Genomic DNA, 113,495 nt, shown 5'->3' on the forward strand with positions numbered 1-113,495 from the left:
TATTCAAGGACCGCGCCAAACGTCGCGCATGTCAGCTCTGAGCAGCTGCATCAAAAAATCACGAATGATCGCGCAACCAAATGCGGAATTCGGCGTTGATCAAGGTTTTTGCGACGCACAATTCCGGCTGCCGGCTTATCTTACCTCGCCTTCGCCGATGAGCGCGAACGGTCCCCACATCGCCGGGTAGGCGTTGCGCGGTGACGAGGTGTCGTCGACAAACGTTAACATCGCGCGGCGCAAGGCTTCGGCGCGACCGATTTTTGGTTGGTTCTTGAGCAGCTCGAATGTCGATGTGGTGAGGCGGGTGGCGGCTTCCGAATCCACGGCCCAATGCGAGACCAGCAGCGCGCGGGCACCGGCATAGAAGAAAGAGCGCGCCAATCCCGACAGCGCCTCGGCGCCGGGCTTGTCGCCGGCGATGGTGTTGCAGGCGGACAGCACCACCCAATCGGCGTTGAGCTTGAGCTGGGCCACCTCGCTCGCGGTCAGAAGGCCGTCGTCGAGCTCAGACGGCTGATCGGGAATGGACAATGCAAGCGAGGGCTCGCCCAGTCCCTTGACGTCGCCGGCAACGAGGCCGTGGGTGGCAAAGTAGATGATGCCGTATTGAGCAAGCACTGCACGCTTCAGCGTCGTTTCGCTGGCATCGCGTCCGAGATGGATGTCGGCATCAGTGGCGCCGACGTCTCTCGCCACCGCGTTGAGCTCATCGGCGGTATCGGGCAGTTGCGGTAGCGCCTGCGCGAGCCGCGCGCGGTCGACCCCGGCGCCGCGCCAGAAATCGGTATAGGCAATCGTCGCAATGCTGCGCGCCGCGACCTTGCCGCCTGCGGCGCGACGGTCGGCAGGTCCTTCCAGCGCGGGATTGAAAACGGGATCGCCGAAGCCGGTCATAGGCTTCGCGCCCTGATCTCTGCGCGCGAAGGCACGCAGGGATTTCAGGCTGATCACCGACGGCAGCACCGAGACCGCCTGACGCCGCAGCAGCCAGGCGGCGTCGCGATAACCTTCGAGCCTGTCCGGAATCGCAGCCTGCGGCTTCTCCGTCACCAGCAGATGAAACGGCAATGCGGTCAGCGCCGCCGATGGCACGACCAGGAGGTTGCGCTTGTCCTTCGTCAGCGCCTCGACCGGGCCGAGCAGCGCGACATAGAGCTCGTTCGCGAGCGCAAGATCGAACAGCCCAGATTTGCCGGAGGCATCGCGCGCCTTGCCGACATCCAGTCCCCTGCGGAACGCCGAGACCTTCCGCGCCATCGCGTCCGCGCCGAGCGAGATCTCCTTCCAGTCGGCACCATCGCGCGTGATCGCGATGACATAGCTTCGCTTGTCGACGACGGAATAGATCACCATGGCCTCATCGGCCGACAGCAGCGGCTGGATGTCCTTCACCGCCAGCGGCAGCGGGTTCGAGAGTGAGGCGTAGTCGGGAAACTCGAGCGTGAGCGTCTTTTGCAGCCCCGCGCGTTCGTTCGCAATCGCAACGATCCTCGCGCGGCTGCGTTGCTCGGCTGCGACGTCGCGCTGCGCCGATTGCTTCGACACCGCCGTGATGATCGCCTTGTCGAGCGCCTCGGCCTCGGCCGCGAGATCCTGATCCCGGCGCACCAGCTCGGCGAGCCGGTCGCTGCCGGCGGCCAATCGCACCGCGAGCTTGTTCACGGCAGAGGCGGCGGAAGATTGCGTGCCGCGCTGAATCGCGCCGAGGGCGTCATCCAGCGCCTTGTCGCTCGCCAGCAGAGTTTGCTGGCGCGCAGCGAACAGAACCGGCAGCACGGTGCGCAGCTGCGCGCGGTTGGCGGCAAGCGTCTTCTGCGCAAACGGCAAGGCGTCGGCGGTCCGGCCCGACACCTGAAGGAAATAAGCGAGATTGCTGGTCGAGGTCAGGACATCGGGATGATCCACCCCGAGTGCACGCTCACGGATGGCAAGCGCGCGGCGATAGAGCGGCTCGGCCTCGGCATAGCGCTGCTGATGCTCGTAGAGCCCGGCGAGATTGTTGAGCGAGCGCGCCACGTCGGGATGATCCGCCCCCAGCACCTTTTCGCGGATCGCGAGCGAGCGCTTGATCGGCGCTTCGGCGTCGGCATCGCGGTTGAGGTCGCGATCGACCTGGCCGAGATTGTTCAGGACCGTGGCAACCGCGGGATGCTCGGGCCCGGCGGCCTTCTGATAGATCGCGAGGGCACGCTGAAACAGCGGTTCGGCGTCGGCAAAATGCTCCTGCTTCACGTAAAGCGTGGCGAGATTGTTGAGGGCCTGGCCGACATCGGGATGCTCGCGCGACAGCGCCTTTTCGCGAACGGCCAGCGCACGCTTGAACAGCGGTTCGGCTTCGGTGAAGCGGCTCTGCCGCTGATAGAGCGCCGCAAGATTGTTCAGGAGCGGCGCAATCTCGACGCTGCCCTGACCGGTCCCCTTCTCCATCAGCGCGATGGCGCGTTTGTAAAGCGGCTCGGCCTGATCGTCGTGGCCCTGGTCGGCGTAAATCTGCCCGAGATTGTTGAGCGCCGCGGCGAGGTCGCGGTTGTTGCTGGTCTTCTCGAGCGAGGCCACCATGGCCTGCGCCAGCGGCAGCGCCTCCGCATATTTGCCGGCGCTTCGGAGCGCATTGATGCGCCCGCTCTGCGCCGACAGATCGCTCTTCTGGGCAAGACCGGGCGTGGCAAGCGACGTGGTGATCGCGAACGCCAGACCCGCGGCCAATGCCAAACGACGACGCGTCATGAACCCTCGCTGCGAGCCTTAAGACCTGATCGTCTTGGGTCGCAGCGATGGGGCGCGGCGTTCAAATTGTTGCGTTCTAGTCCAGCTTCATGCGTGCTTCGCCAGCGAGGCGGACCAGCATCTTGCGCAGCGATGTGCCGTCGGTCACCCGCTCCGGGAAGTCCAGCCGCAGCGCGTTCTGGCCGTCCTGCATGTCGAGGCCTTCCGGATCGCAGCCGGTGCAGCGCCAGTTCCCCGCGGCAGCGCCAAGGAGTTTGGTCGCATAGAGGCCCATGGCGTCGCGATGATCGGCATTCATGTGTTCGACAGCCCCCGCCTCCGCCGCCAGCAGATCCTCGGCGCCGGTGAGGTCTGTGAGGAACTGGGCGGGCTTGAGATCGACGATCCGGCCGAAGCCGGCGACCAGATGGGTTCCCGTGGGGCGGATCCGGAAGAAGGAGAAATCCTTAAAGGAAACAAAGCCTTCCGCCGACGGATGGGCACTAAGATACCGTCGCTGGAGCAAATCCTTCTCGGCACCGGCCTGCTCCGCCCGGCCGGACAGCATGATCCGGGCGCCTTCCAGCGGATCGCCCGCCGCCCGCTCGTCCAGCATCAGGGAGACCCTGCTGTCGGCGAGAAGGTTCCTTGTATGCACGGCGAGGCCCGAGATCAGCAGGATGGGCGAGCCATCGGGATGGCTGGCCAGATTGACCAGGGAACAATAGGGGTCGCCGCTGCCGGCCATGAGAGTTGCCAGCGCCCCCTGCCGCGATCGCCGCAGCAGGGATTTGGCGAGCTTTGCGGGGTCGAAATCAGGGGTCGGTTGCATCGGCTTTCTCGGCTCAGGTGGTTGCAAGGGGGGCCTTTTTTCGGGTAAACGGGGGCCCGGTTATGGGTCGACATGCGGCGGATCTGCCGTGTTTCGGGGAACTTGGTCACACTTCAGCCCAGCTTGCATTGCTCGGTGACAAGGTTCGAACGCCGACATCGGCACCCATGTATGCGGCGCATCAGTGGATTGCTCGCCGTTTCAAGCCACGACCCAAACGGAAAGCAGAAAGCAGAGGCTCATGCCCACAATCGCTTTGGTCGACGACGACCGCAACATTCTCACATCCGTCTCGATCGCGCTGGAAGCCGAAGGCTACCGCATCATGACCTACACCGACGGCGCTTCCGCGCTTGACGGTTTCCGCACCACCCAGCCCGATCTTGCGATCCTCGACATCAAGATGCCGCGCATGGACGGCATGGAGACGCTGCGCCGGCTCAGGCAGAAGTCCGACCTGCCGGTGATCTTCCTGACCTCCAAGGACGAGGAGATCGACGAGCTGTTCGGCCTCAAGATGGGCGCCGACGATTTCATCCGCAAACCGTTCTCGCAGCGCCTGCTGGTCGAGCGCGTCAAGGCGGTGCTGCGCCGCTCGGCGCCGAAGGATCCGACCGTCGCGCCGAAGGAGAACGACGCCAAGGCGCTCGACCGCGGCCTGCTGCGCATGGATCCGGAACGGCATACCTGCACCTGGAAGAACGAGCCGGTGACGCTGACCGTCACCGAATTCCTGATCCTGCAGGCGCTCGCGACCCGGCCCGGGGTGGTGAAGAGCCGCAACGCGCTGATGGACGCCGCCTATGACGACCAGGTCTATGTCGACGACCGCACCATCGACAGCCACATCAAGCGGCTGCGCAAGAAGTTCAAGGTGGTCGACAACGAGTTCGAGATGATCGAGACGCTCTACGGCGTCGGCTACCGCTTCAAGGAAGCCTGAGGCGCGAGGCGCCTTCACGAACGACGACGAGCATCGCCGGTTCTGATTCCATCGGGACCGGGATCGCTCTAAGGTGTGGGGACCTTCTCAACGCCGTCCTAACACGGGCGTAAGCATTGCTGGACCGAACGCAGCCTGATCCCAACCAGAGCGCCGGCGACGTCGCATCCGACGGCGTTCAGGAGCAGTTTGTCGAAGACAAGCCGCAGGGCTTCCGACCGCTGAACTGGCTCAAGCGCGCCGGGCAATTCTTCTTCGCGCTGTCCTTCTCCAGCCTGACCCGCCGCATCGTCTCGCTCAACCTCGCCGGCCTCGTCGCGCTGGTGGCGAGCATCCTGTATCTGTCGCAATTCCGCGCCGGACTGATCGACGCGCGGGCGCAGAGCCTGCTGGTGCAGGCCGAGATCATCGCCGGCGCGATTGCGGCCTCGGCCACGGTGCAGACCAACGCCATCACCATCGATCCCGACCGGCTGCTCGACCTCAAGCCGGGCGAGACCTATGGCGGTTCGGACGAGTATTCGCCGCTGGACTTCCCGATCAACCCGGAGCGCGTGGCGCCGGTGCTGCGCACGCTGATCTCGCCGACCAAGACGCGCGCCCGCATCTACGATCCGAACGGCAGCCTGCTGCTCGACAGCCGCAACCTCGAAAACGTGCTGCGCCTCGACCTGCCGCCGCCGGCGGAGAAGCCCGGCTTCGTCGAGCGCGGCATGGTCGCGGTGCGCACCTGGCTGAACCGCGGCGACCTGCCGCTCTATCGCGAGCTCGGCCCCGAGAACGGCAACGGCTATGCCGAGGTGGGCGATGCGCTCCAGGGCCAGAAGCGATCGATGGTGCGGGTCAATGCCCGCGGCGAGGTGATCGTCTCGGTCGCGGTCCCCGTGCTGCGCTCGCGCGCGATCCATGGCGCGCTGATGCTGTCGACGCAAGGCGACGACATCGACCAGATGGTCACCGCCGAGCGCCTCGCCATCCTGAAAGTCGGCGGCGTCGCGGCCGCCGTCATGATCATGCTGTCGCTGCTGCTCGCGAGCACGATCGCCGGGCCCGTGCGCCGGCTTGCCGACAGCGCCGAGCGCGTCCGCCGCCGCATCAAGGCCCGCATCGAGATCCCCGATTTCACCCGCCGCCGCGACGAGATCGGCCATCTCTCCGGCGCCCTGCGCGACATGACGAGCGCGCTCTACAGCCGCATCGAGGCGATCGAGATGTTCGCCGCCGACGTCGCCCACGAATTGAAGAATCCGCTGACCTCGCTGCGCTCGGCGGTCGAAACGCTGCCGCTGGCGCGCAACGAGAACAGCCGCGCGCGCCTGCTCGAGGTAATCGAGCACGACGTCAAGCGGCTCGACCGCCTGATCTCCGACATCTCCGACGCCAGCCGTCTCGATGCCGAATTGCAGCGCCAGGATGCGATCCCGGTCGATTTGCGCCGCCTGCTGACGACGCTGGTGTCCGTCGCCAACGAGACCAAGCTCGGCCACGACGTCGCGGTCGAGACGCGCTTCGAGGGCCGCAGCCCGACCGACACCTTCGCCGTGAGCGGCCACGATTCACGGCTCGGGCAAGTGGTTTCCAACCTGCTCTCCAACGCGCAGTCGTTCTCCGAACCTGGCAGCAAGGTGCGCCTCACCTGCCGCCGCGCACGCGGGGAGATCGAGATCGTGGTCGACGACGACGGCCCCGGCATTCGCGACGACGCGCTGGAACGCATCTTCGAGCGCTTCTACACCGACCGTCCGCATCAGGGTTTTGGCCAGAACTCCGGCCTCGGCCTGTCGATCTCCAAGCAGATCATCGACGCCCATGGCGGGCGCATCTGGGCCGAGAACCGTGCAGGCCCGCCGGATGACGAGGGCGTGCCGACGATCACCGGCGCGCGCTTCGTGGTGAGGCTGCCGGCGCTATGAACGACGGCGGGCCCAGCGTTTACGCCTCCGCAGTCAAGATCGGACAACGGGCGGTGCTGATCCGCGGTCCCTCGGGCTCGGGCAAGTCGCGCCTTGCCTTTGATTTGATCATGGCCGGACGCTCGGGCGTGATCGAAAGGGCCGTTCTGGTCGGGGATGACCGTGTCCATCTGGCGACAGTCGGCGATGAAATTGAAGTCCGCCCCGCGCCGGTATTGGCTGGCCTGATCGAGATCCGGGGCCTCGGGATCCGCCGCTGCGACTTCGTGGAGCATGCGACCGTCGGTCTCGTTGTCGATCTGGATGCCGCGGACGCCGAGCGCCTGCCTGCGACGGATTCGCTGAAAACCCTCATTTCCGGTGTCGAAATACCGCGAATCCCAGTTGGCCGCGGATATTCACCCCTCCCACTGGTTGTCGCGGCCTTGACCACTACCAAGAGTTCATCTTCCGTTAACCCCTCAGGCGATTGTTTGAAGGGAAATGGTAACCATATGAACCCCACTATCGCGACCGAATAGACCGGCGCAGCTCCCCTCATCCATCCGTCTAGATTCAGGGAGATACGCAACATCCCCTCTTGCGCAGGGGCTCTGGATGGTCAAAGTGGCGCGTTCGTGCGGTGCACCAAAAGCGCCCGCGAGGAGTTTTCCGATGATTGGTCTAGTACTTGTGACCCACGGGCGCCTTGCCGACGAATTCAAGGCAGCGCTTGAACATGTCATGGGCCCACAAAAGCAAATCGAAGCGATCACGATCGGCGCCGAAGATGATTCCGATCTCTGCCGAAGTGACATCATCGAGGCGGTTAACCGCGTCGATTCCGGCGACGGCGTTGCGATCCTCACCGACATGTTCGGCGGCACGCCGTCGAACCTTGCAATATCCTGCATGAGCCGGCCCAAGGTCGAAGTGCTCGCGGGCATCAACCTGCCCATGCTGGTCAAGCTCGCCAAGGTGCGCGAGGAGCGTCCGCTGCCCGACGCGATCGCGATGGCCCAGGAAGCCGGCCGCAAATACGTCACCATCGCCAGCCGCGTGCTCGCCGGCAAATGAGCGACGAGGCGCCACAAGCGGGGACAGGCGTGCCCGCGGGCGCGATCTCCAAGGACCTCCTGATCATCAACAAGCGCGGCCTGCATGCGCGAGCCTCCGCGAAATTCGTCCAGGCCGTCGAGCGCTTCGATGCGCAGGTCTGGGTGACGCGCGGCGGCGAGACCGTCGGCGGCACCTCGATCATGGGCCTGATGATGCTTGCCGCAGGACCGGGCACGACGATCACCGTCGCCGCCGCCGGCACCGACGCGGAAGCTGCGCTCGCGGCGATCACCGAGCTCGTTGAAAGCAAGTTCAACGAGGAAGGGATCTGAGCCGCGCGATCGGTTGCCGTAGGGTGGGCAAAGCGAAGCGTGCCCACGACTTTTCTGCGATCAGCGCGAGATGGTGGGCACGGCGCTTCGCGCCTTTGCCCACCCTACGAGACCGAGAACGCCGCAATCACTTCGCCGGCGGCGCGATGTAGACGTTCCAGCTCATCGCCGGGCCGGCCTTGCCGTGGGTGAAGCGGCGCGTGGTCATGACGATGCGCTCGGCGGTCGGCGCGACCTCCGAAACCCACTTCTCGAACTTGGGCAGGCGCTCGTCGGTCGCATCGACTACGCCGATGAAGCCGTATCGCTTGACGTCGTCGAGCGAGGTCAGCCCCGACGCCCACGCCTCGTTCGGCGTGAACGGGCTGGGATGATCGGGGCTGTAGAACACCATCGGCTGGATCGTCTCCATCGTTCCCGCAACGACCGCCCAGCGCGAGGCGAAGCGCGCGTGCCAGGCCTGGGTCAGCTCGCGTGCAAGCTCCGAGCGCGCGCCATAGGTCGCCGTGTTGCCGGCATTGGCCGTCATCTCGCGCGCGGCGATCCAGGGCGAGGCGGCGAGCGTGGCAACACTGAGCACGAGCCAGATCGCGGCGATGTTGAACAGGCTCGCGCCCTGCACCCGCAGCGCCGGAATCGCGACCAGCGCGAGCGGCACCAGGAAGAACAGCGAGATGCCCCAATCGGTCTTCAGGTAGACGCCGAAGACCAGCGCGCCGAGCGGCGGGCCGAATGCGACGATGATCTGGATCATCCACACGTTCAGCGCCTGCGAGACATTGACGCCAGGATTGGCGCCGCGCGCCCAGGCGCGCGTGACGATGCGCAGAGGTGCTCGCACGAGCAACGTCATCCACGGCGGCACCAGCGCCATCGCGAGCCCGGCCAGCGCCACCGGCAATGCCAGCAGTCCGAGATTATGCAGCATGTAGCCGGTGACGAGCTGATGCACCTGGCCGCTGTCCGCGAGGCTGTAGGTGTCGCCGGCATAGGTCAGCGGCACGAAATGCGCCTCGGCCAGCCAGACCACGTGCGGGATCATCGCCACGACCATCGTCGCGATCGCGACCCACGGCGCCGGCGAACCCAAAAATCTCATCCGCTCCGGATGGATCAGCGCGGCAAGCCCGATGGCGCCGATCATGGTCAGCACCCAATATTTGGTCATCAGCGCCAGCGCGCCGGCAAGGCCGAGCAGGACGCCGGACTGCCAGCTCCGCTTCTCGAACGCGTTGAGATAAGCAAGCACCAGCAGCGGCAGGGTGATGAGCTGAAGCAGGTCCGGGTTGTACTTGAAGCCCTTGAAATTGAAGATCGGGTAGAGCGCGACCATCACCACGATCAGGAACGCGCGCCGCGCATCCACCACGCGCAAGGCAACCAGCCAGCAGATCACCATGCCGGCGCTGACCGTCGCCATCGCCAGCGCATAGGTTGCCCAGTCCGCCGCCGGGAACAGCTTGAACCAGAGCCCGGCGACCCAGCCCGACAGCGGCGGGTGCTTGCCATAGCCCCACAGGAATTTCTGGCCCCAGCCATAGGCTTCTGCGACGTCCATGTGAACGTCCTGCGCTGCCTTCAGATTGATCAGGATGAAGGTCCAGAGCACCGCATGCAGGATGGCGAGCTGGATCACCAGCCACAATCTCGCCTCGGGGCGGACCGCGCAGGCAACCAGCCAGGCCCGGAAGCGGGCAAAGCTCGGGCGGGCCTTCGTGCGCACTCCAGGGGTGGGAAGAGACGTGGTCGACATGGGCGCTTGCCTAGCGCGTTTTGGCCCATCGTGGAATCAGCTTGGCGTGAAGAAAGGCCCTGAAATTACAGCAATATGGTTGCCGCACGGGGATGTGAGTGGTATCCCGCGCCCATGACGACCGTCCCCATTTCCAACATCCGCAATTTCTCCATCGTCGCCCATATCGACCATGGCAAATCGACGCTGGCCGACCGCCTGATCCAGATGACCGGCGGCCTCTCCGACCGCGAGATGGCGGGCAAGGAGCAGGTGCTCGATTCCATGGACATCGAGCGCGAGCGCGGCATCACCATCAAGGCGCAAACCGTGCGCCTGCAGTATCGCGCCAAGGACGGCAAGGACTACATCTTCAACCTGATGGACACGCCCGGCCATGTCGACTTCGCCTACGAAGTCTCGCGGTCGCTGGCGGCCTGCGAAGGTTCCCTGCTGGTGGTCGACGCCAGCCAGGGCGTCGAGGCGCAGACGCTTGCCAACGTCTACCAGGCGCTCGACAACAATCACGAGATCGTCCCGGTCCTGAACAAGGTCGACCTTCCCGCGGCCGAGCCCGAGAAGATCAAGCAGCAGATCGAGGACGTCATCGGCATCGATGCCTCCGACGCGGTGATGATCTCGGCCAAGACCGGCCTTGGCGTGCCGGACGTACTGGAAGCCATCGTCACCCGCCTGCCGCCTCCGAAGGGCGACCGCAATGCGACTCTGAAGGCGCTGCTGGTCGACAGCTGGTACGACGTCTATCTCGGCGTCGTCGTTCTCATCCGCGTCGTCGACGGTGTCATGAAGAAGGGCAGCCGCGTGCGCATGATGGGCACGGGCGCGGCCTATGACGTCGAACGCGTCGGCTTCTTCACGCCGAAGATGCAGCAGGTCGACGAGCTCGGCCCCGGCGAGATCGGCTTCATCACCGCCGCGATCAAGGAAGTCGCCGACACCCGCGTCGGCGACACCATCACCGACGACAGGAAGCCGGTGACGGAGATGCTGCCGGGCTTCAAGCCGGCCATCCCGGTGGTGTTCTGCGGCCTGTTCCCGGTCGACGCCGACGATTTCGAAACGCTGCGCGGCGCCATGGGCAAGCTGCGCCTCAACGACGCCAGCTTCTCGTTCGAGATGGAAACGTCGGCCGCACTCGGCTTCGGCTTCCGCTGCGGCTTCCTCGGCCTGCTGCACCTCGAGATCATCCAGGAGCGGCTGTCGCGCGAGTTCGATCTCAATCTGATCGCGACCGCGCCGAGCGTCATCTACAAGATGAAGCTGACCGACGGCACCGAGATCGAGATCCACAATCCCGTCGACATGCCCGACGTGGTCAAGATCGCCGAGATCCAGGAGCCCTGGATCGAGGCCACGATCATGACGCCCGACGAATATCTCGGCAGCGTGCTGAAGCTGTGCCAGGACCGCCGCGGCTCGCAGAAGGAGCTGACCTATGTCGGCTCCCGCGCCATGGTGAAATACGATTTGCCGCTCAACGAGGTCGTGTTCGACTTCTACGACCGGCTCAAATCGGTCTCCAAGGGCTACGCCTCGTTCGACTATCATCTGACCGACTACAAGCCGGCCGACCTCGTCAAGATGCAGATCCTCGTCAACAACGAGCCGGTCGACGCGCTCTCGATGCTGGTCCACCGCACCCGTGCGGAGGGACGCGGCCGCGCCATGGTCGAGAAGATGAAGGAGCTGATCCCGCCGCACATGTTCCAGATCCCGATCCAGGCGGCGATCGGCGGCAAGGTGATCGCCCGCGAGACGGTGCGCGCGCTGCGCAAGGACGTCACCGCAAAATGCTACGGCGGCGACATCACGCGTAAGCGCAAGCTTCTGGAGAAGCAGAAGGAAGGCAAGAAGAAGATGCGGCAGTTCGGCAAGGTCGACATCCCGCAGGAAGCTTTCATTGCCGCGCTGAAGGTGGATAGCTGAGCGAACGCTCGGGGTGAGCCGGCCCGTCTTCGGGGCCAGCCAGCAAAAATTGCGAAAACAACCCCATGCACAGTAGCCGCCCCCTTGGCGGCATTGCATTTTTTCGATTTTTCGAAACCCGTTTGCCTCGTCGGGCAAAACAGGGGCATCGTGCCATCATCGCGGCGCGTGATCGGCCGGCCCAATCCCGTCGAAGCAACCTGACGAACAACTGACGGCCGCGCCGATTTCCTACTGCCAGAATCTGTCACTGCCCTGCACTAGGTTTCCTTTCAGTGTACCAATCACTGAAAGGAACCCCATGACGACCCAGAGCGCCGGCAAGGCACAGCAAATCGCCAAGACCTATGTCGAGGCCATCGCCCACAGGAATGTCGATACGATCATCTCTGTCACCGCGGATGACGTCGTATGCACTTCGCCAATCGGGCGAATTACGGGAACCCAGAAGTTTCGCGCGTTCCACGACGGGTTCGCCCGCATGGTCAAGAAGGTGACGATCCTCGCCACCTACGGCGACGATGAGCAGGCTGTCGTCGTTTACAACGCGGACACCCATCCCGTTGCCAACGCCGTCGTCGCGGAGCTCCTCACGGTGAGGAACGGCAAGATCGCGTCGACCGAAGTGATCTACGACGCGTCTCCCTTCTCTGCCCATATGGCTGCGGCCCAACCGCATTGAGGCACGATCGACCATGAAGCGGATTCAATATGACAGTTACGGCGGCCCCGAAACGATGAAGCTTGAAGCCTTCGAGCTGAGGGCCCCGGGGACGGGCGAGGTCGCGGTCAAGGTCAAGTTCGCCGCAATCAATCCCATCGATTGGAAGGTGCGCAATGGCTCTCTGAAGATGCTGACCGGGAAGACATTTCCGCGCGCGATGGGCAGCGATTTTTCCGGCATCGTGACCGCGGTCGGCCCCGGTGTCACACGCTTCAAGATTGGCGATCCCGTGTTCGGCATGGCGCAGATAAGGAATGGCGGCGCGCTCGGCGAGGCCGTGACCGCACCCCAGACCTTCGTCGCCCGGAAGCCGGATTCGGTCTCGTTCGAAGACGCGGCCTGCCTGGCCACGCCGGGAGTTACCGCATGGAACGGACTCCTGGACAAGGCCGCCCTGAAATCCGGCAAGCAAGTATTCGTCAACGGCTGCACCGGCGCCGTCGGTGAGGTCTCGGTGCAGCTCGCAAGGATGCTCGGGGCGACCGTTGCGGGAACATGCGGTGCACAGGCGATGCGACGAGCCCGCGACCTCGGCGTCCAGCCTCTCTTCGATTATCGAGCAACCGATCTGTCGAAGATCCGTGAACGCTTCGACGTTGTCTACGACACGGCGGGAACGATGGCGGTTGCGGCCGGACTTGCTCTGCTGCGTCAAGGCGGCGCGTATCTCGACATCAATCCAACACCAGCCAAGTTCGTTCGCGCGGTCTTCAACCGGAGACTTAAGCCGATTGTCTGTACCGCGCGGGCCGATATCCTCGACGGCCTCGCCGCCGCCGCGGGAAATGGGAAGCTTCGTCTGCCGATCGCCGAGACCGTGCGCCTGAACGATGCGATCCCACTTATCGCGGCGCTCGAAACGGGGCGCAGGCTCGCCGGTAAAGCCCTGGTCGCGATGTGAGAATGCTGCCTGGACCATCGAAGCGGCACGACTGCTCGAGGCCGTGCCGCCCGCACCCTGCCGCCAATTTCTGGCATGATCTGTGTTAGACTTGCGGCATGTCCAAGAGCCAGCGGCTATTCGACCTCATGCAAATCCTGCGGCGGCACCGCCATCCGGTGTCGGCCAAGAATCTTGCTGCCGAGGCGGGCGTGTCGTTGCGCACGATTTATCGCGACATCGCCGACTTGCAGGCGTTCGGCGCACAAATCGAGGGCGAGCCGGGCTTCGGTTATGTCCTGCAGCCCGGCTTTCTCCTTCCTCCCCTGATGTTCTCCGAGCAGGAAATCCAGGCTCTGGCGCTCGGTGCCCAATGGGTATCCCGCCAGACTGACGAAGGATTCGCACTGGCCGCACGTGACGCACTCGCAAAAATCGGGGCCGTGCTCCCGTCGGAACTGCAACACAAGATCTACGACAATGCCTTTCACGTTGGGCGAAGACCGAGGCCGCCTGCTGAAGCCGTCGATCTTCGCATCGTGCGCCAGGCCATGCGCGACCAACACAAGCTTTCCATCGTGTATCGCGATCCCAAAGGCACGAAAACCACCCGGACCATCTGGCCGATTGGCGTCGCATTCTTCGATTCCCGGCGCATCCTTGCCGGCTGGTGCGAAATGAGGAAGGATTTTCGCTCGTTCCGAACGGATCGGATCGAGAGAATCAAGCTCAGGATGGAACGCTATCCCGGCCGCCGACGCGACCTCGTCAAGCAATGGCGGGCCCAAGTCGATGCGGATCGCGGCAAGCCTGCGGACTGACGATTAGCGCGCACCTTTCAAATTGCGGATGGGTCGAGCCCTTGCGAAGCCCGTCGACAAAGCGGGCGAAGCGGCTTCTCGCCGTTCTCGCCCGCGCTGCACGCTTGCCTTCTGGTCAATCACGCCTTCTGCTTCGCCTCGACGTAGCGCGCGAAGCTGTCGAGGATCGCCTGCCAACCACCCCTCTGCTGCTCCTCGGAGTGCGTCGTTTCGCCATCGAATCCGACGCGGACAACCACGCCGTTCGGGCCAGGCACGAACTCCACCTCGGCCTTGCGATCGCCGAACGAATATTCGATCCGCTTGTGCTCCACGATCTTCGTGTAGGTGCCGGCGAAGTCAAAACCCATGCTGCCGTCCTTGGCTTCCATCCGTGACGAGAACGCGCCGCCCTCCCGCAAATCGACCGTCGCCCTGGTCGTATGCCAATCGTCGGACGCCGCATTCCACTTCACGATGTCGGCGGGCGTCGTATAGGCCTGCCAGACCTGATCGATCGGGGCTGCGACGCTGGTTTCGACGGTGATTCTCATTGCATTGCTCCAGTTCAATTTTGGCAGTCGAGGCGGCGGCATCACGTCCAGTGTGATCCACGGTCCTTCCGGCACGTCTCCATCCAAGGACGGACGAGACAAATCGCGGCGGGACCGCTATCTTGCCACGGGAATGACGTCATGGCCGACATCACGGTACATCTCGACGACGAGCTTTACGACAAGGCCTCGCGCGTTGCGCGGCTGGACAATGTGAGCGTGAAGGAACTCGTCGAGGACGTCATGCGCCGCCATCTGGACTACGTCGAGGTGGTGCAGGATTTTTCGAAGATGCCGCCGCTCTCGCTCGAGAACTATGAGCTTCACCGCGATGCAGACTAAATACTCCCTAGCACGACGCCTTGCCTTTGGCCCATGAAAAGCTTTCCTGCTGGCATTGACGAAGGAAGGCTTGTTCGTCCGTAACCACATAGCCGAGACGCTGAGCCCCTTTAATAAATCCTCGCAGGGAATCGTCCGAGAGCTCACCCGAATGGACACTTTGCTGATTTACGCAGAGGGCCGTTAGCAGCGGCATCTGCCTGGCATGACAGACATCCAGTAGACTATCGAGGTGCCCGCCTGCTCCGTTCATCGCGTGACGCGCGACGCTCCAAGAGACTCCGCTGGCCTTGGCCAAATCGCCGTAGGTCGTGAACTTGCTATCCGAGCGGATTCCATCAAGAGAGCAAGTGACTTCTCGATCTTGAGACCCTTGGAATTCCGCCTTGCTCTCTCTTCGAGCAGCTCTTTGTAAAAGATCGCTGTTCGTCGCGTTGCGTTTTTCGTAATTGCCTATCCAAGACTCAATTTCACTATCGCTCTTGTCTTTGAGATTCATATCGGCAGCCTCGTCCAACATTCTCAAATGCAATCAAAGTATAGCACTCTGTGCGATCAGGAGATCCAAGTTTCAAAGCTAGATCGCTGACTAGCCTTGCCCTCCGCCGCCTTCTGGGCCACCATCCTACCCGCGCACCATCAACAAAACCAACAGCGCCGAGGAAACGCATGAGCAAGCCATCACGCTTCGACTATGGCTGGGTCGTTGTCGCCGCGGGTGCGCTGATGACGTGTGTCGGGTTCGGCACGATGCTGTCGCTGGCGGTGTTTTTGCAGCCGATCTCGGAGGCGATGGGCTGGTCGCGCGCCGGCGTCTCGGCGGCGGCGACGCTGGATTTCCTCTTCATGGGATTTGCCGCGTTCCTGTGGGGCACGCTGTCGGACCGGTTCGGCACCCGCATCGTGGTGCTCGCGGGAAGTGTTCTGCTGGGGCTTGGTCTCGTCACCGCAAGCCAGGCGACAAGCCTGTGGCAGTTCCAGCTTTGCTTCGGTGTGCTGATCGGCATAGCGGCCGGCAGCTTCTACGCACCGATGATGGCGCTTGCGAGCGCGTGGATCGAGACCAACCGCAGCCTTGCGGTGGCGCTGGTCTCCGCCGGCATGGGCGTGTCGCCGGTGACGATCGCGCCGACCGCGAGCTGGCTGATCACGGCCTATGACTGGCGCACCGCGATGCTGGTGATCGGCATCGCCGCGTGGGCGCTGCTGATCCCCGCCTGCTTCCTGGTGCGCCCGGCGCCGGTGGCGGCGGGCGCCGCCGGTGCAGACTCGGCGCCGGAGGTCGAGCTGACCGCGGCGCAGGCGCTGCGCACGCCGCAATTCGTCGCGCTCGCCGCGGCACATTTCGCCTGCTGCGCAGCGCATTCCGGCCCGATCTTCCACATGGTGTCCTATGCGATGGTCTGCGGCATCGCTCCGCTCACGGCGGTGACGGTCTACAGCGTCGCCGGCGTCTCAGGCCTCGGCGGCCGCCTGCTGCTGGGCGCCCTCGCCGACCGCATCGGCGCAAAGCCCGTGCTGGTCGGCGGCCTGCTCGTGCAGGCGATGTGCATCGCGACCTATCTTGCGGTCGCTCAGCTCGGCGAATTCTACGCGCTCTCGGTGGTGTTCGGCCTCGCCTATGGCGGGGTGATGCCGCTCTATGCGGTGCTGGTCCGCGAATTCTTCGGCGCGCGCATCATGGGCACCGTGTTCGGCGCGGTGTCGGCCTTCGCCAGCCTCGGCATGGCGCTCGGGCCGTGGGCTGGCGGGCTCGTGTTCGACAATTTCCAGCGCTACACATGGCTGCACGTCGGCTCCTTCGCGATCGGCCTCGCCGCCGTCGCGGTAGCGCTGAGCTTCCCGACGAAACGCAGACCATTGCTCGACCCATGCTACGAGCCGGGATCATCCGCGCTCACCAGCCGTTGACGAAGCCGCGCTCCAAACGCTAAATGGCCATGTCGGAAAAGGCAGACTTGGTCTGGTAAGCCCAAGTCCTTTCGGTAACGAAAGCTCTGGTCTTTGGCCTCGCGCCCGGGATCCCCACGACGAACAACGGTCGCCGACCAGGCGATCCATGGTTCGTCCGTGAGGTCCTCAGGTTCGGGAAACGCTCCGGTCGAACATCGACAACGGAGTGGTCTATGCAAAATCCCGACACTGTCCCTTATGACGTCATCATTGCCGGCGCCGGTCCGGTCGGTCTGTTCCTGGCGTGCGAGCTGCGGCTTGCGGGCTGTTCGGTGCTGGTGCTGGAGAAAGCGCAAGATCCGCATTCGCCGCTCAAGCGCCTGCCGTTCGGGCTTCGTGGTCTTTCGGTGCCCACCATCGAAAGCTTCGACCGCCGTGACCTGCTGAATGATCTCAAGCTCCGCGCGGCCAGCCGCGACGTGCCGGCGACCGCGCACTGGATGCAGCAGCAGCGCCGCCCGGGCGGTCATTTCGCCGGCATCCAGTTTTTCCACGATCAGATCGACGGCACGCAATGGCCCTATCGCTTGCCGGGCCAGATCGGCAGCATCGCGGCCGAGATGGCAAGCATCGAGGCGGTCCTCGCGATCCGTGCCGCAACGCTTGGTATCGAGATCCGACGGGGCTGCGGCGTCGAGTCTCTCGCTCAATCAACCGATGGCGTCACCGTTGCAGCGGGCGGCGGAACGGTGCGAGGCCGCTGGCTCATTGGCTGCGACGGCGGGCGCAGCCTCGTGCGAAAGGCGGCCGGCATCGGTTTCACCGGCACCGATGCCGAGTTCACCGGCTATTCCGTGCAAGTCGAGCTGGCCGATCCGGCCGCGCTCAGGACGGGGCGCCATTACACGGCGTCGGGCATGTACACCTATACGACACCCGGCACGATCGCGATGGTCGATTTCGACGGCGGCATGGCTCATCGCAGCGAACCGCAGCGCGACCATATCGAAACGGTGCTGCGTAAGATCTCGGGCCTCGATGTGACAGTGACGCGCCTGCGGCTCGCCACCACCTGGACCGACCGCGCCTGTCAGGCCACCGACTATCGCGTGGGCCGCGTGCTGCTGGCGGGCGATGCCGCACACATCCATTCGCCGCTGGGGGGCCAGGGCCTAAACCTCGGCCTGGGCGATGCCATGAACCTTGGCTGGAAGCTCGCCGCGACCATTCGCAGCGACGCGCCGGCCGGCCTGCTCGACACCTATTCGGCCGAGCGGCGGCCGGTGGGCGCAAAAATCCTCGACTGGTCGCGCGCCCAGGTCGGGCTCATGCGTCCCAGCCGAAGCTCGCGCGCGCTCGAAGCTATTATCCGCGATCTCATCGACACGCGCGACGGCGCGATCTATTTCGCCGAGCGGGTCTGGGGCGTTTCTCTCCGCTATGACCTCGGAGATCTTCATTCGTTGGTGGGGCGCAGCGTGCCCGACTTCGAATTCGTCGATGGAACGCGACCAGGCGAGCTGCTCAGAACGGGACGAGGGCTGCTGCTGGACTTCGACGCCCGGCCATCACTCCAAGCGCTTGCGCGCCGCTGGCGCAAGCGGATCGACTACGTCGCAAGCGAGGCCAGGGATCGATTGGGCCTGACCGCCTTGCTCGTGCGCCCCGACGGCGTCGTGGGCTGGGTCAGCGAGGGGACACCGGACCTCGACGAAGCCGCTCGCGCCGCCGTGCGGTGGTTCGGTGAACCCGATTGAGGCGGGAACATGAAAAAGGCGCGTCCAATCCTCCGCGCCTCGCCATCGGACATGGCGTTCAACTCTTGCGAAACCCGTCGCTTCGTTACGTGAATGCGGCATCTGTTGCCCGATCGTGGGAACGCTCACTATCCGGCTCCGTGAGACCGAGCGCCATCGAGCTCCCGCTCCATGACGATCGTGCGTTCATCACCATAATAGCTGTCGCGCACGGCTCTGAACCCGAGCCGCGCATAGAACCCCTCGGCGGTGACGGACGAAGGGACGGTCAAGGCGGAGACGTTTCGCTCACGCGCTGCGCGCTCGACCTCCGCCATCAGCCGCTTGCCGACGCCTCGGGTCTGAACATCAGGTTCCACGAAGACGGTGCGGACGACGCTTCCATCAAGGCTTGCCGTTCCAATGATGCGGCTGCCGATGGCGGCGACGAAGACTGTACGTTTGCCAATCAGCTGCCTAACGGCATCCGGACTGAAGCTGCGCCCGACCCGTTCGATGATCGCGTCCGTGTGGTCCTTTGCATTCGTTTCGCGCAGCGCATGCAAAATGACCTCGCTGATGCCATCGGCGTCGTCCTCGCGCGCTGGCCGGATCGTGCACTCCATGGATCGCTCAACTGAAGCCGCTGGAAAGATCGAAATCTCACGCCTGCGCCGCGTGACCGGCAATCGGCTTGCCGCGCAACCGAGCTCAATGCTACCATTGGTAGCATAATCATCGCAAGCCGCCCGAGAGGACACGATGGACCAGCCGATCCGCGGCGATGCTCGCCTCGCCCCGATTGTCGCCGGCACGGAGGGGCCGGCCGCGCTGGCGCCGGAGCACGCGCCGTTGAGCGAGATCGTCGACGCCTTGGCCGGCGGGCAGCTCACCGCCAGCGCGCTGGCCGAACTTTATCTCGCGCGCATCGAGGCCTATGACCGCAACGGCCCCGCGCTCAATTCCGTCCGCGCGCTCAATCCCGATGCGCGCGCGATCGCGGCGGAGCTGGACGACATCAAGCCATCGGTCGGGCGGCCGCTGGCCGGCGTGCCGATATTGTTGAAGGATAACATCGCCACCGGTGACAAGCAGCCGACCACGGCCGGCTCGCTGGCGCTGGAATGCGCGCGCGCCAGGGACGACGCGACCCTCGTCAAGCTGCTGCGCGACGCCGGTGCGGTGATCCTCGGCAAGGCGAACCTGACGGAGTTCGCCAACATGCTCGCGGTCGACATGCCCTCGGGCTATTCGTCGCTAGGCGGTCAGGTGAAGAACCCTTACGCGCCGGCGCTGGCGGACGAACACGGCATCCCGGTCGTGCAGCCAGGCGGATCGAGCTCGGGGTCGGCGGTCGCCGTGGCGGCCGGCCTGTGTGCGGCGTCGATCGGCACCGAGACCTCGGGCTCGCTGCTGTTCCCCGCCAGCCAAACCGGTCTCGTCACCGTGAAGCCGACGGTCGGACTGATCAGCCGCGCCGGCATCCTTCCGCTCGCCCACAGCCAGGACACCGCGGGGCCGATGACGCGCACCGTGCGCGACGCGGCGCTGCTGCTGAACGTGCTGGCCGCCAGGGACCCGCTCGATCCGGCGACACGAAAGCAGCGGCGGCCCGTCGACTTCACCGCGGGCCTTGCCGCCGACGCTATCAAGGGCGCGCGCATCGGCGTGCCGAGCGACCCCGCCGATCCCTTGAACGATTGCTATTACGGCAAGCTGCCGCCCGACTGGGTCAAGGTGATGACCGAGACGATCAAGGTGCTGGAGGATCTCGGCGCCGTCATCGTACGCGCCAACATGCCGACGCTGGGCTGGATCGGCGGGCCGGGCACGACCATGGCCGTGCTCAACCGCAATCCACTGAGCGCACACAAGGGCACCATCGCGAGGCCGCCGGTCGTCTTCCTCTACGAGCTGAAGTACGATCTCAACCTCTATTTGAGGGATTGGGCGACCGGCACGGACATCAAGACCATCAGCGACGTCATAGCCTTCAACGAAGCGAACGCGGGGAAGGCGTTGCGCTTCGGTCAGGACCATTTCCTGGCCGCTGACTTGACCAGGGGCGATTTGAGCGAGCGTGAGTACAAGTCGGCACGTGCCATGGACCTGCTCTCGGCCAAGACGCGCGGCATGGATGCTTACATGAACCAGCACAAGCTCGACGTGGTGCTGTTCGCCGGCGCCACGGGCGCCGCGATTGCCGCCAAGGCAGGCTATCCCAGCGTCATGGTGCCGGGCGGCATCGTCTCGGGGACAACGGAGAGCAAGGATACACCCGATTATCCGCTCGGCGTCGCCTTCGCAGGGAGAGCCTGGAGCGAGCACAAGCTGCTGCGGCTGGCCTATGCCTTCGAGCAGGCGACGCACGCACGCAAGCCGGCGCCGGGGCTCAATTCACCGCTCGCAGCGCGGCCGTGAAGGCGGCGAGATCGGTTCGCGCCGTTTCGTCCGGTGCCCATCTGGGAAGGTCGGCAAGCTGCTCGATCACGCGGGCCCGATCCTGCGGCAGCAGGAAGCTCGCCCAGACCTCGCTTGTGTCGCGGATGGCGGCGGCGACCAGGCGGGCGTTGGCGGGCGTGCCGGCGCCCTGGATCGCCGCGCAGACGGTGCCCAGGATGAATTCGGCGGCGCTCCGGCGGAAGCCCGTAAATCCATCCTGGCGGATACGGGTGCGCTGCTCCGGCGCGAGGCTCGCCATGAACAGTTCGCCCGCAACCGCCTCGCGCGCCATGCCGCGGATGGCAAAGTTCATCGCCGCCGCGTACTGGTCGCCATACTCGGTCATGTTGCGCTGGAGCGCCGCAAGATCGGGCTGCGCCCCCGGCTTCGCGCCATAGAGCGCGAACAGCTTGGAGGTCGCGTTGGCGGCGTCCATCCACTCCATCAGCCAGCTCATGTCGCTCGCCTTCGCCGGCGGCAACGCCTCCAGGGCTCCAACATCGAACACGCGGCCGAGCAGCGCGGTGGTCTCCGGCCGGGTCAGGTCGGGACGCTCTCCCTTTTTCGCCACGCCTTCGACATAGGCCCGGAACATCCGCGCGGCCTCGCCCGCGGCGGCGGCATCACGGGGTCCATCCTGCGCCAACGCCGGCGAAGCGAGCGCGAGCAGGACGATGAGGATTCTGACGATCGGCATGGGCAACCTCATCCGGCGACACGTTCGTGGCGATGATGGTTGTTCGTCGCGAGCCGCGTTGCCGAGGTTCACGGCCCCGGCCTTCTTGCGGCGCGTGCGGAGATGGCCGCACCTTGATCCTCCCCGTCAAATAGACCACCATCCTGTCCTCACCGCTCACGACAGAAGGGGCGAGGACACGCGAATGTCGGAGTTTCCCGGATATGATCTCGTCGAACGTGCCCGCGCCATCGCGCCGCTGATCGCGGGCGAAGCAGATGAGATCGAGCGGACGCGGCGGCTGACGCCTTCCGTGGTCGCGGCGCTGATCGAGAACGGCTTTTATCGCGCGCTGCTGCCGCAGAGCCTCGGCGGAGCTGAAGCTCCCATCGAAACCTTCATGCAGATGCTGGAGGAGATCGCGAAGGCGGATGCGTCCACGGCCTGGTGTCTCGGGCAATGCAGCGTCTGCGCGATGATCGCGGCCTCGCTCGATCGCGATACCGCGCAGGAGATCTTCAACACTGCGCCCGGCATCCTCGCCTGGGGCGCGATCGCGCATGAGGCGCGCGCGGTCGGCGGCGGCTATCGCGTCACGGCGCGCTGGGATTTTGCCTCGGGCTCGCGGCAGGCGAGCTGGCTGGGCGCGCATGTGCGCATCGTCGATGCCGACGGGACGCCCCGCAAGAATGCCGATGGTTCGCCGGAAGTGCGCACCATTCTGTTTCCTGCCGCAAGTGCGACGTTGCACGACGTCTGGCAGGCGATCGGGCTTGCCGGCACCGGCACCGATTCCTACGAGGTGAGCGACCTCTTCATCCCCGAGCGCTTCACGGCGTTCCGCGACGTGCCGTCAGGCTTGCGCGAGACCGGCCCGCTCTACAGGATCGGCACCGGCTCTGCCTTCAGCCTCGGCTTCGCCGCGGTGTCGCTCGGCGTGGCACGCGCGACGCTGGATGCAGCGATTGCACTTGCGCGCGAAAAGCGCCCGTCACTGGCGGCCGGCGCGATGCGCGGCAACGCGGCGGTCCAGGGCCTGATCGGCCGCACCGAAGGCGATTTGCGCGCCGCGCGCGCCTTTCTCTATGCGACCGCGACCGCGATGTGGCGCGAGCTGTCCGCGACGGGCGAGTTCAGCGCCGCGCACCGCAGCGCGGTGCGACTGGCCGCAACCTGGACCATCCATCAATCGGCACGTGTGGTCGACACCGCCTATCACATGGCCGGCGCGACCGCGGTGTTTCGCAGCAACCCGTTCGAACGCCGATTTCGCGACATGCACGCGATCGCGCAGCAGATCCAGGCGCGGGATAGCCATTACGAGGATGTGGGGAAGGCAATCCTGTCAACGCCCGAGCCGTGATCCGCTTGTCGGCTCAAGCTCGGTGCGCGCCGAGCGACGGCGGCCGATCGCGGACACGTTGGCTGGATCCATAGGGTTGCTCAACGCATTTTGATCACACCCTTCGGCAGCCTAAGGTAGCGTCTCACAACAGCATAATCTGCAGGACACGCCCAGACAAAAGGGAGGTGATATGCGCCGGATTCCAACCCTGATCGGTACGATCCTCTTCACGTTGGTCATGGCGGCATCCGCTTCTGCGGAAAAGGTCTATTATCTTCACGACCCCGGCGGAAACACCGCCGCGCATATCTACACCTACACACACGTCAACGCAGAATATGATCGCGTGGTGATCGACGGTCGTTGCAAGTCGTCTTGCACAACGGTCCTGGGGGTCGTTCCCCTCGACAAGATCTGCATTGCCCCGAGCGGCTATTTCATGTTTCACGCCGCGCATCACGGCGACCGCAGCATCAACCCCGGCGAGACTCAGTTGATGATGTCGTCCTATGCGCCCGCGGTGCGGGACTGGGTGATGAAGCACCACGCGCTCGAACAGGTGGACCCGTACACGTACCTGTACGCCCGGAATGTGACGTTCATCCGCCACTGTCGCCGGTAGCCCCGAACTTCAACCTGGAAGCGGACGCTCCAAGATCTACGCCACCAGCGCGGCGTCCTCGCCGTCGATGCCGCGCTGCGCGGCGAGCAGGCTGATGATCTCGGCGTTGGGCCGGGCCTTGCTGAACAGGAAGCCCTGGCCTTCGTCGCAGCCCTCGGTGCGCAGGCAGCTGAGCTCGGCTTCGGTCTCGACGCCCTCGGCGGTGATGATGACCCCGAGGCCCTTGCCGAGGCTGACGATGGAGCGGATGATCGCCTGGGCCTCGCGATTGGCTCCTAAATCGCGCACGAACGACTGGTCGATCTTGATCTTGTCGAACGGAAAACTGCGCAAATAGCTGAGGCTGGAATAGCCGGTGCCGAAATCGTCCATCGAGATGCGCACCCCGAGCGCGCGCAGCGCATGCAGCGTCGCCAGCACCTGTGCGCTCTTCTCCAGCAGCAGCGTCTCGGTGATCTCGAGCTCGAGCCGCCGCGGCGGCAGGCCGGAATGCCTCAAGGCGTCCGTCACGATCGAAAGCAGATTGCCGCTTCGGAACTGCAGCGGCGACAGGTTGACCGCGACGCGAACGTCGTCCGGCCAGGTCGCGGCATCGAGGCACGCCCTGCGCAGCATCAGCCCGCCGAGCGGATTGATCAGGCCGGTGTCCTCGGCGACCGGAATGAACTCGGCCGGCGAGACCATGCCGCGCTCGGCATGCGGCCAGCGCACCAGCGCCTCGAAGCCGGTGATGCGGCCGCTCTGCAGGTCGATCAATGGCTGATAGTAAGGGCGCAGCACGTCGTTCTGGATCGCGCCGCGCAGCTCGACCTCGATCTTGCGGCGGCTCTGCGCTTTGGCATCGAGCGCGGCCTCGAAGAAGGCGAAGGTGCCGCGCGCGTCCAGCTTGGCGCGCGACAGCGCCATGTCGGCGCTCTTGAGCAGCTTTTCGGAATCATCGCCGTCGCCCGGCGCCATCGCGATGCCGATCGAGGCGCCGATCACCACGGAATGGCCGTCGAGCAGATAGGGGTCGGCAATCGCCGCGAGCAGACGTTTTGCCAGCATCACCGCGTCCTCGGGACGCGTCAGGCCGCTCTGCACGATCGCGAACTCGTCGGAGTTGAGCCGTGCCAGCGCGTCTTCCTCGCGCAAGGTGGAGCGCAGCCGCTTGGCGACGCCGCGCAGCAGCTTGTCGCCGACCGCGTGTCCCAGCGTGTCGTTGACCGACTTGAAACTATCGAGCCCCAGCATCAGCAGCGCGACCTTGTCGGTGCTGCGCCGCGTGTGCAGCAGCATCTCGTCCACCTGCTGGCGCAGCAGGCTGCGGTTGGGCAGGCCGGTCAGGCCGTCGTGCTGGGCCATGAAGGCGAGCCGCGCCTCGGCGCGCTTGCGCTCGGTGATCTCCATCAGCGCGAGCAGCACCGCCGGCCGCTCGGCATAGGTCAATTCGCGGGAATAGATCGCAAGGTCGATCAGCGCGCCGTCGGCCTTGACGTGCTTCCAGGTGCGGCCGGCCTGCTCCTCGCCGGTCGAGCCGGCGGTCCAGGGCGGCTCGCTGTCGAAAGCCTGCAGCGAGCGGATCTTCAGTCGCTCGAACTCGGCGCGGCTGTAACCGTAATGCGCGACCGCGGCGTCGTTGACGCCGAGGATGCGCTCGTCGTCCAGCGCGCAGACGATCATGGGAACGGGATTGCCGTCGAACAGCAGGCGGAACGAGGCCTCGCGCTGCTTCAACTCGGTGATGTCGACGCGCAGGCCGACGACGCCGCCATCGTCGGTCAGGCGCTCGTCGATCAGGATGACGCGGCCGTCCGACAGCTTCTGCTCGTGGCGCGCGCCGGGCTGATAGAGCCTTTGCAGGCGCTCGGCGATCCACTCGTCCTCGTGGCCGATCGCCTCAGGATAATCGCCGCGGGCAACGCCGATGCGCAGCGTGTCTTCGAGACGCGCGCCCTCTTCGAACAGATCGGCGGTCTTGCTGTAGATCTCGGCGTATTTCTTGTTCCAGAGGACGTAGCGGCCTTCGGCGTCGAGAAACACGATGCCTTGCGGCAGGATGTCGACGGCCTGGCGCAGGCGCTCGTGGGATTTGCGCGCGTCCGCGATCGCAGCTTCCGCCTCGGCGCGGCTGCGCAGGACTTCATCGCGCTCCGAAAGGGCGCGCGGCGCGCGCGCGAAGCGCGGCTTGCGCGGCGATTGGCCGGCCCGGGCAAGCACGCTTTGCTTTCGTTTTCTTGTTTTTCGAGACCCCAAACCCAACTTCACTCGTCCCAGTCGCGCCCAACGGCGCAAGTTTTGGGGCAAGTGTCTGAAAAAAAAGTAATCTTGGGTGGCGGGGCCGCGCCTTGCGGCAACTGTAGACCGGATCGATTTGCCTGTTTGAGAGGCGCAGCAGCGTCACAGGGCGCGGCAAACCTGTTGCCTCGCCGCTATCGCAGAAAGACGCGACGCAAATATGCGCGCTATTCATGATTCAATTCCGAAAATGCATCGGCTTGCGTGCCGGCGGAAAACGGTCCTCGCTCCGCGCATGAATTTTGGTCAATGCAGGATACGGTTATCGCACTGTTAAGAATCCGGCTGGCTCCACGAAAAAACTACGACTTTTGGACGACCTTGTTGGACGTGGGATCGACATGCCGGGCGCGCCTTCGCGCTGGGGCAACGGCCGTCAAGACGCTGTGAGATCGTCCGCCGCAGCACAGCCCGATTCTTAACCCCGACGCCGTGTTGGGTTATAAGGGCTGCGCATGAGTCCCCGCCGCCTCACCCCTCTCCTGGTTTTAGCGACGTTCCTGACCGCCGGCGGCGCGCTGGCCCAGGACAAGGGCAGCGTCACCCCGAAGCCGCTGCCGCCGCTGGCCAATCCCAATGACCCCGATCTCGCCGCCAAGGAGCTGTTCGCGCGCAAGCTGCTGCCGTCGAAGGGGGCGGCCCATGTCATCGGCTCCTACACCAAGGGCTGCATCGGCGGCGCCGAGCAGATGCCGCTCAACGGCGACAATTGGCAGGTGATGCGGCTGTCGCGCAACCGCAGCTACGGTCACCCCGAGATGATCGCGCTGATCAAGCGGCTCGCGGCCAAAGCGCGCAAGGACGCGGGATGGCCGGGCATCCTGGTCGGCGACATCGCTCAGCCGCGCGGCGGCCCGGCGCTGTCGGGCCACGCCAGCCACCAGATCGGCCTCGATGCCGACATCTGGCTGACGCCGATGCCGGACCGCCGCCTCTCGCGCGAGGAACGCGAGGACATGTCGGCGGTGATGATGGTGCGCCACGACCGGCTCGACATCGATCCAAAAGTGTTCACGTCAGGCCATGTGCTGGTGCTGCGCGACGCGGCGCGGGAGCCGGCAGTGCAGCGCATCTTCGTCAACGCCGCGATCAAGAAGGCGCTGTGCCGCGAGGCCAAGGGCGACCGCGCCTGGCTCTCGAAGATCCGCCCCTGGTGGGGCCACGATTACCATTTCCACATTCGCATGCGCTGCCCAGCGGGCGCCGGCGAATGCGAGGGCCAGCCGTCGCAGGCCGAGGACGAAGGCTGCAAGCCCGCCGATCTCGCCTATTGGTTCTCCGACGCGGTGCTGCACCCCAAGCCGCCGCCGGAGCCGCCAAAGCCGAAACCGCCGATGACGCTGGCGCAGATGCCGACAGCATGCAAGGCGGTGCTGCATGGGGCGGATGCAAAGCCGTAGTGTGTGTGGACCGCGCTGCCGCTGTCGTCCCGGAATGACGAACTCGTTGGTTGGTTCGCGTCATAATAATGCGCTAGCATGACCTCGCCGCTCAGCCGTAAGCCCGCGGCATCTCCGGGACGCGCATCCCGTCGAACAAGCCTGACCGCAAGCCTCGCACCGCTCGCGCGGCCAACGATGGGATTTCACATGCGCGTCTTTGCCTTCCTCGCTGCGCTCTCGTTCGGCGCGACCTCCGCTCTCGCCGCTGAAGAACCGAGCGGCTGCGACAAGTTCAAATGGCCGATCGAGCGCGAGCGCGCCGCGCTCACCGCGCCAGACCGCACAACGCTCGCATCGGGCAGCGAGCAGGCGAGCTTGCCCTCCTCGGCCATCACGCTGGGACTGGTTGCCCCAAGCGAGGCAAAACTGCCGACGCCGCCGGAGCGCGCGCCCAAGGACGGCAGCTTCGCCGGCTTCACGAGCGTCAAGTCCGCCACGGCCGGGCTCTACACGATCAGCCTGTCCGCCGGCGCCTGGATCGACGTGGTCCAGGATGGGCATGTTCTCAAGCCCGTGGCCTTCAGCGGTGCGACCGATTGCGGCGGCATCCGCAAGTCCGTGAAATACGAGCTTTCGGCGCAGCCTTTCGTACTTCAGCTCAGCGGCGCCAAGGAGAATTCGGTCGGGATCGCGATCCTGCCGGCGCAATAGGCCCGCCCGGCCGGACAAGCGGCCACCCTTTGACCTCGGGCGCCAGCCTGCTATCTTCGCAATTGCGATATCCCTGCCGGCCGTAAGCCGCAGCCGGGCCCCGTGGAGCAGCGCTTCCACCCGTCGCGACCTGACCCACCAACGCCAGACCTGTGCGTGCATCTTGCGCGCGCGGCCTCGCACGGAGCGCTCCCCATGTTACGCATTTGTCGACTTTTCACCGCCCTCGTGATCCTCGCAAGCGCGAGCCTTTCGCCGGCCGCCGCCGAGGACAAGACCATCACCGTGTTCGCCGCGGCGTCGATGAAGAACGCGCTCGACGAGATCGATGCCGCCTACACCGCCAGGACCGGCGTCAAATTCTCGGTCAGCTATGCCGCGAGCTCGGTGCTGGCGCGGCAGATCGAGCAGGGTGCGCCGGCCGACGTGTTCGTCTCCGCCGACACCGACTGGATGGACTACGCGATCGCCAGGAAGACCATCAACGAGCCTTCCAGAGTCAATCTGCTCGGCAACAGCATCGTGTTGATCGCGCCAAGGGATTCCAAGATCGACAACGTCACCATCACGCAAGGTTTCGACCTCGCCAAGCTTGCCGGCGACGGCAGGATCGCGACCGGCGACGTCAAGTCGGTGCCGGCAGGCAAATATGCCAAGGCCGCGCTTGAGAAGCTCGGCGCATGGCAGGCCGCAGAGCCGAAATTCGCGATGGCCGAGAGCGTGCGCGCCGCGCTGACGCTGGTGGCGCGCGGCGAGGCCAACCTTGGCATCGTCTATGCCACCGACGCCAAGGTCGAGCCCGGTGTCAAGATCGTCGGCACCTTCCCGGCGGAGTCGCATCCCGCGATCATCTATCCGGTCGCCGCGACCACGACGGCGAAGGACGGGACCAGCGACTATCTCGCCTTCCTGCGTTCCTCGGCCGCCAAGACCATTCTGGAAAAATACGGCTTCAAGTTCCTGGTCAGCCCGACAATCTGATATTCACCACTTGATGTCAGACATCTCTCCCGCCGAATGGACCGCGATCCTGCTCTCGCTCAGGGTCGCGATCATCGCAACGCTGGTGGCGACGCCGTTCGGCATTGCGCTGGCGTGGCTGCTGGCGCGGCGCGATTTCTGGGGCAAGTCGATGCTCGACGCCATCGTGCATCTGCCGCTGGTGCTGCCGCCTGTCGTCACCGGTTATCTCCTGCTCCTCACCTTCGGCCGCAAGGGACTCGTCGGCGGCTTCCTGGCCGACACTTTCGGCATCGTCTTCGCCTTCCGCTGGACCGGAGCGGCGCTTGCCTGCGGCCTGATGTCGTTCCCGCTGCTGGTGCGCCCGATGCGGCTGTCGATCGAGGCGATCGACCGCCGGCTCGAGCAGGCCGCCGAGACGCTCGGAGCCGCGCCATGGAAAGTGTTCTTTACGGTGACGCTGCCCTTGGCGCTGCCCGGCGTGCTCGCCGGCATGGTGCTGGGCTTTGCCAAGGCGATCGGCGAGTTCGGCGCCACCATCACCTTCGTCTCCAACATTCCCGGCGAGACCCAGACGATTTCCTCGGCGATCTATTCGCTGATCCAGACGCCGGACGGTGACGCCGCGGCCGGCCGGCTCGTGATCGTCTCGATCGTGCTGGCGCTGGGCGCACTGATCGCCGCCGAATGGTTCGCTCGCCGCGCTACGCAGCGCCTGCACGGGAATTGACCATGCTGCGCGTCGACGTCGAGAAGCAACTCGGTGAATTCTCGCTTCAAGCATCCTTCACCGGCGAGGGCCGCGTCATCGGCCTGTTCGGCGCCTCGGGGGCCGGCAAGACGTCGCTGGTCAACATGATCGCGGGGCTGCTGCGGCCGGACCGCGGCACCATCGTGCTCGACGGCGAAACCGTCGACGACACCGCGGCCGGCATCCATGTCCCGGCCTGGCGCCGCCGCATCGGCTATGTATTCCAGGACGCACGGCTATTCCCGCATCTCAACGTCGCGCAGAATCTCGACTATGGACGGCAGATGAACCGCCTGGCGCCGGATCCGGCGCAGCACAAGCGCGTCATCGACCTGCTCGATATCGGTAACCTGCAGGGCCGCCGTCCCGGGAAGCTCTCCGGCGGCGAGCGCCAGCGCGTCGCGCTCGGACGCGCGCTGCTGGCAAAACCGCGCCTGCTGCTGCTCGACGAACCGCTCGGCGCGCTCGACGAGGGCCGCAAGCTCGAGATCCTGCCCTATCTGGTGCGGCTGCGCGACGAGGCGAACGTGCCGATGGTCTATGTCAGCCACGACGCCGCCGAGCTGCGCCAGCTCGCGACGCAGATCGTGATGCTGAAGCAGGGGCGGGTGACGAGTTTTGGCGGAGTGAAGGTGCTGGCGTGAGGCCGTAGCCCGGATGGAGCGCAGCGCAATCCGGGACTCTTCCGTACCGATACAGCGGCCCCGGATTACGCTGCGCTCCATCCGGGCTACGAACTGTCATTCGAAAAGCGAAGGTCGAGCCCCGCTAAACTCCCGCCACCGAGGTCCACACATCCGCGAGCTTCTTTCGCAGCGCCTGCGCCCGCGTCAGCGGCGGTGGCGTCTCGTCTTCTTCCGGCAGGCGCAGGCCGACGACATTGACGCGGCCGCCGGAGATGCTGCGCGCGACCAGCACGAGCTCGTCGAGCGGGAGCTCGGCGCCCTCTTTCGGGGCGCGGTCGAGATGGACGTCGAAATAATCGGCCAGCGTCAGCTTGCTCTCGTCCTCGCCGACCTTGACGCCGTAGATCCCGGCGAGCTCGGCCAGCGTGTGCTCACCGGAGACCATGAAGTCGCCGAGCAGATGCGGATCGGGCGCCGAGCTCGGCTGCATGTCGACGAAGAAGCGGTCGAGCGATTCGGCCTTTTCCGGCGGCGCCAGCAGGTAGATGTAGTCGCCGGGCGCGATGGGGTCGGCCTCTAGCGGCGTCAGAATGTTCTCGTTGCGAATCACCAGCGTCGGCTTGGACCAGGACGGGATCAGGCCGCGGCGGAAATACAGGCTCTTGGGCCGCACCGGATAGCCGACCAGCTGTTGCTCGAGCTGGCCGGGCAGATCCAGCTCGACACGGCGTGGACCGCGCTCGGCGCGCGGCAGCGCGACATGCAGCTTGCGCGCGGCGGGTGCCAGCGTCCAGCCTTGCAAGAGCAGCGAGATGATGACGACGACGAAGGCGACGTCGAAATAGAGATAGGCCTTGGACAGGCCGACCAGCATCGGGATCGAGGCCAGGAAGATCGCGACGGCGCCGCGCAGGCCGGTCCACGCGATGAAGATCTTTTCGCGCCAGTTGAAGCGGAACGGCGCCAGGCACACGAACACCGCGATCGGCCGCGCCACCAGCATCAGCACGAAGGCAACCCCGACCGCCGGCAGCACGCTGGCCCCTAACCGGCTCGGCGAGACCAGCAGGCCGAGCAGCACGAACATCACGATCTGCGCCAGCCAGGTTGCGGCATCGAGGAATGCCACCACCGAATTGTGCGCGCGGGTCGGCCGGTTGCCGATGATGATGCCGGCCAGATAGACCGCGAGGAAGCCGGAGGCGTGCATGATCTGCGAGCCGCCGAAGATCACGAGCGCCGCGGTCGTCACGAACGGCGCGTGCAGACCCTGCGGCAGCGCGACCTTGTTGAGCGCGATGACGACGAGCCGTCCGCCGAAGACGCCTACGACGGCGCCCAGCACCGCCTCCTGGATGAACTCCATCGCCACATGGCTTGCGGAGCTCGATCCCAGCGAGATGTATTCGACCAGCATCAAAGTGAGGAAGATCGCGAAAGGATCGTTGGTGCCGGATTCGGCCTCCAGCGTCGCGCCGACGCGCGGGCGCAGGCGCAGGCCCTGGGTGTGCACCAGCAGGAAGACGGCGGCGGCGTCGGTCGAGGCGACCACCGCGCCGACCAGCAGCGACTCCGTCCAATTGAGGTCGAGCGCGTATTTGGCGAACGGCGCCGTGATCAGCGCGGTCAAGAGCACGCCGACGGTCGCGAGCACAACGGACGGCGCGAGCACGGTGCGGATGCTGGCAAAGCGCGTTCGCAGGCCACCGTCGAACAGGATCAGGGCCAGCGCCACCGAACCGACCAGATAGGTGGTGCGGACGTCGTCGAACTGGAGCCCGCCGGGGCCGGAATCGCCCGCGAGCATGCCGATCACAAGGAAGACGAGCAGCAAGGGCGCTCCGAAGCGCAGCGCAAGCAGGCTCGACAGGATACCGGCCATCACGAGGACGGAGCCGAGCAATATGGCGATGCTGACGGAGTCGAGAGAGGCCATGCGGTGCTGCGGGTTACTCCGGAATGGACGCAATAAAGGGCTAGGCAGGCACCGGCAGTGCGCCCCCTCGCCCCGCTTGCGGGGAGAGGGTTGGGGTGAGGGGGGCTCTCCGCGGGGGCGGTGACAGATGGACTCGCGGAGAGTCCCCCTCACCCGGATCGCATCTGACGATGCGATCCGGCCTCTCCCCGCAAGCGGGGAGAGGCGAAGAGCGCGCTTGCCGGTACCCTATTCGTCCAACAATCATTCTGCTTCAGCATCTCTATCGTCGCCGCAGCGGCACGCCAACCCATTTCTCCCGCTCGCGGCAATCTGCCCGCATTTTACGGCCTTAACGCACTTCACTTCACGGTGTATCGATGGCCCGGCCGCGCTCTTTGTGGGATTCTGCGGCTCCCTCGAATCAATTCCTCCCCGCTTGCCGACGAGACCGATGGACATGGACCTCAAGGACTTCATGGAGTTCGTGCAGACCACCGCGCGCAGCGTCGGGGCGGAAATCTCCTCGCCCTGGTTCTACCTGCAATTCGGCCTCATCCTGGCCGCGGCCGGCATCGCTTATGCCGCGGAGACCGGCGTGCGCAACCGGGTCGACATGACCGCGCTGACGATGCGCTGGCCGCTGCCGCTTCGGCACTTCGCCCGGGTGATGGTCTCCAGCGCCTCGACGGCGGTGTTCACCTTGCTCGTGATCATCTCGCGCGTGGTGATGTATCACGCGACCTGGCCGAGCCGCTCCTATCTGCTGATGGTCGCCGCCAAGCTGGGCTTCGCCTGGCTCGTGATCCGGCTGGTGACCTCGGTGCTGCGCAATGCCTTCATCGTCCGCCTGGTGTCGATCACGGCGTGGCTTCTCGCCGCGCTCTCGATCCTCGGCCAGCTCGATACGACGGTCGACCTGCTCGATTCCTACGCGATCGTGCTCGGCGGCCTTAGGCTGACCCCGCTGCTGGTCCTCAAGGCCGGCGCGCTCCTGCTGATCGCGCTGTGGCTCACCAACATCGCGAGCAATTTCGCCGAGAGCCGGATCAACGCAACCACCGATCTGACGCCGTCGGTGCAGGTGCTGCTGGTCAAGATCATCCGCATCGGGCTTCTTGCCGTCGCAATCGTCATTGCGCTAGGCGCGGTCGGCATCGACCTGTCGGCGCTTGCGGTGTTCTCCGGCGCGGTCGGCGTCGGCATCGGTATCGGCCTGCAAAAGATCGTCGCCAACTTCATCTCGGGCATCATCCTGCTTGCCGACAAATCGGTGAAGCCCGGCGACCTCGTCACCATCGGCGACAATACCGGCCGCATCAGCGCGATGAAGACGCGTTACATTTCCGTCGCCGCCGGCGACGGCCGCGAGTTCCTGGTGCCCAACGAGGATCTGGTGACGCAAAAGGTCGTCAACTGGACCTATACCGACAAGAACACGCTGGTGAAGATCGCCTTCGGCACCAATTACGACGCCGACCCCCGCCTGGTCACCAAGCTCGCCGCCGAGACCGCAGCGGCCCATCCGCGCGCGACGAAGGGCAAGCCGCCGAACTCCATCCTGACCGAGTTCGCGGAAGCCGGGATGAAGTTCTCGCTGACCTTCTGGATCGCGGACCCCGACGGCATGGACAACGTCAAGAGCGACGTGATGCTGGCACTGTGGGACGCCTTCAAGCGCGAGGGCATCCGGGTTCCCTACCCCGTCCGCGAAATTCGCATCCGCGGCGGCGCGCTGCCGGTGGAAACCACCGTAGAAGTCCCGAATTAGGCCCGCTTTCGGGCGCAAGAGGCGGCAAGATCCTTGTTTTGACGCGTTTTCTTCACACGAACCGGTAGCCACGTCGCTCGAAAACGCGCTGCCTTGGCTTGCGCGAAGGCCCGCAATCATTAAATTGGGGCCTGAAATCAAGACTTTCCGCCGATATCGAGCCCACCTCAGAAGATTGCGCCCGCATGAGCTACGTCGAAGCCTCCGATACCTCCCTGCGCAAGACCGGACAGATCAAGCTGCATGGGCCGAGCGCCTTTGCCGGCATGCGCAAGGCGGGCGCGCTGGTGGCGAAGTGCCTCGACGAGCTCACCGACATCGTCGGGCCCGGCGTGCCGACCGAGCGCATCGACGAATTCGTCCGCGACTTCGCCTTCAGCAACAATGCCTATCCGGCGACGCTGATGTATCGCGGCTATCGCTACTCGACCTGCACCTCGCTCAACCATGTGGTCTGCCACGGCATGCCCGGTGACCGTCCACTGAAGGAAGGCGACATCGTCAACATCGACGTCACCTTCATTGTCGACGGCTGGTATGGCGATTCCAGCCGGATGTATGCGGTCGGCCCGATCGCCCGCAAGGCCGAGCGGCTGATCGAGGTGACCTATGAAGCGATGATGCGCGGCATCGCCGCGGTGAAGCCCGGCGCCACCACCGGCGACATCGGCCACGCCATCCAGAGCTTCGTCGAGCCGCAGGGCATGAGCGTGGTGCGCGATTTCTGCGGCCACGGTCTGGGCCGCATGTTCCACGACGAGCCGAACATCATCCATATCGGCCGGCCCGGCGAAGGCGTGCAGCTCAAGCCTGGCATGTTCTTCACCATCGAGCCGATGATCAATCTCGGCAAGCCGCATGTGAAGATTCTCTCCGACGGCTGGACTGCCGTCACCCGCGACCGATCGCTGTCGGCACAGTTCGAGCACTCCGTCGGCGTCACCGCTGATGGCGTCGAGATTTTCACGCTGTCGGAGCGGCACGGCGAGAAGCAGATCGGGTGATCCTTCAGGGTCACCCTTAGGCATCAACCGAACTCGCCGACGCAATTGACGGTTGCAAAAGCGCTAGCCCCCGGCGATGCTGGCGGCCGATGCCCGCCAAGCCGGACCACGACAAGAGCAAACCTGAGGACGCGCCGCATTATCTCGGCCATCGCGAGCGGCTGCGCGAGCGCTTCTACAATGCCGGCGCGGATGCGCTGAGCGATTACGAACTCCTGGAGATGGCGCTGTTTCCGGCGCTGCCGCGGCGCGACACCAAGCCGCTCGCCAAAACGCTGATCAAGACCTTTGGCTCGTTCGCCGAGGTCGTGCACGCGCCGGTGACGCGCTTGCGCGAGGTTGACGGCATCGGCGAGGCCGCGATCAACCAGCTCAAATTGATCGCGGCTGCCGCGAGCCGCGTGAGCAAGGGCGAGGTCAACAGCCGCAACGCGCTGTCGTCCTGGAACGAGGTGATCGATTATTGCCGCTCCAGCATGGCCTTTGCCGACAAGGAGCAGTTTCGCCTGCTGTTCCTCGACAAGCGCAACCAGCTCATCGCCGACGAGGTGCAGCAGACCGGCACCGTCGACCACACCCCGGTCTATCCGCGCGAAGTGATCAAGCGTGCGCTGGAATTATCGGCGACCGCGCTGATCCTGGTGCACAACCATCCCTCAGGCGATCCCTCGCCCTCGCAGGCGGATATCCAGATGACGAAGGCGATCATCGACATCGCCAAGCCGCTCGGGATTGCCGTGCACGATCACATCATCGTCGGCAAGAGCGGACATGCCAGCCTGCGCGGGATGCGGTTGATCTAGGGCGAGATACCGTCCGTCGCGATGCGCGTTGCGGCCGCTCGCCAAGAACGCGATGATCGCTCAGTAGCAATACCTGTGATCGACCCGGACGTAGTAGCCGTCCGGCCTCTGCATGTAGCAGCCGCGCTGATAGGCGTAGTAGCCCGAGCGGCGGCGCTCGCCTTCGGAGGCGATCGCGGCGCCCGTGCCGGCGCCGACGACGGCACCGATGGCAGCACCGCGGCCTCCGCCGAGCGCGCCACCGAGGATCGCCCCGCCGACGCCGCCGATGATCGCGCCGCCGATGGCATCCTGGGCGGTGGCCTCATGCACCGGCACCGCCATCGCAACCGTCAGACACACCGCCATTCCAACAGCTCGAAGCATCCCGAATCCTCCCGGTTGATGCCGCCAGTCATAGCGCTCGGGACGGCACCGGACCAGACCAATTGTCGCAGCCAGCGCGGGGCCTCAGGCCGAAGGACCCTTGCCCAGGGCAAACGAGAGCACGATCGCGTCCGGTGCCTGCTTGAATTCCCTGGTCACCGTCTCGCGCACGAGGCCGGCGAGGTCGCCCAACGGCTTGGTCTGATAAAGGCCCGGAAACATGACCGTCACCGATGCGAGGCGGCCATTGCGCCAGTTGAAACCGACCTGCGGCCTGACGCCGGTCGATTGCTCGAGATCGCCCTCCACGGCCCGTGCGTGCTGCATTCCGTCTTTCAGCGCGCCAAAGGCATCGCAGCCGGACAGGGCAAAGGCGAGGACAATGACGACGACGGCTCTGAACATCGAAGGGCCCGAACGGAATTTATGCTCTACGCTGGATTGCAGCGACCGTATCATGCACCATGTCATGCAGGCCACAGAAAAGACGTGGCGGCCGCCCAGCCGGCGGCGCACTTGCCTCCAGGCCGAAGATTACGGTTCGACCCAGCGCTGCACGGCCTCGACGGTATCGGCGGGCGTGGTGTTGAAGCAGATCGCAGCGTCAGGCGCGAGGCGGTGGACGAGGTTGAGCACCTTCTCGAACAGCACGAGGCGCTCCTTCGGCTCGCGCAGGCCGGCGCCGATCACGACACAGTCGAAGCGCTCGTCGCGCAGTGCCGCCGTGACGCTGGCTTCCGCGGTGGCGTCGAGATCGATCAGGCAGCTCGTGACCTCGAAGCCGAGATCGCGCAGACGCAACAGCTGCGCCTCGATGTAGGTTCGCACGAGCTCCGGCGTGAGCTGCGGGAATGCGCTGTAGTCGGCACTGCCGGGTTCGATGCCGATCGCGAGGACGCGCTTGGCCATGCCGGATCTCCCAACGAAATCACCTCTTCCGTCAACGAGATGCCCGGTCTGCAGGTTCCGCCTTCGCGTGGCGTCATTCGGCGGCAACGAATGTCGGGCCGCCTATTGACGCAGCATGATCAGGGGATCGGCGGTATCGGGGACGCGCCGCCATTGCGCGTTGTCGTCGGCCTCGAACTGCCAGACGTTGCCCGATTTCGACATCAGGATGATCTGGCCGCGCTCCAGCCGCCATTGCGTCGGGTTGAACTGCGCGATGGCCGCCTCGCATTTCGGCTTGAGGAAGACCTGGAAATTGTCCTGGCCGGCTTCGGTGTTGGTCAGCGTCAGCCCGCAGACCGGCTGGCCGTTGCCGCGCACCATCGACCAGTCGCCGATCATCTGGTCCATCGACTTGGCCATCGAGCGGGCCGCGGCGAGATCCTGCAGGATGTAGACGCCCTCGCCCTGGCGCAGGCCCTCGAAGATGCCGGCCTCGACCTCGGTGAAGTCGATCACGGCTTCACCGGTCGCATCCTGCAGGCGGACGATGTCGAGGCCCCTGACGCTCCAGGCGACGATGTCCTTGGTGAAGGGCAGTGCCGCCTTGCAGGCCGGCTCCAGCTCGAGCTTGAAGCCCTGCCCCGCGACGTCGCCCTTCATCGTGACGACGCAGGTCTTGCTGCGTTCGGTGGTCGAGAGCTCCCACTGCCCGGGCATCGACTTCTTCAGGCTCGTTGCATCCTGCGCATGCGCAGTGCCGATCGCGGCAAGGCAAGCCGCGATCGCAAATGTCCGAACCCGAAGACTTCGCATCAGCGCCCCTTGAACGGCGTTTCGGCAACCGGCGTCAGCGGCGCTTTGCCTGAGAACCATGACTTGAGGTTGTCGACCACGAGCTGGTCCATCGCGTTGCGCGTCACCACCGAGGCCGAGCCGATATGCGGCAGCAGCACGACGTTCTGCATGGTCTTGAGCTCGTCCGGCACAGTCGGCTCCGCCGCGAACACGTCAAGGCCGGCGGCCAGGATGGTGCCCGACTTGAGCGCCTGCACAAGCGCCGGCTCGTCGACCACCGAGCCGCGTGCGACGTTGACCAGCACGCCGCGCGGGCCGAGCGCCTTGAGCACCTCGGCATTGATCATCTTGTTGGTCGAGGCGCCGCCGGGCACGATCACCATCAAGGTGTCCACCGCCTTCGCCATCTCGATCAGATCAGGGTAGTGCTTGTAGGAGACGTCCTTGGACGGGTTTCGCGAGTGATAGACCACCGGCACCAGCGAGGCATCGAGCCGGCGCGCGATGGCCTGCCCGATCCGGCCCATGCCGACGATGCCGACCTTGCGATCGCGCAGCGAACCGACGCTGAGCGGATAGTTCTGCGTCTGCCAGAGCCCGGAGCGCACGTAGCGGTCGGCCTTGATGAATTCGCGCAAGGTGGAGATCAGCAGGCCCATCGCGACGTCGGCGACCTCCTCGGTCAGCACGTCGGGCGTGTTGGTGACGATGATGCCGTGCTCGGCCGCGTATTTGGCATCGACGTGGTCGTAGCCGACGCCGAAGCTTGCCACCATCTCGATCTTGGGCAGCTGCGACAGCGAACCCTTGTCGGCACGGACGGTGTGATAGGTCACGGCGACGCCGCGGATCTTTTCGCGGATCGCCGGCGTCAGCCGTTCGAGGTCGCCGTGCGTCTCGGCCTTGTGCACGACGAAATGGTCGGAAAACCCGTTCTCGAGGATCGGCCGCACCGGCCCATAGATCAGAAGGTCGATCTTTTCGGACGAAATCGAACCGGCAGCCATCAGTTTTCCTTTCCAAGCGCGCTCTCATGCCAGCGCCGTAAAACGAGGTGCGAAACTAGCGCCAGCACCCCATAGATGACAATCCCGGCAAGCGACAACAAAAGCAGCGCTGCGAACATGCGGGGTATATTCAATCGATAGCCTGATTCCGCGATCCTGTAGGCAAGCCCGGAGCCGGCGCCCGCTGTTCCGGCCGCGATCTCGGCCACGACCGCGCCGATCAGCGACAGGCCGCCTGCGATGCGCAGGCCGCCGAGGATGTAGGGCAGCGCCGCGGGCAGCTTGAGAAAGCGCAGCGTCTGCGGCTTTGAGGCGCCATAGAGCTGGAACAGGCCGGCAAGGTTGCGATCGACCGAATTCAGCCCGAGCGTGGTGTTGGACAGCACCGGGAAGAAGGCGACAATGAAGGCGCAGACGACGACTGCGGTTTGCTGCTCCAGGTAGATCAGGAGCAGCGGCGCAATCGCGATCACCGGAGTGACCTGGAGGACGATCGCATAGGGAAATAGCGAGTATTCCACCCATTTCGACTGGTTGAACAACAGCGCCAGCGCGATGCCGCCGATGCTGGCCGCGGCAAAGCCTTCGAGCGTGGTCAGAAGCGTGGTGGCAAGCGATTGTGACAGCACCGCCCAGTCCTTGATGAGCGTCAGGACGATGACGGAGGGCGCCGGCAGCACGTAAGGCGGGATGTCCTTGATGCGGACCATGAGTTCCCAGGCGAGGATGCCGACCGTAAGCACGATGACGGGAAGCCCAAAGCGCATCGCGCGTTGCGCGCCTCGCGGTTTTGCGGTGACGGGGGCCTGCGCGTTCATAGCGTCGACTGCCCCGAATAGGATGGCGCCAGCGCCGCCGACACCTTCCGGCAATAATCGGAATAGGCCGCGGAGGTGCGAAACGCCTCGCCGCGCGGCTCGACCGTCTCGATGCGGATATCGGCCTGGATGCGGCCGGGCCGCGCCGTCATCACCACCACGCGCTGCGACAGATAGACGGATTCGAACACCGAATGGGTGACGAAGATGACGGTCTTGCCGAGGCTGCGCCACAGCGCGAGCAGATCATTGTTGAGGCGGAAGCGCGTGATCTCGTCGAGCGCGGCGAACGGCTCGTCCATCAGCAGGATATCCGGATCGGTGACCAGCGCGCGCGCCAGCGACACCCGCATCTTCATGCCGCCGGAGAGCTCGCGCGGAAAGGCATCGGCGAAATCGGCGAGCCCGACGCTGGCCAGCGCCGCGTCGGCACGCCCGCGCGCCTCGGCCTTCGGCACGCCGGCCAGCCTCAGCGGCAGCCGCACATTCTCGCGCACACTGGTCCAGGGCATCAGGGTCGGCTCCTGAAACACGAAGCCGATGCCGTGGCCCGGCAGCACCTCACCCTCGTGACGCGCCACCCGCACGATGCCTGACGACGGCGCGCTGAGCTCCGCGATCAGCCGCAGCACCGTCGACTTGCCGCAGCCGGACGGACCCAGCAGCGAGATGAACTCGCCCTTGCGGACTGTGAGGTCGAACGGGCCGAGCGCCATGACGCCATTGTCATAGGTCTTCGTCACGCTGCGCAGGCTGACGGCGAGATGCGTCAGGCCGGCGTCGGCCGCGGACGAGGTTTTGCCTGATGACATCGAGCTTGCGCTACGGCTTGCTCGGGCGCAGCTCGACGCCGACGCCCTTGTTGACGAAGCGCAGCGTGTAGGATTTGCGGAAGTCGAGTTCGGGCTTCACGACGCCGGCCTTGACCATCTTGTTGAAGAAGGAGGTGTAGCGCTCGTCGCTCATCGCGCCGATGCCGTTCTTCAGGCTGTCGCCGGAATCGACGATGCCATGCTCCTTCATCTTGGCGACGGAATAAGCGAGCAGGTCGTCGGTCATCTCCGGATTGAGCTTCTTGATCATGGCATTGCCGGCGGAATTGTCGCGGTAGATGTAATTGTACCAGCCGATCATGGAGGCATCGACGAAACGCTGCACCAAATCGGGCTTCTTCTCGACCACGTCGCGGCGCGTCTCGATCAGGGTCGAATAGGTGTTGAAGCCGTAATCGGCGAGCAGCAGCACGTTCGGCTTGAAGCCGGCGGCCTTCTCGACCGCGAAGGGCTCGGAGGTGACATAGCCCTGCATCGCGCTCTTGGGATTGGCGATGAAGGGTTGCGGGTTGAAATTATAGGGCCGCACGTTCTTCTCGTTGAAGCCGTATTCGGACTTCAGCCACTGGAAATAGCTGGTCATGCCCTCCTTGGAGACGAACAGCGTCAGCGGCTTGAGGTCCTCGATCTTGCTGACCTTGGCATCCGGCTGCGTCAGCATCACCTGCGGATCTTTCTGGAAGATCGCGGCGATGGTCACGACGGGGACGTTGTTGGCGACCGCGTCGAACGACATCAGCGTGTTCGCGGCCATGAAGAAATCGATCTTGCCGGCGATCAGCAGCATCCGATTGTTCTCGTTGGGACCGCCGGGAACGATGGTGACGTCTAGCCCGTATTTCTTGTAGGTGCCGTCGGCGACCGCCTGGAAGAAGCCGCCATGCTCGGCCTCGGCGACCCAGTTGGTGCCGAAGGTGACCTTGTCCAGCGTCTCGGCATGCGCCTCGGCGCTGCAGACGAAAGCAGCCATCAAGCCCGCAATGAACGCTCTGCGCAGATGAAAGGGGGTCATAATGGCACTCCGTCGATCGCTCCCAGCATAATCGCGTCTAGCTCGTGGCAGGCCAACGCGATAAAACCGCATGACGTCAGGGGACGCGAGCCGGCCGGGCCCGCATCCCCTGATACCCCAAATTACGTGACAAATTCGGGCAATGAAACCTCCAAAGAAAACTCAATGATGCCATCCCGCGACTGGACCGAAATCCGCTGGGCCGAGACAACCCCTGCGGAATCGTCGCGCTGGATCGCGGTGCTGCCGCTGGCGGCGACCGAGCAGCACGGCCCGCATTTGCCGTTCGAGACCGACGTGCTGATCGCGGACGCCTATCTCGCGCGCGTGCGCGAGCTTCTGCCCGACAACCTTCCGGCCAGTTTTCTTCCCGTCGAACCGGTCGGGATTTCCACCGAGCATATCGACTATCCCGGCACGCAGACGCTGCCGACTGAAACCGCGCTGAAGCGATGGACCGGGATCGGCGAGGACGTCGCGCGTCGCGGCGTGAAGAAGCTCGTCATCATCACAAGCCATGGTGGCAACAGCGCGGCCATGATGCTGATCGCGCAGGATCTGCGCGCGCATCAGAAACTATTCGTGGTGACGACGTCATGGTCGCGGCTGTCAGGCGCCGACACATTGTTCCCGGCCGACGAGGTGCGCCACGGCATTCATGGCGGCGCGGTCGAAACCTCGATCATGCTGGCGCGCTTTCCCGACCAAGTGCGCAAGGAGGCGATCGCGGATTTTCCGGCGAGCAGCATCGCGCTGGAGCAGCAATATCGCTGGCTGTCGACGCAGCGGCCGGCGCCCTTCGCCTGGCAGGCGCAGGATCTCAACGCCAGCGGTGCCGTCGGCAATGCGACATTGGCCGTTGCCGCGAAGGGCGAGGAGCTCATCGATCAGGGCGCCCGTGCTTTTTGCGAGCTCCTCAGCGAGGTCGATAACTTCGACGTGAACAGGCTCGCCAAAGGGCCGCTCGGCTAGCCGACATCCCATTGGAATCATTTACAAAAACTCATTCCTCCGGGAGCGGATTTGCCGCATTCGAACCGGACACGGGGAGCCTCCGTCAAACTGGGCACGCGGGCCACAACGGACCGCCTCAACCCCGGATGGAGTTTTCACATGTCGATCAAGACCAAGATTGCCGCTCTCGCTCTCGCGACCCTCGCCGTCACCGGCAGCATCGTGTCCACCACCTCCTCGGCCGAAGCCAAGCAGCCCGGTTGGGTCTGGGGTGTCGGTGCCGGCATCGCCACCGCCGCCGTCGTCGGCTCCGCGATCGCCGCCAACAACGACCCCTATTACTACGGCTATCACCGCTGCGGCTGGGTCGCCCAGTACAACGCTTTCGGCCAGTACGTCGGCCGCGTTCGTACCTGCTACTGATATGAGTACCTGAGGCCGATCTTACGTGGATCCTGCGTCCGACACGGGCGCCTCATCCACCCCGTGTCGTGCCCCCGACCCGCCCGGTTGTCCCCCCGGGCGGGTCATTCTTTTTTTGCCGGGAGTTTGTTGCCGTCCCGTCACACAGCGGTGCGAACCATCGCGTGCGGCAATCTTCATCAGTTGCTATTGCGAATTAATCGCAATAAGGTTCGCGCAAGTTCAGGAACTTGGGACGAAATCGCGTCGAATCGAGATCATCTCGATGACGCGAGCAACCAAGACTGATGACAGGACCGCTGCGAATCGGCAGGGATGTCGCGGCGGATGGATTCCATTCGCGTTTGGGGGCGTGCGTTTTGACGTTGAGAGGTCACCGTTACAGGTACTTGCGGACGGCCGCGGCGATTGCCTCGGGCGTGCTTTCTTTTCCCGCCGTGGGCCGTGCGGCCGATCTGCCGCTGAAGGCGCCGGCGCTGAGAGCTGTCTATGACTGGACCGGCCTCTATATCGGCGCGCATGCCGGCTACGGCCGCGGCTCATCGCACTTTGCGCTGAACGACGGCACAGGGATCAACGATAACGGCGTCTTCAGCGGCATGATCGGCGGCGTGCAGGCCGGCTACAATTACCGGCTCAATTCCGGCTGGCTGGTCGGCGTCGAAGGCGATTTCACGTTTCCCAACTACATCACGTCGAATTCGATCGTCTCCTTCCTGGCGACGCCCGGCAACACCGTCACCCAGCAATGGGACTACGCCGCCAGCCTGCGCGGCCGCGTCGGCTATACCAGCGGTCCGTGGCTCGTCTATGCCACCGGCGGCTTTGCCTGGATGGGCGAGCGCTATTTCGACGCGCCGGCCTCCGGCGCCGAAGTCCCGAAAATCCTGAACACGCGGCCCGGCTGGATCGCCGGTGCCGGTGTCGAATACGGCTTCGCGCCGCATTGGAGCGCACGGCTCGAATATCTCTACAGCCGCTTCGACGGCGCCAATGTCGCCTTCTCCACGGGGGCCCAATACAGCTCCTCGTCGCTGGACTTCCAGCAGGTCAGGCTCGGCCTCAACCGCAAGGTCGATTGGCCGGGCATGCCCAGCTACAATCCGAAAAGCTCCCTGATCGACACCGAATCGGATCGCTGGGAGATCCACGGCCAGAGCACCTATCTGCCGCAAGGCTATCCCTCGTTCCCCGCGCTCTACACCGGACCGAACTCGCTCACGCCGTCGCCGCAAGCCAAGGCGACCTGGAGCAACAGCCTGTTCCTGAACGCGCGGCTGTGGGACGGCGGCGAGGTCTACTACAATCCCGAACTGCTTCAGGGATTTGGATTGAGCGACACGGTCGGCGCGGCCGGCTTTCCCAACGGCGAGGCGCAGAAGTCGAACTTCCCCTATCCGCACTACAACACCTCGCGCCTGTTCGTGCGCCAGACCTTCGGTTTCGGGGGTGAGCAGGAAGAGCTCGCGAGCGGCCAATTGCAACTCGGCCAGAAGGTCGACGTGTCCCGCCTCACCGTGCAGGCCGGCAAGTTCGCGGTGGTCGACGTGTTCGACGGCAATGCCTACGCCAAGGACACGCGCAAGGATTTCATGAACTGGTCGCTGTGGGCGCCTGGCGCCTTCGACTATTCCGCCGACAAGGTCGGCCTCACCTACGGCGTCACCGCCGAGCTCAATCAGAAGCTATGGGCGCTGCGCGGCGGCTATTTCCTGATGGTCGCGGAGCCCAATGCAAATCATTTCGACACCAAGGTCGGGGAGCGCGGCCAGTACGTGATCGAGCTCGAGACGCGCTTCTCGCTGTTCGGCCAACCCGGCAAGCTCAGGACCATGGGCTGGCTCGACAGTGCCAATATGGGCAGCTTCCGCGAGACGCTGAACAATCCCGCGCTCAATCTCGACATCGCGCAGACCCGGCGCGGCCGCATCAAGGTCGGCTATGTCGTCAACCTCGAGCAGGCGATCACCGAGGATGTCGGACTGTTCAGCCGCTGGAGTTGGAACGACGGCAAGAGCGAAACGCTCGCCTTCACCGACATCAACCGCAGCCTGTCGGCTGGTCTTTCGATCAAGGGCACGAAATGGGGCCGGCCTGACGACGTGATCGGCGTCGGCGGCGCGATCAACGCGATTTCGCAGGACTACCGGGACTTCCTCGCCGCCGGCGGCCTCGGCGTGCTGATCGGCGACGGCGCGCTTAACTACCGCAAGGAGCGCATCCTCGAAACCTACTACGCTTACGCGCTGAACAAGAATCTGACACTCACCGCCGACTACCAACTCATCGTCAACCCCGCCTACAATGCCGACCGCGGACCGGTGTCGGTGTTTTCGGGGAGGCTGCACGGCGAGTTCTGAGCGGCGGCGCGAGTGCGGCGAAATCAGGTGGTGGCCGTTTCACCTCTCCCGCTTGCGGGAGAGGGAGCTGACCTCCGTTATGGCAACTAGCCCTGATCCCACCACGCAGTCTAAGCCACCCGGATCGCATCGAGGAATTTTCCGACCTCGACCTTGAGGCGCGTGCTCTCGCCGGACAGGGATCGCGCAGAGGTGAGCACGTTGGCGGAGGCTGATCCGGTCTGGCTCGCGCCGCGCTGCACGTCGACGATGCTGGCGGAAACCTGCTGGGTGCCGCGCGCGGCCTGCTGCACGTTGCGGGAAATCTCCCGTGTCGCTGCGCCCTGCTCCTCGACCGCCGCGGCGATTGCGGACGCAATCTCGGACATGCGGGAGATGGTGTCACTGATCGACCTGATGGCGCCGACGGAGTCCTCCGTCGCGGTCTGGATTCCCGTGATCTGCTGGCTGATTTCGCCGGTGGCCTTGGCGGTCTGCTCGGCCAGCGCCTTGACCTCGGAGGCGACCACCGCAAAGCCGCGCCCAGCCTCGCCGGCGCGCGCCGCCTCGATGGTGGCGTTGAGAGCCAGAAGATTGGTCTGGCCCGCGATCTGGCTGATGAGCTCGACGACGTCGCCGATCCGCCCCGCGGCCTTGGCGAGCTCGCCGACATAATCGTTGGTCCGCCCCGCCTGCTGCACCGCCTCGCCGGCGATGCGCGCGGAATCCTGCACCTGCCGGCTGATCTCGTCGACCGACGAGGCCATCTCCTCGGCCGCCGCGGCAACGGTTTGCACGTTGGTGGAGGCCTGTTCGGAAGCGGCCGCGACGGTCGCGGTGACCTTTTCCGATTGATCGGCCGTGCTCGTCAGCGTTCCCGCGGACACTTCCAGCTCCGAGGAAGCCGACGACACCGTGTTGATCACGTCGCCGATCATGGCTTCGAAATCGCGCGCGATCTGGTCCATGCGCTGGCTGCGCCGCAGCTTCGCGTCGGCCTCGACCGCGGCCGCCTCGTCGGCGGCCTTCTTGGCGAGCAGTGAATCCTTGAAATGCTGCAGCGAACCCGCCACCTGGCCGATCTCGTCATTGCGGCCCGTCGCGGGGATCTCGACCTCGTGCTGTCCGGCAGCAAGCGTTCCGATCACGTCCGCGAGCCGGCTGAGCGGCGTCACCACGCGTCTGCGCAGCATCATGGTCACGGCACCGAGCGTCCCCAGCAGCGCCAGCACGGCGACACCGCCGAGCGCGAGCATCGCCAGCGCGCCATCGCGCGACGCCGAGGCACGCTCGGAAGCTTCGGCCAATGCGGCATCGCGCACGCCGTAGAACATCTGGATGGCCGGCACGATGACCTTCGCCAGTTCGTCGGCGTTGCTGCTGTACTTGCCGTCACTCCGGGCTGCGGGAATCTCCTTGTCGACGGCAGCCGCAGCTTTTCCAAAATACGATTCCGTTGCCGCCTTCAGCGCGGTCGCGATGCGGGAGGGATTTCCGAGTTGGTCGATGCCTGCCTCGATGCGCTCGCGGTCGGCCTCCACGCGGCCTTGCATGCGATCCATCAGCGACAATTCGCTCGCCGTGAGCGGGCGGCTCGCCGACAGCGCCGGGGACAGCGTGGCGGCTCGGCTGCCGGCCGCAACACGCAGATCCTGGGCCGTCCGTGCCAGGCTCAACAGCGCCGCGAGCGAGGAATCGGCGTTGATGACTTTCGCCTCGAGCCGGTTCATGACCGGTTCGATGTTGCCGATGACGTCGGCAACACCGGGGAGGAAGCCCTTTGTCGCGGCACTGTCGCGCGCCGCCAGGGGAACGCCCATCGCGCGATCGGCAGCGTTGGTGACCTCCTTCAGCCGCCGCGCGGCACGGTCGAGATTCTCCGCAATCGCGCCGCCGTCATCCAGCACCATGACGGCGCGTCTTGCGGCCTCGAAGCCCGCCTCGGCGGCTTTCGCAGCCTTCGTGGCAGCTTCGAGCTGTGCCGGTGTTGCGGCGCCTTCCTGGAAGATCGGACCGATATAGGGAGCGCGAAGGCTGGCGACATGCTGGCTGGCCATCAGCGTCGCACCAAAGGCATCGACGGTCTTGATCGCGTCGGAGCGGTTCGTGAAGATGCGCGTCTGGGGTATCAGCACCTCGGCGCCGAGGATGACTGCAAACACCGTCACCGTCAGCATCGACAGCGCGAAAAGCTTCCCGATCCGCATCCTGGGTCCCCCGAATACATTTCTGCAATGTCGAAAACCTAGCCGGGCGGCCACTAAGAGCCCGTTAAGCAACGGCAGCCCCGTAGTTCCACGGGAACTCGCGCAAAGCATATCGAGGCCCGCGGCCGCGCGGTTCCCTCGGGGCGTCAAACGCGGCAAAATTGCCGGCATTTCTTCGCCGCATACCTATATCAAGCCGTGTGCCGACCTATTCGGCCACACTCATTTACCTCGGAACGTCAATGCTCTCGGTCGAACTCGTCATCGTCGTCGTCCTGATCGTCATCAACGGCCTCTTGTCCATGTCAGAGCTGGCCGTGGTCTCGTCCCGCCCGGCCCGGCTGTCGCTGCTCGCCGCCAAGGGCGTGCGCGGCGCCGAGCGGGCGCTGACACTGGCAGCCGATCCCGGCAAGTTCCTCTCGACGGTGCAGATCGGCATCACGCTGGTCGGCGTGCTCTCCGGCGCGTTCTCCGGCGCGACGCTCGGACAGCGGCTGACGCAATGGCTGCTCGAGCTCGGTCTGTCCACGGGAATTGCCGACATCGTCGGCGTCGGCATCGTCGTGACGCTGATCACCTACGCCACCCTGATCGTCGGTGAGCTGGTGCCGAAACAGGTGGCGCTGCGCGACCCCGAAAGCATCGCGGTCAGGGTCGCGCCCGCCATGCACGTGCTTGCGAAGGTCTCGCTGCCGCTGGTCTTTCTGCTCGATCTCTCGGGCAGGCTGATCCTCACGCTGCTCGGACGCGGCGGCAAGGCCGAGGAGAAGGTCTCGGAGGACGAGATCCACCACCTCGTCAGCGAGGCCGAGAGCGCGGGCGTGCTTGAGCCCGGTGAGAGGGAGATGATCGCCGGCGTGATGCGGCTCGGCGACCGGCCGGTTGGCGCGGTGATGACGCCGCGCACGGAGGTCGACGAGATCGACCTCAACGACGATCCGGCGGCCATTCGGGAGATCATCGCCAAGAGCCCGCATTCGCGCTTTCCCGTCTCCGACGGCGACCGCGACAAACCGATCGGCGTGCTCCAGGCCAAGGACCTGCTGATCGCCTATATGAACGAACGCAACCCGGACCTGCGCGCGCTGGTGCGCGAGGCGCCCGGCATCCCGGCGTCGGCAGACGCGCGCGACGTGCTGACCATCCTGAAAGCCGCGCCGGTCCACGTCGGTTTCGTCTACGACGAATATGGCGGCTTCGAAGGCATGGTGACGGCCGCCGACATCCTCGAATCGATCGTCGGGGCCTTCCATTCGGAGGCCGGACCGCCGGAGCCCGCCTTTGTCAGGCGCGCCGACGATTCGCTGCTGATCTCCGGCTGGATGCCGGTCGACGAATTCGGCGAATTGCTCGGCGTCGAATTGCCGCCGCACCGCTACAACACGGTGGCGGGCCTGGTGCTGCAACAGTTCAACGTGCTGCCTGATACCGGCGATGCCTTCGATTTCGGCGGCTGGCACATCGAGGTGGTCGATCTCGACGGGCGAAGGATCGACAAGATCCTGGCGAGCCGGTTGAGTGAGGTCGAGACGGGGTGAAATTGAGCGATAGCCCGCGCCCGCTCATGGTCACCCGAACCTCACGCCGATCCGCTTCTCCTTGCGCCAGATCACGGTGCACGACAGGTGCGTTCCGTCGGCTTGGACGAACAGGGTGAAATGCTCGGGGATGCCGACCGGGCTGGTGACGTCGAGCGCGGCGCCGGTATCGGACAGGTTGCGGACGGTGCAGTCGATCGCGCCGCCGCCGAACTCGATCGTTCCGGCCTTCAGCACGCGATGTCTTGCCTTGTCGCGCCGTTCGTCCATGGGCACAATATACACCCAAAGTTGAACAAAATCCTAGATGCCAGCTGCGCTCGCGGCGAATGTGCGCGGGCCGGGCAGGTCTCGCCACGGGCCGAACGATGCCTTACAGCGCCGGCTGGAACGTTTCCGCCTGTGCCATCCGCCAGGCGTCGCGGAAACGCGGGTCTTCGGTGCCTTCGAGCAGCTCGCCAAGGCGCAGCGCCGGATAGAGCTGCGCAAAGGATCTCACATCGGTGGTCGAGGTGCGCTGGGTGAAGTGAATCGGGCGCAGCTGCTGCGGATGCTCGAGGCCCGCCGCGGCGATCAGCTCGGTCAGCGAATGCAGCGTGGCGTGGTGATAATTGTGCACGCGGTCGATCTTGAGCGGCACGTAAAGCGCGCGCGCGCGCGTCGGGTCCTGCGTCGCCACCCCGGTCGGGCAGCGGTCGGTGTGGCAGCTCAGCGACTGGATGCAGCCGAGCGAGAACATGAAGCCGCGCGCCGAGTTGCAATAGTCGGCGCCGATCGCCATCGCGCGCGCCATGTCGAAGGCGGTGGCGATCTTGCCGGACGCGCCGATCTTGATGCGGTCGCGCGCATTGATGCCGATCAGCGCGTTGTGGACGAAATTGACGCCCTCGCGCATCGGCATGCCCAGATGATCCATGAATTCCAGCGGCGCCGCGCCGGTGCCGCCTTCATTGCCGTCGACGACGATGAAATCAGGATAAATGCCGGTCTGAATCATCGCCTTGCAGATCGCCAGGAATTCCCAGGGATGGCCGATGCACAGCTTGAAGCCGGCCGGCTTGCCGCCGGACAGGCGGCGCATCTCGGCGATGAACTGCATCATGCCGGCCGGGGTGGAGAAGGCGCGATGCGAGGCCGGCGAGATGCAGTCCTCACCCATCGCGACGCCGCGGATCTTGGATATCTCCTCCGAGACCTTTGCCGCCGGCAGCACGCCGCCGTGGCCGGGCTTGGCGCCCTGGCTGACCTTGAGCTCGACCATCTTGATCTGGTCGTCACCGGCAACGCGCGCGAACGCTTCGGGATCGAAGGTGCCGTCGGGATGTCGGCAGCCGAAATAGCCGGAGCCGATCTCCCAGATGATGTCGCCGCCCATCTCGCGATGATAGGGGCTGACACCACCCTCGCCGGTGTCGTGCGCAAAGCCGCCCTTCCTGGCGCCGGCATTGAGCGCACGCACTGCGTTGGGGCTGAGCGCGCCAAAGCTCATCGCGGAAATGTTGAACACCGAAGCCGAATAGGGCTTCTTGCAGTCGGGACCGCCGATGCTGATGCGGAATTTTTCCGCGGCATGCGCCTTCGGCGAAACCGAGTGATGCATCCACTCGTAGCCCTGGCGGTAGACGTCCTCCTGGGTGCCGAACGGACGCTTGTCGAGCTCCATCTTGGCGCGCTGATAGACCACCGCGCGGGTGTCGCGCGAGAACGGCATGCCGTCCTTCTCGCTCTCGAAGAAATATTGCCGCATCTCCGGGCGGATCTCTTCGAGCAGGAAGCGGATATGCGCCGAAATCGGATAGTTGCGCAGCACCGCGTGGCTCTTTTGCAGGAGATCGCGGACGCCGAGCAGCGTCAGTGCGCCGAAGATCAGGATCGGCACCAGCAGGATGTCGAAGATCTTGCGGTCGGCGATGCCGATGCCGATCAGGAGCGCGGTGACGACCGCGCAGATCGTCAGCACGATGTAGCGCGGCGAGAATGGCAGCAGCAGGGTCTCCATGATCCCCTCCTCCGCCAGCGGCAGGCGTTTGTGGGATGAGTGTCGGGAGGAGTCCTGCGTCTTGGTGTCGTCGGCCACGATTCCCATCCTCTCGCCAGCATGAGGCGGTACGATACGCCCTCGCCTGTCATACGGATATGACGCGGCCCTTGTTTCAGGCTAGCGAATTCGGCCGAGATAAATCAATCAGCCGAGAGGATAGGCTTTTGCGGTGCAGCAGGGGGGATGGAAACGGGGACTGGTGGAGGCAACAGTCGCCACCACAACTGAGCTGTCGTCCCGGGCAAGCGTCAGCGCAGACCCGGGATCCATAACCACAGGGGTCCATGGTGAAAAAGCCGTCACTCCGAGTCTTCGCATAACCGCGGCTGTTGGGTATGGGTCCCGGATCGGCGCGCGCTTAGGCGCGCTTGTCCGGGACGACACCGGAGTGGATCGCTAAGTGTTCGGCAACACGGCGACCAGAGCTTACCGCTCGACGAACGCCTTCTCGATCACGAAATGGCCGGGCTTGTTGCCGCTGCCTTCGATGAAGTCGCGGCCTTCGAACATCACCTTCAGCTCTTCGAGCATCCCCGGGCTGCCGCACATCATGATGCGGTCGGTGGCGATGTCGAGGGGCGATTGCCCGATATCGTTGAAGATCTGCTCGGAGTTGATGAGGTCGGTGATACGGCCGCGATTCCTGAACGGCTCGCGGGTCACGGTCGGGTAGTAGATCAGCTTTTCCGCGAGCAGCTCGCCGAACAGCTCGTCCTCGCGCAAGGAAGCGACCAGCTTCTCGCCATAGGCGAGCTCGGAGACCTGGCGGCAGCCGTGCACCAGCACGATGGACTCGAACTGGTCATAGACCTCGGGGTCCTTGATCAGGCTCGCGAACGGCGCGAGGCCCGTTCCGGTCGAGAGCAGCATCAGTCGCTTGCCGGGAAGGAGGTTATCGGTGATCAGCGTGCCGGTCGCCTTGCGGCCGACCAGGATGGTGTCGCCTTCCTTGATCTTCTGCAGACGCGAGGTCAGCGGGCCGTCCTGAACCTTGATCGAGAAGAACTCGAGCTCTTCCTCGTGGTTGGCGCTCGCCATGCTGTAGGCGCGCAGCAGCGGACGGCCGTCGATCTCGAGGCCGATCATCGCGAACTGGCCGTTCTGGAAGCGGAAGCCGGTATCGCGCGTGGCGCGGAAGCTGAACAACGTGTCGGTCCAGTGCTGGACGGAAAGAACCTTCTCTCGGTAAAACGCGCTCATGATTTTCGATATTCCGAATAATTGCGGTTTTAGGGCAAAAGCGTTGCCCGGCCCTGAAACGGGGCGGACACCATTGCCATGGCGGAGGATTTCGCGTGTGTGATCTACGCCATTGAGACCAATAATCAACCTCGTTCCGGCTGCAATTGATGCCGGTCAAACCGGCATTTGCGGCGGAATTGGCCATATTGTTAATGAATCTGCTGCCGGGCGCGCGCCGCGGGCAATTTCTTTTCCCTGCAGCGTTCGAATGCAGCACTTAATTTCCATCGCGCTCGCGAGAATTTCATTAAGAATAGCTCTGACTTTCACCCCGGTTCGGCGCCGTTTCCCGCATTTTTGCGGCTTTTGGCGCCAGGAACGTCTGAAACGCGACAGAAACACATGGCGGCAAGCGACGAGCGAATCTTCGTCCAGGCGATCAGGCGCTATTGCGCGGACCATGGCATCGCGGTCGATGTCCGTGCCGATGGCTGGCTGATCGCGATGCGCCGGGGCGATGAGCGGCGCTTTGCCTTCGGCTACGACATCGGTCTCAACAGCGCCATCGCCCATCGCCTCGCCAACGACAAATCGGCGACATCAGAGGCGCTGGCGTTGGCGGGCGTTCCCTGCATTTCCCATCACCTCTTCCTCAACCCAAAGCTGGGCGTGCACGTCGCCGGTGCCGATTGGCGCCAGCAGATGCTCGTGCTGCTGGCTCAGAATCCGCAAGGCGTGGTGGTGAAGCCGAACGAGGGGACATCGGGACGCTCGGTGTTCAAGGTGGCGACGGCGGCCGAACTCGACCACGCGGCTGGCGAGGTTTTCTCAATGAGCGCCGGGCTCGTGATCTCGCCCTATGTCGCGATCGAGGACGAGGTCCGTGTGGTGCTGCTCGGAGATGAACCCCTCGTCGTCTACAGCAAGCAGCGCGGCACGGATTGGCGGCACAATCTCGATGCCGGCGCAAAGCCGGTGCTGCTGGAGGATGGCGACGTTCGCACCGCCTGCGTGAAGCTGGCGAGCGATGCCGCGCGTGCCATCGGCATTGTCTTTGCGTCGATCGACGTGGTTCGCGTGAATGGCGAGTGGAGCGTGCTCGAGATCAATTCCGGCGTGATGATGGAAGCGCTGGCCAAGCTGCATCCGCAACTCGTGCAAGCGGCGTATGACGCGGCGCTGGACCGGGTGTTTGGGCAGAGATAGCAGCCGCGAGCTCGCTGCACCCTCTCCCCTTGTGGGAGAGGGTGGCTCACCGCGTAGCGGTGAGACGGGTGAGGGGTCTCTCTCCGCGAGTGAAACTTCTGCGTCTGAATTTGCGGAGCTAACCCCTCATCCGGCGCTTCGCGCCACCTTCTCCCACAAGGGGAGAAGGGAAGGCATCGAGCCTGCGGCACGAACGAACGCTAATTATTTGCGCTCGCCGAATCGTCCATCGCCCTGAACGCCTCTTCCAGCTGCAGCGAGATCGGCACGTTCAGACGTTCGCCGGTGGGAAGCCTCGCGGTGAACCATTTGTTGTAGAGCGGGACCAGATCGCGGTTGGAGCCGAGCTTGCGGAAGGCACGTTCGACCACGGCGGAGAGCTGCGGCTCGCCCTTCCTGAACATGATGCCGTAGGGGTCATAGGACAAATAGTCCCCGACTACCCGAAAATATTCCTGCGCCTTGTGGCGCGCGATCAGGCCGTAGAGCAGGATGTCGTCGGTCGCGAATGCATCAGCCTTGCCGTCGTTCACCATCTGAAACGACTGCTCGTGATCCGGCGCGGTCACGATGTTGAGGCCGAGCGAGAGCTTCTTGTCGACGGCGTGTATCGCCTGCTCGTTCGTCGTACCCTTGGTCACCACGACGGTCCTGCCCTTCAGGTCCGCAACACCGGAAATTGCCGCTCCCTTCGGCACCATCAGCTTGGTGCCGGCGACGAACATCAGGGGCGAGAAGGCGACGCGCTTGCCGCGCTCGGCATTGGCGGTGGTCGAGCCGCATTCCAGGTCGATCTTGTTCTGCAGCACGGCGTCGATGCGGTCGTCCGAGGTGACCTTGACGTAATCGATCTTCAGATTGGGATCGTCGACCTCGATGCCGATCTCCTCGACGATGGCCTCGCAGAGCTCGAGGCTGTAGCCGATCGGACGGCCCGACTGGTCGAGGAAGGAGAACGGCGGCGAGCTCTCGCGATAGCCGAGCCGCACCGTGTGCGCTTTCTTGACGGCCGCCAGCGTCGGGCTGAGCCCCTCGCCGCCGATCTGCGCGCGAGCCGAGGTCGCGAACAAGGAGGTCGCGAGCAACGATGCCGCGAGCAACAACCCGCCTGAGGTCAGTGACCTCGCCAGTGTCTGGCGCATGGTTCGCTCCTACCCATGGCTGGCCATCGCGGGCACTTCGCCCGGCACCATATCCTCGGGCACGACGTCGCCGGGTCCGAGCTCGTGCTCGGGCCCGAGCTCGCCTTCCCATTTGGCTACGACCGAGGTCGCGAGCGTATTGCCGATCACGTTGGTGGCGCTGCGGCCCATGTCGAGGAAGGTATCGATGCCCATGATCATCAACAGGCCCGCCTCGGGAATGTTGAACTGCGCCAGCGTCGAGGCGATCACCACGAGCGAGGCGCGCGGCACGCCGGCGACGCCTTTCGAGGTGATCATCAGCGTCGCCAGCATCGCGAGCTGGGTGCCGAGCGGCATGTCGATGTGGTAGCTCTGCGCGATGAAGACGGCCGCGAAGGTGCAGTACATCATCGTGCCGTCGAGATTGAAGGAATAGCCGAGCGGCAGCACGAAGCTCGAGATCCGCGACGAGGCGCCGAAGCGGTTGAGCGCCTCGAGCGTCTTCGGATAGGCCGCCTCCGAGCTCGCGGTCGAGAACGCGATCATCAGCGGCTCGCGGACCAGCTTCAAGAGATGGCTGTAGCGCGGGCCGATCACGATGAAGCCGACGATGACCAGAATGGTCCACAGGATCGCCAGCGAGAGATAGAAGCCGCCCATGAACACGACGAGCTTCCAGAGCACCAGCAGGCCGTTCTTGGCGACCGTCGCCGTGATGGCGGCCCACACCGCGAGCGGCGCGAACAGCATCACGTAGCTCGTCACCTTCAGCATGATGTGGCCGATGTCGTCGATCAGCGCCAGGATCGGTTTGGAGCGCTCGGGCATTGCGCCCATCGCCACCGAGAAGAACACCGCGAAGATCACGATCTGCAGGATCTCGTTCTGCGCCATCGCGTCCGCGATCGAGGTCGGGATCAGATGGGTCAGGAATTTCTCGATCGAGAAGGCCGAGACCGGCAGGCCGGTCGATTGGCCCGCCGCAGGCAGCGTGCCGGGGAAGTTGGCGCCGGGCTGCAGCAGGTTGACCATGATCAGGCCCAGCAGCAGCGAGACGAAGGAGGCGCTGACGAACCATCCCATGGTCTTGGCGAAGATGCGGCCGAGCTTGGAGCCCGAGCCCATATGCGCGATGCCGCCGACCAGGGTCGCGAACACCAGCGGCGCGATGATCATCTTGATCAGGCGCAGGAACATCATGGCGATCAGGTTGATCGAGGACGCCCAGTCGGCGCGCGTGTCGGGCAGGAAGTTGTAGATTGCCGATCCCATGATGATGCCGAGCACCATCGCGGCCAGAATGTATTGCGTGAACCTGTTCGACATCGCTTACCCCCCACGTACACCGGCGCTTCATGATGTCGCAGTTATCACAACGACGCAACACGCTTTGCGTGTGATCGCGTTTTCAGGATGTTCCCGTTGTGAAATGGAACGCCGCGATCTAGCCTTCATGCAGCGCACAACACATGCGGCCTGCACGTTTTGTTTGCTGCGGCTGCATCAATAATCGTCAAGACAATCAAAGAGGGAAACGCCATGAGCGGCAACATCAATCACCAGATTCTGCTGGTCGAAAAACCCAGCGGCAAGCTCGGCCCCGAACATTTCAAGATGGTGGAGAGCACAGTGCCGGAGCCGAAGGACGGCGAAGCCTTGCTGCGTGTGCGATACATTTCGCTCGACGCCGCCAACCGCGCCTGGATGCACGGCGCGACCTATCGCTCCGCGGTCGAGGCCAACAGCGTGATGGCTGGCGGCGCCATTGCCGAGGTCGTCAGCTCGAAGGCCGAGGGGCTTGCGGCGGGCGACATCGTGTTCGGTGACACCGGCTGGCAGGAATTTGCCGCGGTGCCGGCAAAGCATCTCACCAAGATGCCGAAGCTCGAGCCGATGACGCACCTGCTCAGCGTGTTCGGCATCGCCGGCCTCACCGCCTATTTCGGCCTGCTCGAGATCGGCAAGCCCAAAGAGGGTGAGACCGTCGTGGTCTCCGCGGCCGCGGGCTCGGTCGGCTCAATCGTCGGGCAGATCGCCAAGATCAAAGGATGCCGCGTGATCGGCATTGCCGGCGGCGCGGACAAGTGCAGCTGGCTGACCTCCGAGCTCGGCTTCGATGCCGCCGTCGACTACAAGGACGGCGCGGTCTTCAAGGCGCTGCGCGCAGCTGCACCCAAGGGCATCGACGTCTATTTCGACAATGTCGGCGGCGACATTCTCGAAGCCTGCCTGCCGCAGATGAACAATTATGGCCGCATCGCCTGTTGCGGCGCGATCTCGCAATATGACGGCGCGCCCTCCGCGCACGGCCCGCGCGGCGTGCCCGGGCTGATCGTGGTGAAGCGGCTGGTCATGCAGGGCTTCATCGTGATGGATTACATGAAGGAGAGCCAGCGCGCGCTCGCCGAGCTCCAGGGCTGGGTCAAATCCGGCAAGCTGAAGGTGCAGGAGGACATCATCGATGGCCTCAAGAACACGCCGAAGGCGCTGATCGGATTGCTCGCGGGCGAGAACCGCGGCAAGCGCATGGTCAGGCTCTGACGGCGCAATTGCACCGGCATAATTGACTTGCGGGTGACGTCAAAGCGGCGAATGATGCTGCTTGCGAGGCGTCACTCGCGAAGATTGCGATTACATCACATTTTGAAGTCGTCGGCGTGACCGACGGGGCAGGAAATCACCAGATGTTCAACACGTTGAAACAGGCATCGACGCGCAAGGCGTTGCTGGCGGCCGCGCTCTTCGCAACTGCAACAGGCGCGTTCGCGCAAGCACCGACCGAGGCCCAGAAGAGCGCCATCCGCTCCGCATGCCGTTCGGATTTCATGGCGCATTGCTCGAGCGTGACGCCCGGCGGCGTGGAAGCGTATCAATGCCTGGCGAAGAACATGTCCAGCCTGTCGGCGGGATGCCAGACCGCGGTTCGCGCCGTCGAACCGGCGAAAACCGAAGCTGCCCCCGCCGCGCCGAAGACCGAGGCCGCGCCCAAGGCGGAAACGGCGCCAGCCGCACCGAAAGCAGATGCCGTCCCCGCGGCAAAGCCGGCTGCCGCACCCGCGCAGAAGGCCGCGGCCACCAAGCAGCCGAGCAGCGCGCAGGTTGCGGCGGTCAAGAGCGCGTGCCGCGCCGACTATCCCAAGGTGTGCGCCAGCGTGCCGCCGGGCGGCGCGGCGGCACTCGAATGCCTTGAAAAGAACAAGGCCAGAGTTTCACCGGCCTGCGAGAAGGCCGTGAGCGCCGCAGCCGGCGGTGGCGCTGCCGCAACGGCGGCGCCCGCGGGTGCGGCTCCCGCAGCAGCAGCCCCGGCGGCGGGAGCCGCGCCGGCGGCAGCGCCAGCCGTGATCGTGTTGCGTCCGTTGCTGCCGCGCGAAGAGCTGTTCATCCTGAGGTCGGCCTGCGGCGCCGACATCCGCACGCTCTGCGCCGGCGTCGCGCCCGGAGGCGGCCGCATCATTCAATGCATTTCCAACAGGGCTGCCTCGCTGTCGCCGGCGTGCAAGGACGTGCTCGCCCCATTCGCGGCGAGATAACGCGGCGCACGCGTCAAGCGCGACAATGACGAACGGCGTGCGCATGAATTTTCGCACGCCTGCAACGACAAATCTTTTGCAGATATCCGATTTCGATCACGACAAGCCCGGGAGGACCACATGCGTTCATTGCTGCTCGTCGCTTCTGCACTGCTTGCCTTCGCTGCAACCATGACCTTCGAGGCCACCGACGCCAATGCGGTGGTGTGCGCACGGGGCGTCTATCGCGCCGGCTGCGCCGGGCCGAACGCGGCCGTCGTGGTCCGCAAGCCGGTTCCCGCCGCGCGCTGTACCAGGGTGCTGGTGAACGGGGTCTACGTGAAGCGCTGCGTCTGACGGTGCGGATGGCCAAGCCGGCGCGGTTTGGCTATGATTCGGACCTGACGGTTTCGGACACGCGTAAAAATTGTGTCCGAAGATGCGCTTTGGCGCGCCTGCGTTGGCCGATAATTCCGCTGGCGCGGGACGCCGGAGCACATTAGTCTACCCCTAGATAGTAAGTATACTGTCAATTAGGGAGGCAGACGTTGCGGATCGCCGTGATTGGCGGAGGGCCCGGTGGGCTCTACTTCGCCTATCTCTGGAAGAAGCGTCACCCCGAGGATCAAGTCGACCTGTTCGAACAGAACCCGGCCGACGCGACCTGGGGCTTTGGCGTCGTGTTCTCCGACCAGGCGCTGGAATTCCTGCGTGCCGACGACCCCGAGACGGTCGACGCGATCGCGCCGCACATGGAGAGCTGGGAGAACATCACGCTGAACCTCGGCGGCGACAGCGTCGCCATCGACGGGGTCGGCTTCTCCTCGATCGGGCGGCTCGAGCTGCTGCGGTTCCTGCAGCAGCGCGCGCTCGACGTCGGCGTCACCCCGCGCTTCGACACGCAGATTCATGCCATCGACCAGCTCAACGGCCATGATTTGATCGTCGCTGCCGACGGCTTGAACTCGCAGGTGCGCCGCGCCTTCGAGGGAGATTTCGGCACCTCGCTGTCCTACTCCTCCAACAAGTTCGTCTGGTACGGCACCTCGAAGCGCTTCGACACGCTGTCGCAGACCTTCGTGAAAACCGACCGCGGTGCCTTCAACGCCCATCACTACCGCTACTCGCCGGCCATGAGCACCTTCCTGGTCGAATGCGACCACGCGACCTGGCAGGCCTATGGCTTCGCCTACAAGGACGTCGAGCAGTCCAAGGGCGTCTGCGAAGAGGTGTTCGCGGACACGCTTGGCGGCCATTGCCTCGTCTCCAACAAATCGGTCTGGCGCAACTTCCCCTGGGTCTGGAACGAGCATTGGTCGTTCAAGAACATGGTGCTGATCGGCGATGCCCTGCACTCAGCGCACTTCTCGATCGGCTCGGGCACGCGGCTCGCGATCGAGGACGCCATCGCGCTGGTCAAGGCGCTGGAATCGGATGCGCATCTTGCGACCGCCCTGCATCGCTACCAGGCCGCGCGCAAGCCCATCGTTCAGAAGCTCGTCAACGCGGCCCGCACGAGCGCCTTCTGGTACGAGCACTTCGCCCAGCACATGCACCTCGACCTGATGGATTTCGCCTACAGCTACATCACCCGCTCCGGCCGCATCGACGATTCCCGACTACGCGCGATGTCGCCGGCCTTCATGGCGCGCTACGAGGCGGCCAAGAACGGCGGAGACGAGGCATGAGCAACGAGATCTTCGACCAGGTGCCTACCGACAGCGAGGGCGCGCGTGAGATCGGCTTTGCCGTTCCGGCACTCTACAACGCCAGCCGCGTCCTGTTCGACAATCTCGCCAAGGGCCGTGGCGACAAGCCCGCGCTGATCGGTCCGGCAGGCGCGCGCACCTATGCCCAGCTCTGCGCGGAAGCCTGCCGCTGGGGCAATGGCCTGGCTTCGCTCGGCCTGAAGCGCGGCGACCGCGTGCTGCTGTTCCTCGACGACACCCCGGCCTACCCGGCCGCGTTCTTCGGCGCGGTGCGGGCCGGCTTCGTGCCGCTCCTGATCAACACGCTGACGCCGTCGGACCTCTTGCAATTCTATCTCGCCGATTCCGGCGCTGAAGTCGCGGTCGCCGACGCCGAATTTGCGACGCGCTTCAACGCGGAGGCGTGCCAGGACACAAAGCTGCGCACGCTGATCGTCGTCAATGGCGAGGCACTCGACCACGCCGCGCCGAAGGCGGTCATGGCGACAAGCTGGCTCGCGCAATTCCCGGCCGAGCTGGCGGAAGCGGAGACGCATCGCAACGAGATGGCGTTCTGGATGTACTCGTCCGGCTCGACCGGCCGGCCCAAGGGCATCGTGCATCTCCAGCACGACATGGCCTATAGCGAGCTCGCCTTTGCGCAGAACGTGCTGAAGCTGACGCCTGATGACATCTGCTTCTCGGTGCCAAAGATCTTCTTCGCCTACGGCTTCGGCAACTCCGTCACCTTCCCGTTTTCGGCAGGCGCGGCAACGCTGCTGCTGCCGGGGCAACCGAAACCCGCCGCGATCTTCGCAGCGATCGAGCAGTACAGCCCGACATTGTTCTTCGGCCTGCCGACGCTCTACACGTCCCTGACCAAGGCCGAGGGCGCGCAACAGACCAACTTCTCGTCGCTGCGCATGTCGCTCTCCGCCGCCGAAGTGCTGTCGGCGGAGGTCTTCAACGGCTGGAAGACGCTCACGGGCCTGGAGATCGTCGAAGGCCTCGGCTCGACCGAGGTGCTGCACATCTACCTCTCCAACAGGCCCGAGCAGAAGAAGTTAGGGGCCGCAGGCCTGCGCGTGCCCGGCTACGAGGTCGCGCTGCGCGACAAGGACGGACGCGATGTCGCCGACAACGAGGAAGGCATCTTGTGGGTGCGTGGCGATTCCAACACGCCGCTGTACTGGAACCGGCCGGACAAATCCGCCGAAACCATCCGCGCGGCGGGGTGGATCTACACCGGCGACCGCTTCATCCGCGACGCCGACGGCTTCCACTTCTTCCGCGGCCGCGCCGACGATCTGATCAAGATCTCGGGCCAATGGGTTTACCCGCTCGAGGTCGAGCTGTGCCTCGCCGACCATCCCGATATTCGCGAATGCGCCGTGTTCGCCACCGAGCTGCCGGACCGTCGCATGACGCTGAAGGCGGTGGTGGTGATGAACAACCGCGCGGCCAACCCGGGCGAGACGACACGGCGGCTGCAGGACTATGTGAAGGGCAAGCTGCTTCCTTACAAATATCCGCGAGAGGTGATCTTCACCGACGAGCTGCCGAAGACGGGCACGGGCAAGATCGATCGGCAGGCGCTGCTGCGGATGTGAGGCGAGGACGGTGACACACGCACAGCAATCGTAGGGTGGGCAAAGCGGAGCGTGCCCACGTCTTCTGATCGTTGGAGAGAGATCGTGGGCACGGCGCAAGGGCGCCTTTGCCCACCCTACGAGATCTGAGTGTCGGGCGCGAACATCGCCTCACACCCCTCCTCACCCCGCCTTCCCGAGATGCTCCAGCGCGTCCTCGGCCCGCAGCGGCACCCGTGAGGCCTCGTTGTTGAGATCGACGAGCTGCACCAAAAGCGCCATCAGCGTCTTGCGATCGGCTGGCTTCAGCGGCTCCAGCATCCGTGCCTGGGCGCGCTCGACCGCCGGGATGATCTCGCGCAGGATCGCGGCGCCCGATTTGGTCAGATAGAGCAGCTTGATCCGCTTGTCCTCGGGGGCCGGCTTGCGCTCGACATAGTCCTTGGCCTGGAGACGCTCGATCACGTTGCCAAGCGTGGAGCGGTCGAAGGCGATCACCGCCGATAGCCGCGTCGCGTCGATGCCGGGATGGGTGTGGATCGCGATCAGCGCCGCATATTGCACCGGGGTCAGATCGAACGCCTTGCACTCCTCCATGAAGATCGAGACCGCGATCTGCTGCATGCGCCGGAACAGATAGCCCGGCGCGGCATAGACCGCGTCGATCGTGATCGACGGAGGCGGCTTACTCGGCATCGGGCTGCTTCTCCGGTGCGGCATTGGCAAACGCGGCGAGCGCCTTCGCGGCCGCCTCTGCCGCGAGCAGGCGCGGATAGGCCGACACGTCGACGCCGAAACGGCGGGCATTGGCGAGCTGCGGCACCAGGCAGAGATCGGCGAGCGTCGGCACATCGCCGAAGCAGAACGGGCCGGGCTCGTCCTTGATCAGCGTCTCGCAAGCCGACAGCCCTTCGCGGTTGACCCAGGCGGCCCAGTCCTGGACCTTTTCTTCGGGCAAGCCAAGCTCGCGCAGCCGCGCCAGCACTTTCAGGTTCTGCACCGGATGGGTGTCGCAGGCGATCGCCAGCGCGAACGCCCTCACCTTGGCACGCCGCAGCGGATCCTTCGGCAGCAGCGGCGGATTGGGATGGGTCTCGTCGAGCCATTCGATGATCGCGACCGATTGCGTCAGCACCGCGCCGCCGTCGTTCTCCAGCGCCGGCACGAGACCTTGCGGGTTGATGGCGAGATAAGCGGGCGCGCATTGCTCGCCCTTGCGCAAATGATGCGGCAGGTGCTCGGCTCCAAGGCCCTTGAGGTTCAGCGCGATCCGCACCCGATAGGCGGCGCTGGAGCGGAAATAGCCGTGCAGCTTCATTGGGACCCTCCCTGCTTTTTGTCATTCCGGGGCGATGCGCCGGCATCGAACCCGGAATCTCGAGGTCCTGGGTTCACGCTTCGCGTGCCCCGGAACGACAGCCTTATCACTATCCGTCACATTGACGCTACCTAGATCGTCAGTATACTGTCAATCAACAAACGAACGGGAGCGCCGCCATGGAAGCCGTGACCAAGACGCCGGAACGCGAGGCGTTCTACAAGAAGATCGACGGCGAGAATCTCACCGCGCTGTGGACGGTGATGAGCGATCTGATCACGCCGGAGCCGAAGAGCGCCTGCCGGCCGCACCTCTGGAAATTCGACGTCATCCGCGACTACATGACGGAGGCCGGCAAGCTGATCACCGCCAAGGAAGCCGAGCGGCGCGTGCTGGTGCTGGAGAATCCCGGCCTGCGCGGCCAGTCCAAGATCACGACCTCGCTCTATGCAGGCGTGCAGATGGTGGTGCCCGGCGACGTCGCGCCGGCGCACCGGCACAGCCAGTCGGCGCTGCGCTTCGTGCTCGAAGGCAAGGGTGCGCATACCGCGGTTGACGGCGAGCGCACCGCGATGGAGCCCGGCGACTTCATCATCACGCCGTCGATGACCTGGCACGACCATTCCAACGAGACCGATCAGCCGATGTTCTGGCTGGATGGCCTCGACATTCCGCTGGTGCAGTTCTTCGACTGCTCCTTTGCCGAAGGCTCCAAGGAAGACCAGCAGAAGATTACGAGACCGGCCGGCGACAGCTTTGCCCGCTACGGCCACAACCTGCTGCCGGTCGACGTCAAGCGGAGCTCGAAGACCTCGCCGATCTTCAGCTATCCCTATGCCTACACGCGCGAGGCGCTGGAGAAAGCCAGGACGAGCCAGGAGTGGGACGCCTGCCACGGGTTGAAGCTGAAGTTCAGCAACCCCGAGACCGGCGATTTCGCCATGCCGACCATCGGCACGTTCATCCAGCTGCTGCCGAAGGGTTTTAACACCGCGCGCTATCGTTCGACCGATGCCACCGTGTTCTGTCCGATCGAAGGCCGTGGCCGCAGCCGCATCGGCGATGCCGTGTTCGAATGGGGCCCGCGCGATCTGTTCGTGGTGCCGAGCTGGCAATGGGTCACGCACGAAGCGGATGAGGATGCCGTGCTGTTCAGCTTCTCGGATCGTCCGGTGCAGCAGAAGCTGGATTTGTTCAGGGAGGATCGCGGGAACGCGTGAGGCACGCCGGTCTCGTAGGGTGGATTAGCCGAAGGCGTAATCCACCAACGGTATCTCCGCGCGGAAACGAGGACTTGTAGGGTGGGCAAAGGCGCACTTGCGCCGTGCCCACGCACCTTCGCGACTCATCAAGAGATCGTGGGCACGCTTACGCTTTGCCCACCCTACGGGTGCCGTGAATGTGGCTACCGCCAGTGCAACAGCCTAAGCTCCAGCCAGCCGATCACCTTCCCGACCGCCAACCCGAACACCGACAGGATGACCACGCCCGCGAGCAGCTGATCTGTCTGCATCAGATTGCCGGCCTGGAGCACGAAGGCGCCGATGCCGTATTGGGCGCCGATCATCTCGGCGCTGACGACGAGGAGCAGCGCCACTGATGCGGTGATGCGGAAGCCGGCGAGGATCGCGGGCAGCGCCCCCGGCCAGACCACCTTGCGCACGATGGTGGCGAAGGGAACGTTGAAACTCTGCGCCATGCGGATGAGGTTGCGCGGCACCGCATCGACGCCGCTATAGACCGAGATCGCGGTCGAGAAGAACACGCCGAGCGCGATGGTCGCGATCTTCGGCTCTTCGCCGATGCCGAGCCACAGGATCAACAGCGGCAGCAGCGCGATCTTCGGGATCGGGAACAGCGCCGAGATGAAGGTGATGCCGACGCTGCGCGCCAGCCGCGACAGGCCGATGGCAAAGCCGACGGCGACGCCGGCCGCCGTCCCCAACAGCCAGCCGACGCCGATGCGCAGCAGCGAGGCCGACAGATGCTGCCAGAGCGCGCCTGAGATCGCGAGCTGATAGATCGCCCGTGCGATCGCCGACGGCGCAGGCAGAAACAGGGGATTGACGAGGCCGGTGCTGCCCGCCGCCTGCCAGATCGCGATGACGAGGGCGAGCGCGATCCAGCCGCCGAAACGGCTCGACGCGGGCACGAAGCCTGCGCCACGAAAGCGAACGCGCCGCGTCGCGCTATCCTTCGCAGTGTCAGCCGCCGCGCGATCAAGCATGCTGGACCTCGCGCTCGGCATCGATGGCTTCGTTGCGGATGAGCGACCAGATCTGGTTCTGCAGCGCCAGCAGTTTTTCGCGCGCCGCAGCTTCGCCGCGCTCGCTGCGCGTCATCGGCACGGTCACGACCTCGCGGATGCGCCCCGGTCGTCGCGACAGCACCACGATGCGATCGGCCAGCCGCGCGGCCTCTTCGAGATTATGGGTGACATAGACCGCGCCCATGCCGCCATCGGCGAGCAGGCGGACGAAATCCTCCATCAGGAGTTCGCGGGTCTGCGAATCCAGCGCCGACAGCGGCTCGTCCATCAAGAGGATCGCGGGCTTCACCGCCAGCGCGCGCGAGATGCCGACACGCTGGCGCATGCCGCCGGAGAGCTGCTTTGGATAGGTTTTGCGGAAATCGGTCAGGCCCGTCCGGCGCAAGGCATCGTCGACCAGCGCGCGGCGCTGCGTGGCCGAGAGCTGGGTGTGCAGCAAAGGGAATTCGACGTTCTCCTCCACGCTCGCCCAGGGCAGCAGCGCAAAATCCTGGAACACGAAGGTGAGCGGATTGAGGCTGTCCGCTGGCGGCGCGCCGCGCAGCTCGGGCGCGCCGGAGGTCGGCTGCAGCAGGCCACCTAGTATGGACAGCAGCGTGCTCTTGCCGCAGCCGGAGGGCCCGACGATCGCCACCACCTCGCCGGCGCTCACCGTGAAGGAGACGTCGTCGAGCACGGCGAGGTCGCCGAAGCGGTGGGAGATGTGGTTGGCGATCAGGTCCATGGGGAACCTTCAACTCTCAACCCGTCATCCTGAGGTGCGAGCATTGCGATGCGTATGCATCGCGATGAGAGCCTCGAAGGATGAACGGCCGAGGCGCATCCGGGCCGTACGCCCTTCGAGGCCCACCTTGCGGCACGCCGCAAGGTGGGCACCTCAGGGTGACGGGGATAGTTGGGAGTACGGGGCATCAATCCGCCTTCACATAGTCCTTCGCGATGATCGCATTCGCGTCAAAACCCTTGTCGGCAAAGCCCTGCTCCTGGAGCCATTTGATCTGGTTGTCGACGTTCTTCACGTCGAGCTTGCCGTCGGGATCGATATAGGCGCAATTGCCGACCACCTGCTCGACCGGCAGATTGGTGTACTTCGCGATGATCTCCAGCAGCGGCTTGGTCTTGTCGTTGATCGGGGCGACGCCGTCCTTCATCGCGGCGAGGATGACGTCGTGATATTCGCGGTCGGCCTTGGCGAGTGCGCCGAGCAGCTTTGTCACCAGTGCCTTGTTGGTCAGCGTCTTCGGCGAGGCGAACACCGCACCCAGCTGCCACGGCGTCTCGTCGCCGACCCACCCCAGGAATTTCGCGCCGCCTTCATCCGTGAGCTTGCGCGCGGTCGAGATCGGCAGCAGCGCCGCATCGACGGTCTCGCCTTTCAGCGCGGCCGCCGCATTCGACAGCGATTGCAGCGGCACGATCTTCACGTCCGCAAGCTTGAAGCCGTATTTGTCGGCGAGCAGGCCAAGCGAATAGTGGAAGGAGGAGCCGACCTGCGTCATCGCCACGCGTTTACCCGCGAGGTCCTTCGGCGTCTTCAATCCGGCTGCGTAAGCGTTGTTGCTGGCGAAATAGCCGATCAGGGGATAGCCGGCTTTCTCGCGGCTCATGCCGCCGATGACCTTCAGCACGCCCTTGCCGGCGAGATTGTAGAGACCGGCGGTGAAGGCGGTGATGCCGAAATCGACGTCGCCCGAGGTCGTCGCGACCGCGATCGGCTGCGCCGCGTCGAAGAATTTCAGCTCCACCTCGAGGCCGGCCTCGCGGAAATAGCCCTTGTCCTGCGCGATGAAGACAGGCGCGGAGGACGACAGACGGAGCACGCCGATCCTGGCCTTCAGCGCATCCTCGGCATGGGCTGTGCCCATTGCCATGATCGCCAAAAGACTGGCTGCCGCGAGCCGCGCAATTCCGATCATCCCGTTTCCTCCGCCGTCGTTTATCTTGCAGTCCGTTACAGGCCCTCGGGCACCGGCTGGTCCCGTCCGATGAAGGCGCCCTGTTGTTTCAACGTTTCCTGCAACTTTTCAATGGGGATTTCGCGCGGGATCCGGTTTCCGGAGAGCGCCAGCGCGGCGGCGGAACCGGCTGCCTCGCCCATCACGAAACAGGCACCGGAGACCCGCGCCGCGGACTGGCCCTCATGGGTCATGGAGGCGCAGCGGCCGGCGACCAGGAGGTTGTCGACGCCTTCAGGCACCAGCATGCGGTAGGGCAGCTCGTTGTAGCCGCGCGATTCCGGGATCGGCGGGAAGGTGAAGACGACATCGCCGGGCACGTGAGCCTCGATCGGCCAGCCATTGACGCCGATGGAATCCTCGAACGAGGCGCAGCCGAGCACGTCCTCGCCGCTGAGCTGGTAGCCGCCCTTGATGCGACGGGTCTCGCGGATGCCGAGCTGCGGCGGCAAATCGACGATGTAGGATTTTTCAAAGCCCGGCACGGTGCTACGCAGGAACTCGTACGCGGCAAGCGCCTGCTTGCGGCCCTCGATCTCACCGCGGGTGAGATCGTCAGGCTCGACGCCGTTGATGGCATGGCCGTCCTCGCGCGCCACCTGCGTGAAGTTCACCCGCCATTCGATGCCGGATTTCTGCGGCCGCACGATCGCGCTTTTCCGCGGGAATGTGTGCGTGCCGGCCGCGATGGCCTCTTCCATCAATTGCGGGATGGTGCGCCAGGCATCGCCGGCCTTGTCGGGGTCGATGCCGTTGAGACGGAGCATCATCGAGGGGTACATGGGATGGCCGTGCGCGTCGCCGATCTCGAACGGCGCGCCGCCCCAGACCGCGAGGTCACCATCGCCGGAGCAGTCGATGAAAATCTCCGATCGCACCGCCTGCCGGCCGGCCTTGGTCTCGACCATCAGCGCGTCGATGCGGCTGTTGTCGCCCATCACGACGCCGGCGCCGAGCGCGTGGAAGAGGATGTGCACCCTGTGGCTTGCGAGAAGTTGATCGGCCGCGATCTTGTAGGCCGCGGTGTCGTAGGCCTGCGCAAAAACCTTGCCGAGGATCAGATGCGGGGTGTTGAGGCCGTTCAGCCGATCGATCCGCGCCAGCAGCTCGGAAGCCATGCCCTGCACGAGGCGATGGGCCTGGCCGTAGACATTGCCATGCAGACCGCAAAAATTTGTGACACCGGCCGCAGTGCCCATGCCGCCGAGAAAGCCGTAGCGTTCGACCAGCAGCGTCTTTCGCCCGGCGCGCGCCGCTGAGGCCGCGGCGACGATGCCGGCGGGGCCGCCGCCGAGCACGACGACTTCATATTCGCCATAGAGCGGCACCTGGCGTGCCGGTTCTTCGATCATTGTGGCCCGCATGGCGCGTCCCTTCCCAAATTCCTTTGCTTGGGAGCGACTATGAATTAGCTCGTACCGAGGTACAATCCACCAAAATACGCGATCAGCTTTCGCAAATCGAGAAAGGTCGACATGGACATCCTCGTGAACCTGCAGGCCTTTCTCGCCACCGCCGATGCCGCCGGCTTCTCGGCCGCCGCGCGAAAGCTCGGCGTCTCGACCTCCGTCGTCGCCAAACGCGTCACGCAGCTCGAGGCGCGGATCGGCACGGCACTGTTTCACCGCTCGACCCGGCAGTTGCGACTGACCGAGGCCGGACAGCGCTATGTGCATCGCGCCCGCGGCGTGGTGACCGATGCGACCGACCTGCTCTCACGCATGGGCGAGAAGGGTCACGATCTCGTCGATCACCTGCGCATCAAGGCACCGACCTCGCTGACCGTCGTCCGGCTCGCCGACGCCTTCAGCGCGTTCCAGACCCAGAACCCGAAGCTGAAGCTCGATATCGTGCTGATCGATCGCCCCGTCGATCCCGTCACCGAAGGCTTCGACATCGCCATCGGCGCCTTCCCGCACTCGTTCGGCGGCGTGGTCGACGAGCCGCTCTGCGCGCTGAAGCGGCTGCTCTGCGCCTCGCCCGCTTATTTGAAAAAGCACGGCACGCCAAAGCATCCGCGCGATCTCGTCGAGCATCGCTGCCTCAGCTTTCTGCCCACCGGCCCGGAATGGATCTTCGACGGACCGCGCGGCCGCATCAGCATCCAGGTCAGTCCGCTGCTGTCCTCCAACGAGGGCCATGTGCTGGCGCGCAGCGCGATCGCCGGCAACGGCATTGCGTTGATGTCGCATTACCTCGTCGCGGATGCCTTGCGCGACGGCACGCTCAAGCCGGTGCTGCGCGACTTCCCGATTCCGGAATTGTGGGTGAAGGCCGCGATCCCCGAGCGGCGCCGCAACGCAGCGGCGGTGCAGGCGCTGCTGACGCTGCTGAAAACGTCACTGGCGCCATCGCTGTAGGCCGGATCATTTGTGAGAGGGCCGTAGCCCGCATGGAGCGCAGCGGAATGCGGGGACACCGGCCCCGGATTACGCTTCGCTTCATCCGGGCTACACGCCCGCCAAAAGACGGTTGCCCGGGAATGACGGACCTGACAGAAGTGCCCGCATGGATTCGCTACTCTTGAAATTCGCCTTGCCCGCCCTGACCGCTCTCGCGATCTCAACCACCGCTGCCTCGGCCCTGGAGCAGAACTGCCGCTTCATTCAAACCAAACCCGAGCGTGAAGCCTGCTACAAGCGGCAGGAGGACGAGCTCGCCGCAAAGCGCAAGCCCGTTGCGCCTGCCAATGACGGTCAGACACTCGAAACGCTGCGCCAGATGCGGCAGGACGACGACGCCGTCTATCGCAGCATCAACAACATCTGCCGCGGCTGCTGAGCGGACCGCATTTCCTTCATATTGGCGATTGCTGAGACCACAAAATGAAGCTGGTGAAGGTGTTGGACCCGATAGAGATCGTCTCTCCCTCTACGGGGAAACCGGAGCAACGGCGTATCGCAATACTACAGCGCGACGATGGGCATTTCACCTTCGCTGAAGAATACTCGTATAGATCGGAACATGAAGATGAAGTCATTGCCGAAGGTTGGCAACAGCTTCCTCCCGAGGGTATCTTTGAGAGTGCAGAGGTAGCAGAGGTCGGAGGTCGGTCCGCGCTCCTCGACAGACATAAGCGATAGTCAAGGAAGGCCGGAGGCCTGCAGGCTTCATGAGCCACCACTCCAATTCCCCGCCCGCTTCTCGGCGAACGAGGCCAGCCCTTCTGCAGCCTCCGCGCTCTGGCGCTTGAGTGAATGCAGCTGCACGAGTCGCGTGTAGGCGGCATCGTCCACCGCCATGCCGCCGAACGAGCTCTCCAGTGCGAGCTTCTTGGTCTCGGCCATCGCCTCCGGCCCGTTGGCGAGCAACTGCTCGACGACCTTCGCGCCTGCGGCTTCGAGATCGGCGAGCGGCACCACCTCGTGGACGAGGCCGATGCGGCGGGCGTCCTCAGCGCCGAAACGCTCGCCGGTCAGCGCGTAACGCCGCACTTGCCGGACGCCGATGGCGTCGCAAAGCTGCGGGATGATGATCGCGGCGGTCAGGCCCCAGCGCACCTCGGTGATCGAGAACAGGGCATTGTCCGCGGCGATCACGACGTCGCAGGCCGCGATCACGCCGGTGCCGCCGCCGAAGCAGCCGCCTTGCACCAAAGCGACCGTCGGGATCGGCAGCGTGTTCAGCCGCTGCACGGCTTCGAAGGTCGCGCGCGAGGCCGCCTCGTTCGCCTCTGCCGATTGCGGCCGCACGCCGTTGATCCATTTCAGGTCGGCGCCGGCCTGGAAATGCTTGCCGTTGCCCCTCAGCACGACGACGCGAAGATTCGGCTTTTTGCCGAGATCGTCCATCGCCGCGAGCACGCCCGCCATCAACGCGCCGTCATAGGCGTTGTTGACCTCCGGCCGGTTCAACGTGACGGTCGCAACCCCACGCTCATCAAGGGTCCACAGCACGGGGCTGGCAGTCATCGGCGATCCCTCCGGTCATTGTTTGCCCTGCACTATGGCCGAGGCAACGCATGCCGATCCATATCTTTCCAGCGTGGGGCGGCCGCGTCCATCGCATGGCGGCTTGTGTCATGCTGCCGCCCGGTGGCACCAAGGGACAGGACGGAATCATCATGCGCATCTGCATTTTCGGCGCGGGCGCCGTCGGCAGCCACATCGCGGTCCGGCTGGCGCGCGCCGGTCATGACGTTTCGTGCGTGATGCGGGGGGCGCATCTGGAGGCGGTCCGGGCAGGTGGCCTCAAACTGCGCGTCGGTGATTCCGAGGTCTCCGCCAAGGTGAACGCCTCGGGCGATCCGGCCCAGCTCGGGCCGCAGGACGTCGTGATCTCGACCTTGAAGGCCACTGCGCTCCCGGGACTGGTCGCCAGCATCAAGCCGCTGCTTCAGGACGACACCGCCATCGTCTTTGCCCAGAACGGTATCCCCTGGTGGTACGGGATCGGCCTGCCGCCGCGGCATCCGGCGCCGCCGGACATTTCCTTCCTCGATCCCGGCGGGCGCTTGCGCAGCTGCATCCCGAAGGAGCGGATCATCGGCGGCGTCGTCTTCTCCTCCAACGAGGTGACGGCGCCAGGCGTGGTGCACAACCTCACCCCGGACCGAAACCGCCTCTTGATCGGCGAATGCGACGACCGCAATTGCGAGCGCATCACCAGGCTTCGCGGCGTCTTCAACGACGCGCGGCTGGAATCACCGCCGGTCGCCGAAATCCGCGAGGCGATCTGGTCAAAGCTGCTGACCAACATGTCGCTGTCGGTGCTGTGCCTGCTCACAGGCCAGACCGCACGCGGCGTGCGCGACGATGCCGCCTTTGCGGAGGTCATCCCGCGCATGCTGAACGAGGCCAACGACATCGCCCAGCACTTCATCCCCGAGGTCAAGCGCGTGACGCGCAGCGGGCCCGCCCCCAATCACAAGCCCTCGCTGCTGCAGGACTACGAGCTTGGCCGCGCCATGGAGATCGACGTGCTGGTGAGGGCGCCCGCCGCCTTCGCGCGCACCGCCGGCCTGTCCACACCGACGCTCGACCTGATCGCCGCGCTGGCAATCCAGAAGGCGCGCGACAAGGGGCTTTATGCGGCGTGAAGCTCAGGCGAGTTCGTCAATCCAGGCCGCGAGCGTGTCGAGCACTTCTGTGAGCGCCTCTTCATTCGTCCGGCCGGACTTCTTCAGCACCGCGAAGGAATGATCGCCGCCTTCGACCGCGTGCAGAGTCGCCTTCGCGCCGAGCGCCGTGACGACGGGCCTGAGATGGCCGAGATCGGCAAGCCCGTCCCGCGTGCCCTGCAGGAACAGCATGGGGATCGTGACCCCCGCGAGGTGCTCGGCACGCTCGGACGACGGCTTCTTGGCGGCATGCAGGGGGAAGCCGAGGAAGGCGAGCCCTTTGACGCCTTGCAGCGGCGCCTTCGACTGCGCCTGCGAGGTCATGCGCCCGCCGAACGATTTTCCGCCGGCGACAAGCGGCACCCCGGGACACTGCCGTGCCGCCTCCTCCACCGCCGCGCGGATGGCGGAGTGCGCGACCGCCGGCTGGTCGGGGCGCCCCTTCTTCTCTTCCATGTAGAGGAAATTGAAGCGGAGCGCCGCGATGCCGCGATCCGCGAGTCCTTCTGCGGTCTTCGCCATGAAGGCATGCCGCATGTCGGCGCCCGCACCATGTGCCAGCACGTAACAGGCCCTCGCGCCGTCAGGCTGCGTCAGGATCGCTGACACCGTGCCGATGTTTTCGATGTCGAGCTTGAGCTCTTGAGTTTTGACAGCCACAATCGATCATCCCGACAGACGCGTTTCCGGCCGCCTTGGTAGCGTCACCGGCGCAGCCTGAAAACACAATAATTGCCGCGCCCGGCTGGCCTACCAAGCCGGAACTGCGCATCAACCGAGGTAACCATGTCCTACCGCTCCTCCTGGATGACCGAAGAGCTCGACGTCTTTCGCGACCAGTTCCGGAAATACCTCGCCAAGGACCTGGCGCCACATGCCGAAAAATGGCGCGAGCAGAAGATGGTCGACCGCTTCGCCTGGCGCGGCCTCGGCGAGATGGGCGCGCTGCTGGCGAGCGTCCCGGAGGAATATGGCGGCCTGGGCGCCACCTTCGCCTATGACGCGGCGGTGCTGGACGATCTCGAAAGCACGGTGCCGGAGATGACGACCGGCGTCTCCGTGCACAGCGCCATCGTCGCGCATTACATCCTCAATTACGGCTCGGAGGAGCAGAAGAAGCGCTGGCTGCCGAAGATGGCCTCGGGCGAGATGGTCGGCGCCATCGCCATGACCGAGCCCGGCACCGGCTCGGACCTGCAGGCCGTCAAGACCACGGCGAAGAAGCAGGGCAATTCCTACGTCATCAACGGCCAGAAGACGTTCATCACCAACGGCCAGGCCGCCGATCTCGTCATCGTGGTCGCGCGCACCGGCGACGCCGGCGCCAAGGGCATCTCGCTGATCGTGGTCGAGACCGCGGGCGCGGACGGCTATAAGCGCGGGCGCAACCTCGACAAGATCGGCCTGCATGCCTCCGACACCTCGGAACTGTTCTTCGACAACGTCACCGTGCCGCCCGAGAATTTGCTCGGCAAGGAGGAAGGCCAGGGTTTTGTCCAGCTGATGCAGCAATTGCCGCAGGAGCGCCTTGCGCTCGCGGTCGGCGCCGTCGCCTCGATGGAGCGCGCGGTCAAGCTCACCACCGACTACACCAAGGAGCGGAAAGCGTTCGGCAAGCCGTTGATGGATTTCCAGAACACCGCCTTCAAGCTCGCCGAGCGCAAGACCGAAGCCATGATAGCGCGCGTCTTCGTCGACTGGTGCATCGAGCGCCTGGTCGCCGGGGATCTCGACACCGTCACGGCGTCGATGGCGAAATACTGGTGCTCGGAGAAGCAGGTCGAGACCGCCGACGAATGCCTCCAGCTGTTCGGCGGCTACGGCTACATGCAGGAATACCCGATCTCGCGCATCTTCATCGATTCCCGCATCCAGAAGATCTATGGCGGCACCAACGAGATCATGAAGCTGCTGATCGCTAGGTCGCTGTAGCTCGATTCATTGCGCACGCCAGTCACGCGGCCGGCAGCCGAAGCGTTGCTTGAAGCGTCGCGTGAAGTGCGACAGGTCCGAGAAGCCCCAGTCGAACGCGATGGCGCCGATCGCACGATCCGCCATCGCAGCATCCCTGAGATCCCTGGCCGCGCCGTCGAGCCGATGGTCGATGACGTATTCGGTGAAGCTGGAGCCCGATCGCGCCAGCAGCTTGTGCACGTAGCGCTCGCTGATGCCCACGGCATCGGCGACATCGGCAACTGCAAGCCCGGGCTCGCGGAGCCGCCGGTGAATGGCACGTTTCAAGGCCAGCGTGGTGGTATCGGCGAGATTTTCCGACTCGGCAGCACCTGCCCGGCTGCGACGTGACAGGCTCACGGCAACCAGCTCGATCAACGCCCGGAACAGAAGCACGCCCTCATCCTCGGTCATGCGCAGCGCCCCGTCGCTGAGCGTGCGCGCCGTCTCGACGATGAGATGGCCGACGAAGGGATCGTCGGACACGCGCACCGCAGCGACATCGAACGAAGCGGGCAGCCGTTCGCGCAACGCCTCAGCCGGCACCCAGAACGAGGCGACACGCAATTGCGGACCACGATCGTGCAAAAGCGCGAACTGCTGGTCGCTGTCGAAGATGCCGACCTGTCCGGGCGACAGGCTGATCTCGCGATTTCCTTGCAGGATGCGACAGCGGCCGGCCAGCTTCAGATTGAGATAGAAGCAGCTGCGGTCGGACGCCGCGATGTCGGCTGCGGAACGGCGCACCACGTGTTCGGGAAAGCTGACGCGGTTGATTGCGGCGTCGCCGAGACGGACGTGCTCGACGCTGGCGGGAAAGCCGGCTGCCGCCGTCGGCTCCGGCGTCAGATTCATGAAAGCCTGGCAGATCGCCTCGCGATAATAGGCGAATTGCTCCGCTGGCCGGACGCCCGCGGTGTCCCAGGCCGATTGGCGTGACGGAACGGCGCGCTCGATCTGCTGCATCGGTTCACTCCGAGACCAATCCGGTTCACTCCCAGCCAAGCAACGAATTCGTTACCGGTTCAGGTTTGCCGCGCGGCCACACTGCCCCGCCAAGACCATCATGCGCCGATCTAACCACACCCTCGGGAGGAGCCACAACATGTCCACCTACGTTCTCGTCCACGGCGCCTGGCACACCGGCACCGAGTTCGAGCCTGTCGCCGCCCCCATCCGCGCGGCAGGCCATCAGGTCCATACCCCCACCATCAAAGGCAACCGTCCGGGCGATGCCAAGACGACCGGGCTGAAGGAAGCGATCCAGTCGATCGCTGATTATCTTGCCGAGAACAATCTAAAGGACGTCTTCCTGCTCGGCCATTCCTATGGCGGCATGGTCATCACCGGCGTTGCCGACCTGGCTCCCGAGCGGATCCGCCGCCTGATCTATTGGAATGCCTTCGTGCCCAACGACGGCGAATGTCTCAACGACATGGTGCCGCCGCATTATATCGGGCTGTTTGACGCGATCGCGGCCGAGCGCGGCGACGGCTCGGTGGTCTTGCCTTTCCCGGTCTGGCGCGAGGCCTTTATCAATGATGCGGATATCGCGCTGGCGCAGAAGGCCTACGACGTGCTCAATCCGCATCCCCTGGCGACCTTCACCGACAAGATCGCGCTCAAGACCAATCCAGCCGAAATGCCGCTGGCCAAATCCTACATCAACTGCACCGAGGACACCGCGATGCCGCACAGCCATCCCTGGCATCCGCGGCTGTCAGAGAAGCTCGGCCTGTTCCGCCTGGTGCAAGTGCCGGGAAGCCATGAGCTGTGCTTCTCCGATCCGGCACGGCTCGCCAAAGCGATCATGGAGGCGGGACGCGACTGACAGGTGAATCCCGTGGCGACGCTCACGACCGGTGAGCGCCGCCTCAGTTCGGATGCCACCAGCGGCCGCCGATGACGACGCCTTCGGAGACGATCTTGCGGTCGCCGATCAAATGCTCGCCGACGACGTCCTCGTAGTCGAACTGGCCCTGCCTGACCGTAACAAGCGTGGCGTCGCCGACGCAGCCGGGCTTGAGGCTGCCGAGCTCGGGGCGGCGCAGCGCCATCGCCGCATTCACCGTCGAGGCCGCGATCACGTCGGATAGCTCCATGCCCATGCAGAGGAATTTCGACATGGTCGTGACCTGGTCATAGGCCGGGCCGTCGATGCAGAGCTGGTGGATGTCGGAGGAGATGGTATCCGGATAGAAGCCGTTCGCGAGCATCGCGCGCGCGGTCTTGAACGCGAACGAGCCCTTGCCGTGGCCGATGTCGAACAGCACGCCGCGCTCGCGCGCGTCCAGCACCGCCTTCTTCACCGTACCCTGCGCGGTTGCCGGCGTGTTCGGGAACGGACGAAACGCGTGGGTCAGCACGTCGCCGGGCCGCAGGCGTGCCAGCACCTCCTCATAGCTCGGCGGCGGATGGTCGATATGCGCCATCAAGGGCATGCCGACCTCGTTGGCGACCTCGAGCGCGATGTCGAGCGGTACCGCCCCCGACGTGCCCGAGGAGTGCAGGCCGACACGGACCTTGATGCCGACGATGAGGTCGCGGTTGGCATCGGCCACCTTGGCCGCCTCGATCGGGTTCATCAGCCGCAGCTCCTCGCTCTCGCCGACCATGATCCGGTGCGAGAAGCCGAAGATGCCGGCATGGGAAACGTGCAAATAAGCGAGGATGCGGACCTGGCTCGGCTCGATCACATGCTTGCGGAAGCCGGCGAAATTGCCGGGCCCGGCGCTGCCGGTGTCGACCGCGGTAGTGACGCCGGAGAGGCGGCAGAATTCCTCGGCATCGATGCCGAGCGAGGTGCCGCCCCAATAGACATGGGTGTGGAGATCGATCAGCCCCGGCGTCACGATGTATTTCGAAGCGTCGCGCACATTCGTGCCCGGATCCGCCTTGAGCCCGGTCCCGACCGCCGCCACCTTGCCACCGGCAAAGGCGACATCCATCACAGCATCGAGCTTCTGGGAGGGGTCGATCACTCGGCCCCCGCGCAGGATCAAGTCGAAAGTCATTTTTGTCTCCGGACGTGGCATGGCGGGCGCGGGCCAAGCCGCTTCCTGCCTCTCAAATGGCCTATAGCAAATCTTGCACCAATCGAGCAAAGCACAGGGACAATCGAGAACGGGGCCGGCGCTCGCCGGTCAACCGTGCCTGCGCCACGCCCTGAAATCGTCCTCGACGAATGCGGCGGCGGCCTTTGCAGCGGCATGGAGCCAATCATTGTCGCGCTTGCTCAGATCTGCGGCGATCCTCTCCGATGCACCCTTGGCGGCATGAATGGCGCCGATGTCGAAGCCCATGACGTTGAGCAGATCGAGCTCCAGGCTCATGTTCGCGTGATCCCCGAGATTGATCTTGCGGGAGTCGGGCGCAAGGCGCCGGATCACGAAGCCACTCCGACGTTCGAGCGCGAGGTGTGGATCGGGAGCTCGATACGGAGCTTTGGCGAGATCAAGGAAGCGCAGCCTGCCCTGCTGGTCATGCGCCCAATCCCAGGCCGACGGCACCAGCGCCTTGGCTTCCCTGACGATCTGGCCGCCGCACCAGTCGGCGATGACGAGAAAACGCGGCCGGCCCAGGCTGCCGACACCTGCCACGCGCGTCGCGAAGCGACCGGATGAGGCGCCGGGTGGTAGTTTCTTGCGGAGGGCTGCGGCAACAGGGGACGGTGGCTTCGCCCGCGGGTAGTTCTTCACGTCGTCCCAAAACTCCTGACGTTCGTCGTCGGTGCATGCCACATAAGCGCGCATCCAGCTCGCCTGCTCATCCAGTAGCGAGGGCAGCGGCTTCTTGAGACCCTTCTTGTAACCATCGAGAATCGCCATGGCGGCGTCGCCATTGCCGACATGGGTCATGGCTCTCGCCTTCTTTTTCCTGGCCTTTGGCGCCAGCCGCGCGCTCGTCGCCAGGCGTACGAGATCGAAGGGATAGGCGATGCTCGCGGCCTCGTCGAAATCGTTGACGCCCCAGACGAGACGTCCCTCCGCGTCGCGCCAGGTGCCGAAATTCTCGATATGAGTGTCGCCCACGGACGGCACCCGCGGCGCGTCCTTCAACTCCGGGCAGAGCGCTTCGATACACCTGGCCCAGCGGAAGAAAGTTGCACGAAGGAAGACGAACGGGTCATCTTTCATCTTCTTGTGCTTTTCGTCGAGGTCGGGCTCGACGACAGTGCATTGGGAACGCAGCCAGCGCTCGAACGCCTTGTTGTCGTCCAGAAATGAACGCGGCTCGATCCCGCCGCTTCTGTTTGACGTTTGCTTGATCACGGCCAGAGCTTCCTGAAGCGAGTGATGATGAGCGAGCCCTGTGGAAATGATTGCTGCGAGCTGCTGCGCAGGGCGTCCAGATCTTCAATTACAAAGCGAGCAGGATACCCCCGCCGCTACCCTTCCGCTAGCCGGGACGACATGACCTTGCCATCGTCAGCGGCGGGATGACGGGCGAACACGAGGGCGAAGCCAAAGGATTGGGGAAGGCGCACGCAAGCCCCCTGGGGGCGGCCCGCAATCACGTCAAGTATCTGAGATATTGGCGATCCCGGGAAGACTCGAACTTCCGACCTACGGTTTAGGAAACCGTCGCTCTATCCGGCTGAGCTACGGGACCGCGGAACCCGTGGGTACGGGTTCGATCCCGTCATAGCAGAGCAAAATGCGGTTCGCCAGCCGTCAGGCGGGCCAGACCATCGTCAACCTGAACGGGGCGGCTATACAATCGCTGCCAGGCCCCCCTCAGCGGAGCAGCTCACATGATCGAAAGCATCAGCGCCATCACGCTCGGCACGCATGACATGGAGCTCGCCGTGCACTTCTACCGATCGCTGGGGTTCGAGCTCCTGTATGGTGGCGAAGCCGCCGCATTCACGAGCTTCCGCGCCGGCAGTGGCTATCTCAATCTGACTGCGCAACCGGAAGACAAGCGCTGGTCCTGGTGGGGCCGCGTCATCTTCTACGTGGCCGATGTCGACGAGACCTACGCACAGGCGCGCGCTGTCGGGTGGCAGCCGTCGACCACGCCGCGCGATGCGGAATGGGGTGAGCGCTACTTCCATCTCACCGACCCCGACGGCCATGAGCTCAGTTTCGCACGGCCGTTGTCCTGACCGAATAAGTCGCATCTGCTGACGTTCCAACGCGCAAGTAGCGCTGTCTCAGCCGCCGTGGCAAGCTCAGCGCGGTTTCCTCAAGTTCTAACCAGGGAGGACGACCATGGTAACCTATGTTGTGCTGTCGAACTTCACGGATCAGGGAGTCCGCAACGTCAAGGACTCGCCGAAGCGGGCAGACGCCTTCAAGGAGATGGCCAAAACGTTCGGCGTGACTGTGAAAGAGATCGTCTGGACGCAGGGACGATATGACGTTGTGACCGTTATCGAGGCTCCAGATGAGGCTGCCGCGATGTCGCTCAGCCTGAGTCTCAGCGCACTCGGCAACGTCCGCACCGAAACGCTGCGCGCGTTTTCGGCAGCGGATATGACAAAGATCGTCGGCAAGATGCTCTGACGCTCAGGCCCGCGCGAGCGCACCGGACCCGGGATGGCAATCCCGGGCAGAGGCCTCTCACGCCCTGATATTGTTGTCCTTCACGACCTTGCCCCAAGTGGCGACCTGCTTGTCGAAGAAGGTCTTGAAGGCGGCGCCGTCCTGGAGCAGCAGCGTCATGTGCTGGGTGTCCTTGAGCTGGGCGGCGGTCGCGGGCTCGCTCAGTATCTCCTTGGACGCCGCCGCGAAGGCTGCGACGATATCGGGCGGCGTGCCTGCGGGCGCGAAGATGCCCCACCAGGCCAGCGTCTCGAAATCGGGAAAGCCCGCCTCGATCGCGGTCTGCGTATCCCCCAAGGCCGGCAGCCGCTCGCGGCCGAGCTGCAGGATCGGACGCAGCATGTTGGTGCCAAGCTGGGCGGCGACCAGCGCGGCCGATCCCGCGATGAGATCGACATGGCCGCCGAGCACGTCGTTCATGGCCGGCCCGCCGCCGCGATAAGGCACGTGCATGATCTCGACCCCGGCCTTGCTGCCGAGCACGGTCATGGCGAGATGGCCGAGGGTGCCGATGCCGACGGAGGCATATTTCACCGCGCCCGGGGTCGCCTTGCAGGCCGCCACCACATCGGCAAAGCTCTTGTAGGGGCGGCCGGCGCCGGCGGCGATCACATAGGGCGCAGTGCCGATCAGCAGCACCGGCATCAGCTCGCGCTCGACGTCGACCGGCGGCTTGTTGAGGATCGACGGAATCACAGCATGGGAATCGAACGTCACCAGGAACGAGGTGCCGTCCGCCGGGCTCTTGGCGACCTGCGCCGCGCCGAGCGCGCCCGCGGCGCCCGACTTGTTCTCGACCACGACGATGCGACCGAGCTTGGTTTGCAGGCTGGCCTGCAGCAGCCGCGCCATCGCATCGGTCGAGCCGCCCGGCGGAAACGGCACCACCAGCGTGATCTTGCCGGCCTGTGCCATCGCCGGCGTCAATGCGAGAATGGCCGGTGCAGCCAGCAGCGTGCGTCGTGTGATCGTCATGGTCCCCTCCCTTTTTGGTTTCGGCGCCCGGCTTTTGCTCTTTGGCGCTACAGCATGATCCGGAAAAATGTGCAGCGGTTTTCCGATAAGATCATGCTCAAGAAAATACCCTAAGCGCGAAGCGCTTAAGTCGTCCCGAAGCCCGACCCCGCTTTCTTGTATTCTGGCCGAGGCGGACTGAAGATGTCCAGCACCCGGGCCCCATTGGGGCCGGCGCGCATGGTGTGCGGCACATTGCCCGGGGTGCGCCAGAAATCGCCCTTCGTCACGGCAATTTCCTCATCGCCCTGGACGCGGATGGCGGAGCCATCGAGCAGCACGCCCCATTGCTCCTCGGGATGATGGTGCAGCGTGCCCTGCGCATGCGGCGCCAATGTCACCACCGACAGCATCGCCTGCTCGCCGGAGAAGATGCGCGTGGTCACCCCCGCGGCAAGCTCGCGGAACAGCCCGTCGCTGGGATCATCGATATTGTGGAATTCTTCCTTCTGACTCACGTCATTCTCCCTTCGTTTCATCTTGCTGCCGACTGACGTACGGCGGCCACGAGCCGGTCTTTGAACTCGCCCCTTAAGGTCACAAACAAGCTCGACCATCTCCGGCTCTTGAACTCGCAGCCGCCTCGTGGACAATACTCTTCGTCGTGATAGTCCCCGAAAACGACGCCAAGCAAAGTCATTCGACGGCCCCACTGGCGAAAGAGGGCGCTTCCTGATGCCCCGAACTCGAACTCGCAGTTCGTTTCAAATGTCTGCCAATCCCTCACGTCGCGGATTTGGCACTCCTGGATCGTCTTGTTGAACGGCCCGTCCTTGTCCCTCCTTCCTGTGGCTTCGATATCATAACCGACAACTGCCAGAACACGCTCCAGCTCCACGAGAGTTTCGGGCTGCTCATATATTTCGTACGGCGTCACATCTGCGGGAAATCTAAGTCTTGCGACGGCCCAATCGACGCTGCCCTGCCTCGGTGCAGCATCGACGCAGGTGCCCATCCATAGAGCTGCCGACAAGGGAATGATCCGCTTCTCCGCTCCCAAATAGTATTCGAATATGCACTTCTCTGGTGACGTATGAGGCTTGCAAGCGTCCCGAAACGCGTGAGCCACCGTCGTGATCACGTCGCGCGCTCCGGTGACTTGAGCGCTGCTGGCTCCGCCGGGACATCGTAGGACTCCACTTGCCGCGAAGCGCTTTCCCACCTCACCTCGGGACAGCCCCGTTACCTTTGCATAAGTCTCCTCCGTCATCCGCCGTTCTGCATCCGTCAAAGCGACAGTGCCGATCGCCGGCGTGGGATGAGTGTTGGTGGCCTCGCGCATTTTCGCCGAGCTGACCTCGTCGCTTCCGGACATCCACAGAAGGAGGAAGCTGGGCAGGACGATCGCGTAATTCCTCATCATGTAAAGTAGCCTCAGCATCAAAAAGCATGAGAGAACTTTGGCCGAAACAAAGGTCGTGAATCACTTTCGAAAATAGCAAATGGCTGACGTCGGCTCTCGATCAGTTCAGCCATTGCCTTGACTTAAGCCCGCCTGATCAAGTCTTGCCATAGGAGCCCTGATAGCGGCCCTCGCGGATCGCCTTCATGGTCTCCTCCTCGCGCGCGACCTGGGCGCGGACCGCTTCGAGCAGCGCCGCGGCGCCGGCGGCGGGAAACGACACCACGCCGTCCTCGTCGCCAACCACGATGTCGCCAGGCGCAATCACGCTGCCGCCGATCGTGACAGGCACGTTGATCTCGCCGGGACCGTTCTTGTAAGGACCGCGGTGGATCACCGCACGGGCGTAGCAGGGGAAGTCGTCGGCCGCGAAGGCCGCGACATCGCGGATCGCACCGTCGATCACATAGCCTTCCGCTTTGCGCCATTGCGCGATGTTCTTCATGATCTCGCCCACCAGCGCGCGCGTCTCGTCACCACCGCCATCGACCACGATGACGTCGCCGGGACCGACCAGCTCGAGCGCGCGGTGGATGGCGAGATTGTCGCCGGGGCGCGTGCGCACCGTGAAGGCGGTGCCCACCAGCTTAGCCCCGCGATGATAGGGCTTTAGCCCGACCGCGCCGGGCAGCCGGGCGAGATTGTCTGAGATGACCGAGGTCGGCGCACCGCGAAAACCCTCGATGATCCCGGCCGGCGGTTTCGGCACGCTGTTGGCTGCGATCGTGATGGTCATGTCCAAAAATCCTTCCTTCTTAATCGGCGTGCGCCCGCGCCTTCGCCGGCATGATCCGGAAGGCGCGCCCTTCCTTCATCCACGCCGCGCGCTCGTCGCGCAACAGTGTTCTGCGAACCTTGCCTGAATCATCGCGCGGCGGGGCGCCGACGATCTCGAAGCTTTCCGGATGCTTGTAGCGGCTGAGCCTGTCCTTCAAGAACTCCGCCATGCCGTCGGCGATCGCCTGGCCGTCGGCATCGCCCTCCGGCTCGATGATGGCGTGCACGCGCTGGCCCAATTCCGGATCGGGCAGTCCCACCACGACGCAGGATCGCACGCCGGGAGACTCGGAGACGGCAGCCTCGACCTCGGCCGGATAGATGTTGGCGCCGCCGCGCAGCACCATGTCGGCGAGGCGGTCGCCGAGATAGAGATAGCCTTCCGCATCCAGCCTGCCGATATCACCGAGTGATTCCCAACCATCGCTGCGGCGCTTCGGCTCGGCGCCGAGATAATGATAGGTGGCGTCCCTGCCGTCATTGTTGAGGAAATAGATCTCGCCGGTCTCGCCGGGCGCGACGTCGTTGCCGTCCTCGCCGATAATGCGTAAGCGCGCCATCTCGCCGATCTTGCCCACCGAGCCCTTGTGCGTCAGCCATTCCGTGCCGGAGATGATGCATGAGCCTTGCCGCTCGGTGCCGCCATAGAGCTCCCAGATCCGCTCGGGGCCGAGCCAGGCGATCCAGTTCTCCTTCAGCCAGGGCGGCATCGGCGCCGCCATGTGGAAGACGGTCTGAAGGCTCGACAGATCGTAGGCGTTGCGCACCTGCTCCGGCAGCGCCCAGATCCGGTGCATCATGGTCGGCACGAAATTGACCCATTGCACGCGCTCGCGTTCGATCTGCCGCAATGTCTCCTCGGCGTCGAACTTGACGAGACCGGTGAGCTGGCCGCCGGTGAACAGGGCGTAGTGCGACACGATGAACGGCGCATTGTGGTAGAGCGGCCCCGGATTGAGCAGCGAGACCCCGAAGGGGATGTTGAGCGGCGGCGCGGCGACCGTGTCGGTCACGGCCGGCTGATGATCGAGGATCACTTTCGGCCGGCCGGTCGAGCCGCCCGAGGTCATGGCTTTCCAGTAGCGCGCCACCGGCAGCGTCAGCGCCTGGTCCGAAAATCCTTCCGGCACGAAATCCGCAGGCAGGCGGTTCGGCGCGTTCCAGTCAGCCTCGCCGCCGACCACCAGCGCCGGCTTGAGGATGTCGAGCACCGCGGCGGCCTCGCCGCGCGGCAGCCGCCATGACAGCGAGGTCGGCGTCGCACCGCACTTCCACACCGCAAAGGAGGTCTCGAAAAACGCATTGCCGTTGGGCAATCCGATCGCGACGAAGTCGCCGGGCTTGACGCCTTTGGCCATGAACGCCCGCGCGCGCCGGTTGGCGCCGCGCTCGAGCTCGTCCCATGTCAGCGTGTCCTGCCCGTGACGGATTGCAATCGTGCCATGTGGTTTGCGTTCAGCGTACCAGCGCGGCACGTCAGACAGGGGCAGCAGCATCGGGCGTTTCCATTTCGTTTCTTGGGGTCTTTCTTGGCGCCGCCTCAGGTGAGGCGCTCGCAAGGCGAAGTGTAGCAGCCCGCCGGGGCGGCGCTGTGACTCACGCGCCACGTCAAGCACAAAATGTCAGCATCCCGGCCATGAAATTCCCGGGTTCCATGGGTGACAAGCCGGCGATAAAGAGGCAAAAATCTGGCTCGACTCAGTTCGGGTTGAGTTTTGCAAGGAATGCTCTCGTAGAATGTCGTCCGTGATAGCATTGCGTCGTGCGGCGCTGGTTCTTGTTGCCGCGGCAGGATTTTTCCTGCTGACGCACGCGCATGCCCAGGCGCAATGGTGGAAACGCGCGCCGGTCGATTTCGAGGAATGCGCCGACGCGGCCGAGAAGGCTGCGACCAAGTCCGAGAAGACATCCGCGCTTGCCGATTGCAACGCCAAGTTCGCCGGCCGCCGCAAGGCAGGCGGGGGCTATTCCTATTACGACTTCCTGCAGGATCGCACCTTCGACATCGCCGGCCCCAATCCGACGCCGGAGGAGCAGAAGAAGATCGACGCAGCTTACACGGCCTATCTCGCCAAAGAGCGCCGCAGCAACGAAGCGGCCGAGGCCGCCGCCCGTCAACAGCGCGAGCAGCAGGAACTGCAGGCGCGGCAACTCCAGCAGGTCGCGCTGCGAACCGACGTCGCGCGCGTGCCCGTCCCGGTCGAGCGGCCAAAGGTGCAGCAGACCGTCGGTCAGCGCCCGAAGGGCGCGTGCACCAAAGGCTCATTCTCCTGCGAATGGCCGCGGCTGTCGGAGAGCTTGAACGATTTGAAAAAGCTGTTCAATCCGACCCCGAGCAAGCCGGCGAAGAAGGGGTAAGCTCCTCGCACTGACTTGTAGGATGGGCAAAGGCGCGCAAGCGCCGTGCCCACCACCCTGGCAAGACAAAGAAGTTGGTGGGCACGCTCCGCTTTGCCCACCCTACGACAGCGGGGTGTGGAACGTCAGTTCGGTTGCTTCTTCTTGCCGCGCTTCGATTTGACCGTTGGCACATCCACCGGCGCAGTCGTCGGCGAACTGCCCAACTGCGACCTGCTCTCCTGCAACCGCCTATCATAGCCGGGCGAGTTCACGACTGTCGGCGGTCTCGCAAGAGCGAGCGTCGACGCGCCGCAAAGCGCGGCAAGCGCGAGCCCGATCATCAAGCTACGTTTCATCGGTCCCTCCTTGCACTCAAACCACTGCGCGAATCTGCTGCGGCGTCAGCCGCGGCGGACCGTTGCCGGCAGCTTCGGCCTCCTTGATCAGCGCAACAATGCGGCGCATCAGCGGCACCTCGACATGGTTTTGCTCGGCGAGCGCGATGACGGCGCCCTGGAGATAGTCGATCTCGGTCTTGCGTCCCTGTTTCAAATCCTGCCACATCGAGGAGCGCGCCTCGGGATCGATCTTCATGGTCCGTCCCAGGATCGCATTGAAGATCATGTCGGGCAGCCGCAGCAAGGCCGGCGTCCAGTTCATCGGGATCGGCGTCGCCGAGAGCGGCGCGATGCCGGCGGCCTTCAGCGCGGCCAGCCCTTCGGCCATCTGGTCGGCGAACAGCCTGCGCCAGTCGCGGTTTGCCAGTTGCGCGGCGAGCGGCATGTCGGACAATGCGCTGAGCGCGTTGTTCAGATTGATGATCAGCTTGCCCCATTGCACGCCGGTAATGTCGCGGCTCGCGCGCATGGCGAGGCCGGATACCGACAATGCCGCGGCCGTGTTCTCAGGGTTCTCTCCGACATGGATGTCGCCGGAGGTCGAGCGGTGGAAACGGCCCTCGCCCATCGCGATCACGTTGAACGGCACCATGCCCGCGAGCACGCGGCGGCCACCGAGACGCTCGCGCAGCACCGCGATATTGCCGATGCCGTTCTGCAGCGAAACGATGACGGCATCCTCAGGCGCATGCTGCGCGATCTGGTCCGCGACGTCGGCGGTGTCGGCGCTCTTCACCGTGACCAGCACGATGCCGGCGCTGTGGAAGATCGCGGGGTCCTCGGACAGCGCGAGCTGCCCTGCGCCGAGCTTCGTCTCCGAGCCGTCGAAATCCGTCAATCGCAGGCCGAACCGCTCGATCTCGGTCTTCACCCGCGGCCGCACCAGCAGCGCGACACGGCGGCCACTGGCGGCCAGCATGCCGCCGACGAAACAGCCGATGGCGCCCGCGCCGGCCACCACGATCGGTCGATCCGTCATCACCTCGCCTTGCTCCCTGAACGATCGCCCCTCGATAGCAGAGGCGAGGCCGGCTGCCCATCGCTGCGCAGCCGCCTTGTAACCGTCATGAGAGCCCCATATGTTTTCGGCCCGGGGGCAGTCAGCGGCGAGCGCTCGCCGAACGACACGCCAAAGGAGAGCACCATGGGTCTACTCGACGTCCTCAACGGCATGCAGAACGGCCCGCGCGGCCCCTCTACACCCAGCTCCGAGAAATCCTCCGGCGGCATGTCGCCGATGACCATGGCGCTGCTCGGCCTGCTTGCCTGGAAGGCGTTCAAGCACATGACGGCAAACCAGTCCGGTTCGGCGCCGCAGCCGTCGCCGACTCCGGCCCCTCCGCCGGTGAACGCGAACACCGCCGACAGCGGCGGTCTTGGTGGTCTCGGAGGCCTGCTCAAAGGCGGCCTCGGCGGCCTGCTTGCAGGCGGCGCGGCCGGCACCGTGCTCAGCGGCGGCCTCGGCGATCTCCTCAACCAGCTTCAGCAGGGCGGCCACGGCGACGCTGCGAATTCCTGGGTCGGCAAGGGTCAGAACAAGCCGATCGCGCCGGGCGATCTTGCGAGCGCACTCGGCGCCGACCAGATCGACAGCCTGTCCGCCCAAAGCGGCCTGTCGCGCGACGAGTTGCTCAACGGCCTCAGCCAGTATCTGCCACAGGTGGTCGACCATTTGACCCCCGACGGACGGCTGCCGACCGAGAACGAGATCTCGGGCAGACTTTAATCGGACGTTGATCGACGCGCTTTCGGGAAGGGGAGCACACTCATGAGCATGGGCGGCCTGTTGTGGATCATCGTCGTCGGCTTCGTCGCCGGCCTCATCGCGCGCTGGCTGGCGCCGGGACCGAACAACCCGAGCGGCTTCATCCTCACCACCATCCTCGGCATCGCCGGCGCGTTTCTCGCGACCTTCGTCGGCCAGGCGATCGGCCATTACAGCCCAGACCAGGGCGCCGGCTTTATCATGGCCACACTCGGCGCGGTGGTGGTGCTGTTCATCTGGCACCGGCTGGTCGCGAGCGGTGTGATCAAGGGGTAGTCACTGTGGCGAAGCGCGAATCTAGCGCTACAAACTCCGCTGTCGTCCCGGACAAGCGCGCCCTAAGCGCGCGCCGATCCGGGACCCAACCACAGGGAGTGGTTTGGCCAAGACACGGAGTGACCGGAGTCACGCCAAACTTCTCCCTGTGGTTATGGATCCCCGCGCCCCGTGCGCAATTGCGCACTAGGCGGGGATGACAGCGGAGATTGGAACGCGATCTCACGTAATCAGATGCATCCCCGCATCCATGCGCACGACCTCGCCGGTCATGTTGCTGGAGGCCGGCATCGCGAGGAAGCAGACGAGCTGCGCGATGTCCTCGGCTGATGATGCGACCTTGAGCGGCACCTTCGCCACCACGCTGTCGCGCACCTGCTTGGCGCCGGCTTCGCCGCGGCCCTTGGTGAACCAGGGCGTGTCGATATAGCCGGGGCAGACGGTGTTGACGCGGATCAGCGGCGCCAGCGCGCGCGACAGCGACAGCGTCATGGTGTTGAGCGCGCCCTTGCTCGCGGCGTAGGCGATCGACGAGCCGACGCCGCTGATGCCGGCGACCGAGGACACGTTGACCACGGCGGAGGGCCGCTCCGAGGCCTTTGCACCGGCTTCGAGCAGGCTGCGCGCGGCACGCACCATCTGGAACGGGCCGATGGTGTTGACACCATACACGCGCTGGAAATCCTCAGCCGACAATCCGTCGAGATCGGCATGGGCGACATGCTTGGTGGTGCCGGCATTGTTGACGAGGATGTCGAGCCGGCCCCAGGCGCTGGCCGCCGCAACGATCTTGCGGCAATCGTCGTCCTTTGAAACGTCGCCCTGCGCAACCAGGACTTCCGGAGAGCCCGCCTTGCGGCAGACGTCCGCGGTGGCCTCGGCTTCTTTCTGGCTAGAGGAATAGTTGATGACGAGCCGCGCCCCGCTTCGCGCGAGGATTTCCGCGGTTGCTGCGCCAAGTCCGGATGCGGACCCCGTCACGATTGCGCACAGACTGTCTTTGGCCATCCGGATTTCCTTCCCCTGGTTCTGATGCGAGCCTTAAGTCGCTGGCCTTGTTTAGCGAGTTTGCGGCGCCCTGCAAATCAAGCAAACTCCGCTAAGCGGAATTAGCCTCCTATTGGTCCTTGCCCCATGCCCGCGCCGCAGGTTGACCTGCGATCAACGCTTGTCAGGGCCATGGCTTTTTCGGATCATCGGGCGCAAGAAGACCTGCGCGGTTCGCTCCACGAGGCGGGCCGCGCCAACGGCAAAACACGGGGAACGCTGTGGCGGAGAGTGACAACATCGTCGTCGAGACTGCGGAGAAGATCTTCGCCGATCTCGCCGATCCGCAAACCATCAACAACGACAAGAAGGATGCCTGGCAGGCGCCGCTGTGGCGGGCGCTGAGCGAAGCCGGCCTGCCATTGTCCTGGGTGCCCGACGATCTCGGCGGCTCCGGCGCGAGCCTTGCCGACGGCTTTGCGCTTCTGAACGCCGCCGGCCGTTTCGCCGTCGCGGTTCCGCTGGCCGAGACCATGCTGGCGGGCTGGCTGCTGGCGCAAGCGAAGATCGCATCGCCCGAGGGCGAGATGACGGTGCTGCCGGCATCGCCGAAGGATCGCATCACCCTCGATGCCGACGGTTCGCTCTCCGGCCGCGCCCGCGGCGTGCCCTTTGCGAAAGTGGCAAAGCATTTTGCGGTGCTGGCGCACGGCAAGGATGGCGTCTCGATCGCGCTGGTCGATGCCGGCAAGGTCCGGATCGAGTCCGGCCTCAATGTCGGCTACGACCACAGCGACACCGTGACGCTCGACAAGGTCCAGCCCGTCACGCGCAAGGCCGCGCCGAAGGGCTTTGACCAGACCACGATGATGCTGATGGGCGGCGTTGCGCGCAGCCTGCAGATCGCCGGCGCGCTGGAATCGATGCTCGACATCTCCGTGCGCTATTCCAACGAGCGCGTCGCCTTCGAGAAGAAGATCTCGAAATTCCAGGCCGTGCAGCACAATCTCGCCCGCCTCGCCGGCGAATCCGCCGCCGCCCTTGCGGCTGCGACCTCGGCCGCCGACGCCATCGCGAATGCGTCGCGTTTCGACGACGAGGTCTATCTCGAAGCCGCCTCGGCAAAGATCCGCTGCGCGGAAGCCGCGGAAAAGGGCGGCGCCATCGCACATCAGGTGCACGGCGCGATCGGCTTCACCCTCGAGCACATCCTGCACCGCTATTCGCTGCGAGCGCTGGCCTGGCGCGACGATTTCGGCTCGGAGAGCCACTGGGCCGTCGAGCTCGGCAAGCTGGTCGCAAACCGCGGCGCCGACGAATTGTGGCCGCTCGTGGCGTCGCGCTGATCAGGGAGAGAAACACATGACCGCTGCCCTCCGTTTCGATCCGATCCGCCTGCCCGAGAAGTGCGAGCAGTTGCGCAAGGAAGTGCGCGCTTTCCTCGCCGAAGAAATCGCCGCCGGCACCTTCGATCCGCACAAGCCCAATCGCGAAGACACCGACGCGCCGGAATTTTCCCGCCGGGTCGGCGCCAAGGGCTGGCTGGGGATGACCTGGCCGAAAAAATATGGCGGCCAGGAGCGCTCCTTCCTCGAACGCTACGTGGTGACCGAGGAGATGCGCGTCGCGAATGCGCCCACGCGGCGCTTCTTCGTCGCCGACCGCCAGAGCGGACCGGTGCTGCTGAAATACGCACCCGAGCACATCAAGATGGACATCCTGCCGCGGATCTGCCGCGGCGAGATCTGCTTTGCGATCGGCATGAGCGAGCCGAATTCCGGCTCCGACCTGTTCGCGGCAAAGACGCGCGCGACCAAGACCGACGGCGGCTATCTCATCAACGGCACCAAGATCTGGACCTCGTCGGCCCACATCGCCGACTACATGATCGCGATCTTCCGGACCTCACAGCCGACCAAGGAAAACCGCCGTCACGGCCTGACGCAATTCCTGGTCAAGATGAAGCAGCCGGGCATCAAGGTGAACCCGATCGGCCAGATCACCGGCCAGTACGAGTTCAACGAGGTCGTCTTCACCGACTTCTTCGTCCCTGACGATCACGTGCTCGGCGAGGTCGACGGCGCCTGGAAGCAGGCGACATCGGAGCTCGCCTATGAGCGTTCGGGCCCCGAGCGTTTCCTCGAAACCTATTACGTGCTGACCGAGCTGGTCCGCGCAGTCGGTCCGAACCCCGACACGCGCAGCGCCGAAGGCATCGGGCGCCTGGTGGCGCAGCTCCATACCATGCGGCGCATGTCGGTCTCGGTCGCCGGCATGCTGCAGGCCGGCAAGGAGCCTGTGGTCGAGGCGTCCATCGTCAAGGACATCGGCACGGTGTGGGAGCAGCAGCTCCCGCATCGCGTCCGCGACCTTGCTGCTTTCGTCGAGGAGACCGCGACCAACCGCGAGACCTTGGAGCGACAGCTCGACTTCGCCATCAAGACCGCACCGAAACTCACCATCCAGGGCGGCACCACCGAGGTGCTGCGCGGCATCATCGCCCGCGGATTGGGCCTGCGCTAATCATTCGAGGATCATCATGACCACCTATAAAGACATCGGCGTCGAGAAAGTCGGACACGTCGGCACCATCGAGATCCGCCGCCCGCCGCTGAACTTCTTCGACATCTCGCTGATCAACCAGATCGCCGATGCGCTCGACGAATTCGACCGCGACATCGAGATCCGCAGCTCGGTGCTCTCGGCGCAGGGCAAGGCGTTCTGCGCCGGCGCCAATTTCCAGGATCCGGCACGGCAGGCGCAGGAGGCGCGCGAGGCCGAGAAGAAGGGCGACCCCGCCGACAATCTCGGCCCGATCAACCATCTCTACATCCAGGCCGTGCGCATCTTCCGCGCCAAGAAGCCGATCGTCGCCGCCGTGCAGGGCGCCGCCATCGGCGGCGGATTGGGTCTCGCGGTGTCGGCGGACTTCCGCGTCACCTGCCCCGAAGCGCGCTTCTCAGCCAACTTCACCAAGCTTGGCTTCCATCCCGGCTTCGGCCTGACGACGACTCTTCCTGAGCTGATCGGCAAGAACAACGCCGAGCTGATGTTCTACACCAGCCGCCGCGTCACCGGCGAAGAAGCCGTGAAGTGGGGCCTCGCCAACGAGCTGGTGCCGCAGGATCAGGTCAAGGCGGCCGCGATGAAGCTCGCCGGCGAGATCGCCGAATGCTCGCCGCTCGGCCTGCTCTCCACCCGCGCGACGATGCGCAATGGCCTCGCCGACCGCGTCATGGCCGCGACCAACCACGAGCTCGCCGAGCAGACCCGGCTGCGCGCGACGGAGGATTTCAAGGAAGGCGTGAAGGCCACGGAAGAACGCCGCGCGGCGAATTTCAAGGGGCGATAGTCGACGTATCGCGCCGGCGCTTCGGCAATTTCTCCTGTCGTCCCCGCGAAAGCGGGGACCCATAACCACAGGAAGAAGCTATGGGGCGCATACCGTCACCACGAGTCTTCGCCAAACTCCTCCCTGTGGTTATGGGTCCCGGGTTCGCTTCGCGCCCCGGGACGACAGTGTTGTTTGTGGCCTCGCTACTTCCTCCCCACCACCAGCGCATCGACGATCGTCACGCCCTGCCCCTCGGTGTGCACCAGCACCGGATTGAGCTCGATCTCGGCGATCTCCTTTGCATGCCGCGCGGCGAGCACTGAAACGTCGGCGATCAACCGCGACAAAGCCGCAACATCCGCCTTCACCGCTCCACGAAACCCATTGAGGAGCGGCGCAGCCTTCAAGCCCGCCAGCATCGCACCCGCCTCCTCCGCACTCACCGGCGCCGGGCGATAGACGACGTCGCGGAACAGCTCGGTGGTGATGCCGCCGAGACCCACCATCACCATGGGACCGAACGTCTCGTCGGTCATCGTGCCGACGATGATCTCGACGCCCTTCTTCGCCATCGGGCCAACCAGCACGCCTTGGATATCCGCCTCCGGCCGGTGCCGGCGCGCATTGTCCAACAGCGCCTCGAATGCCAGAAACACCTCGCCCTTGGTGGTGATGTTGACGCGCACGCCGCCAACTTCGCTCTTATGGGCGATATCAGGCGACTGAATCTTCATGGCCAGCGGAAAGCCGACGCGGGTGACGGCTTCGTCGAGCTCGCTCTTGTCTCTCACCAGCACCTCATCCGGCAACGCAATGCCGGCGGTGCGGAGCAACGACTTGCTGTCGGCCTCGGACAGAACCGGCGATTTCAGATGCGCAGAAAGATCGCGCGCCGGCAGCCGCGCTGTGTCCGCAGGTAGCGGCAGCTTGAAACTGGCGTAGTCGACCAGCCGACGCATCGCGACGCCGACATGGGTGAGGCCCGAGAGCACGACGACGCCGGATTTGGCGAGCTCGCGGCGGGCGAAGTCGGACGGCACCGTATAGGAATAGAACACCACCGGCTTGCGTTGCGCCGACAGCACCGGCGTCAGCTCCTCCTCCTTGAAGGGCTTGCGCACCTCGCTCGACAGCGACAGCACCACCAGGATCGCATCGACCTCGTCGGAGGCAGTGAGCACATCGACGCTCTTCTGCAAGCCGCCAGAGGTGACGCCTTGCGCGGTGACGTCGATCGGGTTGCGCGCCGTGCCATAGGACGGCATCAGCGACTTGATCCCCGCCTGGACCTTTTCGGACAGCTCCGGCACCTGCAAGCCTTGCAGCGCCACCGCATCGGCGCCCCAGATGCCGGCACCGCCCGAAACGGTGACGACGGCAACGCGATCGCCCTTCGGCAGCGGATTGCTGGCAAGCACCGCCGCGATCGTCAGCGCTTCGTCCAGATCGTTGGAGACGATGAAGCCGTATTTCGCGAACGCCGCGTCATAGGCCGCCGACCAGCCGGCCATGCTCGCGGTATGCGAGGCCGCCGCGCGCTGGCCTGCGCCGGAGCGGCCGACTTTTGTCACGATCACCGGCTTTTTCATCTCCGCAGCGCGCCGGGCGGCGACGAGAAATTTGTCGACGTCGCGGATGCCCTCGATGAACAGCAGGATCACGTCGGTCGAGGAATCCTGCACCATGTAATCCAGGAACTCGCCGGCGCCGAGATCGGATTCATTGCCGGTGCTGACGACATAGCTGATGGCAATTCCGAGTGCCCGCGCGCGATGATAATAGGCGAAGCCGATGCCGCCGCTTTGCGCGACGATGCCGATCCGTTTTTTGCTGGCAACAAGCGGCACCACGCCTGGCTTGACATCGACGGCCGGACTGAATGTCGCCGCCACGCGCTGCACCTGGCTGAAGAAGCCCTCGGCGTTCGGCCCGGATATCCGCATGCCGGCGCGCTTTGCCAGCGCGGCGATCGCGTCCTGCATCGCCGCGCTGTCGCCGCCCTCCTCGGCAAAGCCGGAGGAGATGATCACGGCGTTCCTGACGCCGGCGGCAGCGCATTGCTCGAGCGCGGGAAACACGGTGCGGGCCGGGATGATGATGACGGCAAGGTCGATCGGCGCGCCGATCTCGCCAATCGATTTGTAGCAGGCGAGCCCGTCGATATCGGCGTAGTTCGGGTTCACCGGGTAGATCTTCCCGGGATATTCGTTCTTGCGCAGCATCGACAACAGCCGCCCCGGGATCTTCTCGTGGTCGCGCGAGGCGCCGATCAGCGCGATGCTGGCGGGCGCGAAGAAGCTGTCGAGCGGATGCGGCATAGGACGAGTCCTTCTTATTGTTGGCTGCACCGCATCTCTCACCGTCATCCTGAGGCGCCGGAGCGCAGCGGAGGCCTCGAAGGATGAACGGCCCCACCGTGGCCGTCGCCCTTCGAGGCTCGCCGAAGAGGCGAGCACCTCAGGGTGACGGATAACGGTCGAGGGATCAACTGATGCGGAACGTCACCCCGCCCAGCAAGAACTCATTGTCCGCCACCGCAAGCCCCCTCGCCTTCGCGGCATGCAGCACGCTCGCCCGATCCGCCACCCGAAACTCCAGCGCGCTCATGATCTCGCTGGCGCCTTTCACGAAGCGAAAGGTCGCGTTGGGGAGCGTCAACTCGGCACCTTCAGCCGCAACGCCGATGATCTTCCCCCAATGCTCCGCCAGCCCCTTCGGATCCGGGCTCTGCATCTCCACGCCGGTCAGCACCTGCGTCACGTCCTTGCGGATGAATTTCTGCCAGTCCGGTCCGGCCGGCGGATATGGCCCCAAAACATCATCGCTGCCTTCGGTGTGATTGAACTCGATGAAGGCAGCACGGCAGTCGCGGGGATGGAGCTGGACGCCATGATAGGGCGCGTGGTCGATCACGTTGGCGGTGCGCACGCCAAGCGCATTGGCGTTGCGACCGCGCTCGTCGGGATCATTGCAGCAGAAGATCGCCATATAGCCGCCGCGGCCGCCGGTCTTCTCGATGAAGCGGCCGGCCGTGGTACCGCCCTTGAAGGGTGCCACCACCTCCAACATGATCGTGTCGACCGGAAGCAGCGCATTCTCCAGGCCGTATTTTGCGACATTGCCGTCGCGGTAGCACACGGCGAGGCCCATGATCTCCGCGATGTCGGAGATCACGGGCGCGAGCTGCGGCGCGACCAGGCAGATCTGCCGCAACCGCATATAGGGCGCCATGGTCATGCGCCCCTGAAGGTCGGCTTGCGCTTCTCGACGAAGGCCTTTGCGGCCTCCTTGTGATCCTCGGTGTCGCCGCAGCGGGTGTGATGGATCGCCTCGCCGTCGAAGCAGTCCTCCAGCGGCAGATGCTCGGCATTGTTGATGTTGCGCTTGATGAAGCCGAGCGCGATCGACGGCCCTTGCGCCAGCGACAGCGCGACCTCGTGCGCGGCGGCATCGATCTCGGCGTCGGGCACGACCTTGGTCACCATGCCGATTGCATGCGCTTCCTTGGCCGTGAGCACCGGCGACATCAGATAGAGCTCGCGCGCCCGCGCGCTGCCGAGCAGCTGGGTGAGAAAATAGGTGCCGCCGTAATCGCCGGAGAAGCCGACCTTGGCGAAGGCTGTCGTGATCTTGCAGGATTCCGAGGCGATGCGCAGGTCGCAGGACAGCGCCATCGACAGGCCCGCGCCGGCCGCGGCGCCGTCGAGCTGCGCCACCACGGGCTTCGGCATCTGGTGCAGGATGCGCGAGACCTCCATGCCGCGGCGCAGATTCGCAAGCTTCTGCTCGAACGGCAGCGGCGCGCGGCCAGCCGCCATCGACTTGACGTCGCCGCCGACGCAGAACGAGCCGCCGGCCCCCTTGAACAGCACCGCGCGCACCTCGGGATCATCAGCCGCACGGCGTGCCGCTTCGACCAGCCCGGCCACCATCTCAGGGTTGAGCGCGTTCTTCCGCTCCGGACGGTTCATGGTGATGGTGAGCAGCCCGCCTTCGAGCTTTTGCAGGACCATGTCGTTGCTCATAGGGCGTCTCCCTTGTTGTTTTGCTCCGTCGTTCCGGGGGCGCGCGAAGCGCGAACCCGGAATCCATTTGTCGACAATCACTGCGGCCCGATGGATCCCGGGTTCGCGGTTACGCGCGCCCCGGGATGACGCTTCGCGTCACTTCTTCACCAGCGGGCAGCGTGACTGCTCCAGCGACTGGAACGCTTCGCTGCCGGGCACGGTGGCGAGCAGCTTGTAGTCGTCCCAGCGGCCCTTCGACTCCGACGGCTTCTTCACCTCGAACAGGTACATGTCGTGGATCATGCGGCCGTCCTCGCGGATCTTGCCACCCTTGGCGAAGAAGTCGTTGATCGGCGTCTCCTTCATCACCTTCATGACAGTCGCTGCATCGGTCGTGCCGGCCGCCTTCACTGCCTTCAGGTAGTGCGTGACGGAGGAGTAGACGCCGGCCTGCGCCGAGGTCGGCGGCCGCTTCACGCGCTCCTGAAAGCGCTTCGAGAAGGCGCGCGTCTCGTCGTTCATGTCCCAATAGAAGGCTTCCGCCAACAGCAACCCCTGCGCGGTCTCCAGGCCGATCGAGTCGATATCGGTGACGAAGACGAGCAGCGGCGAGACTTTCTGACCGCCCTTCATGATCCCGAACTCCGCCGCCTGCTTGATGGCGTTGACGGTGTCGCCGCCGGCGTTCGCAAGCCCGATCACCTTGGCTTTCGAAGCCTGCGCCTGAAGCAGGAACGACGAGAAATCCGACGTGTTGAGCGGATGGCGCACGCTGCCGAGCACCTTGCCGCCGGTCTTGGTGACGACGGCACTGGTGTCCTTCTCCAGATCCTGGCCGAAGGCGTAATCGGCGGTGAGGAAGTACCAGCTGTCGAGGCCGGACTTCACGGCCGCAAGGCCGGTCACGTTGGCCTGGCCGTAGGTGTCGAACACGTAGTGGATGGTATAGGGACCGCAGGCCTCGTTGGTGAGACGGATTGAACCCGGACCGTTGAAGATGATGATCTTGTTGCGCGCTTTCGCGATCTCGCCTGCCGCAAGCGCGGTGGCGGAGGCCGCGACGTCGTAGATCATCTCGACGCCCTGGTTGTCGAGCATGTCGCGGGCGATGTTGGCGGAGAGATCGGCCTTGTTTTGATGGTCGGCCGCCAGCACCTGGATCTTGCGCCCCAGCACCTCGCCGCCGAAATCCTCCACCGCCATCTTGGCCGCGGTCTCGCTGCCGGGTCCGGTGATGTCGGCATAGAGGCTCGACATGTCGAGGATGCCGCCGATCTTGAGAGGTGGCTTGTCCTGGGCCTGCGCGGCGGCGCTCGCACTGAGGGCAAACGCGGCGGCAAAAATGCCCGACAAAATTGTCTTCATGGAAAACGATCTCCCTTATCGCGCCGTACTCTGATGGCGGCTTGGTTATTGCTCTTGGCGAAAGCTGTTGCCGCAATCATGCCGCATGCGCAAGAGCGCAGCAAGCGCGAGAGCGCCATGCGAGTCTTGCGGTGGCGGCATGTTTTCCGCAAAGCGGAATGGTGAGATGCGGAAACATGTTTCCACGTCATTGCGAGCGTGTGAGATGACATCAAAGCCCCGCACTCGCTGTCGTAGGGTGGGCAAAGGCGCGCTCTTCGCGCCGTGCCCACGGCCTGCGCGATCGGCAAAGACGTGGGCATGCTTCGCTTTGCCCACCCTACGAGAGTCCCTTCGTCATTGGCATCGTTTGAGTTAGGATCGACCCATAACGCAACCTCTCCGGGTCACGTGACGCGACTGTTTCACCTCATCGTCGCATTCCTTCTCCTCGCGAGTCGCACCGCGCTCGCGACGCCGTGCCGGTTCGAGTCGCGAGGCGAAGGCCGCGTCGCCGCGATCGTCGATGCGCGCAGCGTTCGTCTCGACGATGGCCGCGAGATCCGCCTCGCAGGCATCGAGACGACGGCGACGACGAAGCAGGCGCTGGCCTCGCTGCTCGCGAGCCGCGACGTGACACTCCGCGGCAACGACGACACGCCCGACCGCTATGGCCGCCAGGGCGCGCTGGTCTTTATCGGCGAGAGCGACACCTCCGTGCAGGCCATGCTGCTCGCCCAGGGCGACGCCCTGGTCTCGGCCGAAATCACGGACAAGGACTGCGCGGCGGCCCTGATGGCGTCGGAAGCAGCGGCACGGCGCCAAAAAAAGGGCAGTTGGGCTGACCCGTCGGCCATAAAAAACGCGGAAAGTCCGGACGATATTTTGGCGGGGATCGGGCGCTTTATGGTGGTCGAGGGCAAAGTTCTGTCGGTCCGGCAAGCTGGGGCAATGACCTACCTCAACTTCGGACGGAACTGGACACGTGGCTTTGCCGTGACTATTTCAAAGCGCACGCTACCGGCGTTCGAAAATGCCGGGATCACCCTTAAGTCATTGGAAAGTAAGCGTATTCGAGTCCGAGGCTGGGTCGAGGGAAGTACGGGGCCGCGCATCGATGTGCGTCTCTTGGGACAGGTTGAATTGCTGGGCGCAAACGAGCCTACTGGGGTAAGGCCTTAACGGCCGGGCACGGGTTAATCGAAGTGAATGGGGTGCTAGAACGGCACGGACTGGGCGATTGCCGCCGCCTGCGGGCGGCGCCGGCCGCGCTTTGCCTTGCGCTGGGCGGGCTTCTCGCCGGCTGCGGCGACATGGGCCGGTTCCAGGCTGCCGCGACCCCACCGACCGTTGCGATGCCCAAGCCGAAGCCGGCCGTCGCGCAGACCCCCGCCACCGAGAAGGAGCACGAGCGCATCCTGGCGAGCTACGGCGGCACCTATGACGATCCCAGGCTCGAATCGCTCGTCAGCAAGACCGTCGACCGGCTGGTCGCAGCGTCCGACCGTCCCGACCAGGGCTACAAGGTCACCATCCTCAATTCCGGCGCGGTGAACGCCTTCGCGCTGCCGAACGGCCAGCTCTATGTCACCCGCGGACTTCTCGCGCTCGCCAGCGACACCTCGGAATTGTCCTCCGTGCTCAGCCACGAGATGGCGCACGTGCTGTCCAAGCATGCCGCGATGCGCGAGGACCAGGCGCGCCAGGCCGCGATCGTCACCCGCGTCGTCACCGACATGAGCAACGACCCCGATCTCACCGCGCTCGCGCTGGCCAAGACCAAGCTCACCATGGCGAGCTTTTCGCGCAAGCAGGAGTTCGAGGCCGACGGCATCGGCGTCGGCATTTCCGCCAAGGCGCATTTCGATCCCTACGGTGCTGCGCGCTTCCTCTCCGCGATGGAGCGCAATGCCGAGCTGAAGGCCGGCAAGAGCTCGCTCGATCCGCGCGCGCAGGATTTCACCTCCTCGCATCCGGCGACCCCGGAGCGCGTGCAGAACGCGCAGACCATCGCGCGGCAATACACGGCGCCTGAAGGCGCCGAGCGCGACCGCGAGAGCTATCTCGCTGCGATCGACAACCTCGTCTACGGCGAAGACCCCAGCGAAGGTTTCGTCCGCGGCCGCCGCTTCCTGCATCCGAAGCTGGGCTTCACCTTCCAGGCGCCGGACAATTTCACGCTCGACAACACCGCGCAGGCGGTGATCGGCGTGCGCGAGGGCGGCGCACAGGCGATGCGTTTCGACGTGGTGCGCGTGCCGGCCGAGCAGTCGCTCGGCGACTACCTCAATTCCGGCTGGATGGAGGGCGTCGAGAAGGCGTCCACCGAGGACATCACCATCAACGGTTTCCCGGCTGCGTCGGCCACCGCCAAAGGCGACCAGTGGCAGTTCAAGGTCTACGCGCTTCGCTTCGGCAGCGACGTCTATCGCTTCATCTTCGCGGCACGGCAGAAGTCGACCGAGAGCGAACGCAATGCGCGCGAGACCGTCAATTCGTTCCGCCGCCTGACGCTCGACGAGATTCAGGCCGCGCGCCCGCTCCGTATCAAGGTCATCACCGTGCAGCCCGGCGACACCGTGGAATCGCTCTCCCACCGCATGGCCGGCGTCGACCATCCCGCCGAACGCTTCCGCGTGCTGAACGGCCTCGATCGCACCGCGCAGGTGAAGGTGCGTGATCGCGTGAAGATCGTGGCGGATTAGCGAAACGGGTGGTGCCGTAGGGTGGGCAAAGCGCAAGCGTGCCCACGCATCTTTGGCGATCGAGAGAGATGGTGGGCACGGCGCAAGGGCGCCTTTGCCCACCCTACCGCACCTGTGATGTGGCTACAGCTCGAGCTTAGCGCCCCGTATCCATATCGCCCTTCTCGCGCTGGCCGCTGAGCCAGAGCGCCAGCAGGGTCCAGAACGCGCCGGACAGCAGATACGCACCCGAGGCGATGACGCCGAGATTGGTCGCGAGCAGCAAGGCGACCAGCGGCGCGAAGCCGGCACCGAACAGCCAGGCCATGTCCGAGGTCAGCGCGGACGCCGTGTAGCGGTACGCCTGCTTGAAGTTCGAGGCGATCGCGCCCGAGGACTGGCCGAACGACAGGCCGAGCAGGATGAAGCCGATCACCATATAGATGGTCTCGCCGAACGCGCCGGCATCGAGCAACTGCGGGGCAAAGCCGCTATAGATCGCGATCGCGATCGCCGATCCCATCAGCAGCGACTTGCGGCCGACGCGGTCGGCGATGATGCCGGACATCACGATCGCGCCAACGCCGAACACGGCGGCGACGATCTCGATGATCAGGAAGCGTACCGGGCTTTCGCGGGTGAACAGGAACACCCAGGACAGCGGAAACACCGTGACCATGTGGAACAGCGCAAAGCTCGCCAGCGGCGCGAACGCTCCCAGCATGATGTTCTGGCCTTCGCTCGCGACGGTGTCGGAGATGCGCGCGGGCTGCAACTCGCGGGTCTCGAACAGCGAGGCATATTCCTCCGTCGTCACCATGCGCAGGCGCGCGAACAGCGCCACGACGTTGATGGCGAAGGCGACGAAGAACGGATAGCGCCAGCCCCAGTCGAAGAAATCGTCGGCCGAGAGATTGCCGGCGAAATAGGCGAACAGCGCGCTCGCCACGATCAGCCCGAGCGGAGCCCCGAGCTGCGGCACCATCGCGTACCAGCCGCGCTTGGAGGGCGGCGCGTTCAGCGCCAGCAGCGAGGCCATGCCGTCCCAGGCACCGCCCCAGGCCAGACCCTGCGCGATGCGCGCCAGCGCCAGCAGCCAGATCGCGGCAACGCCGATGTCGTGATAGCCGGGCAGGAACGCCAGCGCGACCGTGGCGGTGCCGAGCAGGAACAGCGCCGAGATCAGCTTGGCGGTCTTGCCGTAGGCACGGTCCACCGTCATGAAAATGACGGTGCCGATCGGCCGCGCCATGAAGGCCAGCGCGAAGATCATGAAGGAATAGAGCGTGCCGGTCAGCTCGCTCGCGAACGGGAACACCAGGCGCGGGAACACGATCACCGAGGCGATCGCGAAGACGAAGAAGTCGAAGAATTCCGAGGTGCGGCCGATGATGACGCCGATGGCGATCTCGCCGGGACTGGCCTGGTCGTGGCCGTGCTCGCCCGTGTGGAGGTCTGCCATTACGGGGGTCTGTGCCGTCGCCATTCGTGCGCCCTTAACGTCCTGAAAACCAAAGCCGACCGCCCGGCGGGCGCCGGGCAATCTTTCCCTCTCTGACCCAACATTCCGCACTGCAACATTGGACAAATTGTCCAATGTCCGGATTGTTGCGCCGCAGCTACCCGTTGGCCCCGCAAAAGAAACTCATTCTCAAAGGCTCGGCCCGTGTCTCGTCTCAAGATCCTGGCGCTACTACCTCTGGCTGCTGCGCTCAGCGGCTGCGACTACGTCGTGCTGGCGCCAGCCGGCGATATCGCTGCCCAGCAGCGCGACCTCGTCATCATCTCCACCGTCCTGATGCTCCTGATCGTCGTCCCCGTGATGGCGCTGACGGTGCTGTTCGCCTGGCGCTATCGCCAGTCCAACACGGCCGCTCGCTATGAGCCGGAATGGGACCACTCGACCAAGCTCGAGCTGGTGATCTGGTCGGCGCCGCTGCTGATCATCGTCTGCCTGGGCGCACTGACCTGGATGGGCACGCATCTGCTCGACCCCTATCGCACGCTCGGCCGCATCCATGCCGACCGCGCCGTGGACCAGTCCCGGGCCCCGCTCGAGGTCGACGTCGTCGCGCTCGACTGGAAGTGGCTCTTTATCTATCCGGATTACGGCATCGCCACCGTCAACGAGCTCGCAGCACCGGTCGACCGTCCGATCAACTTCCGCATCACCGCATCCTCGGTGATGAACTCGTTCTACATCCCCGCGCTTGCCGGCCAGATCTACGCGATGCCGGGCATGGAGACGAAGCTCCACGCGGTGGTGAACCACGCCGGCACCTACAAGGGCTTCTCGGCGAACTACAGCGGTGCCGGCTTCTCCGGCATGCACTTCAACTTTAGGGGACTCGACGACAAGGGCTTTGACGCCTGGATCGCCAGCGCCAAGTCCGCCGGCGGCTCGCTCGGCCGCGCCGAATATCTCCAGCTCGAAAAGCCCAGCCAGAACGAGCCGGTGCGCCGCTACGGCACGATCGACTCCGATCTCTACCGCCTGATCCTCAACATGTGCGTCGAGACCGGCAAGATGTGCCAGAGCGAAATGATGGCGATCGACGCCAAGGGCGGCAACGGTCATCAGGGCCTGAACAACACCCTGCCGCTCACTTACGACAAATACGCTCGCCGCGGCACCCCGCTCGGGCCGGAGCCGAGCTTCGTCGCCGGCACCTGCACGCCCGATGCGCCGCAGGGCAAGACCACGGCGTCGATCACGGCTCCCGTCGACACCGCGCCGCTGCTCGGCGCCGGCCTGAAGCGGCCGAGCTTCGCGCCGCTCAAGTCCTCGTCCTTCTTCCTCGGACTGCGTCCGAAGTCAGACTCCTAAAGAGATCCCCGCATGTCTCCTGATCTTCTCAAGCTCATCTTCGGCCGGCTCGGCTTCGAATCGCTGCCGCTGCACGAGCCGATCGTCGTCGGCACCTTCGCGGTGGTCGCGCTCGGCGGCGCCGCACTGCTCGGCGGCCTCACCTATTTCCGCCTCTGGGGTTATCTCTGGCGCGAATGGTTCACCACCGTGGACCACAAGCGCATCGGCATCATGTACATGATCCTCGGCATCGTGATGCTGCTGCGCGGCTTTGCCGATGCGCTGATGATGCGCGGCCAGCAGATGCTGGCCTTTGGCGGCTCCGAAGGCTATCTCAACGCCCATCACTACGACCAGGTCTTCACCGCCCACGGCGTGATCATGATCTTCTTCGTGGCGATGCCGCTCGTCACGGGCCTGATGAACTATGTCGTGCCGCTCCAGATCGGCGCGCGCGACGTGTCGTTCCCGTTCCTGAACAATTTCAGCTTCTGGATGACGGTCGGCGGCGCCGTGCTGGTGATGGCTTCGCTGTTCATCGGCGAATTCGCCCGCACCGGCTGGCTGGCTTATCCGCCGCTGTCGAACATCGGCTACAGTCCCGATGTCGGCGTCGACTATTACATCTGGGCGCTGCAGGTCGCCGGCGTCGGCACGACGTTGTCAGGCATCAACCTGATCTGCACCATCGTCAAGCTGCGTTGCCCCGGCATGACCATGATGAAGATGCCCGTCTTCACCTGGACCTCGCTCTGCACCAACGTCCTGATCGTCGCCTCCTTCCCCGTCCTGACCGTCGTGCTCGCGCTGCTCTCGCTCGACCGCTACGTCGGCACCAATTTCTTCACGAACGATTTCGGCGGCAGCCCGATGATGTACGTGAACCTGATCTGGATCTGGGGTCATCCCGAAGTCTACATCCTGGTTCTCCCGGCGTTCGGCATCTTCTCGGAGGTGACCTCGACGTTCTCCGGCAAGCGGCTGTTCGGCTACACCTCGATGGTCTACGCCACGGTCGTCATCACCATCCTGTCGTACCTGGTCTGGCTGCACCACTTCTTCACGATGGGCTCGGGCGCCAGCGTCAACTCGTTCTTCGGCATCACCACGATGATCATCTCGATCCCGACGGGCGCGAAGATGTTCAACTGGCTGTTCACGATGTATCGCGGCCGTATCCGCTACGAGCTGCCGATGATGTGGACGATCGCCTTCATGCTGACCTTCGTGATCGGCGGCATGACCGGCGTGCTGCTGGCGGTGCCGCCGGCCGACTTCGTGCTGCACAACAGCCTGTTCCTGATCGCGCACTTCCACAACGTGATCATCGGCGGCGTGGTGTTCGGCGCCTTCGCCGGCATCTCCTACTGGTTCCCGAAAGCATTCGGCTTCAAGCTCGATCCATTCTGGGGCAAGATGTCGTTCTGGTTCTGGGTCACCGGCTTCTACCTCGCCTTCATGCCGCTCTACGTGCTCGGCCTGATGGGCGTGACCCGCCGCCTGCGCGTGTTCGACGATCCGTCCTTGCAGATCTGGTTCGTGATCGCCGCGGTCGGGGCGTTCCTCGTCCTGCTCGGCATCCTCTCGATGCTGATGCAGTTCGCGGTCAGCTTCCTCAGGCGCGAGCAGCTCAAGGACGTCACCGGCGATCCCTGGGACGCGCGCACGCTGGAATGGGCGACCTCCTCGCCCCCGCCGGACTACAACTTCGCCTTCACCCCCGTCGTTCACGACAATGACGCGTGGTGGGACATGAAGAAGCGCGGCTACCAGCGTCCGCTCACCGGGTTCAGGCCGATCCACATGCCCAGCAGCACCGGCACCGGCATCATCCTCGCCGGCCTCGCCACCGCGATGGGATTCGGCCTGATCTGGTACATCTGGTGGCTCGCCGCCGTGAGCTTCGCCGCGCTGCTCGTCGTCGGCATCGGCCACACCTTCAACTATCACCGCGACTTCGACATTCCGGCTGAAGACGTCATCCGGACCGAGGACGCGCGCACCAAACTGCTCGCCGGAGCCAAGTAAATGACTGTCGCTGTCAATCCCGCCCAGACCGGCGAGCCGGTCTTCTATCTCGCCGACGAACACCCGCATCCGGAAGGCTGGAGCACCTCGCTCGGCTTCTGGATCTACCTGATGAGCGACTGTCTCATCTTCGCGATCCTGTTCGCCACCTTTGGCGTGCTCGGTGGCAACTACGCCGCAGGCCCCGCACCGAAGGACCTGTTCGACCTGAACCTGGTCGCGGTGAACACCTCGATGCTGCTGCTGTCGTCGATCACGTATGGCTTTGCCATGCTGACGATGCAGCAGAACAAGGTCGCACAGACGCAAATCTGGCTGGCGATCACCGGCCTGTTCGGTCTCGCCTTCATCGGCATCGAGCTCACCGAGTTCGCTCACATGATCCATGAAGGCGCCACGCCCCAGCGCAGCGCCTTCCTGTCGGCGTTCTTCACCCTGGTCGGCACCCACGGCCTGCACGTTTCCTGCGGCCTGATCTGGCTGGTGACGCTGATGGTGCAGGTCCAGAAGTTCGGCCTGATCGAAGCCAACCGCCGCCGCCTGATGTGCCTGTCGATGTTCTGGCATTTCCTCGACGTGGTCTGGATCGGCGTCTTCACCTTCGTCTATCTCCTGGGAGTTCTGCGATGAGCACCGATACCCACGCAGCCGGCGCGCACGACCATCACCACGCCGACGGCCACGCCCACGGCTCGTTCTCGACCTATATGCTCGGCTTCGTGCTCTCGGTCGTGCTCACCGCGATCCCGTTCTGGCTGGTGATGAGCGGCGTGCTGCCGAGCAAGCAGATCACCGCGCTCGTGATCATGGCCTTCGCGGTCGTGCAGATCGTCGTGCACATGATCTACTTCCTGCACATGAACACGACGTCCGAGAACGGCTGGAGCATGATGGCGCTGATCTTCACCATTGTGATGGTGGTGATCGCGCTGTCCGGTTCGCTGTGGGTGATGAGCCACCTCAACAGCAACATGATGCCGATCCACCAGATGAGCGGAATGAAGTGAGCGAAGTCAGGACCGTGACCAGCAAGACGAGCGGGGCGCGCAGCGAGGCTGTGCGGTCCCCGTCCCTGTGGCTCACGGTCCTCTCGCTGACGGCCTTTGTTGTTCTGATCGCACTCGGCATCTGGCAGATCGAGCGCCGCGCCTGGAAGCTGGCGCTGATCGACCGTGTCGAGCAGCGCGTCCATGCCCCGGCCCAGCCGATCCCCTCGCCCGATTCATGGCCTGCGGTTTCCAGGGCAAATGACGAATACAGGCATGTCAGCCTCACCGGCCGCTTCCTGCATGACCGCGAGACGCTGGTCCAGGCGGTCACCGAGGAAGGCCCGGGCTATTGGGTGCTGACACCGCTCCAGCGCAACGACGGCACACAGGTCCTGGTCAACCGCGGCTTCGTGCCGTCCGAGCGGCGCGACGCATCGACGCGCCGGGACGGCAATCCGGACGGCCAGGTGGAGATCACCGGCTTGCTCCGCATGACAGAGCCGAAAGGCGGATTTCTCCGGAACAACGTGCCCCAGCACAACCGCTGGTATTCGCGGGATGTCGCCGCGATTGCGACGGCCCGCGGTCTGTACGATGTCGCGCCGTTCTTCGTCGATGCCGATACCGGATCACAATCCGGCAGCGGTCCAATCGGCGGATTGACCGTGGTCAGCTTTCCCAATAACCACCTGATCTACGCGCTGACGTGGTTCGCCCTGGCTTTCATGCTGGCGGGTAAACTCTTCGTCACATTCGGCGGCGGGCTGTTCCGCCGCAAACGCTTCGTCCACGAAAAGGCAGGCGGCTCCGATGCCGTCGCCCGCAGGACGGGATCAGATGCTGGAACGATCGTCGAGCCGACCTGACGACGGGAAGACGCTTTCCCACACACTTGCGCATGGCGGGCTCGCCGTCACGCTGCAATCGCAGGCGGACGCGCGCAGCGAGCTGATCGGCACGAGTCCGACCGACGACGAGACCAACCGCAAGAACATGGCGCTGCTGATCCAGCTGCGCTGGACCGCGGTGGTCGGCCAGATCGTGACGATCGGCGGCGTGCATCTTGGGCTCGGCATTCCCCTGCCGCTGGAGCGGATGAGCGCGGTGATCGGCGCGCTGGTGCTGCTCAACGTCTCCAGCCTGGTCTGGGTGCGCCATCGCGCCGCGATCACCAACAACGAGCTGTTGGTCGCCTTGATGCTGGACGTCGCCGCGCTGACCGCGCAGCTCTACCTCTCTGGCGGCGCGACCAATCCCTTCACCTCGCTGTTCCTGCTCCAGGTGACGCTCGGCGCGGTGCTGCTCGATGCCCGCTCGACCTGGTCGCTGGTCGCGCTGACCTGCGCGAGTTTTGTCTGGCTGACGCTGGCATACCGCCCGCTGGACTTGCCGCCGAATCCGCTGAGCGAGACCTATACGCTCACGGTCGCCGGCATGCTGCTGGGCTTCGTTCTCAACGCCGTGCTGCTGGTCGTGTTCGTCACCCGCATCAACAGGAATTTGCGCGAGCGCGACGCGAATCTGGCCGCGCTGCGTCAGCATGCCGCCGAGCAGGATCACATCGTCCGCATGGGCCTGCTCGCCTCCGGCGCGGCCCATGAGCTCGGCACGCCGCTCGCCTCGCTCTCGGTGATCCTCAGCGATTGGCGCCGCATGCCGGATCTTGCCGCCGATCAGGAACTCGCCGAGGACCTCGCGGAGATGGAAACCTCGCTGCAGCGCTGCAAGTCGATCGTGACAGGCATCCTGGTCTCGGCCGGCGAAGCGCGCGGCGAAGGCTCATCGCCGACGACGGTGACGGCCTTCGTCACCGCCCTGGTCGACGAGTGGCGCGACGCGCGCTCGGCGCGGACGCTCTACTTCGTCAATACGTTCGGAGCGGACGTCGCCATCGTCTCCGACATCGCGCTGAAGCAGGTCATCTTCAACGTGCTCGACAACGCCTATGAAGTCTCGCGGGAATGGGTCGAGCTCGTCGCCGAGCGCGAGGGCGACAACCTCGTGCTGTCGATCAGCGATCGCGGCCCGGGCTTTGCCCCGGAGATGCTGGCGCAGCTCGGAAAACCCTATCACTCGAGCAAGGGCCGCGCCGGCGGCGGGCTCGGGCTGTTCCTGGTGGTGAACGTCGTGCGCAAGCTCGGAGGCACCGTGACCGCCGAGAACCACAGGAAGCGCGGCGCCACCGTCCGCCTCACGCTGCCGCTCGCAACGCTGGCGATCGGAGGGAATTTTGACGCCTGACCGTTCGCTCATCGTCGTCGAGGACGATGCCGGCTTTGCACGCACGCTGAAGCGCTCGTTCGAGCGCCGCGGCTATGATGTCGTGCTCGCCGCCTCGATCGAGGACGTGCGGAACGTGCTGGAGGAACGCTCTTTCGGCCACGCCGTCGTCGACCTCAAGCTCGGCGGCGCCTCCGGCCTTGCCTGCGTCGAGCTGCTGCACACGCACGACCCTGACATGCTGATCGTGGTGCTGACCGGCTTTGCCAGCATCTCGACCGCCGTGGAGGCGATCAAGCTGGGCGCCTGCCACTATCTCGCAAAGCCCTCGAACACCGACGACATCGAAGCCGCCTTCAACAAGGCCGAAGGCAACGCCGAGGTCGCGCTCGATGCACGGCCGACCTCGATCAAGACGCTGGAATGGGAGCGCATCCACCAGACCCTGATCGAGACGGATTTCAATATCTCGGAGGCGGCGCGAAGGCTCGGCATGCACCGGCGCACGCTGGCAAGGAAGCTCGAGAAGCGGCCGGTGAAGTAGGCCGCCACGCGTCGTTTGACGAAGACTCTCTCCTCTCGTGGTCCCGGCGAACGCCGAGACCCCTACCGCGGAATCTATCGTTGCGATCGGTAGGCGTACCGAACGACTAGTCTTCGTCAAACTTCTCCCTGGGGGTATGGGTCCCGGCGTTCGCCGGGACGACACCGAGTTTGTCGAGAGAGCTCTTGCACAAAGCTTCAGTCATCGTCTTGGAAAACATTCCCCAAACAAAAAGCCCGGCTGGACAGCCGGGCTTTTGATCTCTTGCGAACGACGCGACGCTTACGCGGCCTCGTCGGCGACGGTGGTGTCGTCGCCATCGGTGTCGTCGGTATCGCCCTCGGCATCCGTATCGCCCTCGCCGTCGGCGGCTTCCGCCTTGGCGTTGGTGCGGCGCGGGCTCTTGGCGAGCTGGGCTTCGATCTCCTTGACCGCTTCGGTCTCGGTCGAGTGCTGCACCACCGCGATCTCGCGGGAGAGACGATCGAGCGCCGCTTCATAGAGCTGGCGTTCGCTGTAGGACTGCTCTGGCTGCGACTCCGAACGGTAGAGGTCGCGCACGACTTCCGCGATCGCGACGATGTCGCCCGAATTGATCTTCGCTTCGTATTCCTGGGCGCGGCGCGACCACATGGTGCGCTTGACGCGGGCGCGGCCCTTGAGCGTCTCCAGCGCCTTCTTCACCAGCGCCGGCTCGGACAGCTTGCGCATGCCGACATTGGCGACCTTGGCGGTCGGCACGCGCAGCGTCATCTTGTCCTTGATGAAGTTGATGACGAACAGCTCGAGCTTCGCGCCGGCGATCTCCTGCTCCTCGATGGCCAGGATCTGGCCGACGCCGTGAGCGGGATAGACGACGAATTCATTGGCCTTGAAGCCCTGACGCTGGGTCACGACCTTCTTTTCCTCGACCTTCGGCGCAGCAGCCGCCGGCTTCACAGCGGGCTTGGCGGCAGCAACGGGAGCCTTGGCAGGAGCAGCAACGGCAGCCTTCGACGCGGCGGGCTTGGCAGCGGGAGCCTTGGCAGCAACGGGCTTGACAGCAGGCTTGGCAACGGTCGCTTTCGCGGCCGGTTTGGCAGTCTTGTTAGGCATTGCGCTTCTTTTGTTCTTCGAGGACTTTGCAGCCGGCGCCTTCGTCGCGGTCCGACCTTTGGATGCGCTACGGCTGGCCGCGGCGACTTTTTTGGCCTCCTTATGGGAAGCCCTCGCTGAAGTACTCTTTTTACGCGTTTTCTGTGACACAGCCTGCGCGCGGAAACTGCCACGCCCCTGTTCGACATTTGGTTTCACGGGAACCCAGCGGGGCCAACGGGGCTGACGGGTTCGGCTTAATGTGCCCAATATAGCACATTTCCCGCAAAAATCAATGATTTAGGGGTCTTGAGGGCTGGTTTTCGGAGGAAGCGCCGCTATTAGGGTTAAGTTTGAGCCCGATTCAGTCGCCGGAGCCGGGGTTCGGAGAAAAATATTTCTCGAACTTGCCTTCCATGCCGTCGAATTCCTTGGCGTCGGCAGGTGATTCTTTCTTCTGGGTGATGTTCGGCCAGCTCTTGGCGTAGTCGGCGTTGACCGAAAGCCACTTTTCCAGGCCCGGTTCCGTGTCCGGCTTGATGGCGTCGGCGGGGCATTCCGGCTCGCACACGCCGCAATCGATGCACTCGTCCGGATGGATGACGAGCATGTTGTCACCCTCGTAGAAGCAGTCGACCGGGCAGACCTCGACGCAGTCGGTGTACTTGCACTTGATGCAGTTTTCAGTGACGACGTAAGTCATCCAACGCTCCGAAAAGCTCTTTTAAAAGTCGCGGCTTGCGTAGCGCGTATGGCCCTGCGCTGCAAGGTCGGGAAGGCCCGATCATGACGGCTTTGTGTGTTTGATCGACCAAGAACTGAATTCGAAACGCAATTAATTGCGTTTCGCTTCGCTTAGCTCCTCAAAGAGCACCCGCGCCGCGGCAGCATCGCCACGGCGCTCGCTGAAGCCGGTGACCTTCAACACCCGCACGGTGCGATCGAGCGCGACGGTGATGACGTCGCCGATCTTGATCGCATGCCCCGGCGACTTTTCGCGCTCGCCGTTGACGCGAACGTGGCCCGACCCGACGAGCTCGGCCGCGGAGGTGCGCGCCTTCACCACCCGCGCGTGCCACAGCCATTTGTCGAGGCGCTGCCGCTCGGTCGTCGTGGCTCTATTCCTTCTGACGCGTTTTCTTCACGCGAACCGCTCCGCACTTCGCTTGAAAACGCTATGCTACTCCTTGCGGCCGGACAGCTGCTCTTTCAGAGCCGCGAGCTTGGCGAAGGGCGAATTCGGATCGGCCGGGCGATCGCGCTCGCGCGGATTTGCGCTCGAGGCGTAGGGACGCAGCGAGGGTCCACCCTGGCGGTCGCGGCCCTTGTCGCGGTCACGGCCGCGGTTGTCACGGCCCTTGTCGCGGTCTCCGCCGAATTTGCCCTTGTCGCGATCGCGTCCCTTGTTGTCGCGATCCTTGCCCTCGAAGCGGCGGTTCCTGTCGTCGCGCCCCTCGGGACGCGGCGCGCCTTCGCTACCTTCGCGCGGCTTACGGAAGTCTCTGCCGCCGTCCCTGCGATGGCCGCCATGACGCTGGCCCGGCTTGGCGCCGTCGGCTGCTTCGCCGGGCGCGGCGCTCGCTGCAGCGCCAGCTTCAGCGCCGGCCTGCGGACGCTGATGGTGATGACGCTGGTGGCGATGGCGCTCGTGGCGCGGCTTGCGGTCCTCGTGACGGCCGCCGGGGCGCCAGACTTCAATCAGCTCGGGCTCAGCCGGCGTCGCCGCAGCTTCGACAGGCGCGGCGGCGTCGGGTGACGCGGCGGCTTCGGTTGCGGCCGTCTCGGCCGGAGCGGCTTCGAGGCCGGCAGCCTCGGTGGGCGCAGCGGGCTCTTCCGCCGGCGGCGCAATGCCGGGGGCGTCTTCGGGCGTGACGGGGGCCTCGGGAGAGGCTTCGAGCGCGGGCTCGGCCTCCTGAGCCGGCTCGTCCTGCAGCTCCATGCCGGGCGCATCTTCGACCGTGACCGGCTCGGCGACAGCCTCGGTGGAGGCCTCCGCCGGCAGGCCGGCAACGGCCTCTGCCGCGGTCTCGGTCTCGGTCGAGGTCTCTGTCGCGGATTCGGCGCTGCCTTCAGCCGGCGGCGTCTCGGCCGCGACCGTTTCCACCACGGCCGGCTTTTGCGGCAGCGGCGGACGCTTCTCCATGCGATAGCCGAGGGCACGCAGGACCGACGCAAAATCTTCGCCGGCAGATCCCGTGAGCGACGTCATCGCCTGCGTCACTACGAAGCCGCGGCCATCGAAGGCGCCGGCCGGCTTTTCGCCGGACGCGTTCTCGCGCCAGGCCAGCGCCGGGCGGATCAGATCGGCAAGGCGCTCCAGAATGTCGACGCGCACGGCGCGCTCGCCGGCCTGCTTGTAGCCGAGCACGCGATAGGCATCGCGCGGCAGGGCCTTGTCGACCGGGAACGAGGTGCGGCCCGAGGATGCCAGATGCTGCGCGCCCGACAGCGAGGACAGATCGACATTGTCCTGCTTCAGCGCCCAGAGCAGCGCGGCGAGCGCGCGCGCGGCGGGCTTCAAAAGACCGGGGAAATAGATGTGATAGGCGCCGAAACGGACGCCGTATTTGCGCAACACCGCGCGCGAGGGCTGGTCGAGATCCTTCAGCTCGTTGGCGATCTTCGGACGCTCGAGCACGCCGAGGGCCTCGACGAGCTGATAGGCGATGCCGCGGGCGATGCCGGTGACGTCCTCGGCCTTGGAGAGCTCGAACATCGGCCCGAGCAGCTTCTCGACATGAGTCTTGAGCCAGAGCTCGAGCCGGGCCTGCACCTTCTCGCGGGGGCCGCCGGTCAGGCGCTCGTCGGAGATGATGCGGATGCGCGGATGCAGCGCGTCCTCTGCGGCGGACAGCCGCGCCACGGCATCACCGGTCCAGCGGATGATGCCTTCGGAGGTCAGCACGAACTGATCGTCCGGCGCGTTGCCGAGCTTTTCGGCGCGCGTGTTGATCTCGCCGGCGAGCACTGCTTGCGCTGCAGCCTGCAAGGCTTTCGCATCGGAGCCGGCTTCCGCCGCATCCGGTGCAAAGGTGAAGCCGTCGAGGCGGCCGATGACATGGCCTTCGACGATGACTTCGCCGGTCTTGCCGATTTCAGTATTCAAGCTCGTGTTCTCCCGCAGGCGGCGCATCAATACACTGGTCCGGCGATCAACGAAACGCTCAGTCAAGCGTTCATGGAGCGCATCCGATAATTTATTTTCGACCTCCCGCGCGATCCCCTGCCAGCGTTCGGGGTCTTTCAGCCAGTCCGGGCGGTTGGCGACGAAGGTCCAGGTGCGGATCTGCGCGATCCGGGCCGACAACGTGTCGATATCGCCGTCGATGCGGTCGGCTTGGGTGATCTGGGCTTCGAACCAGGCGTCGGGGATGCATCCCTTCCGCATCAGGAAGCCGTACAGCGTCGTCACCAGCTCGGCATGGGCGGCCGGCGACAGTTTTCGGTAGTCCGGGACCTGGCAGGCCTCCCACAGCCGCTCCACCGCCGCCTTGCCATGCGCGATATCGCGCACCTCGACGTCGCGGGCGGCGTGATCGAGCACACGCATGTCCTCGGCGACCGGGGCGCGCGTCAGCGCCTCATGGCCGGGGGCGAGGTTCAGGGACACCTGGAGCGCGCCGAGCGAGGAGAAATCCAGCCTGGCGTTGCGCCATTGCAGCATCTTCACGGGATCGAAAGTGTGGTTCTGCAGCGCGTTGACGAGCTCGGGCTCGAACGGCGCGCAGCGGCCGGTGGTGCCGAAAGTGCCGTTGCGCGTGGCGCGGCCGGCGCGCCCCGCAATCTGCGCGAATTCGGACGGCGTCAGCCTACGGAACTGGTAGCCGTCGAACTTGCGGTCGGAGGCAAACGCAACGTGGTCGACGTCGAGATTGAGGCCCATGCCAACGGCATCGGTGGCAACGAGATAATCGACATCGCCGTTCTGGAACATCGCCACCTGCGCGTTCCGCGTGCGGGGCGAGAGCGAGCCCAGCACCACGGCGGCGCCGCCGTGCTGGCGGCGGATCAGCTCGGCGATGGCGTAGACTTCGTCGGCCGAGAACGCGACGATGGCAGTGCGGCGCGGCTGGCGCGTGATCTTGCGGTCGCCGGCGAATTCGAGCTGCGACAGGCGCGGCCGCGTGATCATGGAGACGCCAGGCAGCAGCCGCTCGATGATCGGGCGCATCGTGGCGGCGCCCAGCAGCAGCGTCTCGTCGCGGCCGCGGCGGTTGAGGA

General features: G+C 64.8%; 106 protein-coding genes, 1 tRNA gene and 1 pseudogene (1 of these 108 only partly in view). 56 read left to right on the forward strand and 52 right to left on the reverse strand.

The annotated features are described in order from the left end of the window. Nucleotides 1-135 precede the first annotated feature (135 nt). Both GGD67_RS08055 and GGD67_RS08060 read right to left on the reverse strand, forming a co-directional pair. The gene (locus GGD67_RS08055; protein WP_179732008.1) at nt 136-2,730 is read right to left on the reverse strand and encodes a CHAT domain-containing tetratricopeptide repeat protein; all 2,595 of its coding nucleotides are present in this window, start codon (nt 2,728-2,730) and stop codon (nt 136-138) included. Nucleotides 2,731-2,806: 76 nt separating this feature from the next. Beyond that, on the reverse strand, nt 2,807-3,541 hold the full coding sequence (locus GGD67_RS08060) for a HugZ family protein (RefSeq protein WP_179732009.1): 735 nt from the start codon (nt 3,539-3,541) through the stop codon (nt 2,807-2,809). 241 nt (nt 3,542-3,782) lie between these two features. Between GGD67_RS08060 and GGD67_RS08065 the strand changes: the two genes are divergently transcribed. The 5 genes from GGD67_RS08065 to GGD67_RS08085 all read left to right on the forward strand — a co-directional run bounded on the left by GGD67_RS08065 (nt 3,783) and on the right by GGD67_RS08085 (nt 7,767). Then, a complete protein-coding gene (locus GGD67_RS08065; protein ID WP_008542552.1) occupies nt 3,783-4,484 on the forward strand; it encodes a response regulator transcription factor in 702 nt (233 codons plus the stop codon). A gap of 116 nt (nt 4,485-4,600) precedes the next feature. After that, on the forward strand, nt 4,601-6,397 hold the full coding sequence (locus GGD67_RS08070) for a sensor histidine kinase (protein ID WP_018316386.1): 1,797 nt from the start codon (nt 4,601-4,603) through the stop codon (nt 6,395-6,397). Further along, a complete protein-coding gene (locus tag GGD67_RS08075) occupies nt 6,394-6,918 on the forward strand; it encodes an HPr kinase/phosphorylase (RefSeq protein ID WP_179732011.1) in 525 nt (174 codons plus the stop codon). Before GGD67_RS08070 ends, GGD67_RS08075 begins: the two co-directional genes overlap by 4 nt. Before the next feature lie 133 nt (nt 6,919-7,051). Beyond that, nucleotides 7,052-7,453 (forward strand): PTS sugar transporter subunit IIA, encoded by a 402-nt coding sequence (locus GGD67_RS08080; protein ID WP_007597752.1) that lies wholly within the window; start codon nt 7,052-7,054, stop codon nt 7,451-7,453. After that, nucleotides 7,450-7,767, forward strand: a complete 318-nt coding sequence (locus GGD67_RS08085) for an HPr family phosphocarrier protein (protein ID WP_018316388.1) — start codon at nt 7,450-7,452, stop codon at nt 7,765-7,767. The genes GGD67_RS08080 and GGD67_RS08085 overlap by 4 nt, the downstream gene beginning before the upstream one ends. A 127-nt stretch (nt 7,768-7,894) precedes the next feature. Here GGD67_RS08085 and GGD67_RS08090 read toward each other — a convergent pair whose 3' ends face one another. Next, entirely contained in the window at nt 7,895-9,520 is a 1,626-nt protein-coding gene (locus GGD67_RS08090) for a glycosyltransferase family 39 protein (protein WP_179732012.1), read from the reverse strand. A gap of 114 nt (nt 9,521-9,634) precedes the next feature. Between GGD67_RS08090 and lepA the strand changes: the two genes are divergently transcribed. The 4 genes from lepA (at nt 9,635) to GGD67_RS08110 (ending at nt 13,871) form a co-directional block, all read left to right on the forward strand. Beyond that, complete coding sequence (lepA, locus tag GGD67_RS08095; protein WP_026201664.1) at nt 9,635-11,446, forward strand: translation elongation factor 4; 1,812 nt, start codon at nt 9,635-9,637, stop codon at nt 11,444-11,446. 301 nt (nt 11,447-11,747) lie between these two features. Beyond that, nucleotides 11,748-12,128, forward strand: a complete 381-nt coding sequence (locus GGD67_RS08100) for a nuclear transport factor 2 family protein (protein WP_179732014.1) — start codon at nt 11,748-11,750, stop codon at nt 12,126-12,128. A gap of 13 nt (nt 12,129-12,141) precedes the next feature. Beyond that, complete coding sequence (locus GGD67_RS08105; RefSeq protein WP_179732016.1) at nt 12,142-13,071, forward strand: NAD(P)-dependent alcohol dehydrogenase; 930 nt, start codon at nt 12,142-12,144, stop codon at nt 13,069-13,071. Nucleotides 13,072-13,169: 98 nt separating this feature from the next. After that, entirely contained in the window at nt 13,170-13,871 is a 702-nt protein-coding gene (locus tag GGD67_RS08110; protein WP_179732018.1) for a YafY family protein, read from the forward strand. Nucleotides 13,872-13,990: 119 nt separating this feature from the next. Here the strand turns inward: GGD67_RS08110 and GGD67_RS08115 are convergent, their stop codons facing one another. Then, nucleotides 13,991-14,404: an SRPBCC family protein gene (locus GGD67_RS08115; RefSeq protein WP_179732020.1), complete on the reverse strand. Its 414-nt coding sequence runs from the start codon at nt 14,402-14,404 to the stop codon at nt 13,991-13,993. A 141-nt stretch (nt 14,405-14,545) separates the two neighbouring features. Here GGD67_RS08115 and GGD67_RS08120 point away from each other — a divergent pair, with 141 nt between their 5' ends. Beyond that, complete coding sequence (locus GGD67_RS08120; RefSeq protein ID WP_179732022.1) at nt 14,546-14,746, forward strand: hypothetical protein; 201 nt, start codon at nt 14,546-14,548, stop codon at nt 14,744-14,746. A gap of 7 nt (nt 14,747-14,753) precedes the next feature. Here GGD67_RS08120 and GGD67_RS08125 read toward each other — a convergent pair whose 3' ends face one another. Further along, nucleotides 14,754-15,245 carry a hypothetical protein gene (locus tag GGD67_RS08125; protein WP_210286364.1) on the reverse strand — a complete coding sequence of 164 codons (492 nt, stop codon included), beginning with the start codon at nt 15,243-15,245 and terminating at the stop codon, nt 14,754-14,756. 170 nt (nt 15,246-15,415) lie between these two features. Here GGD67_RS08125 and GGD67_RS08130 point away from each other — a divergent pair, with 170 nt between their 5' ends. Together GGD67_RS08130 and GGD67_RS08135 are read left to right on the forward strand one after the other, a co-directional pair. Then, a complete protein-coding gene (locus GGD67_RS08130; RefSeq protein WP_179732024.1) occupies nt 15,416-16,657 on the forward strand; it encodes an MFS transporter in 1,242 nt (413 codons plus the stop codon). Nucleotides 16,658-16,872: 215 nt separating this feature from the next. Further along, nucleotides 16,873-18,396, forward strand: coding sequence for an FAD-dependent monooxygenase (locus GGD67_RS08135; RefSeq protein WP_179732026.1), 1,524 nt, complete (start codon nt 16,873-16,875; stop codon nt 18,394-18,396). A gap of 128 nt (nt 18,397-18,524) precedes the next feature. Here the strand turns inward: GGD67_RS08135 and GGD67_RS08140 are convergent, their stop codons facing one another. Next, nucleotides 18,525-19,001, reverse strand: coding sequence for a GNAT family N-acetyltransferase (locus tag GGD67_RS08140; RefSeq protein WP_179732028.1), 477 nt, complete (start codon nt 18,999-19,001; stop codon nt 18,525-18,527). 136 nt (nt 19,002-19,137) lie between these two features. On the opposite strand from GGD67_RS08140, the gene GGD67_RS08145 reads away from it, so the two are divergent. Continuing rightward, nucleotides 19,138-20,796, forward strand: a complete 1,659-nt coding sequence (locus GGD67_RS08145) for an amidase family protein (protein ID WP_179732030.1) — start codon at nt 19,138-19,140, stop codon at nt 20,794-20,796. Here GGD67_RS08145 and GGD67_RS08150 read toward each other — a convergent pair. Continuing rightward, nucleotides 20,768-21,514, reverse strand: a complete 747-nt coding sequence (locus GGD67_RS08150; RefSeq protein ID WP_179732032.1) for a hypothetical protein — start codon at nt 21,512-21,514, stop codon at nt 20,768-20,770. The genes GGD67_RS08145 and GGD67_RS08150 overlap by 29 nt on opposite strands. 184 nt (nt 21,515-21,698) lie before the next feature. Here GGD67_RS08150 and GGD67_RS08155 point away from each other — a divergent pair, with 184 nt between their 5' ends. Both GGD67_RS08155 and GGD67_RS08160 read left to right on the forward strand, forming a co-directional pair. Then, a complete protein-coding gene (locus tag GGD67_RS08155) occupies nt 21,699-22,856 on the forward strand; it encodes an acyl-CoA dehydrogenase family protein (RefSeq protein ID WP_179732033.1) in 1,158 nt (385 codons plus the stop codon). Nucleotides 22,857-23,028: 172 nt separating this feature from the next. Beyond that, nucleotides 23,029-23,460, forward strand: coding sequence for a hypothetical protein (locus GGD67_RS08160; protein WP_018316399.1), 432 nt, complete (start codon nt 23,029-23,031; stop codon nt 23,458-23,460). Nucleotides 23,461-23,496: 36 nt separating this feature from the next. On the opposite strand, the gene GGD67_RS08165 is transcribed toward GGD67_RS08160, so the two are convergent. Then, nucleotides 23,497-25,659 (reverse strand): EAL domain-containing protein, encoded by a 2,163-nt coding sequence (locus GGD67_RS08165; RefSeq protein ID WP_179732035.1) that lies wholly within the window; start codon nt 25,657-25,659, stop codon nt 23,497-23,499. Nucleotides 25,660-26,192: 533 nt separating this feature from the next. Here GGD67_RS08165 and mepA point away from each other — a divergent pair. The 5 genes from mepA (at nt 26,193) to modC (ending at nt 30,185) form a co-directional block, all read left to right on the forward strand. Then, the gene (gene mepA, locus GGD67_RS08170; RefSeq protein WP_179732037.1) at nt 26,193-27,137 is read left to right on the forward strand and encodes a penicillin-insensitive murein endopeptidase; all 945 of its coding nucleotides are present in this window, start codon (nt 26,193-26,195) and stop codon (nt 27,135-27,137) included. A gap of 189 nt (nt 27,138-27,326) precedes the next feature. Beyond that, the gene (locus GGD67_RS08175) at nt 27,327-27,830 is read left to right on the forward strand and encodes a hypothetical protein (RefSeq protein WP_018316402.1); all 504 of its coding nucleotides are present in this window, start codon (nt 27,327-27,329) and stop codon (nt 27,828-27,830) included. 195 nt (nt 27,831-28,025) lie between these two features. Beyond that, a complete protein-coding gene (modA, locus tag GGD67_RS08180) occupies nt 28,026-28,811 on the forward strand; it encodes a molybdate ABC transporter substrate-binding protein (RefSeq protein ID WP_179732039.1) in 786 nt (261 codons plus the stop codon). 13 nt (nt 28,812-28,824) lie between these two features. Further along, complete coding sequence (gene modB / locus GGD67_RS08185; protein ID WP_179732041.1) at nt 28,825-29,520, forward strand: molybdate ABC transporter permease subunit; 696 nt, start codon at nt 28,825-28,827, stop codon at nt 29,518-29,520. 2 nt (nt 29,521-29,522) lie between these two features. Next, on the forward strand, nt 29,523-30,185 hold the full coding sequence (gene modC / locus GGD67_RS08190; protein ID WP_092261239.1) for a molybdenum ABC transporter ATP-binding protein: 663 nt from the start codon (nt 29,523-29,525) through the stop codon (nt 30,183-30,185). A gap of 124 nt (nt 30,186-30,309) precedes the next feature. On the opposite strand, the gene GGD67_RS08195 is transcribed toward modC, so the two are convergent. After that, entirely contained in the window at nt 30,310-32,103 is a 1,794-nt protein-coding gene (locus GGD67_RS08195) for a potassium/proton antiporter (protein ID WP_179732043.1), read from the reverse strand. Nucleotides 32,104-32,536: 433 nt separating this feature from the next. On the opposite strand from GGD67_RS08195, the gene GGD67_RS08200 reads away from it, so the two are divergent. The 3 genes from GGD67_RS08200 (at nt 32,537) to radC (ending at nt 35,660) form a co-directional block, all read left to right on the forward strand. After that, nucleotides 32,537-33,853, forward strand: a complete 1,317-nt coding sequence (locus GGD67_RS08200) for a mechanosensitive ion channel family protein (RefSeq protein WP_177237363.1) — start codon at nt 32,537-32,539, stop codon at nt 33,851-33,853. A gap of 185 nt (nt 33,854-34,038) precedes the next feature. Continuing rightward, nucleotides 34,039-34,857: a type I methionyl aminopeptidase gene (gene map, locus GGD67_RS08205; protein ID WP_018316408.1), complete on the forward strand. Its 819-nt coding sequence runs from the start codon at nt 34,039-34,041 to the stop codon at nt 34,855-34,857. Between the two features lie 89 nt (nt 34,858-34,946). After that, on the forward strand, nt 34,947-35,660 hold the full coding sequence (gene radC, locus GGD67_RS08210) for a RadC family protein (protein WP_179732044.1): 714 nt from the start codon (nt 34,947-34,949) through the stop codon (nt 35,658-35,660). Nucleotides 35,661-35,720: 60 nt separating this feature from the next. Here the strand turns inward: radC and GGD67_RS08215 are convergent, their stop codons facing one another. The 8 genes from GGD67_RS08215 to GGD67_RS08250 all read right to left on the reverse strand — a co-directional run bounded on the left by GGD67_RS08215 (nt 35,721) and on the right by GGD67_RS08250 (nt 41,382). Next, nucleotides 35,721-36,026 (reverse strand): hypothetical protein, encoded by a 306-nt coding sequence (locus GGD67_RS08215; protein ID WP_179732046.1) that lies wholly within the window; start codon nt 36,024-36,026, stop codon nt 35,721-35,723. A gap of 84 nt (nt 36,027-36,110) precedes the next feature. After that, nucleotides 36,111-36,431: a hypothetical protein gene (locus GGD67_RS08220; RefSeq protein ID WP_092261243.1), complete on the reverse strand. Its 321-nt coding sequence runs from the start codon at nt 36,429-36,431 to the stop codon at nt 36,111-36,113. A gap of 129 nt (nt 36,432-36,560) precedes the next feature. Next, nucleotides 36,561-36,935: a hypothetical protein gene (locus GGD67_RS08225; RefSeq protein WP_018316413.1), complete on the reverse strand. Its 375-nt coding sequence runs from the start codon at nt 36,933-36,935 to the stop codon at nt 36,561-36,563. A gap of 102 nt (nt 36,936-37,037) precedes the next feature. Beyond that, nucleotides 37,038-37,730 (reverse strand): AprI/Inh family metalloprotease inhibitor, encoded by a 693-nt coding sequence (locus GGD67_RS08230; protein ID WP_179732048.1) that lies wholly within the window; start codon nt 37,728-37,730, stop codon nt 37,038-37,040. Next, nucleotides 37,730-38,719, reverse strand: coding sequence for a 2-hydroxyacid dehydrogenase (locus tag GGD67_RS08235; RefSeq protein ID WP_092261246.1), 990 nt, complete (start codon nt 38,717-38,719; stop codon nt 37,730-37,732). Before GGD67_RS08235 ends, GGD67_RS08230 begins: the two co-directional genes overlap by 1 nt. After that, nucleotides 38,719-39,537 (reverse strand): ABC transporter permease, encoded by an 819-nt coding sequence (locus GGD67_RS08240; protein WP_179732050.1) that lies wholly within the window; start codon nt 39,535-39,537, stop codon nt 38,719-38,721. The genes GGD67_RS08235 and GGD67_RS08240 overlap by 1 nt, the downstream gene beginning before the upstream one ends. Beyond that, entirely contained in the window at nt 39,534-40,349 is an 816-nt protein-coding gene (locus GGD67_RS08245) for an ABC transporter ATP-binding protein (RefSeq protein ID WP_018316417.1), read from the reverse strand. Before GGD67_RS08245 ends, GGD67_RS08240 begins: the two co-directional genes overlap by 4 nt. A 10-nt stretch (nt 40,350-40,359) precedes the next feature. Further along, a complete protein-coding gene (locus tag GGD67_RS08250) occupies nt 40,360-41,382 on the reverse strand; it encodes an ABC transporter substrate-binding protein (protein WP_179732052.1) in 1,023 nt (340 codons plus the stop codon). Nucleotides 41,383-41,547: 165 nt separating this feature from the next. Here GGD67_RS08250 and GGD67_RS08255 point away from each other — a divergent pair, with 165 nt between their 5' ends. From GGD67_RS08255 to GGD67_RS08265, 3 genes are all read left to right on the forward strand, one after another. After that, nucleotides 41,548-42,354: a creatininase family protein gene (locus tag GGD67_RS08255; RefSeq protein ID WP_179732054.1), complete on the forward strand. Its 807-nt coding sequence runs from the start codon at nt 41,548-41,550 to the stop codon at nt 42,352-42,354. A gap of 141 nt (nt 42,355-42,495) precedes the next feature. Further along, a complete protein-coding gene (locus GGD67_RS08260; protein ID WP_026201669.1) occupies nt 42,496-42,759 on the forward strand; it encodes a hypothetical protein in 264 nt (87 codons plus the stop codon). Between the two features lie 389 nt (nt 42,760-43,148). Continuing rightward, nucleotides 43,149-45,119 (forward strand): carbohydrate porin, encoded by a 1,971-nt coding sequence (locus GGD67_RS08265; RefSeq protein WP_179732055.1) that lies wholly within the window; start codon nt 43,149-43,151, stop codon nt 45,117-45,119. Between the two features lie 110 nt (nt 45,120-45,229). Here the strand turns inward: GGD67_RS08265 and GGD67_RS08270 are convergent, their stop codons facing one another. Beyond that, entirely contained in the window at nt 45,230-47,305 is a 2,076-nt protein-coding gene (locus GGD67_RS08270) for a methyl-accepting chemotaxis protein (RefSeq protein WP_179732057.1), read from the reverse strand. A gap of 242 nt (nt 47,306-47,547) precedes the next feature. On the opposite strand from GGD67_RS08270, the gene GGD67_RS08275 reads away from it, so the two are divergent. Beyond that, the gene (locus GGD67_RS08275) at nt 47,548-48,843 is read left to right on the forward strand and encodes a hemolysin family protein (protein WP_092261253.1); all 1,296 of its coding nucleotides are present in this window, start codon (nt 47,548-47,550) and stop codon (nt 48,841-48,843) included. 30 nt (nt 48,844-48,873) lie between these two features. Here GGD67_RS08275 and GGD67_RS08280 read toward each other — a convergent pair whose 3' ends face one another. The 3 genes from GGD67_RS08280 to GGD67_RS08290 all read right to left on the reverse strand — a co-directional run bounded on the left by GGD67_RS08280 (nt 48,874) and on the right by GGD67_RS08290 (nt 52,084). Continuing rightward, entirely contained in the window at nt 48,874-49,113 is a 240-nt protein-coding gene (locus tag GGD67_RS08280; RefSeq protein ID WP_018316424.1) for a PilZ domain-containing protein, read from the reverse strand. Nucleotides 49,114-49,216: 103 nt separating this feature from the next. Next, nucleotides 49,217-50,929, reverse strand: a complete 1,713-nt coding sequence (locus GGD67_RS08285) for an FMN-binding glutamate synthase family protein (protein WP_179732059.1) — start codon at nt 50,927-50,929, stop codon at nt 49,217-49,219. A 381-nt stretch (nt 50,930-51,310) separates the two neighbouring features. Further along, nucleotides 51,311-52,084 carry a ferredoxin--NADP reductase gene (locus tag GGD67_RS08290; protein WP_179732061.1) on the reverse strand — a complete coding sequence of 258 codons (774 nt, stop codon included), beginning with the start codon at nt 52,082-52,084 and terminating at the stop codon, nt 51,311-51,313. A gap of 384 nt (nt 52,085-52,468) precedes the next feature. On the opposite strand from GGD67_RS08290, the gene GGD67_RS08295 reads away from it, so the two are divergent. After that, nucleotides 52,469-53,272 carry a RimK family alpha-L-glutamate ligase gene (locus tag GGD67_RS08295; RefSeq protein WP_179732063.1) on the forward strand — a complete coding sequence of 268 codons (804 nt, stop codon included), beginning with the start codon at nt 52,469-52,471 and terminating at the stop codon, nt 53,270-53,272. A gap of 200 nt (nt 53,273-53,472) precedes the next feature. Here the strand turns inward: GGD67_RS08295 and GGD67_RS08300 are convergent, their stop codons facing one another. Next, on the reverse strand, nt 53,473-54,414 hold the full coding sequence (locus GGD67_RS08300; RefSeq protein ID WP_179732065.1) for an amino acid ABC transporter substrate-binding protein: 942 nt from the start codon (nt 54,412-54,414) through the stop codon (nt 53,473-53,475). 9 nt (nt 54,415-54,423) lie between these two features. Further along, nucleotides 54,424-55,722 carry a dicarboxylate/amino acid:cation symporter gene (locus GGD67_RS08305; protein ID WP_179732066.1) on the reverse strand — a complete coding sequence of 433 codons (1,299 nt, stop codon included), beginning with the start codon at nt 55,720-55,722 and terminating at the stop codon, nt 54,424-54,426. 213 nt (nt 55,723-55,935) lie between these two features. On the opposite strand from GGD67_RS08305, the gene GGD67_RS08310 reads away from it, so the two are divergent. The 5 genes from GGD67_RS08310 to GGD67_RS08330 all read left to right on the forward strand — a co-directional run bounded on the left by GGD67_RS08310 (nt 55,936) and on the right by GGD67_RS08330 (nt 61,203). Continuing rightward, entirely contained in the window at nt 55,936-56,937 is a 1,002-nt protein-coding gene (locus GGD67_RS08310) for an NADP-dependent oxidoreductase (RefSeq protein ID WP_018316430.1), read from the forward strand. 143 nt (nt 56,938-57,080) lie between these two features. Further along, on the forward strand, nt 57,081-57,926 hold the full coding sequence (locus GGD67_RS08315; protein WP_179732068.1) for a cysteine rich repeat-containing protein: 846 nt from the start codon (nt 57,081-57,083) through the stop codon (nt 57,924-57,926). A gap of 120 nt (nt 57,927-58,046) precedes the next feature. Continuing rightward, nucleotides 58,047-58,262, forward strand: a complete 216-nt coding sequence (locus GGD67_RS08320; protein WP_179732070.1) for a hypothetical protein — start codon at nt 58,047-58,049, stop codon at nt 58,260-58,262. Nucleotides 58,263-58,453: 191 nt separating this feature from the next. Beyond that, nucleotides 58,454-59,593, forward strand: coding sequence for an FAD-dependent monooxygenase (locus GGD67_RS08325; RefSeq protein ID WP_179732072.1), 1,140 nt, complete (start codon nt 58,454-58,456; stop codon nt 59,591-59,593). Then, complete coding sequence (locus GGD67_RS08330) at nt 59,590-61,203, forward strand: benzoate-CoA ligase family protein (protein ID WP_179732074.1); 1,614 nt, start codon at nt 59,590-59,592, stop codon at nt 61,201-61,203. Before GGD67_RS08325 ends, GGD67_RS08330 begins: the two co-directional genes overlap by 4 nt. A 162-nt stretch (nt 61,204-61,365) precedes the next feature. Here GGD67_RS08330 and GGD67_RS08335 read toward each other — a convergent pair whose 3' ends face one another. Next, nucleotides 61,366-61,878, reverse strand: coding sequence for a MarR family winged helix-turn-helix transcriptional regulator (locus tag GGD67_RS08335; RefSeq protein ID WP_179732075.1), 513 nt, complete (start codon nt 61,876-61,878; stop codon nt 61,366-61,368). Beyond that, nucleotides 61,868-62,500 (reverse strand): maleylacetoacetate isomerase, encoded by a 633-nt coding sequence (gene maiA, locus GGD67_RS08340; RefSeq protein WP_179732077.1) that lies wholly within the window; start codon nt 62,498-62,500, stop codon nt 61,868-61,870. Before maiA ends, GGD67_RS08335 begins: the two co-directional genes overlap by 11 nt. Nucleotides 62,501-62,679: 179 nt before the next feature. On the opposite strand from maiA, the gene gtdA reads away from it, so the two are divergent. Then, nucleotides 62,680-63,720: a gentisate 1,2-dioxygenase gene (gene gtdA / locus GGD67_RS08345; protein WP_179732079.1), complete on the forward strand. Its 1,041-nt coding sequence runs from the start codon at nt 62,680-62,682 to the stop codon at nt 63,718-63,720. Between the two features lie 185 nt (nt 63,721-63,905). On the opposite strand, the gene GGD67_RS08350 is transcribed toward gtdA, so the two are convergent. The 4 genes from GGD67_RS08350 to GGD67_RS08365 all read right to left on the reverse strand — a co-directional run bounded on the left by GGD67_RS08350 (nt 63,906) and on the right by GGD67_RS08365 (nt 68,088). Then, the gene (locus GGD67_RS08350) at nt 63,906-64,727 is read right to left on the reverse strand and encodes an ABC transporter permease (protein ID WP_179732081.1); all 822 of its coding nucleotides are present in this window, start codon (nt 64,725-64,727) and stop codon (nt 63,906-63,908) included. Next, entirely contained in the window at nt 64,720-65,493 is a 774-nt protein-coding gene (locus GGD67_RS08355; protein WP_018316439.1) for an ABC transporter ATP-binding protein, read from the reverse strand. Before GGD67_RS08355 ends, GGD67_RS08350 begins: the two co-directional genes overlap by 8 nt. 187 nt (nt 65,494-65,680) lie before the next feature. Next, on the reverse strand, nt 65,681-66,685 hold the full coding sequence (locus GGD67_RS08360; RefSeq protein ID WP_091959749.1) for an ABC transporter substrate-binding protein: 1,005 nt from the start codon (nt 66,683-66,685) through the stop codon (nt 65,681-65,683). A 35-nt stretch (nt 66,686-66,720) separates the two neighbouring features. After that, nucleotides 66,721-68,088 carry an FAD-dependent oxidoreductase gene (locus tag GGD67_RS08365; protein ID WP_179732083.1) on the reverse strand — a complete coding sequence of 456 codons (1,368 nt, stop codon included), beginning with the start codon at nt 68,086-68,088 and terminating at the stop codon, nt 66,721-66,723. Nucleotides 68,089-68,199: 111 nt separating this feature from the next. Between GGD67_RS08365 and GGD67_RS08370 the strand changes: the two genes are divergently transcribed. After that, entirely contained in the window at nt 68,200-69,084 is an 885-nt protein-coding gene (locus GGD67_RS08370) for a LysR family transcriptional regulator (RefSeq protein ID WP_179732085.1), read from the forward strand. Nucleotides 69,085-69,232: 148 nt separating this feature from the next. After that, nucleotides 69,233-69,505, forward strand: coding sequence for a hypothetical protein (locus tag GGD67_RS08375; protein WP_179732087.1), 273 nt, complete (start codon nt 69,233-69,235; stop codon nt 69,503-69,505). A 329-nt stretch (nt 69,506-69,834) separates the two neighbouring features. On the opposite strand, the gene GGD67_RS08380 is transcribed toward GGD67_RS08375, so the two are convergent. Then, nucleotides 69,835-70,635: an enoyl-CoA hydratase-related protein gene (locus GGD67_RS08380; RefSeq protein WP_179732089.1), complete on the reverse strand. Its 801-nt coding sequence runs from the start codon at nt 70,633-70,635 to the stop codon at nt 69,835-69,837. Between the two features lie 152 nt (nt 70,636-70,787). Here GGD67_RS08380 and GGD67_RS08385 point away from each other — a divergent pair, with 152 nt between their 5' ends. Next, entirely contained in the window at nt 70,788-71,762 is a 975-nt protein-coding gene (locus GGD67_RS08385) for a ketopantoate reductase family protein (protein ID WP_026201674.1), read from the forward strand. A gap of 3 nt (nt 71,763-71,765) precedes the next feature. Here the strand turns inward: GGD67_RS08385 and GGD67_RS08390 are convergent, their stop codons facing one another. Next, complete coding sequence (locus tag GGD67_RS08390) at nt 71,766-72,443, reverse strand: alpha/beta family hydrolase (RefSeq protein WP_179732091.1); 678 nt, start codon at nt 72,441-72,443, stop codon at nt 71,766-71,768. 126 nt (nt 72,444-72,569) lie between these two features. Here GGD67_RS08390 and GGD67_RS08395 point away from each other — a divergent pair, with 126 nt between their 5' ends. After that, a complete protein-coding gene (locus GGD67_RS08395; RefSeq protein ID WP_018316447.1) occupies nt 72,570-73,715 on the forward strand; it encodes an acyl-CoA dehydrogenase family protein in 1,146 nt (381 codons plus the stop codon). A gap of 6 nt (nt 73,716-73,721) precedes the next feature. Here GGD67_RS08395 and GGD67_RS08400 read toward each other — a convergent pair whose 3' ends face one another. Beyond that, entirely contained in the window at nt 73,722-74,702 is a 981-nt protein-coding gene (locus GGD67_RS08400) for a helix-turn-helix domain-containing protein (protein ID WP_179732093.1), read from the reverse strand. Between the two features lie 139 nt (nt 74,703-74,841). Here GGD67_RS08400 and GGD67_RS08405 point away from each other — a divergent pair, with 139 nt between their 5' ends. After that, nucleotides 74,842-75,567, forward strand: a complete 726-nt coding sequence (locus GGD67_RS08405; protein ID WP_179732095.1) for an alpha/beta hydrolase — start codon at nt 74,842-74,844, stop codon at nt 75,565-75,567. A 43-nt stretch (nt 75,568-75,610) separates the two neighbouring features. Here GGD67_RS08405 and GGD67_RS08410 read toward each other — a convergent pair whose 3' ends face one another. From GGD67_RS08410 to GGD67_RS08420, 3 genes are all read right to left on the reverse strand, one after another. After that, a complete protein-coding gene (locus GGD67_RS08410) occupies nt 75,611-76,750 on the reverse strand; it encodes an amidohydrolase/deacetylase family metallohydrolase (protein WP_179732097.1) in 1,140 nt (379 codons plus the stop codon). A 129-nt stretch (nt 76,751-76,879) separates the two neighbouring features. Further along, nucleotides 76,880-78,007 (reverse strand): DUF2252 family protein, encoded by a 1,128-nt coding sequence (locus GGD67_RS08415; protein WP_179732099.1) that lies wholly within the window; start codon nt 78,005-78,007, stop codon nt 76,880-76,882. Between the two features lie 263 nt (nt 78,008-78,270). After that, nucleotides 78,271-78,347: transfer RNA gene (locus tag GGD67_RS08420), tRNA-Arg, on the reverse strand. Between the two features lie 142 nt (nt 78,348-78,489). Here GGD67_RS08420 and GGD67_RS08425 point away from each other — a divergent pair. Both GGD67_RS08425 and GGD67_RS08430 read left to right on the forward strand, forming a co-directional pair. Then, nucleotides 78,490-78,843, forward strand: coding sequence for a glyoxalase/bleomycin resistance/extradiol dioxygenase family protein (locus GGD67_RS08425; protein WP_179732101.1), 354 nt, complete (start codon nt 78,490-78,492; stop codon nt 78,841-78,843). 106 nt (nt 78,844-78,949) lie between these two features. Beyond that, on the forward strand, nt 78,950-79,243 hold the full coding sequence (locus tag GGD67_RS08430; RefSeq protein WP_092261275.1) for a GYD domain-containing protein: 294 nt from the start codon (nt 78,950-78,952) through the stop codon (nt 79,241-79,243). A gap of 57 nt (nt 79,244-79,300) precedes the next feature. Here the strand turns inward: GGD67_RS08430 and GGD67_RS08435 are convergent, their stop codons facing one another. The 5 genes from GGD67_RS08435 to GGD67_RS08455 form a co-directional block, all read right to left on the reverse strand. Beyond that, nucleotides 79,301-80,257: a tripartite tricarboxylate transporter substrate-binding protein gene (locus GGD67_RS08435; RefSeq protein ID WP_179732103.1), complete on the reverse strand. Its 957-nt coding sequence runs from the start codon at nt 80,255-80,257 to the stop codon at nt 79,301-79,303. Between the two features lie 125 nt (nt 80,258-80,382). Continuing rightward, a complete protein-coding gene (locus tag GGD67_RS08440; RefSeq protein WP_020508622.1) occupies nt 80,383-80,754 on the reverse strand; it encodes a cupin domain-containing protein in 372 nt (123 codons plus the stop codon). 17 nt (nt 80,755-80,771) lie between these two features. Further along, entirely contained in the window at nt 80,772-81,659 is an 888-nt protein-coding gene (locus GGD67_RS08445; RefSeq protein ID WP_179732104.1) for a hypothetical protein, read from the reverse strand. Nucleotides 81,660-81,795: 136 nt separating this feature from the next. Then, on the reverse strand, nt 81,796-82,434 hold the full coding sequence (locus GGD67_RS08450) for an RraA family protein (protein ID WP_179732117.1): 639 nt from the start codon (nt 82,432-82,434) through the stop codon (nt 81,796-81,798). Nucleotides 82,435-82,453: 19 nt separating this feature from the next. Next, on the reverse strand, nt 82,454-83,971 hold the full coding sequence (locus GGD67_RS08455) for an AMP-binding protein (protein ID WP_018316458.1): 1,518 nt from the start codon (nt 83,969-83,971) through the stop codon (nt 82,454-82,456). A gap of 241 nt (nt 83,972-84,212) precedes the next feature. On the opposite strand from GGD67_RS08455, the gene GGD67_RS08460 reads away from it, so the two are divergent. After that, complete coding sequence (locus tag GGD67_RS08460; RefSeq protein ID WP_179732119.1) at nt 84,213-84,833, forward strand: hypothetical protein; 621 nt, start codon at nt 84,213-84,215, stop codon at nt 84,831-84,833. A 125-nt stretch (nt 84,834-84,958) separates the two neighbouring features. Here the strand turns inward: GGD67_RS08460 and GGD67_RS08465 are convergent, their stop codons facing one another. Both GGD67_RS08465 and GGD67_RS08470 read right to left on the reverse strand, forming a co-directional pair. Then, complete coding sequence (locus GGD67_RS08465; protein WP_038947385.1) at nt 84,959-85,171, reverse strand: hypothetical protein; 213 nt, start codon at nt 85,169-85,171, stop codon at nt 84,959-84,961. A 16-nt stretch (nt 85,172-85,187) separates the two neighbouring features. After that, nucleotides 85,188-86,195 (reverse strand): 2-dehydropantoate 2-reductase, encoded by a 1,008-nt coding sequence (locus tag GGD67_RS08470; protein ID WP_179732121.1) that lies wholly within the window; start codon nt 86,193-86,195, stop codon nt 85,188-85,190. Between the two features lie 162 nt (nt 86,196-86,357). Between GGD67_RS08470 and GGD67_RS08475 the strand changes: the two genes are divergently transcribed. Further along, nucleotides 86,358-86,939: a YidB family protein gene (locus GGD67_RS08475; RefSeq protein ID WP_179732123.1), complete on the forward strand. Its 582-nt coding sequence runs from the start codon at nt 86,358-86,360 to the stop codon at nt 86,937-86,939. A 42-nt stretch (nt 86,940-86,981) separates the two neighbouring features. After that, nucleotides 86,982-87,254: a GlsB/YeaQ/YmgE family stress response membrane protein gene (locus GGD67_RS08480; RefSeq protein WP_177237369.1), complete on the forward strand. Its 273-nt coding sequence runs from the start codon at nt 86,982-86,984 to the stop codon at nt 87,252-87,254. 222 nt (nt 87,255-87,476) lie between these two features. Here the strand turns inward: GGD67_RS08480 and GGD67_RS08485 are convergent, their stop codons facing one another. Further along, complete coding sequence (locus GGD67_RS08485) at nt 87,477-88,262, reverse strand: SDR family NAD(P)-dependent oxidoreductase (protein ID WP_179732125.1); 786 nt, start codon at nt 88,260-88,262, stop codon at nt 87,477-87,479. A gap of 260 nt (nt 88,263-88,522) precedes the next feature. Between GGD67_RS08485 and GGD67_RS08490 the strand changes: the two genes are divergently transcribed. From GGD67_RS08490 to GGD67_RS08500, 3 genes are read left to right on the forward strand one after another with little or no spacing between them, the layout of a single operon-like run. Then, entirely contained in the window at nt 88,523-89,587 is a 1,065-nt protein-coding gene (locus GGD67_RS08490; RefSeq protein ID WP_179732127.1) for an acyl-CoA dehydrogenase family protein, read from the forward strand. 16 nt (nt 89,588-89,603) lie between these two features. Then, nucleotides 89,604-90,764, forward strand: coding sequence for an acyl-CoA dehydrogenase family protein (locus GGD67_RS08495; RefSeq protein ID WP_018316466.1), 1,161 nt, complete (start codon nt 89,604-89,606; stop codon nt 90,762-90,764). 16 nt (nt 90,765-90,780) lie between these two features. Next, entirely contained in the window at nt 90,781-91,593 is an 813-nt protein-coding gene (locus GGD67_RS08500) for an enoyl-CoA hydratase/isomerase family protein (RefSeq protein ID WP_179732128.1), read from the forward strand. Between the two features lie 185 nt (nt 91,594-91,778). Here the strand turns inward: GGD67_RS08500 and GGD67_RS08505 are convergent, their stop codons facing one another. The 4 genes from GGD67_RS08505 to GGD67_RS08520 form a co-directional block, all read right to left on the reverse strand. Then, nucleotides 91,779-93,893 carry an acetate--CoA ligase family protein gene (locus GGD67_RS08505; protein WP_179732130.1) on the reverse strand — a complete coding sequence of 705 codons (2,115 nt, stop codon included), beginning with the start codon at nt 93,891-93,893 and terminating at the stop codon, nt 91,779-91,781. A 166-nt stretch (nt 93,894-94,059) separates the two neighbouring features. Beyond that, on the reverse strand, nt 94,060-94,806 hold the full coding sequence (locus GGD67_RS08510; protein WP_179732251.1) for a hypothetical protein: 747 nt from the start codon (nt 94,804-94,806) through the stop codon (nt 94,060-94,062). A 2-nt stretch (nt 94,807-94,808) separates the two neighbouring features. Continuing rightward, nucleotides 94,809-95,600, reverse strand: a complete 792-nt coding sequence (locus GGD67_RS08515; RefSeq protein ID WP_179732132.1) for an enoyl-CoA hydratase — start codon at nt 95,598-95,600, stop codon at nt 94,809-94,811. Between the two features lie 138 nt (nt 95,601-95,738). After that, nucleotides 95,739-96,947 carry an ABC transporter substrate-binding protein gene (locus tag GGD67_RS08520; RefSeq protein WP_018316471.1) on the reverse strand — a complete coding sequence of 403 codons (1,209 nt, stop codon included), beginning with the start codon at nt 96,945-96,947 and terminating at the stop codon, nt 95,739-95,741. Between the two features lie 300 nt (nt 96,948-97,247). Here GGD67_RS08520 and GGD67_RS08525 point away from each other — a divergent pair, with 300 nt between their 5' ends. Together GGD67_RS08525 and GGD67_RS08530 are read left to right on the forward strand one after the other, a co-directional pair. Next, nucleotides 97,248-98,108, forward strand: coding sequence for a thermonuclease family protein (locus tag GGD67_RS08525; RefSeq protein WP_409411117.1), 861 nt, complete (start codon nt 97,248-97,250; stop codon nt 98,106-98,108). Between the two features lie 131 nt (nt 98,109-98,239). Beyond that, nucleotides 98,240-99,631 (forward strand): M48 family metalloprotease, encoded by a 1,392-nt coding sequence (locus GGD67_RS08530; RefSeq protein WP_244550774.1) that lies wholly within the window; start codon nt 98,240-98,242, stop codon nt 99,629-99,631. Nucleotides 99,632-99,767: 136 nt separating this feature from the next. On the opposite strand, the gene GGD67_RS08535 is transcribed toward GGD67_RS08530, so the two are convergent. After that, nucleotides 99,768-101,096, reverse strand: a complete 1,329-nt coding sequence (locus tag GGD67_RS08535) for an MFS transporter (protein WP_179732136.1) — start codon at nt 101,094-101,096, stop codon at nt 99,768-99,770. 180 nt (nt 101,097-101,276) lie between these two features. Between GGD67_RS08535 and cyoA the strand changes: the two genes are divergently transcribed. From cyoA to GGD67_RS08570, 7 genes are read left to right on the forward strand one after another with little or no spacing between them, the layout of a single operon-like run. Beyond that, the gene (gene cyoA / locus GGD67_RS08540; RefSeq protein WP_179732138.1) at nt 101,277-102,437 is read left to right on the forward strand and encodes a ubiquinol oxidase subunit II; all 1,161 of its coding nucleotides are present in this window, start codon (nt 101,277-101,279) and stop codon (nt 102,435-102,437) included. Nucleotides 102,438-102,449: 12 nt separating this feature from the next. Next, complete coding sequence (cyoB, locus tag GGD67_RS08545; protein WP_179732140.1) at nt 102,450-104,447, forward strand: cytochrome o ubiquinol oxidase subunit I; 1,998 nt, start codon at nt 102,450-102,452, stop codon at nt 104,445-104,447. After that, the gene (gene cyoC, locus GGD67_RS08550) at nt 104,448-105,077 is read left to right on the forward strand and encodes a cytochrome o ubiquinol oxidase subunit III (protein ID WP_018316478.1); all 630 of its coding nucleotides are present in this window, start codon (nt 104,448-104,450) and stop codon (nt 105,075-105,077) included. Further along, complete coding sequence (gene cyoD / locus GGD67_RS08555; protein WP_179732142.1) at nt 105,074-105,454, forward strand: cytochrome o ubiquinol oxidase subunit IV; 381 nt, start codon at nt 105,074-105,076, stop codon at nt 105,452-105,454. The genes cyoC and cyoD overlap by 4 nt, the downstream gene beginning before the upstream one ends. Next, nucleotides 105,451-106,302, forward strand: a complete 852-nt coding sequence (locus tag GGD67_RS08560) for an SURF1 family protein (RefSeq protein WP_179732144.1) — start codon at nt 105,451-105,453, stop codon at nt 106,300-106,302. The genes cyoD and GGD67_RS08560 overlap by 4 nt, the downstream gene beginning before the upstream one ends. Then, on the forward strand, nt 106,274-107,677 hold the full coding sequence (locus GGD67_RS08565) for an ATP-binding protein (RefSeq protein ID WP_179732146.1): 1,404 nt from the start codon (nt 106,274-106,276) through the stop codon (nt 107,675-107,677). The genes GGD67_RS08560 and GGD67_RS08565 overlap by 29 nt, the downstream gene beginning before the upstream one ends. Then, nucleotides 107,667-108,200, forward strand: coding sequence for a response regulator transcription factor (locus GGD67_RS08570; RefSeq protein ID WP_018316482.1), 534 nt, complete (start codon nt 107,667-107,669; stop codon nt 108,198-108,200). Before GGD67_RS08565 ends, GGD67_RS08570 begins: the two co-directional genes overlap by 11 nt. A 282-nt stretch (nt 108,201-108,482) precedes the next feature. On the opposite strand, the gene GGD67_RS08575 is transcribed toward GGD67_RS08570, so the two are convergent. The 4 genes and pseudogenes from GGD67_RS08575 to GGD67_RS08590 all read right to left on the reverse strand — a co-directional run. Then, a complete protein-coding gene (locus GGD67_RS08575) occupies nt 108,483-109,295 on the reverse strand; it encodes a CarD family transcriptional regulator (protein ID WP_179732148.1) in 813 nt (270 codons plus the stop codon). 343 nt (nt 109,296-109,638) lie between these two features. Continuing rightward, nucleotides 109,639-109,977, reverse strand: a complete 339-nt coding sequence (gene fdxA, locus GGD67_RS08580; protein ID WP_011082989.1) for a ferredoxin FdxA — start codon at nt 109,975-109,977, stop codon at nt 109,639-109,641. A gap of 132 nt (nt 109,978-110,109) precedes the next feature. Beyond that, nucleotides 110,110-110,379: pseudogene (locus GGD67_RS08585) on the reverse strand (RNA-binding S4 domain-containing protein); the annotation flags it as partial. A 75-nt stretch (nt 110,380-110,454) separates the two neighbouring features. Beyond that, nucleotides 110,455-113,495, reverse strand: the 3' portion of a protein-coding gene (locus GGD67_RS08590) for a helicase-related protein (protein WP_179732149.1). 382 nt of this gene lie beyond the right edge of the window; the window shows 3,041 of its 3,423 coding nt (coding positions 383-3,423); its start codon lies beyond the right edge, outside the window; it ends in the stop codon at nt 110,455-110,457.

Source organism: Bradyrhizobium sp. IAR9, assembly GCF_013408065.1.
In the GTDB taxonomy this organism is placed as follows: domain Bacteria; phylum Pseudomonadota; class Alphaproteobacteria; order Rhizobiales; family Xanthobacteraceae; genus Bradyrhizobium.

Coding starts and splice junctions, on each gene's coding strand:
- GGD67_RS08055 (WP_179732008.1), bottom strand. CDS start 2,730: ATGACGCGTCGTCGTTTGGCATTGGCCGCGGGTCTGGCGTTCGCGATC.
- GGD67_RS08060 (WP_179732009.1), bottom strand. CDS start 3,541: ATGCAACCGACCCCTGATTTCGACCCCGCAAAGCTCGCCAAATCCCTG.
- GGD67_RS08065 (WP_008542552.1), top strand. CDS start 3,783: ATGCCCACAATCGCTTTGGTCGACGACGACCGCAACATTCTCACATCC.
- GGD67_RS08075 (WP_179732011.1), top strand. CDS start 6,394: ATGAACGACGGCGGGCCCAGCGTTTACGCCTCCGCAGTCAAGATCGGA.
- GGD67_RS08080 (WP_007597752.1), top strand. CDS start 7,052: ATGATTGGTCTAGTACTTGTGACCCACGGGCGCCTTGCCGACGAATTC.
- GGD67_RS08085 (WP_018316388.1), top strand. CDS start 7,450: ATGAGCGACGAGGCGCCACAAGCGGGGACAGGCGTGCCCGCGGGCGCG.
- GGD67_RS08090 (WP_179732012.1), bottom strand. CDS start 9,520: ATGTCGACCACGTCTCTTCCCACCCCTGGAGTGCGCACGAAGGCCCGC.
- lepA (WP_026201664.1), top strand. CDS start 9,635: ATGACGACCGTCCCCATTTCCAACATCCGCAATTTCTCCATCGTCGCC.
- GGD67_RS08100 (WP_179732014.1), top strand. CDS start 11,748: ATGACGACCCAGAGCGCCGGCAAGGCACAGCAAATCGCCAAGACCTAT.
- GGD67_RS08105 (WP_179732016.1), top strand. CDS start 12,142: ATGAAGCGGATTCAATATGACAGTTACGGCGGCCCCGAAACGATGAAG.
- GGD67_RS08110 (WP_179732018.1), top strand. CDS start 13,170: ATGTCCAAGAGCCAGCGGCTATTCGACCTCATGCAAATCCTGCGGCGG.
- GGD67_RS08115 (WP_179732020.1), bottom strand. CDS start 14,404: ATGAGAATCACCGTCGAAACCAGCGTCGCAGCCCCGATCGATCAGGTC.
- GGD67_RS08120 (WP_179732022.1), top strand. CDS start 14,546: ATGGCCGACATCACGGTACATCTCGACGACGAGCTTTACGACAAGGCC.
- GGD67_RS08125 (WP_210286364.1), bottom strand. CDS start 15,245: ATGAATCTCAAAGACAAGAGCGATAGTGAAATTGAGTCTTGGATAGGC.
- GGD67_RS08130 (WP_179732024.1), top strand. CDS start 15,416: ATGAGCAAGCCATCACGCTTCGACTATGGCTGGGTCGTTGTCGCCGCG.
- GGD67_RS08135 (WP_179732026.1), top strand. CDS start 16,873: ATGCAAAATCCCGACACTGTCCCTTATGACGTCATCATTGCCGGCGCC.
- GGD67_RS08140 (WP_179732028.1), bottom strand. CDS start 19,001: ATGGAGTGCACGATCCGGCCAGCGCGCGAGGACGACGCCGATGGCATC.
- GGD67_RS08145 (WP_179732030.1), top strand. CDS start 19,138: ATGGACCAGCCGATCCGCGGCGATGCTCGCCTCGCCCCGATTGTCGCC.
- GGD67_RS08150 (WP_179732032.1), bottom strand. CDS start 21,514: ATGCCGATCGTCAGAATCCTCATCGTCCTGCTCGCGCTCGCTTCGCCG.
- GGD67_RS08155 (WP_179732033.1), top strand. CDS start 21,699: ATGTCGGAGTTTCCCGGATATGATCTCGTCGAACGTGCCCGCGCCATC.
- GGD67_RS08160 (WP_018316399.1), top strand. CDS start 23,029: ATGCGCCGGATTCCAACCCTGATCGGTACGATCCTCTTCACGTTGGTC.
- mepA (WP_179732037.1), top strand. CDS start 26,193: ATGAGTCCCCGCCGCCTCACCCCTCTCCTGGTTTTAGCGACGTTCCTG.
- GGD67_RS08175 (WP_018316402.1), top strand. CDS start 27,327: ATGCGCGTCTTTGCCTTCCTCGCTGCGCTCTCGTTCGGCGCGACCTCC.
- modA (WP_179732039.1), top strand. CDS start 28,026: ATGTTACGCATTTGTCGACTTTTCACCGCCCTCGTGATCCTCGCAAGC.
- modB (WP_179732041.1), top strand. CDS start 28,825: ATGTCAGACATCTCTCCCGCCGAATGGACCGCGATCCTGCTCTCGCTC.
- modC (WP_092261239.1), top strand. CDS start 29,523: ATGCTGCGCGTCGACGTCGAGAAGCAACTCGGTGAATTCTCGCTTCAA.
- GGD67_RS08195 (WP_179732043.1), bottom strand. CDS start 32,103: ATGGCCTCTCTCGACTCCGTCAGCATCGCCATATTGCTCGGCTCCGTC.
- GGD67_RS08200 (WP_177237363.1), top strand. CDS start 32,537: ATGGACATGGACCTCAAGGACTTCATGGAGTTCGTGCAGACCACCGCG.
- map (WP_018316408.1), top strand. CDS start 34,039: ATGAGCTACGTCGAAGCCTCCGATACCTCCCTGCGCAAGACCGGACAG.
- radC (WP_179732044.1), top strand. CDS start 34,947: ATGCCCGCCAAGCCGGACCACGACAAGAGCAAACCTGAGGACGCGCCG.
- GGD67_RS08215 (WP_179732046.1), bottom strand. CDS start 36,026: ATGCTTCGAGCTGTTGGAATGGCGGTGTGTCTGACGGTTGCGATGGCG.
- GGD67_RS08220 (WP_092261243.1), bottom strand. CDS start 36,431: ATGTTCAGAGCCGTCGTCGTCATTGTCCTCGCCTTTGCCCTGTCCGGC.
- GGD67_RS08225 (WP_018316413.1), bottom strand. CDS start 36,935: ATGGCCAAGCGCGTCCTCGCGATCGGCATCGAACCCGGCAGTGCCGAC.
- GGD67_RS08230 (WP_179732048.1), bottom strand. CDS start 37,730: ATGCGAAGTCTTCGGGTTCGGACATTTGCGATCGCGGCTTGCCTTGCC.
- GGD67_RS08235 (WP_092261246.1), bottom strand. CDS start 38,719: ATGGCTGCCGGTTCGATTTCGTCCGAAAAGATCGACCTTCTGATCTAT.
- GGD67_RS08240 (WP_179732050.1), bottom strand. CDS start 39,537: ATGAACGCGCAGGCCCCCGTCACCGCAAAACCGCGAGGCGCGCAACGC.
- GGD67_RS08245 (WP_018316417.1), bottom strand. CDS start 40,349: ATGTCATCAGGCAAAACCTCGTCCGCGGCCGACGCCGGCCTGACGCAT.
- GGD67_RS08250 (WP_179732052.1), bottom strand. CDS start 41,382: ATGACCCCCTTTCATCTGCGCAGAGCGTTCATTGCGGGCTTGATGGCT.
- GGD67_RS08255 (WP_179732054.1), top strand. CDS start 41,548: ATGATGCCATCCCGCGACTGGACCGAAATCCGCTGGGCCGAGACAACC.
- GGD67_RS08260 (WP_026201669.1), top strand. CDS start 42,496: ATGTCGATCAAGACCAAGATTGCCGCTCTCGCTCTCGCGACCCTCGCC.
- GGD67_RS08270 (WP_179732057.1), bottom strand. CDS start 47,305: ATGCGGATCGGGAAGCTTTTCGCGCTGTCGATGCTGACGGTGACGGTG.
- GGD67_RS08275 (WP_092261253.1), top strand. CDS start 47,548: ATGCTCTCGGTCGAACTCGTCATCGTCGTCGTCCTGATCGTCATCAAC.
- GGD67_RS08280 (WP_018316424.1), bottom strand. CDS start 49,113: ATGGACGAACGGCGCGACAAGGCAAGACATCGCGTGCTGAAGGCCGGA.
- GGD67_RS08285 (WP_179732059.1), bottom strand. CDS start 50,929: ATGGGAATCGTGGCCGACGACACCAAGACGCAGGACTCCTCCCGACAC.
- GGD67_RS08290 (WP_179732061.1), bottom strand. CDS start 52,084: ATGAGCGCGTTTTACCGAGAGAAGGTTCTTTCCGTCCAGCACTGGACC.
- GGD67_RS08295 (WP_179732063.1), top strand. CDS start 52,469: ATGGCGGCAAGCGACGAGCGAATCTTCGTCCAGGCGATCAGGCGCTAT.
- GGD67_RS08300 (WP_179732065.1), bottom strand. CDS start 54,414: ATGCGCCAGACACTGGCGAGGTCACTGACCTCAGGCGGGTTGTTGCTC.
- GGD67_RS08305 (WP_179732066.1), bottom strand. CDS start 55,722: ATGTCGAACAGGTTCACGCAATACATTCTGGCCGCGATGGTGCTCGGC.
- GGD67_RS08310 (WP_018316430.1), top strand. CDS start 55,936: ATGAGCGGCAACATCAATCACCAGATTCTGCTGGTCGAAAAACCCAGC.
- GGD67_RS08315 (WP_179732068.1), top strand. CDS start 57,081: ATGTTCAACACGTTGAAACAGGCATCGACGCGCAAGGCGTTGCTGGCG.
- GGD67_RS08320 (WP_179732070.1), top strand. CDS start 58,047: ATGCGTTCATTGCTGCTCGTCGCTTCTGCACTGCTTGCCTTCGCTGCA.
- GGD67_RS08330 (WP_179732074.1), top strand. CDS start 59,590: ATGAGCAACGAGATCTTCGACCAGGTGCCTACCGACAGCGAGGGCGCG.
- GGD67_RS08335 (WP_179732075.1), bottom strand. CDS start 61,878: ATGCCGAGTAAGCCGCCTCCGTCGATCACGATCGACGCGGTCTATGCC.
- maiA (WP_179732077.1), bottom strand. CDS start 62,500: ATGAAGCTGCACGGCTATTTCCGCTCCAGCGCCGCCTATCGGGTGCGG.
- gtdA (WP_179732079.1), top strand. CDS start 62,680: ATGGAAGCCGTGACCAAGACGCCGGAACGCGAGGCGTTCTACAAGAAG.
- GGD67_RS08350 (WP_179732081.1), bottom strand. CDS start 64,727: ATGCTTGATCGCGCGGCGGCTGACACTGCGAAGGATAGCGCGACGCGG.
- GGD67_RS08355 (WP_018316439.1), bottom strand. CDS start 65,493: ATGGACCTGATCGCCAACCACATCTCCCACCGCTTCGGCGACCTCGCC.
- GGD67_RS08360 (WP_091959749.1), bottom strand. CDS start 66,685: ATGATCGGAATTGCGCGGCTCGCGGCAGCCAGTCTTTTGGCGATCATG.
- GGD67_RS08365 (WP_179732083.1), bottom strand. CDS start 68,088: ATGCGGGCCACAATGATCGAAGAACCGGCACGCCAGGTGCCGCTCTAT.
- GGD67_RS08370 (WP_179732085.1), top strand. CDS start 68,200: ATGGACATCCTCGTGAACCTGCAGGCCTTTCTCGCCACCGCCGATGCC.
- GGD67_RS08375 (WP_179732087.1), top strand. CDS start 69,233: ATGGATTCGCTACTCTTGAAATTCGCCTTGCCCGCCCTGACCGCTCTC.
- GGD67_RS08380 (WP_179732089.1), bottom strand. CDS start 70,635: ATGACTGCCAGCCCCGTGCTGTGGACCCTTGATGAGCGTGGGGTTGCG.
- GGD67_RS08385 (WP_026201674.1), top strand. CDS start 70,788: ATGCGCATCTGCATTTTCGGCGCGGGCGCCGTCGGCAGCCACATCGCG.
- GGD67_RS08395 (WP_018316447.1), top strand. CDS start 72,570: ATGTCCTACCGCTCCTCCTGGATGACCGAAGAGCTCGACGTCTTTCGC.
- GGD67_RS08400 (WP_179732093.1), bottom strand. CDS start 74,702: ATGCAGCAGATCGAGCGCGCCGTTCCGTCACGCCAATCGGCCTGGGAC.
- GGD67_RS08405 (WP_179732095.1), top strand. CDS start 74,842: ATGTCCACCTACGTTCTCGTCCACGGCGCCTGGCACACCGGCACCGAG.
- GGD67_RS08410 (WP_179732097.1), bottom strand. CDS start 76,750: ATGACTTTCGACTTGATCCTGCGCGGGGGCCGAGTGATCGACCCCTCC.
- GGD67_RS08425 (WP_179732101.1), top strand. CDS start 78,490: ATGATCGAAAGCATCAGCGCCATCACGCTCGGCACGCATGACATGGAG.
- GGD67_RS08430 (WP_092261275.1), top strand. CDS start 78,950: ATGGTAACCTATGTTGTGCTGTCGAACTTCACGGATCAGGGAGTCCGC.
- GGD67_RS08435 (WP_179732103.1), bottom strand. CDS start 80,257: ATGACGATCACACGACGCACGCTGCTGGCTGCACCGGCCATTCTCGCA.
- GGD67_RS08445 (WP_179732104.1), bottom strand. CDS start 81,659: ATGATGAGGAATTACGCGATCGTCCTGCCCAGCTTCCTCCTTCTGTGG.
- GGD67_RS08450 (WP_179732117.1), bottom strand. CDS start 82,434: ATGACCATCACGATCGCAGCCAACAGCGTGCCGAAACCGCCGGCCGGG.
- GGD67_RS08455 (WP_018316458.1), bottom strand. CDS start 83,971: ATGCTGCTGCCCCTGTCTGACGTGCCGCGCTGGTACGCTGAACGCAAA.
- GGD67_RS08460 (WP_179732119.1), top strand. CDS start 84,213: ATGTCGTCCGTGATAGCATTGCGTCGTGCGGCGCTGGTTCTTGTTGCC.
- GGD67_RS08465 (WP_038947385.1), bottom strand. CDS start 85,171: ATGAAACGTAGCTTGATGATCGGGCTCGCGCTTGCCGCGCTTTGCGGC.
- GGD67_RS08475 (WP_179732123.1), top strand. CDS start 86,358: ATGGGTCTACTCGACGTCCTCAACGGCATGCAGAACGGCCCGCGCGGC.
- GGD67_RS08480 (WP_177237369.1), top strand. CDS start 86,982: ATGAGCATGGGCGGCCTGTTGTGGATCATCGTCGTCGGCTTCGTCGCC.
- GGD67_RS08485 (WP_179732125.1), bottom strand. CDS start 88,262: ATGGCCAAAGACAGTCTGTGCGCAATCGTGACGGGGTCCGCATCCGGA.
- GGD67_RS08495 (WP_018316466.1), top strand. CDS start 89,604: ATGACCGCTGCCCTCCGTTTCGATCCGATCCGCCTGCCCGAGAAGTGC.
- GGD67_RS08500 (WP_179732128.1), top strand. CDS start 90,781: ATGACCACCTATAAAGACATCGGCGTCGAGAAAGTCGGACACGTCGGC.
- GGD67_RS08505 (WP_179732130.1), bottom strand. CDS start 93,893: ATGCCGCATCCGCTCGACAGCTTCTTCGCGCCCGCCAGCATCGCGCTG.
- GGD67_RS08510 (WP_179732251.1), bottom strand. CDS start 94,806: ATGGCGCCCTATATGCGGTTGCGGCAGATCTGCCTGGTCGCGCCGCAG.
- GGD67_RS08515 (WP_179732132.1), bottom strand. CDS start 95,600: ATGAGCAACGACATGGTCCTGCAAAAGCTCGAAGGCGGGCTGCTCACC.
- GGD67_RS08520 (WP_018316471.1), bottom strand. CDS start 96,947: ATGAAGACAATTTTGTCGGGCATTTTTGCCGCCGCGTTTGCCCTCAGT.
- GGD67_RS08525 (WP_409411117.1), top strand. CDS start 97,248: ATGCTTCGCTTTGCCCACCCTACGAGAGTCCCTTCGTCATTGGCATCG.
- GGD67_RS08530 (WP_244550774.1), top strand. CDS start 98,240: ATGGGCCGGTTCCAGGCTGCCGCGACCCCACCGACCGTTGCGATGCCC.
- GGD67_RS08535 (WP_179732136.1), bottom strand. CDS start 101,096: ATGGCGACGGCACAGACCCCCGTAATGGCAGACCTCCACACGGGCGAG.
- cyoB (WP_179732140.1), top strand. CDS start 102,450: ATGTCTCCTGATCTTCTCAAGCTCATCTTCGGCCGGCTCGGCTTCGAA.
- cyoC (WP_018316478.1), top strand. CDS start 104,448: ATGACTGTCGCTGTCAATCCCGCCCAGACCGGCGAGCCGGTCTTCTAT.
- cyoD (WP_179732142.1), top strand. CDS start 105,074: ATGAGCACCGATACCCACGCAGCCGGCGCGCACGACCATCACCACGCC.
- GGD67_RS08565 (WP_179732146.1), top strand. CDS start 106,274: ATGCTGGAACGATCGTCGAGCCGACCTGACGACGGGAAGACGCTTTCC.
- GGD67_RS08575 (WP_179732148.1), bottom strand. CDS start 109,295: ATGCCTAACAAGACTGCCAAACCGGCCGCGAAAGCGACCGTTGCCAAG.
- fdxA (WP_011082989.1), bottom strand. CDS start 109,977: ATGACTTACGTCGTCACTGAAAACTGCATCAAGTGCAAGTACACCGAC.